This window comes from Yersinia sp. Marseille-Q5920 (genome assembly GCF_946902935.1).
GTDB classification, from domain to species: Bacteria; Pseudomonadota; Gammaproteobacteria; order Enterobacterales; family Enterobacteriaceae; genus Yersinia; species Yersinia rochesterensis.
The window spans coordinates 1-115343 of record NZ_CAMPQA010000008.1; the positions used below are offsets into that span (position 1 = coordinate 1).

The window sequence follows — 115343 nt, forward strand, 5'->3', positions numbered from 1 at the left end:
AAATAAAGGGTTACATCTGAGGTATCAGGCTAACAGCCTTAAGTCACGACGGGTTATATCTTATCTGACATTAGCGGAGAATATCTTGCGACACTCTCCGCTAATTTTAACGCGAACAGCACTGGATGCAGTTCTTAATCACCTCGCCAAAACCTACCGAAGTATGGTGTTGGTTTATTAGCGCTGAATTAGTGGGGATCCCTCAGCGCCGAAGCGGGTTTTTCAATCAACTTTAATTAAAGCTAAAGCGCAGTAATTACTGGCCTTTTACTTCTTTCAGACCGTTGAATGGTGCGCGGTCGCCCAGCGCTTCTTCAATACGGATCAGTTGGTTGTATTTAGCAACACGGTCAGAACGGCTCATAGAACCCGTTTTGATCTGGCCTGCTGCGGTACCTACTGCCAGATCGGCAATGGTAGCATCTTCGGTTTCGCCTGAACGGTGAGAGATAACCGCGGTGTAACCTGCATCTTTCGCCATCTTGATAGCAGCCAGAGTTTCGGTCAGAGAACCGATCTGGTTGAATTTAATCAGGATAGAGTTAGCAACACCTTTCTCGATACCTTCTTTCAGGATCTTGGTGTTGGTTACGAACAGATCATCACCAACCAACTGGATTTTGTCACCCAGGACTTCGGTCTGGTATTTGAAGCCAGCCCAGTCAGATTCGTCCAGACCGTCTTCGATAGATACGATTGGGTACTGTTTGGTCAGGTCTTCCAGGAAGTGAGTGAACTCTTCAGAAGTGAAAGCTTTGTTGCCTTCGCCAGCCAGAACATATTTGCCATCTTTATAGAACTCAGATGCAGCACAGTCCATCGCCAGAGTGACGTCTTTGCCCAACTCGTAGCCAGCCAGTTTTACCGCTTCAGCGATAACGGCCAGTGCTTCGGCGTTAGAACCCAAGTTCGGTGCATAGCCACCTTCGTCGCCTACTGCAGTGCTCATACCTTTGGATTTCAAAACTTTAGCCAAAGTATGGAACACTTCAGAACCGATGCGAACGGCTTCTTTCAGAGTTTTAGCGCCAACTGGTTGAATCATAAACTCTTGAATATCAACGTTGTTATCAGCATGCTCGCCACCGTTGATGATGTTCATCATAGGCAATGGCATAGAGAACTTGCCTGGGGTGCCATTCAGTTCAGCAATATGCTCGTACAAAGGCATGCCTTTAGATGCTGCTGCTGCTTTAGCCGCTGCCAGAGAAACAGCCAGGATGGCGTTAGCACCAAACTGTGACTTGTTCTCAGTCCCATCCAAATCGATCATGATTTTATCGATGTTAGCCTGGTCTTTAGCATCTTTACCGATAACTGCCTGAGCAATTGGGCCATTTACTGCTGCAACGGCTTTCAGAACGCCTTTGCCCAGGAAACGGGATTTGTCACCGTCACGCAGTTCCAGTGCTTCACGGGAACCGGTAGATGCACCTGATGGTGCCGCAGCCAAACCAACAAAACCGCCTTCCAGATGAACTTCAGCTTCTACAGTTGGGTTACCACGGGAGTCGATGATTTCGCGACCGATGACTTTAACGATTTTGGACATTAGATTTTCCTCAGTACAAGTTAAACTAAAACTCCAGACAGAGGGGGCGACATCGCTGCCGCCCCTTCTACCAAATATTTTATTTCACCTGGCGCTTCTGATACTCACCAGCCGCTTTCACAAAGCCGGCGAACAACGGGTGACCATCACGTGGCGTCGAAGTAAATTCTGGGTGGAACTGACAAGCGACAAACCACGGATGATTTGGCAACTCGATAATTTCCACCAGTTTGTTATCCGCAGAACGCCCTGCTATGCGTAGCCCGGCGGCTTCAATCTGCTTCAACAACATGTTGTTGACTTCATAACGATGACGATGACGCTCAACGATGGTAGGTTCGCCATACATCTGACGTACCAGGCTACCTTCGGTCAGGTGGCACTGTTGCCCACCCACACGCATGGTACCGCCCAAATCGCTCTCTTCCGTGCGTACTTCAACGTTGCCGTCTTCATCACGCCATTCGGTGATTAATGCAACCACCGGATACTTACAGTCTGGCACAAATTCTGTGGAGTTCGCGTTTTCCATCCCCGCAACATTGCGGGCAAACTCCATCAGTGCAACCTGCATACCCAGGCAAATGCCCAGATAAGGAATATTGTGTTCACGAGCATAACGTGCGGCCAGAACTTTGCCTTCCACACCACGGTAGCCGAAGCCGCCAGGAATGAGGATAGCATCTAATCCTTTCAGCATCTCTTCGCCGCGCGTCTCAACATCCTGTGAATCAATTAGCTTGATATTCACTGTCAGACGATTTTTCAGCCCGCCGTGCTTCAAAGCTTCAATCACAGATTTATAGGCATCCGGCAGTTCTACATATTTGCCGACCATCCCAATGGTCACTTCGCCACCTGGATTCGACTCTTCGTATAATACCTGTTCCCATTCTGCGAGATTTGCTTCAGGACAAGTTAAGCTGAATCGTTTACAAATATAATCGTCAAGGCCCTGTGATTTCAATAGCCCTGGGATTTTATAAATGGAATCAACATCTTTTAGTGAGATAACCGCTTTTTCTGGCACATTACAGAATAATGCAATTTTAGCTCGTTCATTAGCAGGAACCGCGCGGTCAGAACGGCAAATCAGCACATCTGGCTGAATACCAATAGAAAGCAGCTCTTTTACCGAATGTTGCGTTGGCTTAGTTTTCACTTCGCCCGCAGCGGCCAGGTAAGGAACCAACGTCAGGTGCATGTAAAGCGTATGCTCGCGACCAACATCAACCGCCATCTGACGAATAGCTTCCAGGAATGGCAAGGATTCGATATCACCTACAGTGCCGCCAATCTCAACCAAGACAACATCGTGGCCTTCGCCGCCTTCGATGATGCGTTCTTTGATGGCATTGGTGATATGAGGAATAACCTGAATAGTGGCACCCAGATAGTCGCCGCGGCGTTCTTTGCGCAGAACTTCAGAGTAAATACGGCCAGTGGTGAAGTTGTTACGGCGAGTCATTTTAGTGCGAATGAAGCGCTCGTAATGTCCTAAATCCAGATCGGTTTCAGCACCATCTTCGGTGACAAAAACTTCCCCGTGTTGAGTCGGGCTCATGGTGCCCGGATCCACGTTGATATACGGGTCCAGTTTCATGATGGTAACGTTGAGGCCACGGGCTTCAAGTATAGCCGCCAGAGAGGCTGCGGCAATGCCTTTACCCAGAGAGGATACGACCCCGCCGGTCACAAAAATATAATTAGTTGTCATGCTGAACCTGAGAGTTTAGGTTTAAAGACGATGGAAGAACCAAGACGGGAAAGTAGTATACCCGAACCTTGGTTTCGCTACAAACACTCTCCGCACGAGTGGCCATTTTTGCCGTTTTTATCGAGCGAATTATCGTCTTGCTATCCGTTATAATTCAATATATTAACGCAATTAAAATTCAACAACCATTCACTAAATGAATTAAAACATCTTACATTTCAGTTTCTTGCTGTTTAACTTGCTGCCAGGCAGATTCCATTTCATCCAGTGTCGCGCTCTCCATGGTTTTACCTGACGCTGTAACTATTTGTTCTACCTGACGAAAACGACGTTCAAACTTGCGATTGGCCGCCTGTAAGGCGTTTTCAGCTTTATGCCCTAAATGGCGAGATAAATTAACGGTGGCAAACAGTAAATCGCCAATTTCCTCACCCAACTTTTCTTCATCCACCACAGCTTGCCGAGCTTCGAACATCACTTCATCGATCTCTTCGTAGACTTTATCGAGCACTGGCCCAAGAGTGTCCCAATCGAAACCCACAGATGCACAGCGTTTTTGGATTTTATGTGCTTTCATCAAAGCGGGCAGGGCGTCAGGGATATCATCCAATGCCGAATACAGCGCTTTCTGCGCCCGTTCCTCGGCTTTACGCGACTCCCACCCTGCCAATGCTGTATCACTGCTAATTATAGCGTCTGAATCATTTTGCGGCGCATCAGGGAACACATGTGGATGGCGGCGCACTAATTTATCGCTGATGGCATGACAAACATCATCAAAGGCAAATAGCCCTTGCTCCTGCCCCATCTGCGCATAAAACACCACCTGAAACAGTAAATCACCCAATTCGTCGCGAAGATCGTCGAAATCCTTTCGCTGAATCGCGTCAAGTACTTCATAAGTTTCTTCTAGCGTGTAGGGTGCAATAGTGTCAAAAGTCTGCTTACGATCCCACGGACAGCCGTGCTCGGGGTCACGCAAGGTGCGCATAATATCCAGCAAACGTTGTAGCGCTAAAGCGGTGGTACCAGGGGAAGTCACTGATTGGGTCATCTGAATTTATTCACTTTTTTTAAAAAAATTTGAGGCGTCGCGAGCGCAGGCGGATTGATTGCGGCCAGCGCACAGCCCCCGGAATGTACACGTAGTACATGAGGAGGGCGAGCACTGCCCAATATCAATATGCCAAAGCGCAGTAGCCGTCCAGATCAAAAAAACTAATTGCCGTGTAGCCGACGGGCGTCAATAACATCCGGCAACTGATTCAGCTTGGCTAATACTCTACCCAGCACCTGCAAGTTGTAGATCTCGATATCCATATCGATGGTCGCTACCATCTTTTTGGTATCGCTACGGCTGGCAACGCCCAGCACATTGACTTTTTCGTTTGCCAAAATGGTGGTGATATCACGCAGCAAACCACTGCGATCATTGGCCGTGACTCGCACCACCAGCGAATAGCCACTGGAATAGCTTTCGCCCCAAACCGCATCAACAATCCGCTCAGGCGCATGGGATTGTAATTCAGCTAACTGCTCACAATCAGCACGGTGAATGGATATCCCCCGCCCTTGGGTAATAAAACCGACAATTTCATCACCCGGAATAGGCTGGCAGCAGCGAGCAATATGGTGCATCAGATTACCGACGCCTTCGACCACAATGCGCCCGCTGTCTTTGCTGGCATTACGCGGCGCTGGCTGATGTTTATTATTCAGATGGCGTAAAGCCTCTAAATCCGCCTCTTCTGCCGTCGGCTTATTCAATTTTCCTTGTAGGAAATTGACCATCTGATTCAGACGAATATCACCGCCACCAATGGCAGCTAACACTTCATCCATAGAATTCATGTTATAGCGCGGAACCAGCAGCTTCTCAGCCTCTTTCAAGCTGATATCCAGGTGCTCCAGCTCGTCGTCCAACATCTGCCGGCCGGCAAGAATATTCTTGTCTCTATCTTGTTTTCTAAACCAGTTATGAATCTTAGAACGCCCGCGGCTGGTCGTGACATAGCCGAGGTTAGGATTCAGCCAGTCACGGCTTGGGTTAGGCTGCTTCTGAGTGATAATTTCAATCTGATCACCCATCTGTAACTGGTAAGTAAACGGCACTATCCGGCCACTGATTTTGGCCCCAATACAGCGGTGACCGACATCACTGTGGATATGGTAAGCAAAGTCCAGCGGTGTAGAACCGGCAGGTAAATCAATGACATCGCCTTTCGGCGTGAACACATATACGCGATCGTCAAATACCTGACTGCGCACTTCATCCAGCATTTCGCCGGAATCCGCCATTTCTTCCTGCCAGGCAATCAATTTACGCAACCAGGCAATCCGCCCTTCATAACCAGAGCGACCTGCGACTACCGCGCCCTCTTTATACTTCCAGTGCGCAGCAACGCCCAATTCGGCATCTTCATGCATCTGACGGGTACGAATTTGAATTTCAAGCGTTTTACCACGCGGCCCCAGTACTACCGTATGGATCGATTGATAACCATTGGGTTTAGGGTTGGCAACGTAGTCGTCAAATTCGTCAGGTAAATGACGGAAATGGGTATGAACAATGCCAAGCGCGGCATAGCAATCCTGCAAGCGCTCCACCACCACCCGCACTGCGCGCACATCAAACAGTTCATCGAAAGCCAGCGACTTCTTCTGCATTTTGCGCCAGATGCTATAAATGTGCTTGGGGCGACCATAAATGTCGGCTTTGATACCCTCTGCCGCCATGGCTGCGTGCAATGAAGCTACAAAGTCATCAATGAATTGCTCACGATCAATACGACGCTCGTGGAGTAATTTGGCGATTTGCTTATATTCATCAGGGTGCAGATAGCGGAAGCAGAAGTCTTCCAACTCCCACTTGATCTGGCCAATACCCAGGCGGTTAGCCAGTGGCGCATAAATATTGGAACACTCTTTGGCCGCCAGTACGCGCTCATCTTCCGGCGCATCCTTCACTTCGCGCAGATGCGCAATACGCTCTGCCAACTTGATGACGACACAGCGGAAATCTTCCACCATCGCCAATAACATACGGCGCACATTATCCACTTGCTCAGAGCTCATGGAATCATTGTGGGTGGCTTTTAACTGGCGGATGGCATCCATATCACGTACACCATGCACCAAATAAGTAATACTTTTACCGAATTGTTCGGTCAATGTGGCTTCATCCACCACATTGGCATCCACCAGCGGGAACAGCAGCGCTGCGCGCATACTGTCGTTATCCATGCTCAGGGTGGAAAGAATCTCAACCATTTCAAGGCCGCGCCACAGCAATAGCGATGCATTGGGGTGGTTTTGCGTCTGCTGCTCACAGTAGCGCCAAGTCTCGGCTAATCGCTCACCTGACTGCGGATTAGAAAGTCCCAAACTGGCTATCCAATCGTCGAGAGCAAACTCGCCCGCTGGATTCAAATGTGCACTTCGTACCGCAACCATAACTTCTCCCTACTTTGCGACCCCTGGCTCCTGCATCAACAGCGCCATAGATTCAAGATGCCCGGTGTGGGGAAACATATCTAACATTCGCACCTGAGCAAGACGGTAACCGGCGGCTAATAACACCTGATTATTTCGTGCCAGCGTGGTGGAATGACACGAAATATACACCACCCGCATTGACGCCAGTTTAACTAAATATTTTTAACTATTATGTGTTTAACTAGTATTTAATTATATGTGACATGACCCCAGCAGCATCCGTGCGAGATCTAACTATATTTTATCGAATACGTGTGTTGCCCACGGCTGACAATTGATGTCGGATTCCAAATTTTCATGAAAAAAAGACCCATTGGGCAACGCGTTATTCAATGCATTATACTGCCCATTCGCTACTCACGCCGCAACTCCTTCCACACCGACCTCTTCGCGGGTAAATTTTGCTAATGAAAAGATAAAATTATCCCTATCGCAGAGTAAATCCAACCTCAGCTCATCGGGCTGCACATCCAGCCATGCTATAACCTACCCCACCATTTACTGGTTAAAACGCCTCATTGACTTGAGTCAAATCTTGCGAATGAAACGCTAAACATAGACCCCAAATCGGGTAATAGGGTTCCGCACCGATAAGTTTTTCAGACTATGATTACCGCCAGCCAGATAGATGGCAACCTCATCTCGCTCGCCACCGGTAACATTTTCAATTTCCCCTCAGGGCAAAACGCCAAGGATAAAGATAGCTTTGCCTTGGTGGTACGCAACCCTCTGACTCAACGGGTCGAGCAAGTTTACTGTCACAGTTAGCGTTTGTTTGGTCGTCACACGCCGGTTTGGAGAGTAGAATTACGCCATGTTGATTGATCAAACATCGGTTTTGTAAGCTGCTGATTCTCCCACATTGGAATACCATGACCAAATACAGTCTTCGCGCGCGCATGATGATTTTAATCTTGGCCCCCACGCTGCTTCTTGGGCTGTTACTCAGCACGTCTTTTATGGTCAATCGTTACAATGAGTTGCAAAAACAACTGGTTAACGCCGGCACGAATATTATTGAACCGCTAGCGGTGGCCAGCGAATATGGAATGACCTTTCGCAACCGCGATACTGTTCGGCAGTTAATTAATCTACTTCATCGCCGTCATTCGAGTATTGTTCGGTCAATTTCTGTTTTTGACGCAGATAACCATCTTTTTGTTACATCTAACTATAATTACAATTCCTCACAATTAAGATTGCCTAAAGGCACCCCTATTCCCACCTCACTGATGCTTTCCTATCGCGGTGATTCTCTGATTTTGCGGATGCCCATTGTGTCAGAATCCAACCTATCCAGTGATCGAACTTCCGATTCCGATATCACCAATCAGCCATTGGGCTATATCGCCATGGATTTGGATTTACAATCAGTTCGCTTGCAGCAATATAAAGAAATCTTTATTTCGACTCTGTTGCTGCTGTTCTGCATGTGTGTGGCAATTTTGTTTGCTTATCGGCTGATGCGTGATGTCACTGGCCCCATCCGTAACATGGTGAATACCGTTGACCGCATTCGCCGCGGGCAATTAGACAGCCGAGTTGAAGGGCAAATGCTCGGGGAGCTAAATATTCTGAAGAATGGCATCAACTCAATGGCCATGTCACTGGCGGCCTATCACGAAGAGATGCAACAAAATATTGATCAAGCCACGTCAGATTTGCGTGAAACGTTGGAACAGATGGAAATCCAAAACGTTGAGTTGGGGCTGGCGAAAAAACGTGCGCAGGAAGCCGCGCGGATTAAATCTGAATTTCTGGCTAATATGTCTCATGAGCTACGAACCCCGCTGAATGGGGTGATTGGCTTTACCCGTCAAACACTGAAAACATCGCTGACACCGACACAAACTGATTATCTACAAACCATCCAGCGCTCAGCCAACAATCTGTTATGCATCATTAATGATGTACTGGACTTCTCTAAGTTGGAAGCCGAAAAATTGGTTCTTGAACATATTCCATTCCCACTGCGTGGTGCGTTGGATGAAGTCATTATTCTGTTGGCACATACCGCCCATGAAAAAGGTCTGGAGCTGACCCTTCATGTTAATAATGATGTTCCGGAGCAAGTGATTGGTGATGCCATGCGTTTACAGCAAATAGTCACCAATTTGCTGGGTAATGCGATTAAATTCACCGAACAGGGCAATATCGATATTCTGGTGGCCACCCAGGCAAAAACTCCGCAACAAGTGACCTTGGTGGTAGAAATTCACGATACCGGCATTGGTATTTCTGAATCTCAGCAAACCCAGTTATTCCAGGCTTTTCGTCAGGCTGATGCCAGTATTTCACGTCGGCATGGGGGAACCGGGCTTGGGTTGGTTATCACCGAAAGATTGGTGAAAGAAATGGGTGGCGATATTAGCTTCCACAGCCAGGTTGATCGGGGTTCGACTTTCAGGTTCCATCTCACCCTGGATCTCAATGAAGCCATTCCCTATCGTCATCCCGATATGTCGTATCTGGAAGGGAAAACGCTGGCCTATATTGAACGCAATGCCACTGCGGCAAGAGCAACACTGGATATTCTCAGCATTACGCCTTTGCAGGTCACTCATAGCCAAACATTAGCGCAATTGCCGTTACAACATTATGATTTCCTGCTAGTTGGTGTGCCCATTCCATTCCGCAATAATATGGCAGTTCATCAGGATAAATTGGTGGCTGCACTGAAAATTGCTGAGCGAGTCATTCTAGCATTGCCAAGTCAGTCACAAGTGGAAGCTGAGCAACTTAAACAAATTGGTGCCAAGGCCTGCCTGATCAAACCATTATCATCTAATCGATTGATTCCTTTATTACTATGCGAAGAACCTCTTAGCGAATTAGCCGTGACAGAACAGCCCAGTAAATTGCCAAAATTGCCATTTAAAGTCATGGCCGTGGACGACAACCCGGCTAACTTGAAATTAATAGGGACCTTACTGGAAGAACTGGTTGAAGAAACCGTGTTATGTGACAGCGGAGCAAAAGCCATAACCTACGCCCGTGAAAATACGTTGGACATCATTTTAATGGATATCCAAATGCCGGAAATCGACGGCATTCGTGCCAGTGAAGTGATTCATCAGATGTCACATCACCAAGACACGCCGATCATTGCCGTCACTGCTCATGCCGTCCGTGGGCAGCAAGAGCAATTATTAAAATTGGGGATGGCAGATTATCTGGCAAAACCCATTGATGAAGCTCGGCTAATACAAGCAATTTCACGCTATCAATTTGATTATAAATCAGAAATCAGGGTAGAAACTGACATTCAATCTATTCCTCCATCGGAATGTCAGGGGTCAATAGACTGGCCATTGGCTGTGAGACAAGCAGCAAATAAAGAAACGCTGGCCAAAGACCTTTTAACCATGTTGTTAGAGTTCACCCCGCAAGTGGCCGAGCGCGTACAGGCGATTCTGGCCGGTGCTCAAGATGATGATATTCTGAATCTGATTCATAAGTTTCATGGCAGTTGTGCATGTAGCGGTGTGCCACGGTTGCGGCAATTATGTATGACGATTGAACAACAATTACGCCAACAAACTGAGTTGCAAGATTTGCAGCCTGAGTGGCTTGAATTATTAGATGAGATAGATAACGTTCGCTATGCTGCCCGAAATTATTTGGGTGCAGCCTGATATCAACGCGGCATCGGACATAAATAAAAAGGGCACAGCGATAAACGGCTGTGCCCTTTGTTACGGTATTTATACTTTTTCTATATAAACACCGGTTACTGTATCAGTGACGATTACTGCATCAACAAATAAAGTGAAGTATCACCACGCTGAATACTCAGCGCTAATACCGATGGTTTGGTATCAAGGATTTTACGCAGCTCACCCAGATTCTGAACCGGTTGCTGGTTTACACCCATGATGATATCGCCTTTTTTCAGGCCGATACGCGCAGCAGCAGTGCCAGGTTTCACACTATCAACTTTCACGCCTTTCTTACCATTCACATCAGAGTTGCTCAGTTCCGCCCCTTCAATGCCGGTGTAGAGATTACCGGAATCAACCTGAGTTTGGCTGCTCTGCTCTAATGTGACGTCCACATTGACCGGTTTACCCTCACGCAGCAGACCCAAGGTCATTTTGCTGCCGACTGGCAGGGTTCCAATTTCAGCACGGAAGCCAGCGAAACTGTTAATGGCTTTGCCGTTCATGCTAACAATCACATCACCCGCCTTGATCCCTGCTTTGGCCGCAGCAGATTTTGGCAGCACCTGGCTGATAAAGGCACCTTTCTGAGCATCAACATTCATAGCTTTCGCCAGCTCAGAATTCAATTCTGTGCCCATGATACCCAACTCACCACGTTTCACCTGACCAAATTCAACCATCTGCGAGGTCAGGTTTTTCACCATGTTACTTGGGATAGCGAAACCGATACCGATGTTGCCACCATCCGGTGCCAGGATAGCCGTGTTGATCCCAATCAGTTCACCGTTCAAGTTGATCAGTGCACCACCAGAATTACCACGGTTAATTGCCGCATCAGTCTGGATAAAGTTTTCATAGTTTTCCACATTCAAACCACTACGACCCAACGCCGACACAATACCAGAAGTGACGGTTTCACCCAGGCCATACGGGTTACCGATAGCGACGGTATAATCCCCGACACGCAGTTGGTCAGAATCGGCAATTTTAATCGCTGTCAGGTTTTTCGCATCTTTCAGCTGTAACAATGCAATATCAGTACGTGGGTCTTTACCAATCACTTTCGCATCAAAACTGCGACCGTCGCTCAACTTAACATTGATTTTAGTCGCATTATCAACCACATGGTTATTCGTTACGACATAACCCTTAGCTGCATCAATAATTACACCTGAACCCAGTGCACGGAAATCTTGCTTGTTTGGGGCTCCCCCCTTACTACCAGGCCCCCCCTGACACATCGGCGAACCTTGGAACGGAGAACCGTCCTGGCAGAATGGTGAGTCATCACCAAAGAATTGCTGGAACTGTGGTGGTACGCCGCCAGCACCGGCATTACTGACCAGGGCACTCCCCTCCACATTAATACTCACAACTGAAGGCATTACCTTCTCTAGCATTGGCGCCAGGCTAGGGAGCTGCTGGCTGCTGGAAGCAGCCGTCTCTGCCGCAATGGCGGAAGAAACCGGCCCCATGGCTAAACCGATGCTCAATGCCAATGCACTTAACACTAAAGTTGTTTTTTTCATGTATTCTGGTTCTCGCTATACAATTAATAATGAGTCAATAAATGGTGTATAACAGACTTATCCCATCAATTTTGATATTGCTGCGGGTCATGCTGGCAAACCCGATAATCTAACTCAATTTAGTTAATCGGGTGAATGCGAACCGCTAACACCACAGCAATTTCAAGTAAGAAGAATATAGTCGTCTTGCATAGTAAGATTAAATATGGGGGATGAAGTTCAGAGAGCCAATAATTGAAAAAGTAAAAAATATTGTCCGTCTTTACAAAACTACAGCTAATTAAACGGACATTTTATTTTTTTGCATACTATTCCGCAGCCATTAAACGTCGATATTCATCATAAGCATAAAGATCTGTCATACCACTGATATAATCTTGAATTAAACGCGCACGATAATAATACTCATATATCTCATGTTGTTCTGGCGATAAATTGCTTAGCCGCTCGACTGACTCCACATAAGCTAAACGATGTTTAGTCGACAATTTATGGAACAAACGGGTCTCAATCGGGTACTGACGATGGCTGTCTTCTGCCACTAATTGTGTAAACGCTGCTTGTGGCATAGCTAATAGCGGACTATATATATCAAGCAACCCACTAATAACTCTATACCCTTGTAATTCAAGCTGTTCTACTTCCGGGTAGTTGAATACGTGTTTCACGGCGACTTTTTTAAATATTTGCAGTAATTTACACGCCGCACTGGAATCTTCTAATAAAGCTTGGTTAAACGAGCCTGCAAATACAGCAGGAAGATTATCAATAAAACGCTGTGCTGCATGGGGAACTAATTTCCCTACGGTATTAACCCGTAAATACATAAAGAATTGGTCTTCCGAACTGCGCCGCCCTTGCCCGCGCCCTAATTGGCGAAATGCACCGCCAACCACCTTATCAAACAAATCGCCATGAGCAACATTGCCCCACTCTTGCATCATATGATCATAAAGTTGTTCAACACTGAAGATATTCTTTTCAACCGCGTCTTCCAAGTCGGCAATACAATAAGAAATATCATCCGCAGCTTCCATAATATAGGTCAGCGGAAAACGGTTAAACTCTCCCATATTGAGTTCACGACGTAAATCTTTAACATAATCCTCTTCCGCGAGATAAAACCCTGGTTTCTTCATTAAATAATGATGGGAAGCAGGAATATCACCTGACCAATAAGCCGGTTTGGTATATTTAAGAATGCAGCCAACCTGAGCATAGGTGAGGTTCAACTTTAATAAGCTATAAACCAAGCGAATTGCTTGCGCGTTACCCTCAAACTGGCTCAAGTCATGGCGAATTTTACTACGCAAAATATTGAGATCAGTTTCCCCCTCTCGTATCTTTAATACATTAACCCGACATTGATCTTTGCCCCGTGGCTCAGCACCACCGCCATTAGGATCCATTTGTTTAGTAAACCAATTATTGATTGCTGACTCGCCAAAATGCCCAAAAGGCGGGTTACCAATGTCATGCATCAGACACGCCATTTCTACAATACTTTCAAAAGGATCAAGCAGCTTATCCAGCCCATAGGCACTGATTTTTTTATCTTGCTTAAAGCGATTGAGGATCTCTTTGGCGATATAACGGCCAACCTGCTGAACTTCCAGTGAATGGGTCAAACGGCTGCGAACAGCAGCATTGCGCTCCAAGGGGAAAACTTGTGTTTTTTGTTGTAAACGCCGAATAGCCGCGGAGTTTACAATCCGCCCGCGATCACTTTCAAAAACGCGGATAATCTCATATTCATCTTCAGCCGAACTGGGTTTACCAAATGGCCGTTGAAAACTAATTTTCTGTTTAAAGTCAATCCCGGACATGTTGCCCCCTGAGCATTCATCTAAATACAGTGATACCCACTCTCGGAAGAAGATGCAATTGATTAGGTATGAACTGCGGCACATTACGCATTATCTTGGGTGAACTACCCGACTATCTCACTTACCTGATAAACTGTGCATTGATAATTACAGATTAATCTATTCTTTAAAATCGGCAGGTATCCATATGAAAGTAGGAATTATTGGTGCAATGGAGCAAGAAGTTACGTTGCTGCGTGACAAAATTGAAAATCGCCAAACTTTGGCTCGTGCTGGTTGTGAGATTTACACCGGCCAACTCAATGGCGTAGATGTCGCCCTGCTCAAATCCGGTATCGGTAAAGTGTCTGCGGCAATGGGCACCACTCTATTATTAGAGCATTATCAGCCAGATATTGTTATCAATACGGGTTCGGCGGGTGGTTTGGCTCCTAGCCTAAAAGTCGGCGATATTGTGGTTTCTACTGAAGTTCGCTATCACGACGCAGATGTCACTGCGTTTGGCTATGAACCTGGGCAGATGGCGGGCTGTCCGGCGGCTTTCAGCGCTTCTCCTAAGCTGATTGAACTGGCTGAAAGTTGCATCAAAGAATTGAATTTAAATGCAGTTCGTGGCCTGATTTGCAGTGGCGATGCTTTTATTAATGGCGCCGCTCCTCTGGCTCGCATTCGCGCTACTTTCCCGACCGTTGCTGCTGTTGAAATGGAAGCTGCGGCTATCGGCCATGTTTGCCACCTGTTCAATACCCCCTTTGTTGTCGTTCGCGCTATTTCTGATGTCGCCGATCAGGAATCTCACCTGAGCTTTGACGAGTTTTTGGTGGTCGCCGCTCAGCAGTCGACATTAATGATTGAAGCAATGTTAACCACACTGGCTCATCGCGATTAATGATGCGGCTTAATATTACCCTCTTGGCACGAGCAGCAATAATCCTGCCTCAAGCAGCGATGTTATTGTTGTTCAGCCTATTTACCTCATCCTCACTGGCGGCTGAGCGGGTTATCAGTTTATCACCCAGTACCACAGAATTGGCCTATGCTGCTGGACTCGGCGATAAACTGATTGCAGTAAGTGCTTACTCTGACTATCCAGAAGCCGCTAAAAAACTGGAGCATGTTGCCTCATGGCAAGGGGTGAATGTCGAGCGTATTCTGGCATTAAAACCTGATTTGATCCTCGCCTGGCGCGGAGGGAATCCACAACGTCCGCTGGATCAATTAGCGTCTTTTGGTATCCCGATTTTCTATTCTGATCCGATGAATATTGATCAAATCGCAGATGATCTGGATAAATTGGCCCAATATAGCCCACATCCAGAGCAAGCACGCCAGGCGGCGGTTCAGCTGCGTCATGAGGTTACCGAGTTACGTCGCCAGAATACGCGCAACCAGCCGTTACGCACTTTCCTACAATTTGGCACTCAACCGCTGTTTACCAGTTCCGGACATACGTTACAGAGTGAAGTTGTTTCTCTCTGCGGTGGGGAAAATATTTTTGCTGGTAGCCGAGTTCCCTGGCCGCAAGTCAGTCGTGAACAAGTCATGACCCGCCAACCGCAGGTTATCGTGGTGAGTGGTGATAAGTCCCAGACAGATAATATCCACGCCTTTTGGCGGCCCCAATTTACTGTTCCTGTGATAACCCTGAATGAGGACTGGTTTAATCGTGCTGGCCCACGTATTCTGCTGGCCGCTAAACAGCTGTGCCAGCAAATGGCCAGTCTTCCATCCCCTGTGGCGGAGTCACATTAATGCTGGTCTATTGGCTGGATATTTTAGGTACTGCGGTATTTGCTATCTCTGGTGTATTGCTGGCGGGGAAGTTGCGCATGGACCCCTTTGGCGTATTGGTTTTGGGGGTGGTGACTGCCGTTGGTGGCGGCACAATTCGCGATATGGCCTTAGCCAATGGCCCTGTATTTTGGGTGAAAGACCCCACCGATTTAGTGGTCGCGATGGTGACTTGCCTGGCAACTATCTTGCTGGTACGGCAACCACGGCGGACGCCTAAATGGATTCTACCCGTGCTAGATGCCATTGGTCTGGCGGTATTCGTGGGTATCGGGGTCAATAAAGCCTTTGCTGCGGGTGCCAGCCCGCTAGTTGCTATCTGTATGGGGGTTATAACCGGTGTCGGAGGGGGGATTATCCGTGATGTACTCGCACGCGAGATTCCGATGATCCTGCGTACTGAAATCTATGCAACTGCCTGTATCATTGGCGGTATTGTGCATGCTACAGCGTTTTATACTTTTGGTATGCCGCTGCAACAAGCAATGATGCTGGGCATGGTGATAACCTTGGGTATCAGACTTGCCGCTATTCGCTGGCGCTTAAAACTACCAACATTTGAAATAGAGCACTAATAACTATTCATCATTCTGATTGCCAATAAAAGCCTGTGTTTTGTACAATATACCTTGCTTGTAGACTCTCACCGGCTTTACAAGCTTTATTCATTAGAATGAAACATGGAGATAAGTACGAATTAAATCTTCAAGTTTTTAAATAATTGTCGGATACCTAGAGTCATCGCTGCCTGAACCAGATAGTGGCAGCTAAAAATGCAGTTATAAATTATGAAATGTTTTTTGTTGATGTTTTGGCTGGTCTTTCTTGCCAGCCCGTCGCTAGCCCAGGGGCTAAGCGGCACAATAGATTTACATCTGACTATCGTGCCATCTTGTCAGGTACAATTGTCGAATAAAAATGAACACGTAGTGAATGACCCAAAAATGAATTATCCAGAAATACAGTGTCATAGAGGAAATGGATTGGTTACGGAACCTAGAATCAGCCATTCTTTTATTGCATCAAATGGCCTACATGTTAGCAAAACCAGTGCCGACCAGATGGCGCAATTGATTACTGTTGAATGGTAATATTCAGATAAAAAAAAACCACGACTATGAAAGTTGCGGTTTTTTTTATCAAAATATTCGGTGATTCTATACCCAAAACATTGGTATTACAGCAAGGCCGCAAACGAGCAAATCCCGATGAGCTTACTCAAGTAAGTAGTTCGGGTGCATGAGTGCCGCTAACATAGCTGTAGCATCAGGGTTGGAGGGTAGGTTAGATGCTGAAAGAAGAACCGCACCCACAAGTACTCTTCGCGTTCGGGTTAGTCACGATAAAGCGAGAGCCTTCCAGCCCTTCGGTGTAATCCACTGCGCCACCAACCAAATATTGCAGGCTCATTGGATCCACGACCAGCTCAACACCTTGCTTTTCAATGGTCATATCGCCGTCGTTGATCTGATCATCAAAAGTAAAGCCATACTGGAACCCGCTGCATCCGCCACCGGTAATGTAAACCCGCAGTTTCAGATTCGGATTTTCCTCATCAGAAATCAACAGCTTCACTTTTTTTGCCGCTGCCTCAGTAAACTGCAGGGGCAGTACTGTTTCATCGCTCATACTCATCACTCCCAACCGGTGTTCGAGGTGCAGGTTACTACAATGGCAGCCTGATCTATCTTTTGATTATCCAATACCCGAGTAATTCATTCAAGTATTGTGGCCTAATGTTATATATTATCTACCTGTTTGAGTGCCACTTTCAACTGCGGCCTGTTGTTCCGCTACCTTTGCAGCCTGCTCTTGTCTTTGTAATGTGCGGGCTAAAATAGCTGAATACAAGGGCTTACCCCCCAGAAACTGCGCTATTAAGGTCGCCCCCAAGCAAGTCACAATCATCGGCAAAATAAGTTGATAATTATCGGTCATTTCCAGCACCAACACTATCCCGGTTAATGGAGCACGTACCGAGGCGGCAAACAGCGCCCCCATTCCGGCAATAGCAAAAGTGCCAGCATCAATACTGTACTGTGGGAAAAAATGCGCGCAGGACAGGCCAAAAGCGGTTCCCAGAATGGTCCCCAAAGCCAACATGGGGGCAAATATCCCACCAGGTGCACCAGAGCCAAAACACAGTAACGTGGTAATGACTCTCGCAATAAAAATAAAGAGCAACATCCCAATACTGAAATTACCAGCGACTGCAATGGGAATTAGGGCAAAACCACCGCCGACTGCTTCACCATGAATCAATGCCAGTAAGCCGCACATCCCCCCCAACAGACCACCGATTAATACCAATTTTCGCCAGTCGCCGCCGTGGAAACGCATAAATAGATCTTGTGTACGAAATATCGACGCATTAAACATCACTCCCACAGCACCAAAAATAATGCCCAGCAACAGATAGAGCCATAAGGTATTCAGTGGAACATCACTGAGTTTTCCTACATCAATAATCGCACGCTCACCATTAAAATAGCGGTAAACAATGGTTGAAGTGATGACGCCCACAAATACCGCTTTGATGGAGACTAAGCTATAGCGGAACTGCGAACGCATCTCTTCAATAACAAACAAAATTCCGGCCAATGGAGCATTAAAAGCGGCTGAAAGCCCCGCCGCTGCACCGGTCGCTAATAATGAATGACGTGCTTCTGAACTGCGCAAACGGAAGATGTCGACAATCATCCGCCCACTGTTCGCCCCCATTTGCACCATTGGCCCCTCCCGGCCTAACACCATGCCAGCCCCGAGAGTACCAAGCCCACCAATGAATTTGACCGGAATGACCCGCCACCAGCGAACGGGGCGCATTTCTTCCATTGCCCCTTCTATTTCGGGTATCCCAGAGCCACCCGCCTCGGGCGCAAAACGGCGTACCAGAAAATACCCCAACATAGCCAATAGTGCCGACATAATAAAAGCCAGCGGCCAGACTAAAATTGCATTATCAGCAACCTTAGCAATGGTCGCTAACCTTGCTTGCTGGATCCAATCGACACCGAGATCAAATGCAACCCCCAACAAACCGGTGACTGCCCCAACGACAGCGGCCATGATAAGAATAACTAAGGGTGTTGTATCGCGGTTAACTAATGCATGAATAAAACGGCCACGTTTAACTGCAGAAATGCCTTCATCGGGTATATTTTGCGTTGAATCAGTCATGGTTTGTATGCTTGCCAGTTAAATAATAAGTAATACAAATGAGCAATATGAGTTTAGCTTACACATTAATAATGTGCCTGATTAAATGTCCATGAAATGATCTTGCTCAGAAAAGACTTTTTCTCAAATTTTGCGGCATGCCGCGCAAGCTGTCTGCTAAATATGCCCAATCATTTGATAACCGCAGCCAGTCCTTTAGAATAAGCAGCATTGTTGATTGCCAAGGCTGATGTTGCCAATGTTAATATCGCCTAATTCAGGAGCCGTTTATGAGTAAATCCGAAAGTCTGTATGCCCAAGCAAAAGAGCTGATCCCAGGCGGGGTTAACTCTCCGGTGCGTGCATTCACCGGCGTTGGTGGCAGCCCATTATTTATTGAACGTGCTGATGGCGCATATTTGTTTGATGTCGATGGCAAGGCTTATATTGACTATGTTGGCTCTTGGGGGCCAATGGTCTTAGGGCATAATCACCCGGCAATTCGTCAAGCTGTCATTGAAGCTGTCGAGCGCGGCCTGAGCTTTGGTGCCCCCACGGAGATGGAGGTCAAAATGGCTGAATTGGTCACCAATTTAGTCCCAACGATGGATATGGTGCGAATGGTCAACTCCGGCACTGAAGCGACCATGAGTGCGATTCGTCTGGCCCGTGGTTTCACTGGCCGCGATAAAATTATCAAATTTGAAGGCTGCTACCATGGTCACGCCGACTGCTTGCTGGTCAAAGCCGGTTCCGGTGCTCTGACTCTTGGGCAACCAAACTCTCCGGGCGTACCCGCTGATTTTGCTAAACACACTCTGACCTGCACTTATAACAATCTGGATTCAGTACGTGAGGCTTTCGAACAATATCCACAAGATATTGCCTGTATCATTGTCGAGCCAGTCGCCGGTAACATGAACTGCGTTCCGCCACTACCGGAGTTCCTACCCGGCCTGCGTACACTGTGTGACGAATTTGGAGCACTGCTGATTATTGATGAGGTTATGACCGGTTTCCGTGTGGCATTAGCTGGTGCGCAAGATTACTACAATGTCGTCCCTGACTTAACTTGTCTGGGTAAAATCATCGGCGGCGGGATGCCAGTAGGTGCTTTCGGTGGCCGTCGTGATGTGATGGATGCACTGGCACCCACTGGCCCGGTTTATCAGGCGGGTACGTTGTCCGGTAATCCAATTGCCATGGCTGCCGGTTTTGCTTGTCTGACCGAAGTTGCACAGGTGGGTATCCATGAAACCCTGACCGAATTAACCGATTCACTGGCAAGCGGCCTGCTGCACGCAGCTAAAGTAGAAAATATCCCATTGGTCGTTAACCATGTCGGCGGTATGTTCGGCATTTTCTTTACTGATGCTGAAACTGTGACTTGCTATCAGGATGTGATGAATTGCGATGTTGAGCGTTTCAAACGTTTCTTCCATTTGATGCTGGAAGAAGGTATTTATCTGGCTCCATCTGCTTTTGAAGCTGGCTTTATGTCTGTGGCGCACAGCAAAGAAGATATTCAGAAAACGGTGGATGCCGCTCGTCGGTGCTTCGCACAGCTTTAATATCAATTACTTAACCATCTCCCTATGCTGGGAGATGGTTAAAATCTAACTACCGCCCTTGCTTACGCAATAAATAAACAAAATATGGCGCACCAATAAACGTCGCTAACAACCCAGCGGGGATCTGATTTGGGAATAGCAACATCCGGCCGCACCAATCAGCAAATACCATCAATAAACCACCTAAAATAGCCGCGATAAATAACTGCGGAATAGCTCGGCGGAAGCCCAGCATACGAGCCATATGAGGTGCCATCAGACCAACAAAACTTAATGGCCCGACCGTCAATGTAGCAGCCGCTGTCATGGTGGCTGCCAGTAACAAGATGGCTAGCCGACTAGGCGCTAGCGCCACACCTAATGCTCTGGCTGTCACACTTCCCAATGGTAAAATCATTAACCAACGGCGGCACAGTGGTGCTAATGCCATCAAAATCAGGGCGATGGCACCGGTGCTCAATGCTTGTGGAGCATCAACGGCATAGGTGGAGCCAGAAATCCATGTCAGCAAACCGCGCATACGGGGATCGCCGCTTGCTAGTAACATAGTAATGACCGTGGTAAAGGCAGTGCTCAATGCAATTCCTGCTAATAACATTCTACCGGGAGAGAACCCTCCTCGCCCTGCAACCACCAGAATCAGCAATAATGTCGCGGTCGCGCCCAAACTCCCCGCGGGTAACAACCAGGCCAGTGCATTGCCTGGCACAATAAACATCATAATCACGACACCGAAAGATGCACCGGAGCTGATCCCCAATACCTCGGGGCTGGCCATCGGATTGCCCGTCAGCTTTTGAATTAATGTGCCCGCAACCGCCAACATCATACCCGCCGCCAATGCAGCGAATACTCGCGGCCAGCGCCAATGTAATAATGCCTGGATATCATCACCGCGAATCCAATTCCAGCCATGGCTATCACGACCAAACATCAGCGCTACCATCAAACCGGCAAGCAGTATCAGTAAGCCAGCACTGACCCAGAGACCCAAATGTTGCCGCTCAGCGGGAACATGATCGCCAAAATCTATACTCGGTGCCGTTGCGCTGTGTAAGCGGGGCAACAACCATAATAGTAGCGGTGCGCCAATCAGCGCGGTGGCGGCACCGGTCGGAATTTCTTGCCAGACTTGTGCCAACCAGATGAGCCCTTGGTCCGTTACCCACAACAACAATGCGCCTAATACCGGTGCCAATATTAGGCGCTGCGATAACCGACGAGCGCCCAAAACCTTTGCCAACAGCGGAGAAAAAAGACCAATAAAACCAATGACACCGACCGCATTAACCAACATTGCACTAAACAAGATTGCTATCCCCAGCGCACTAAGCCGAGCCAATGATAGCCCTAACCCTAAATTACGGGCGACACCATCATCCAGGCCGAGCAAGGTTAATGGGCGAATCAATAAAGCCGCTAATACGCCGGTTATCAGCAAACGAGGTAGCAAAAACTGTACCCTGCTCCAATCTTGTTGATTCAGCGCGCCGCTACTCCACAGGAACAACCCTTGCAGTTGGTCATAATTAAATAACGCCAGCAGATTGCTGACTGCACTACAGTAAAGGCCGAGAACCAACCCCGCCAGTATCAGTGTCACCGGCGACATTCGCTTGCCCCAAGCCACGCCAAATACCAGCACGCCAATAGTAATACCACCGGCCATTGCTGCCAGTTGGCGGGTCAGTTCACCGCCGGGCAGCATCCACAACGTCGCAATGGTTAGACCAAGCTGCGCCCCTGCGGCGACACCCAAGGTGGCGGGTTCAGCTAATGGATTTCGCAAGACTTGCTGGAACAAAACCCCCACCAACCCCAATCCGGCACCGGTTAGCAGTGCCACTGCCAAGCGGGGAAGTTGGCTGTAATGGAATAACATTTGGCGCACGTCATCGCCGTCGGGTTGCCATAACGCAACCCCCCAGAGCGGGGCCGGTAATGTCTGGCTAAAATTGTGCAGTGTCAGCACCACTGCCAAAATCAGCAATAAACCAAGTAAACTGATAGGCAGAAGCCAACTTTTACGCGGGGTATTTGCCATCATCAGGATTTATCCCACGCCGATTCTAATAGGCGCACGAATCGCATGGCGGACAATGTTGCGCCATAGAACCATACTGCGGGCAGTATCTGTAATTGATTTTGACGCACGAATGACATGGATTGCCATAGTGGTGTACGGGTAACCTGTTGTAGTATTTCACTATTACCCTGGACGAAGCACATAGCCCGCCCCGGTTTTACCGTTGCTAAACGTTCGATACCCACCACCGCACTGCCCCAAAAATTAGTTTCACCCTGCCAGGCATTTTTAATATCCAATTCGTTTAATACATCCTGGAACAGACTACCTTGGCCGATGACCAACGCGTGGCGAGCATCCAACAGAGAAAACATCAATAATGATGTATTTTGGGCATTAAATATCCGCTGGCGAGCAACTTGCATAAAATGGTTAAAATCGGCGATATGCTGTTCAGCAGCGGCTTCTAACCCCAGCCGCTGGCCTAATGCACGCAATGAACTTTTACCGACGGCGAGCGGTGAACTCCCCTGTTGGCTAAAAGCAAAACTCATCGATGGGGCGATAGGCGCGAGTTTCTCTGGTGAGGGGCCAAAACCCTCGGACATCAGAATCAATGACGGCGCCATTTGTTGCAGCAATTCCAAATTAGGTTCTGTGCGCTGGCCGACATCAATAACACTGGCAGGTAATGCCGGTTCTTCGACCCATAACCGGTAATTATGAGTATCAGCCACACCGTACGGCGTGACCCCCAGCGCCAGCAATAATTCAGCGGGCAACCATTCCAGAGCAACGATCCTATCCACAGCAACGCCCCCGCGAACAGCAATTTTAGGGGGATTCACCGCCCATCCGGGCAATGAATATAATAATGGCGATAAGGCTAACGCGGTGAGCAATCTACGCCGAGTCAGGTTCGGCCGCACCGCAGCTATGGGGAAATGCATTTTCATCAATACACGAAACTTACCGGCGCACCACCGGCTGGATGCGGCAATATTCCCATAGGAATACCGTAAATTTGCTCCAATACCGCGCCCTGCATCAGGCTGTCCGCCGGGCCTTGCGCTATCATCTCGCCCCCGCGTAATGCCACTAAATGATCACAATAGCGGGCTGCCATATTAATATCGTGCAATACTGCAATGACGGTCAAACCGCGCTCACGGCTAAGACGCTGAATCAGCCCCAAGACTTCAACCTGATGAGCAATATCCAGCGCTGAGGTCGGTTCGTCGAGTAACAGGCAGCGGCTATTTTGTGCCACCATCATCGCCAACCAGGCACGTTGGCGCTCGCCGCCGGATAAACTGTCGACCAACCGGTTCGCCAGTGGTTTTAAATCCACCAGCGCAATAGCCTCTTCCACCTGCTCGCGGTCTTCTTGACGAAAACGCCCTAGCGCACCATGCCATGGGTAACGACCCATCGCCACCAGCTCACGCACAGTCATCCCTTCCGCTGCCGGTAATTGCTGTGGCAAATAAGCCACTTCACGGGCAAACGCTTTGTTGTCCCACTGGGGTAATGGCACACCATTGAGCAACGCCTCGCCACTGGCAGGCGGTTGGTGGCGGCCCAGCATTTTTAACAGTGTCGATTTACCGGAACCATTATGGCCGATAAGCCCACAGACTTTCCCCTGTGGAAAGGTCAGTGACAAGGGTTGCAATAAAATTCGGCCAGGAACCGAAAAACTCAACTCACGGAGTGAAAACACGCTGGATTGGCTTGCCTGTTGGTCCAAGATAGTGCCCTGCGATTGAATGTTAGCGGTTTTAACCGTTACTGTGACCCGAACGTTATCGACAAATAACGAGAAAGTGAATCGAAACGATAATAATTATCAAAGCAGCTAGTTTATGCGTAACTCACGGCGAACTGCAAGCGCAAAGCCTGTCGATTTAGCTGGATGAAGTACAGAAGATGAGTGCAAATAGCGGAAGTGAAGAGAAATGAACAATTGGCACGGTGATTGTCACCGTGCCAATTATTTTAGCGACGACCTTTGAACATTACTGGCCGAACATGTCTTTGATCCAACCCGCAACGCCATCGCCATCAGGCTTAGCTTGTTCCGCAGGTTGAGCGGCTTGGCACAATCCTTGTGGATTTTCTGTCCAAACAGGAATGGAGCGCATACCGCCGCCATCACCACAGACAAAATTCCCAGCCGAATCAATATTCATCTGGCTAATCCCTTCCGGTGGCTGCAATACCAGCGGCAATGGGGTTTGATTTTCAAGATAGCGGCGATACAAAGTCAGCGCGCCGTTAGCACCGGTCAACTTGGCCGGGCCATTATTGTCGCGCCCCACCCAAGCAATCGCCACTTCTTTACCATCAATACCGGCAAACCAGCTATCGCGCAGATCGTTGGTGGTACCGGTTTTAGCGGCCAGATTGTATTTTGAGAATTTCACTGATAATGAACGGGATGTCCCGCGGGCGACCCCTTGCTGCATGGCGTAAAGAGTCAGATAAGCTGCCTGTGCTGGTACCATGCGCTCCGCCTGCGGGAAGCTCTGATACAGCACCGTGCCATCTTCAGCAATCACCGAGCGCACGGCGGACAATGGCGCGCGATTCCCACCACTGGCGATAGTCTGATATTCCTGCGCGACTTCCACCGGAGTCAAGTCAATCGCCCCTAGCAACATCGCTGGAACCGGGTTAATCACGTTTTTCGGAATACCCAAACGTTGCAGCATAGCGCTTATCTGATCCAGCCCGACAGACATACCCAGATTCACCGTCGGCACGTTCAGCGAGTTAGCCAAAGCATCAATTAGCATCACCTGACCACGGAACTGACGATCATAGTTTTTCGGCTGCCATGATGAGCCATTGGGTAATTTAATCGACAGCGGTTGGTCCGCCAGCCAGGTATTAAGGCGGTATTTATCCGGCTCACTCAGGGCTGTCAGATAGGTCGGTGGCTTGGCGAGTGACCCCACCAAACGGCGGGCCTGCATCGCGCGGTTAAAGCCAGCAAATTGCGGCTGCGCGCCCCCAACCATAGCACGAACTTCGCCACTGAAACGGTCGACAATCACCATCGCCGCTTCCAAATCATCCAGATGGCGCGCCGCTTTTAGCGCCGGGATCCCATCTTCGATGGCTTTTTCTGCCGCATCTTGTGACACCGGGTCGAGGGTGGTGAAGATTTTCACGCCGGACAAATCGTTAATTTTGTCGCCCAGCTTCTGCTGTAACTCTTGGCGCACCATCTGCATAAATGCCGGCTGTGGGGTGATTACCCCGCCTTTCGGCTGCACACCCAATGGCCGGGCGCTGAGCATGGTGTACAGCTCGGCATCAATCACTCCCTGATTCTGCAACAAACGCAGCACCAGATTACGGCGCTCAAGTGCCAGAGTCGGGTTACGCCATGGGTTATACAGCGACGCCCCTTTGACCATTCCCACCAGCATAGCTTGCTGATCGAGGCTCAGCTCATTCACCGGACGACCAAAGTAATACAGGCTCGCCAAAGGAAAGCCGCGAATCTGATCACTGCCACTTTGGCCGAGATACACTTCGTTCAAATACAGTTCTAAAATCCGGTCTTTGCTGTAACGGTAGTCCACCAGCAGGGCCATATAAGCCTCGTTGGCTTTACGCCACAGTGAACGCTCGTTAGTCAGGAACAGGTTTTTAACCAACTGCTGCGTCAAGGTACTGCCGCCCTGCACCGCCTTACCGGCAGTGAGGTTAGCCAGCATCGCGCGGCCAATAGAATACGGGCTGATGCCGTCATGCTCATAGAAATGGCGGTCTTCTGTTGCCAGCAAGGTATCGACCAGCAAATCAGGGAAGCCAGCACGCGGTACAAACAAGCGCTGCTCACCGTTAGGAGATTGCAGCATGGTGATCAGCTTGGGATCAAGACGCAGGAAACCGAAATCGCGCTGATTATCCAGGTTTTGGATTTGCGCCAAACTGTCATTTTTAAACACCAAACGCGCGCGGATTTGACCTTCTTTCGCATCAGGGAAATCAAACGGGCGGCGCAAAATATCAATGCTGTCGCCCTGCACGGTAAACTCGCCAGGGCGAGTCATCCGAGTGACCTGGCGGTATTGCATTCCTTCCAGCAAATCGATCATTTCTTTCTTGCTGTAGGACATTCCCGGCTCAAGGCTCACCATGCGGCCATAGACGGCGGCGGGCAGTTGCCAAACCTTGCCATCAATCCGGCTGCGGATTTGCGAATCGAGATAGACCCCATAAATTGCCAACACCACTGCGCCCACCAGGAACAGTTTGATGAATAACCCAAGCCAACGGCGTTTTTTGCGCGGGGGACGTGATGCTACCTTTCTTGGCATCGGTTCTTCCTCGTCATCATCGTAATCATCATCGCCGTGGTCTTCATCATCTAAATAGTCTTCTTCTTCGTATTCATCTTCATCACGCCGCCGGCGCAATGGCCGTTTTGATGCGACTTTGGGTTGGGCTTTCTTGCCCTTGCGCCCTATTGGCTCGCGGTCATCCCCAGACATGTCTTTTTCTCCACGCGCATTGGCGATTATTGCGGCTTAATGTGTTCCCCAATTCATCGGATAGAAAGGAGAAACATCTGAAATTATTGGCTGTTGACCATGTGATCTTATTTATCTTGGTACTTTTTAGTCCGGCGAGTCGGGCGGGTATTCGCGGGGTCGTCCGGCCAGACATGTTTGGGATAGCGCCCTTTCATCTCTTTTTGTACCTCGCGATATGCTCCCTGCCAGAAAGCGGCCAAATCACCGGTAATCTGTAGCGGCCGGTGTGCCGGTGAAAGTAACTCAAGCACCACTGCCACCCGCCCACTTGCTAGCATCGGGCTGTGCTGTTCGCCAAAAACTTCCTGCAAACGCACCGCTAATACCGGTGGCCTCTCGACATAATAACGGATGGGTAGGCGGCTACCGGTCGGCACAGTGTAATGAGTTGGCAGCTCAGTATCCAGCCGTTGACGTAACTGCCAGCTCAACAGGCGAGTCAGTGCTTCCACAATATTCACTTGCCGCAGACCACGTAAATCCCGTACCCCGGACAGAGACGGCTGCAACCACAGCTCAAGTTTACCCAGTAAATTGTCGTCATCTACCACAGGCCATTGTTCTTCGGGCAGCCAACGGCTGGCACAATGTAAGCGGGTGCGCAATTGTTCGGCATTTTCATCCCAATTGAGCACTTGCAGCCCTTGTTCGCGCACCCAGTTTAGCAGCGCGAATTGCAATGCTTCAGCACTCGGTTTCGCTAAAGGCTGCGCCCGTAAAGTCAGCCGCCCAATCTTCCAGCGCCGCCAGGCGCGCAAAGTGCCCTTGTCATCATCCCACTCGACCTCTGTCCGCTCTTCGACCAAACGGGGGAGTTGTTTCGCTAGCGCTTCAATCTCAATCGGTAATGCCAGTAAAATACGCGCGTCCGGCCCGCTACTGCTTTGTAATAAGCTGGCGACCACCAACCAAGGCGCTCGTGACAACGCCTCGTCTTGCGCCATAGCGGCCCCCATACCGTTAGCCAACAGATAGCGCCCATCCTGCCCACGTTGCTGCGCGATGCGATCAGAATAAGCCAAGGCCAGCAATTGACCGGCGATATCACTGTCAACCGCGCCCACACGGGCATTAATTCTTTGTGTTAATTGCCTCGCACGCCGCTGCCAGTGCGGTTGTGGGCGGCTGAGCCAATCGTGTAAATCAATTTGACCGGATCGCGGCGGCTCTTCCAGAATCGCCGCTAATAATGCCGCCGTGGCTAACGCATCCGGGCTTTGCTCGGCGGCAAAACACAGCATAGCGGCCAGACGCGGTTCGCAACCCAAACTGGCCATGCTGCGCCCCATGCGGGTGAGGTGCCCCGCTGCATCGATAGCCCCTAAACTTTGCAATAAATCATGCGCCACCGCCAGTGCAGCTTGCGGCGGCCTATCAAGCCAACTGAGTTGCGCCGCATCCTGGCATCCCCAGTTCAGTAATTCCAGCCACAAGCTGCATAAATCACTGTTAAGAATTTCTGGTTCACTGTATTCCGCGGCCCGCTCGGCCTGCTCTTTGGCAAACAGATGCCAGCAGATCCCCGGCTCCAGTCGACCGGCACGCCCGGCACGTTGCACCATGGAAGCTTGACTGATGCGCTGAGTCACCAGCCGGGTCAAGCCGTTTTTGACATCAAAGCGTGCGACTCGTTCCAACCCGCTGTCGACCACCAGCCGGATCCCCTCAATGGTCAGACTGGTTTCAGCAATATTGGTCGCCAGCACCACTTTTCGTCGCCCAACAGACGCCGGTTGAATAGCTTTCTGCTGTTCACTGAGCGGTAAAGCGCCATACAGCGGGCAGAGGTCAGTATCATTGGCAACCTCGCCTTGCAGCCGCTCCATCACTCGATGAATCTCTCCTACGCCGGGTAAAAATAGCAGTAAAGAGCCCGTTTGCTCATTCAATAAGCGCTTAACGCGATTGGCAACCCCATCCTCCAGCCGCTCATGGCTCGACAAAGGTTGATAGCTGCGCTCGACTGGAAAGCTGCGCCCAGCAGAAACAATGGCTGGCGCTGATGGCAACAGTGCGGAAAGCCGCTGGTTATCTAGCGTCGCTGACATGATCAGCAGTTTGAGGTCATCCCGCAGCCCTTGCTGCACATCCAACAATAGCGCCAGCGCCAAATCGGCCTGTAAACTGCGCTCATGGAATTCATCGAGAATGACCAAAGACACTCCCGTCAGCTCGGCGTCCTGCTGTAACATGCGGGTCAGAATGCCCTCAGTCACCACTTCCAGCCGTGTCTCCGGCCCACTTTTGCTTTCGGCGCGCATCCGATAGCCCACCGTCTGCCCCGGCTGTTCACCCAATTGTTGGGCCAACCGGTAAGCGACATTTTTCGCCGCCAGCCGCCGAGGTTCCAGCATGATAATCCGGCCAGGCAAGCCCGCCAGACGCAAAATTTGCAGCGGTAACCAGGTCGATTTACCGGCACCGGTTGGGGCGTGGAGCAAGACTTGCGGTGAGGTTTGCAACGCAGACAATATCTCACTGAGCACTTCACCTACCGGCAAAGCAGCCCCCTGCGCATCACTTTCTCTCTGACTTACCACCACATTCTTCCCCACACTCTCTACTTTCATCGTCAGCCATTGTAACATCATGGCCGTATAGCGTATTTAGCCGAGTGATTATGCCAATCTAATGATTAAAACCGCCGATAAAACTATCGTTAATAAAACCAGCTTTCGCCGTCTGTTCTTTGCGCTGGCCCTGCCTGATGCCCTGCAACAGACTATTGTGCCATGGCGAGCAGATAACTTCCCGCCCGAGGCTGGCCGCCCTATTGCTGCCGTGAATCTTCACCTGACACTGGCGTTTCTCGGCGAGGTTAGTCACGCTAAAGCTCAAGTCTTGCAGGAACAAGCCGGGCGCATTAGTCAGTCAGGTTTTAACATAACGCTGGATGATATTGGCCACTGGCCTAATTCCGGAGTGATATGGCTCGGATGTAAAAATCCCCCGCGCGGGCTGTTGCAATTGGCCCAGTTATTGCGGTCCCAAGCGGCGCGCAGTGGTTGTTACCAAACACCGCTGCCATTTCATCCCCATGTGACGTTATTCCGTGGGGCTATTCGCCCAGTCGCCATACCGGCGAAAGCTCCCAACGAAAGCTTTCGGGCAGACTTTTTTTCGTTATATGAATCGGTATTCACACGCGGCCGCACCCGTTATAACATTGTACAAAGCTGGCCATTGGCTAGCACTGAAAGGAAACCTGATGCCATCTAATTCCCAGTTGCCGGCTTTGGCCCCTCGGTTATTATCTTTTAACCCCAAATTACAGCCCGCCACACTTATCCTGCGGTATAAACGCTTTTTAGCTGATATTGTGACGCCCGAGGGAGAAACATTAACTATTCATTGCGCTAATACCGGAGCAATGACCGGTTGTGCCACGCCAGGGGATAGGGTCTGGTATTCGACCTCGGATAACCCAAAACGCAAGTATCCCCATAGTTGGGAGTTAACTCAGACCCAAACCGATGATTGGATATGCGTAAATACCTTGCGTGCCAATGAGTTAGTCAGTGCGGCAATAGAGAATAATTATATTTTTGAATTATCCGGTTACATTTCTGTCAAAAGAGAGGTTAAGTATGGGGGTGAAAATAGCCGTATAGACTTGTTATTGCAGGCAGAAAATAGGCCTAACTGCTATATTGAAGTCAAGTCGGTTACTTTATTACAGCAACAATGTGGGTACTTCCCGGATGCCGTCACCCTGCGGGGTCAGAAGCATCTCAGGGAGTTAAAAAACATGGTTGCCAATGGTCACCGGGCTGTACTTTTTTTTGCCGTATTGCATACGGGCATCAGGCAGGTCGCCGCTGCCCGACACATTGACAAACGCTATGCAGAATTGCTGGCCCAGGCTCAGCAAGCAGGAGTGGAGATTATCTGCTACGGTTTTCAACTATCGCCTGACGGTATTGCGCTTGATGCACGCCTACCGTTATTACTGGACGAAATGCCCCATCCATAGCGCTGAATAAAAAAGCGATGATTGGATGAAGTTGCTCGCCAAATACGCCTGCCCTCACACCATTGTCAAGCAGGCGACAGGAATAATTGCTAACCTTCCTTCCTTCTGTTATTTATAGCGGCCTGATTTTTTCCCCTATTGGGGATTTTGATAGTGCGTATGAATGTAGGAGAAGCATCATGCAAGAAGGGCAAAAACGTAAAACCTCGTCCTTGAGCATTCTCGCCATAGCTGGGGTAGAACCATACCAAGTGAAGCCTGGCGAAGAGTATATGAATGCCGCCCAGCTGTTGCATTTCAAGCGGATTCTTGAAGCATGGCGCAACCAGCTCAGGGACGAAGTAGACCGTACTGTATCGCACATGCAAGACGAAGCTGCTAATTTCCCCGATCCGGTAGACCGTGCTGCGCAGGAAGAAGAGTTTAGCCTTGAACTTCGTAACCGCGACCGCGAGCGTAAGCTGATTAAAAAGATCGAGAAAACCCTGAAGAAAGTCGAGGATGAGGATTTCGGTTTCTGCGAGTCTTGTGGCGTAGAAATTGGCATTCGCCGTCTGGAAGCACGACCAACTGCAGATTTGTGTATTGACTGTAAAACCCTCGCCGAAATCCGCGAAAAGCAGATGGCAGGCTAACACAGTAATAATCTGTATATCCAAAGACGTTGGGGTTATAGGTAGCAGCAAGTGAGAGACAAATTGGTTGTAAACCATTTTGAACAGCGCTTGCGTTGGCCCGTAGGGTGAGCCTCTGATGAGGCTCGTAATCCCGCTGAGCTTACTCAAGTAAGTGATTCGGGTGAGATAGTGTAGCTAACAACCCTACAGCTCCAAGTACAAAGGGTATGACACGGTGCCAGAGCCATCTCCGGCACCGCATTTACCACACTGGATTTATGTCCAAAGATATCATTACCGAGCAAACTGCGCTTATGCAAACCCCATATGTTGGGCGTTTTGCACCTTCCCCGTCTGGTGATTTGCATTTCGGTTCGCTGATTGCTGCATTGGGAAGTTACTTGCAAGCCCGCGCTGAAGGTGGGAGCTGGCTAGTTCGCATCGAAGATATTGATCCCCCCCGTGAAATCCCTGGCGCTGCAGACCGTATTTTAGCGACACTGGACCACTATGGCCTCCATTGGGATGGCCCGGTTATTTATCAATCTCAGCGCCATGAAGCCTATCGCGCCACCTTAGACTGGCTGGAGCAACAAGGGCTGAGCTATTACTGCGCCTGCACCCGTAGCCGCATCCAGCAAATCGGTGGTTTATATGACGGTTATTGCCGTGACCGCCATTTACCAGCCCAGAACTCAGCCATTCGCTTACGCCAAACTCATCCGGTTTATACCTTTTGTGATAAATTACTCGGTGAGTTGCACGCCGTGCCCGCACTGGCTGAAGAAGATTTTATTATTCGTCGTCGAGATGGCTTATTTGCCTATAATCTGGCGGTGGTGGTCGATGATGCCTTTCAAGGGGTGACCGAGATTGTACGCGGAGCCGATTTAATCGAACCCACAGTGCGTCAGATAGCGCTCTACCAGCAGTTACAGCAACCGGTGCCCCGCTATTTGCACTTACCGCTGGCGCTGAATCATAATGGTAATAAGCTCTCTAAACAAAATCATGCGCCGTCGCTGCCCAATGGCTGTCCGCGTCCGATTTTAGTCGAAGCTCTAAAGTTTTTGCGTCAACCGATACCAGAATGCTGGCAAGATCTTGATTTACCGTTATTATTACGCTTTGCCGTCGACAATTGGACATTGGCAACCATTCCGCATCACGGGGCGGAGATAGCCAGTGAAAACACAACGGCATTCTCAAAGACAGCACGGTGAGCTATGATTAGACGCTGTTTTTCTGTTGTTCTGTAATTTATTAGCCACTATCGAGGTGTACCATTTTTACCCGAGTAGCCAATTTCTGCCGTAAGGTACTGATTCGCGATAATAAATCAGCTGGCGATAGCAAAGCTGTCCGTGATGACACGGCTCGTGATAGCAGTGCCCGTAAAGATAAAGTGCCCGGTGAAGATAACGTGGCCCGCAAAGAGAAAAGGCCTGCCAGAACGAATACTGGCCGCAAGAATCATGCGGTGCCGACTTCACAACAGCTTTCTTCACAGCAAAGTGCGATGACGATTATTCCACGAGATCAGCACAATATTTCCCGTAGAGATATCAGCGATAATGCGCTGAAGGTTCTCTATCGCCTGAATAAATCAGGTTACGAAGCCTATCTGGTTGGCGGCGGTGTCCGTGACCTATTGTTGGGCAAAAAACCAAAAGATTTTGATATCACCACCAGCGCCACGCCAGAACAAGTGCGAAAGTTATTCCGCAACTGCCGCCTGGTCGGTCGCCGTTTCCGTCTGGCCCATGTCATGTTTGGCCCGGAAATTATTGAAGTCGCCACTTTCCGTGGTCACCACGAACAGCAGCAAGCGGAAGACAGCGACAAAAACTCTTCTCAGCAAGCACAAAATGGCATGCTGTTGCGCGACAATATTTTCGGCACCATTGAAGATGACGCCCAGCGCCGAGACTTCACGATTAATAGCCTCTATTACGGCATTTCTGATTTTGCGCTACGCGACTACACCGGCGGTTTGCGTGATCTGAAAGAAGGTATTATTCGCCTGATTGGCGATCCTGAAACCCGCTATCGTGAAGATCCGGTGCGGATGCTGCGGGCAGTTCGTTTTGCCGCTAAACTGGATATGACGATCAGCTCGGAAACTGCGGAGCCGATCCCGCGCCTGGCCTCGCTGCTGCACGAGATCCCACCCGCGCGTCTGTTTGAAGAGTCACTCAAACTACTGCAATCCGGCTACGGCTATAAAACTTATTTAAAACTGTGTGAATATCAGCTTTTCCAGCCGTTATTCCCACTGATTGCCCGCCATTTTACCGAGCATCATGACTCGCCGATGGAACGTATTTTGGTTCAGGTTCTGAAAAATACTGACTATCGTTTGCATAATGATAAGCGCGTCAATCCAGCATTCTTATTTGCCGCTATGCTTTGGTATCCGCTGATTGAACATGCGCAGAAGCTGACGCAAGAAAGTGGTCTGGCCTATTACGATGCTTTCGCACTGGCAATGAATGATGTATTGGATGAAGAGTGCCGTTCACTGGCAATTCCAAAACGTATAACTTCATTGGTGCGAGATATCTGGTTGCTGCAACTGCGGCTGTCACGCCGTCAGGGTAAACGTGCGCATAAGCTGATGGAGCATCCAAAGTTCCGTGCAGCTTACGACTTGCTGGCACTGCGTGCTGAAGTCGAAAATAACCATGAATTACAGCGTCTTACACAGTGGTGGGGAGAATTCCAGGAAGCCACACCGCTACAGCAAAAAAATATGCTGAATACTTTAGGGGCCGATCCGGCACCGCGTCGCTCTCGTCCTCGCCGCCCACGTAAGCCAGCACCACGTAACGAAGGGGCATAATACGCACCATGATCCGGGTCTATATCGCGTTAGGCAGTAATCAGTCTATGCCACTGCAACAGGTTAAAACCGCACTGGAAGCGCTGGAGCATCTGCCGCGCACCCAGTTGGTGGCATGCTCGCCTTTTTATCGCACTAAACCGTTAGGCCCTCAGGATCAGCCGGATTTTCTTAATGCGGTCGTAGCGTTAGATACCTCCCTGCCCCCGGAACAACTGTTAGACAGCACCCAAGCCATCGAACGCAATCAGGGGCGGGTAAGGAAAGAACAGCGCTGGGGGCCACGGACACTGGATCTCGATATTATGTTGTATGGCGATCAAGTGATAAAAACTGATCGCCTCATTGTGCCGCATTATGGTTTGAAAGAGCGCGAGTTCATGCTCTACCCGCTGGCCGATATTGCCCCTGATCTTATTTTCCCCGATGGCGAATCGCTGTCAGACCGCCTTAAACTTGTAGATAAAAATGGCCTGGTACCTTGGTAAGGGTGCTTGTTTGCTAAATCCAACACATAATATACCTCTCTGATATTCCCCCATTTTAACCTACCGTCTCAGGAGAAAGAGTGATGAAAGCCACCACCATGAGCCATTTGCGCCAATGGAAACTCGAGAAGCGTAAGTTCGCCACACTGACTGCCTATGATGCCAGCTTTGCGCAATTATTCGTCGAACAGGGAATTGAGGTTCTGCTGGTGGGTGATTCGCTCGGTATGACGTTACAGGGCTTCGACTCGACATTGCCGGTCACAACTGCGGATGTGGCTTATCACACCCGTGCTGTGCGCCGTGGTGCGCCTCATTGCCTATTATTAGCAGACATGCCATTTATGAGCTATGCCACACCAGAGCAAACATTTGCCAATGCCGCCGAACTGATGCGGGCCGGGGCCAACATGGTCAAACTGGAGGGCGGTAGCTGGTTGTGCGATACCGTTCGCATGCTGGCAGAACGGGCTGTTCCAGTGTGTGGGCACTTGGGGTTAACCCCACAATCAGTCAATATTTTCGGCGGTTACAAAGTGCAAGGCCGTGAAGAAGTCGCGGCGAACCAACTGTTGAAAGATGCTCAGGCGCTTGAAAATGCGGGCGCACAATTGCTGGTACTGGAATGTGTTCCCGTGGAACTGGCGCAGCGTGTGACTGAAGCACTGGCAATCCCGGTGATTGGTATTGGCGCGGGGAATGTTACCGACGGACAAATTCTGGTCATGCATGATGCATTGGGCATTACTGGTGGACATACGCCGAAATTCAGCAAAAATTTCCTGGCGCAAAGTGGGGGAGATATTCGTGCCGCCATTAAGCTGTATATTCAAGAAGTTGAGAGCGGCGACTATCCCGCTGAAGAACATACTTTCCAGTAAGTTTTGGTTGATAAATATTCAGGGGAATTGGGATGCTGATTATTGAAACTTTACCACTGTTACGCCAGCAAATCCGCCGTTGGCGTCAAGAGGGTAAGCGAATCGCACTGGTACCTACGATGGGTAACCTGCACGAAGGGCATATGACATTGGTGGAAGATGCCAAAACTCGTGCCGATGTTGTGGTTGTCAGTATTTTTGTCAATCCACTGCAATTCGAGCGCCCGGATGATTTAGCCCGCTACCCGCGCACCTTGCAGGAAGATTGCGAGAAGCTGACCCGCCACGGTGTAGATTTAGTGTTTGCCCCGGCAGCAGCGGATGTTTACCCCGCGGGCCTGGACAGCCAGACCTATGTTGACGTCCCTGCCCTATCAACTATTTTGGAGGGTGCCAGCCGCCCTGGCCATTTCCGTGGTGTATCGACTATCGTCAGCAAGCTGTTCAATCTGGTTCAACCGGATGTGGCCTGCTTTGGTGAGAAAGATTATCAGCAACTCGCGCTGATCCGCAAAATGGTGGCGGATATGGGCTATGACATCAATATTATCGGCGTGCCCATTGTACGCGCGAAAGATGGCTTGGCACTGAGTTCCCGTAATGGTTATCTGACCGCTGAAGAGCGCAAAATTGCGCCGCAGCTTTATAAGATAATGCAGGCGTTAGCTGAGAAGCTCGCCATGGGTGAACGGCAGATTGATGAGTTACTGGCTGACACTGCAGAACAATTACGCAATGCCGGTTTTACACCGGATGAGCTGTTTATCCGTGATGCCCAAACCTTGCAGCCGTTGACGGTTGACAGTAAGCAAGCCGTGATATTGATGGCTGCCTGGCTAGGTAAAGCTCGCCTAATTGATAATCAACAGGTTGATTTACAAGGCTAATTTTAACAATACAGCGTGTATTGACTCTCTCAAAAGAAACCTGCATTGCAAGTTGGCGCAGGGGATACAAAGTCAGTCATAGACAACTGATATAAAATCAGCAAAACTGGATGCTTCTCCCTAAATCGATCGATGATGGGGCGGGTGCCAGACTTATTCTGGGCAATAACCGGGGTCAAAGGTAAGAGTTATGATACGCACTATGTTGCAAGGCAAACTGCACCGGGTGAAAGTCACTCAAGCTGATTTGCACTATGAAGGTTCCTGCGCTATTGATCAGGATTTTCTGGAAGCCGCAGGTATTCTGGAATATGAAGCCATTGATATTTATAACGTTGATAATGGTCAGCGTTTTTCAACTTATGCTATCGCTGCCGAACGAGGTTCACGAATTATCTCAGTGAACGGCGCAGCAGCACGTTGTGCCTGTGTTGGCGACAAATTGATTATCTGTTCCTATGTCCAGATGTCCGATGCTGATGCCCGTCTGCACCACCCAAAAGTGGCGTATTTTGAGGGTGAAAATCAGCTGCAACGCAAGGCTAAAGCCGTCCCCGTTCAGGTGGCTTAATAACCGTCGGACGCGAAGTTACACATATAGAAAAGGCGCTTAGCTTAACCACAGCGCCTAAAACTGCTGGTAAACCTTTATATCTCGATCTTGTAAGGTGAGGACAGGTAGAAGAGTAAAGCGTCCGCGCCAGGGATGGCGCGGCTCGAGCCCCCAGGGAAGGGTTTACGGCGTCTTTACGATCTACCTGTTTTCACCGCTGCGAGCACTTTGTCATTAAGCCCACCTTTTTTATATCTTAACGTCACACTATAAAATAACTAATCTGACTCCATCACCGCAGGTGCAGCGGCAACCGGCTGGCCAGGTTCATTGGCAATACGCTCAGCCATCGTCGGAATGGAATCGGTACGCAGAATATAAAGCCGCTTGAGGGTATACGGATTATCGCCAGGTTTGACCTTGCCCTGCATGGTCGTCACCGCCAAATGGAAACCGGCATTTTTCGCCGCATCAATGGCGGTTTGGTTAAAACCACCGAACGGATATGACAGAAAAATCACGTGTGGATTAAACTGCGACAACGCCCGGCGAGAATGTTCAAAATCAAAAACAATATTATGATAAGAACGACTCAATAAGATTGGGTTACGTTTATTGTCTGTCCGGTGTAAAAAGTGCGTATGAGACTGAATATCAAATACATCCTGAATTGCTTTCAATTCAGAAATACTCATAAACTGTAATGTGTCAGGATTCCATTTCTGAGGATGACGTTTAATGCGCGATGAAATAATAAATGCCGTTGCCCGGAAGCCATTTTCTTTCAGAATCGGATAAGCATAGCGATAGACTGATTTAAGGCCGTCATCGAATGTCAGCACCACAACTTTCGCCGGCAGGTTAATTTTGTTATTGAGATAACCTTCAAGCTGATAAAGAGAAATAGTGTCATAACCCGTCTGCTTGAGATAGGTCATCTGGTTGCTAAACGCGGCATCAGAGGTCGTCGTTGAAGTATTCAGGAAACGTTTATTTTCCTCATTTTTCAACATATGGTGATAAGTCAGAATAGGAATGCCATTATCTATCTCAGCATCAGTACTGCTGACATACCCCAGACGATCGCCAATATTAACCTGATACCACGTGTTACCTAGCCGGTCTTTCAACTTACCTACAATCGGATAGCGTAAGTTTTCTGCTAAGGTTGCAAATTGCTCGCCGTCTACATCTGCGACCAGATAAACTGGGGTCTCGCGTTTGATAATAATGTTTTGATTCGGTAGAGGCTTGTTCAAGTCACCCAATATATCATTGTTTTTTCGCGCTTTATTGATATCGCGTAAATCGTCTTTATCAATAAAGCCGATACCGTTACCAAACTTGAATTCATAATATTCTGCCGCGGCGGGCAAAACCTGGATAAGTTGATCTTCTTTAATCTCACCGACAGGAATGACCTGATCGCCAACCAATGAATACATTTCGCTATCGCGGTCTGTAACCATATATTTAGGGGTAAGAACCGCTTCGTCTGGCAGGAGGTCTGCATGGGTTGCCGGCATCATTACCGACATGACAATACCGAGTAGCATCCCAATAGCTATTCTGTTTTTATGCCACATTATCGTTCTACTTATGCGCATTCGGCGCTGAATTGAAAAGGGAAAAATCTGGTGCGCCAGCATAGCACGAGACACCCGAGGTTGAGAAAGATGATATTAGACGGGGACATTATTTATTACGATTAAATTCTAGTATTAACAACAATTAACTTACTAATAATTTACGAATAACACTTAAAATCCGATCCAAAGTCACTGACGTTGCAGAGGTGAATACAGCCAACACCGCTGCAACGTCCAGGCCGAAAAACATCCCAAAAGTCATTGGTGTTACAGCAAGGCGGCAAGTCAACGCATCCCGATGAGCTTACATTAGTCAGTGATTCGGGTAAGTGGACGTAGCCAACACCGCTGTAGCGCCAAGGCCGCAGGGGATTAGGTGCGTAGGCCGCGCCCACGCTCAATCAAATACCAAGCCCAAGCATAAAATACCGCGATAAACACCACTAGCACACCAATGGTAAAGACCAACGGCACATCAGTAATTCCGAGGAATCCGTAACGGAACCCACTGATCATATACACGATAGGGTTAAGTTTTGACACCGCTTGCCAGAAAGGAGGAAGCAAGGCTAACGAGTAAAATACCCCACCCAGATAGGTTAGTGGTGTCAGCACAAAAGTCGGCACCAGACTGATATCATCAAAAGTCTTGGCAAAAACAGCATTCAACAATCCGCCGAGAGAAAATAATATTGCCGTCAGCATTAATGTCAGTGCGATCATTGACCAAGAGTGGACATGCAGCGGCACAAAGAACAGCGAAATAATCGTCACCAGAATACCGACACAGATCCCGCGCGCCACACCACCGCCTACATAGCCAACAATCACGATATGAGTGGGTACAGGGGCGACCAACAACTCTTCGATGCTGCGCTGGAATTTTGCGCCAAAAAAGGAGGCCGCGACGTTAGCATATGAGTTTGTTATCACCGCCATCATTATCAGGCCGGGAACAATAAACTGCATATAATCAAAGCCCCCCATATCACCAATTCGGGAGCCAATCAGGTTGCCGAAAATAACGAAATAGAGCGACATAGTAATCACTGGCGGCACCAGAGTTTGAATCCAAATGCGCGCAAAACGGGTGATTTCTTTGATCCAGATACTCTGTAATGCTACCCAATACAGGCGGGTCATACTTTTTCTCCCCCGTTGCCATTAACCAAGGTGACAAATAGTTCTTCCAGACGGTTAGCCTTGTTGCGCATACTTTGTACCTGAATTCCCTGAGCGTTCAGTTGACTGAATAGACCATTTAGGCCCTGTTCACGTTTAACATCAACTTCCAACGTTGAGGTGTCCGTCAGACGATAGCTATAGCCTTCCAGCTTCGGCAGTGGGCTTTTAATACCCAAATCAAAAATAAATGTTTCTGATTCAAGCTTGCCAAGTAACTGCTTCATAGTGGTATTTTCCACCAACTCACCATTCTGGATAATGCCAATGTTGCGGCACAGCATTTCCGCCTCTTCCAGATAATGAGTCGTCAGAATGATGGTCGTTCCCTGCGCATTCAGCTCTTTGAGGAAGCCCCACATGGAGCGGCGCAGCTCGATGTCCACCCCTGCTGTCGGCTCATCCAGAATCAGTAACTTAGGTTCATGCATCAGAGCGCGGGCAATCATCAAACGGCGCTTCATCCCACCGGATAGGCGGATAGCGCGCTCATGACGTTTGCTCCATAAGTCTAGCTGGCTGAGATATTTTTCTGCTCGTTGCAGGGCCTCTCGCCGTGTGACGCCGTAATATCCCGCTTGAGTAATCACAATCTGCAATACCGTCTCAAACGGGTTAAAGTTAAATTCTTGTGGCACTAGCCCAAGCTGGCGTTTGGCATTCACGATATCTTGGTCGATGTCGTAGCCAAAGACTTTCACCTTGCCAGAGGTTTTATTCACCAATGAACTGATAATACCAATGGTGGTGGATTTACCCGCCCCATTAGGCCCAAGTAGTGCATAAAAATCGCCTGCTTCTACGTGCAGATCAATGCCACGCAATGCCTGAACGCCACCTGCATAGGTTTTGGTCAGTTGCGTTATTTCCAGTGCATATGTCATAAGTAAAAAAGAACCTTATTCTATGAGTTCCCAGCGGTCACAGCATGTCCGTGACTTGTTTCCCCCTCACTGTCGGGGCCAGTTGCGGAGGCAAAGGGAAGCAGTTAGATACAGAGAAGATGTTGTGCGGACAAAAAACATGCATTCAACAAAGTCACTGTTCCGATTTTAAAATCGTGATCCTTGTCGTATATTATCCTATCGCAATCCGTTCATTACAGGCTATTTACATTAATGAAAGAAATAGAGAAGCTCCTCGCGAACAATGACGTCTGGTCTAAAGCCATCAGTAAAGACGATCCAGGTTTTTTTGAACACTTGGCGGAAGCCCAGAAACCTCGGTTTTTGTGGATTGGTTGTTCAGACAGCCGCGTCCCCGCAGAACAGTTAACCGGCCTGAAAGCGGGGGAATTGTTTGTTCACCGCAATGTGGCCAATCTGGTTATCCATACGGATCTGAACTGTTTGTCCGTGGTGCAATATGCCATCGACGTTTTACAGGTCGAGCATATCATTATTTGCGGTCACCTTGGCTGTGGTGGTGTTGAAGCCGCAATGAAAAAAGATCTCGAATTGGGGCTTATCGACAACTGGCTACTGCACATTCGGGATCTTTGGTTTAAGCACAGCTCGTTACTGGGTGAGCTTCCTGCCGAAGAACGCAGCAATATGTTATGTAAAATCAACGTGGTAGAACAAGTATATAACTTGGGTCACTCGACTATTGTTCGCTCTGCCTGGAAGCGCGGGCAGAAAGCGATGATTCACGGCTGGGTCTATGGTATTGAAGACGGCAAACTGACGGATTTAAATATTTCTAGCACCAGTCTCAGCGAACTGGAAATCAAGTACCGCGAAGCAATGGCTAAAATACTGCAACCAAACAGACAAAACTAATGAGTCCTATGGGAGGGTGTTAAAACGCACCCTCTCCCATCCGTAAATGCTGCTAAAGACACTCGAACTCAAAATATTAACGTACAGTGATCATCTGCAAATAAGGCGTAGCGAGCTAAGTCAGTTTGAGTGCGCCCAGCACGCAAGAACCGGAGCGTACACATAGTACGTGAGGATTCTGAGTACTGCGTAATCTCAAAATGACGACGCGCAGTAGCCGATTACTCGTCAAACATCACAACTTTGCCGACATACGGCAAGTGCCGATAACGTTGAGCATAATCAATACCATAACCCACGACGAATTCATCAGGAATGGTAAAGCCGACCCACTCTACGGGAACTTGTACTTCACGGCGCTCGGGTTTATCCAGCAGCGTACAGATCGCCAATGATTTTGGCCCACGCAGTTGCAGAATTTCACGAACCTTACTTAGCGTGTTACCAGAGTCGATAATATCTTCGACAATCAACACATCTTTACCACGGATATCTTCATCCAAATCTTTCAGGATTTTCACATCACGGGTGGTGCTCATGCCGTTGCCATAGCTCGAGGCGGTCATAAAATCGACTTCATGGGAAACGTCTATCGCGCGACATAAATCAGCCATAAACATAAATGAACCACGGAGCAACCCCACCAGCACCATTTCACTGCCACTGTCACGGTAATGTTCAGAGATTTGGCGGCCTAATTCGGCAATTCGGGTTTTTACTTCCTGTTCGGAAATCATGACTTCTACAGTGTGCTTCACAGCCAACATACCTATTTAAATTTATTGATTTTATATCAATGAGCAGCCGGTGCAGATAGCCTCAATGATACAGATTGATGCCCCTAGTTTAACACAATTCAAAGGACATCCTGCCACTCTCCCCGCTTAGTGGCGGGGCGAAAGTATAACAAAGATAAACAGCGGGAGTATTGCGAGATATACTAGGGCCTAAATTTGGCTCAGATATCGCCTGTGGAGAGCCGCCCTACAAGGAATGTTTTAATGAATTATCAGTCAACCAGTATCTGGCTTTATTCCGTCACTTTTACGGTTATCGCCGCCGTCAGTTTGTTTGTCGCCTTTTTTGGTTTGAGTGCCCCAATCTTTTACTACCTTATTGTCGGTCTGGTCTTCAGTGTCTGGGTTTCATTACATTTGCACCGAATGGCGGAGAAAGGGATGGTTTATCTGATCACTGAAAAAACACAATGGATGGTTTATGTCAGGGGGATCCCGGTACAAGAAACGCGTACATCCTTAAAAAACCCCTGTTTTATCAGTGGTGCACGTTTGACATCTTTCTTTCGACGTTTTCTGATCATCAAACTGTTGCTGCAAGCTGTAACCCTGTATTTAGCTCTACGCCAAACTGTTGAACTTCCCCCTTCCGATACCCCGTATATGCTATGGGTAATAATGGGATTGGCGCTAGTGATTATCTGTTTTCTTATCAGTAAAATGTGGCTGACAGTCAAAAACCTACTCGCACTCCAACATTCAGAATGGCTGATCGAAGAAATACCGAGAGATGGCTTTAGTTATTATCAGGGATATATCATTAAGGAAGATAAAAGCGGCAATCAGATACTCCAGCCCGCCTTGACTGAACTGCTAAAAGTATAAAAGAGAAAACATCCCCGGCCGACTCGCCGGGGTGGGATTCAAGCACTAACAGTAAAGCCCAGCATCATGCCGGTATCTTCATGCTCTAGCAGGTGGCAATGGGCCATATAAGGCGTACTGGCAGGAGCCAGATGATTAAAGCGCACTAATATTTCACTGCGCGCGCCTTCCACTCGCACTGTATCTTTCCAACCACGGCGATGCTCTGCGGGTGGTTTGCCATTTTCGCTCAAAATACGGAACTGCGTCCCGTGGACATGGAATGGATGGAGCATCATGTCGCCCTCACCGGAAATGGTCCATTTCTCGTATTTGCCCTGTTTGGCATCAAATGCCGCGTCGGTCATTGAAAATGCTTTGCCATTAATCATATTGGCATGGCTGAAATCAAAAGCCGGAGCCGCTTTCATCGCGCCATGATTCATGCCTTTCATATTGCGGTGATCCATGCCGCCCATAGCCCCCTGCTCCATTCCCCCCATATTGCCGTGATCCATGCTCATGCCCGCCATGGCTTGCATACCATAGCGGCTCATCAACGCCTGCATACCCAGCATATCCAATTTCGGGTCCATCATCAGTTGGAACCAGCGCTCTGGCAAACCGGTAACATCCATCAGCGGCGGTACTATCACCAGAGAATCCGGCAATGTTTTACTGCCCGCTGCCAATGAGGGTTGAATGCGTAATACCGGCAAGGGGTTATCAAACGGAGCCAATGTCATGCCCATTTGTTTGACCGGCAAAGTGACCAAATCAAGTGCTTTGCCGTCGGAAGTATCCACCAGCACCTCAAAACGTTCGCCCATCAATATCGGCAACTCGCGCACCGCGACCGGCTCTGCCAGTAATCCGCCGTCACTGCCAATCACATACATTGGGCGGCCATCACTGAGGGCGAGATTCAGGGAACGCGCATTGCACCCATTCAATAACCGCAAGCGCACCCAACCGCGCGGCGTAATCTGCTGCGGATAGCTGGCACCATTAGTGAGCATCCGGTCACCAAACCAGCCCACCGCCGCCGTCATCACATCCAGTTGATAGTCAACCTGGCCATCTTTACCCAGCAATTTATCCTGCAAAATGACCGGAATGTCATCCACGCCCCACTGTTTTGGCAGCGGCAGTTTTTCACTGTCACTATCATCTATTAGCACCAATCCGCCCAGCCCCATCGCGACCTGACGGCCGGTTTTACCGTGGGTATGGGGATGGAACCAACAAGTGGCGGCGGGCTGTTCTGCCGTCAATGCCACCTGGCGTTTTGCTCCTGGCTGAATCAGTGCTTGCGGCCCTCCGTCAACATCGCCGGGGATTTCCAGGCCGTGCCAGTGCACCGTCGTGGCTTCCGGTAAGGAATTTGTTATGTGAATAGTAACCGGCTTGCCGCGCTGCAAACGAATAGCTGGCCCTAATAAGTTGCCGTTATAGCCCCAAGTTTGCGTGGCGGCGGAGGGCAACCAGGCCATAGTGCCAGTTTGGATATTCAAATTAATATTGCCACTGGCATCCGGGAGCAGTAGTGGCGGGATAGGTAAAGGTGAAAAATCTGCGGCTAAAGCCGCGCGGCTCCATAAAGGCAGTGAAGTGGCGGCTCCAAGAGCTGCCGTTAACTTGATAAAATCACGGCGATGCATGGTCGTCTCCATTCTGATTGTCGATAATGATAAGACTTATCGTGAGTAAGTGCTCGCTTAGCACAAGAACAGCATTATCCGCCAGCATAAACCTTCCCCTAAAGGGAAGGTCAAGCTGTAATCAATCACTTTGTGAATCAACCTCCGTATATGCCCACACTAAGGACATAATAAAATTTACTCTGAACCATCACAGTGTGATAACGTCTGTTAACAATGAATAAGCCTATTTCCGCGATGAAAAGAACAACATTAGTTATGCTGCTGCTTGCCCTGTGCGGATTCTCATCTGCCAGTTCTGCATTAAGTGAATCTGAAGCAGAAGATCTTGCCGATCTGACTGCGGTATTCGTTTATCTGAAAAATGATTGCGGCTATAAGGAATTACCTAATAATGAAATCAAACGAGCAATTGTCTATTTTGCTCAACAAAATCGCTGGGACCTGCGTAACTACAGTAGCTTCAATATGAATGCGTTGGGTGAAGAGAGCTATCGCGACCTACGTGGTATTGCGCTCCCCGTTCCGACCAAATGCAAATCTCTGGCTCGTGACTCTTTAAGTTTATTGGCCTACGCTAACTAGCGACCCCGCATTTACCCTATCAGTCTGAAATTCAACCGTGCAACCTCAGCCAGAGTTGGCTATGATGTTGCCCCCATTTTTCATGGCTGTTACTGCGAAGGAGAAGCCCCGAACATGTCACAGAAAGAACTATGGTATGAAACATTACATGCCAACTTCGGTCAGTATTTTTCAGTAGAAAATGTACTGTACCGCGAAAAAACCGAGCATCAGGATTTGGTGATTTTTGAGAACCCGGTGCTGGGTCGGGTAATGGCGTTGGATGGCGTGGTGCAAACCACTGAGCGCGATGAATTTATCTATCACGAAATGATGACACACGTCCCTTTGTTGGCCCACGGTCAGGTAAAGAAAGTGCTGATCATTGGCGGCGGCGATGGCGCGATGCTACGTGAAGTCAGCCGCCACAAAAATATCGAACAGATTACCATGGTGGAAATTGACGCCGGTGTCGTCGAGTTCTGCCGCCAGTATCTCCCAAAGCATAATGCGGGCGCTTATGATGACCCCCGCTTCAAGTTAGTGATTGATGATGGCGTCAATTTCGTTAATCAAACGCACGAAAAATTCGATGTCATTATCTCTGACTGCACTGACCCCATTGGGCCAGGAGAAAGTCTGTTTACCTCTGCTTTCTATGAGGGATGCGCCCTTAGTTTGAATGAGGGCGGCATTTTTGTGGCGCAAAACGGCGTGTGCTTCCTGCAACAAGATGAAGCGGTCGACAGCCATAACAAGCTTAGCCACTATTTTAAAGATGTCAGTTTTTATCAGGCCGCCATTCCGACCTATTACGGCGGTATCATGACTTTCGCTTGGGCGACACAAAACCCACAGTTGCGCCAATTAGATATAGCCACGCTACAACAGCGTTTTGTCGAAGCGGGCCTGACCTGCCGCTACTATAACCCCGCGATTCATGTCGGCAGCTTTGCCTTGCCGCAGTATTTGCTGGATGCCTTAACCGCCAAATGTTGATAATCCGTAAGGAGGTGAACTAAATTGTCCAAGCTTAAACTACACGGCTTCAACAACCTGACGAAAAGCCTGAGTTTTTGTATTTACGATATTTGTTATGCCGAAACCGCAGACGACCGCGATGGCTATATCGCCTACATTGACGAACAGTATAATGCCAACCGCCTGACCGAGATCTTGACTGAAACTTGCTCGATTATTGGCGCGAATATTTTGAATATTGCCCGTCAGGATTACGATCCTCAGGGAGCGAGTGTCACCATTTTGGTCAGCGAAGAGCCAGTTGATCCGCGCGATGTTGATAACTCCGAGCACCCCGGCCCACTACCGAATGCAGTGGTCGCCCATCTGGATAAGAGCCATATTTGCGTCCATACCTATCCGGAAAGCCACCCTGAAGCAGGGTTATGCACTTTCCGTGCAGATATTGAAGTCTCTACCTGTGGCGTCATTTCACCACTGAAAGCGCTGAATTACCTTATCCACCAATTGGAATCCGATATCGTTACCATGGATTACCGGGTGCGCGGTTTTACCCGTGATATCAACGGCGTTAAACACTTTATCGATCATAAAATCAATTCGATTCAGAACTTTATGTCTGACGATATGAAATCGCTGTATCACATGATGGATGTCAATGTTTATCAAGAAAACATCTTCCATACCAAGATGATGCTGAAAGATTTCGATTTGAAGCATTATCTGTTTAACGCCAAGCCAGAAGAGCTGAGCGCCGCAGAAAGAGAGCGAATTACCCGCCTGCTATACAAAGAAATGCAGGAAATCTACTATGGCCGCAATGTGCCGGAAGTGTGATGTAATTGAGGGAATATCAGTCTTAAAATCCCGGTCTAACCGGGATTTTTGATTAAGGCAGTTGGGTAAGTAAGATGTTAACTATCAGCCTTTGCAGCGGCTAAGGGCTAATCGCAATGCGGCACCGATTTCAGCGGGAGAGCTATTAACGAGTAGAATAACTTTATCGCTTCCGCGCCCCGTTCCCCCCCACGCCTCCAGTTTTTCATGGCGCATGGGCGTGATGGTGATCACATCATTAATACAATGAATAGAGCAGTTTTTCATATCCTTAAATAATGCCCGCTTGGTTTTATAACCGTATTTCTGCATCAGCATTGCTATCCAGGCAGCATATTGCTCTTTGCCTGTTTCAAGATCAAAAAACTCAGCGGACTCTTCAAGTGATAATGTCCGGCTGTTTGATAACGCAATCAGCACAGCTTCACCAATACTTTTATCATCTGCATCCGGTGGTAATAGATGAGGGGGGAAAAGTGGATCCCTCCTCATCAAACCAAGTCCAGAATATGTATTAATATTAAAGAACTCATTGTTGTAAAAGCAACTAGCACAATAATATTGCTCTTGGTTAAATTTCATCATTTCACCTGCGTTACCATCATGTTTACACTCTGGCTTTTACCATATTCAATTGCTCGGTTTATCTCTGCCCATTGTGCTTTGGTTGTATTGGCAGGGATAGCCAATTGTATTTCTCTATTAGTAATCAGCGATGGATTCAGATCTATATCAGAAAGACTATATTCCTTAAACTTCGCAACCGTATCAATATTCCCTTTCAGCGAATTGTAGATTTGCCTTGGATTCGCCACTCTGGCGGCGGTGGTGGTATCCAGAGTTTTTACACTGATGGCCGTGCGGGAGATGCGATTATAGTAATCAAAGGTTTTAAAGTTTACCGGTAACCGTGAGTTTTGTGGCAATTGTGTCCCGACATAATTCTCCCACGGCATTCCTTGCTGGCTAATACCTTGCCCCCATTTAATGCCGGTTGTCGACTGGCTTACCGTCGCAATCCTTGGCACCGCAAACTTCCTCACCTGCCCTGCGGCAAGCCGTGCGCTGCTTTTTGCTACCGCGCCAATGCCGGCAACATAACCGCCATACTCAACCAGCAGTTTACCCGCTTCTCGCCCTGAGTCATAGGCTCCTCCTGCGCCCGCCCGCTGATAATGAGCCTCCATTCTGTCAATCCGTGCCAGCCAGTCCCGCTTGACACTTTGCGCCACAGTGCCCGCCACATCATCACTGTTAACCAGCTCTCTGAGCGCCATAAATGCCTGTTTTGGCTCTTTTAATACCCCCAGTAATTCAATGCTACTGTCATACAGCCCTTCCGGCACACCAGTCACAATACCCGCCGCAAAAGCACCGTCCTGACTGCCGCTGGTCATTCCCCAGCGAATAAAAACTTTACCTTTATCCGCCACTGTCCTCGCAGCGTTCATTTCAGCTTCCATCAACTTTTGTTGATGATGGCTGAGATAGTTATAACGAAAAGTGGTTTCGGCAGCATTAGCGCCGCTGTATGCCCCCTCGGCTTTGCCAGTAAACACCGCGCCCGCCACACCCCCTAAGAATCGGGATAACTGAGCCTGACGTTCAGATTTCTCCTGCCAGTTTTGTGAGCCGATAAAGTTCTCGCCCATCACCGCACCGGCCAGCTCGGCGGCCAGTGCCCCGGCCGCCGCACCTTTCGCATCACCACCACCAATTTCAGCCGCCACGCCCGCCACGACTGCATGACTCAGCGCTTTACCCGCGCCCCCCAATACGCGGCCATTGTCACCGATAAGGTTCGCCCCTTCGGCATGTAACTGACCGCCTATATTGGCTAACAGTGCGGTGGTAAAATTATCTTTAAAACTGCCGCCGTTGATGCCGGTATTCAGGCTGGAACTGATAAGTGACTGGCCAGCTACCCGCTGCGCGACCTTGCTCCAGTCTCCATTGCTCAGGCGCGGTAATTTAGCCGCACTGACACCGTCGGCGGCGGTATCAAAGCCCATCAGGGAATCAAACCCGCTCAATGCGCCCCCCACTGCCATTGAAGTCACCAGGGATTTCACCGACTCTTTACTGCCCAAGGTGCTGAATGTTTTAGATAAATCGCCTTTATGTTCAACTAACGCCACCGCTGCCTGTGCGGCCAGCGATGACATACCCGCGGTGACCGCCCCGCCAGCTACCCCACCACCAACAGCAATGTTGACATTGGCAACCAAACTTGAGCCAGAAGTGGCCACCGCCACACCAATGGCAATCAATGCCGCCACCACCGGGTTCAGGTGCTCGCTTTTGAGATCCCAGCTATGATAGGCATCCATCACTTTTTGCCACTGCACGTCATCACGCCGATGTAAGTCTTTTAACCATTCATTGCCGGGAATGGTGGCCAGCTCATTAATCGCCGCCTGTACCGATTGGTTATTTTGCGCTTTAACATCCGCGCTAATCCCATCAGCAGCATTTACCCTAAACTCGCCCCCCGTTTGCACACTGGGCAGCACCCATTTATCTTCCTGATATCCTTTATCGGTGTTTTTGATGTAAAAACCTTTCGATAAGCTGGTTTTTTGCTCAAATGTGGTGTTTTTGACCGCTTCGAAAATCACTTTACCCTGGGTACTGGTCAGTTTGGCGTTCTGCCCTGCGGCAATTTTGCTGGCCTGATAGGTGCTGTCATCGCGGCTTAACAGGCTGATATCACCGTCAGCCGTGAATTCCGTCACTTTATTGATTGCCGCATGCTGGACATTATGGTGCGATTTTTTCCGCCCCCACCACTTACGGGTACTCCAGCGCTCTTCGGCATGGCTGGTTTCTTCCATTGCCTGGGCGAATAGATAGCCGCCCTCAGCCGCAATATCCATCACTTTTTTGGCCACCAGCTGGGTGGCCTGAAACAAGATGCTGCCGTTTGATATCAACGTCAGTGTGCCGCCGCTATTAAGCTGAGTGGATTGCTGGAGTTTTCTGTAGCTAGAATTATCGCCACCGCCGTAATGATCTTCGTTCAACACCGATTCAAAGCGCATATCGCCGCCGGAAGTCAGTGTCATATCACCGCCAGCGGCGAGTTCTGCACCCTGGGTGATAAGCTGATGATTGGCCAGCGCATTCAGAGTGTTGCCAGCTTTCAGGCGAGTAGCGGCGTGGCGGGTGTAGCGTGAGTCATCAGCCCAATCAATACCAGTGTATGGCAGCACCGCCAGTTGAATATGTTGCCCGGCTAATAAGGTGAGATTATTGTCCGCATTAATATTGCTGCCCCGGGTCAGAATATCGCGACCGGCATTAATTAAGGTATTTCCTTTGGCATTTATCTGAACTGTATAATCAGGGGTTTGGGAGCGAGGGAATATATTATAATATACAGAGCCTGAATGGTTGTTATTATAACGCTCCATAAGATCTGACCAGACAGTTATATTATAAGGTTCCAGTTCAATATCACGAGCAGCGTGCAAGTTAATATCCTGTCCGGCGTTTAGCTTGATCCCCTGTAACATCAGGTTATTACCGGCATTCAGTGTAATGTCGCTATTACTGGTTAATCGATTTGATAGCGATAATAGTTGGTCAATATTTTCCACATATTTATCTGGATCCAAAAAACCATCGGTAATTAGGATTTCTTCGGGCTTGAGTATATGTGAAATATTAATATCATGTCCGGCCGATAAGCTAATATTAGCTGTCGGATGGATAAGGGTGTCGATTAATTGAATATCTTTACCTGCAATGGCAGTAAAATCGTGGCTGGCTTTAATGCGATTAAATACCCGCGCATCATCTGGCTGACGCGAAGAAATATCAGGTGAGTTTGTTTTAATATTCCCCTCACGGCTCAGTAATAAAATGTTTCGCCCCAAAAACTCACTTGATGATGAGTCAATATCATTCAGTGCTGTCAGTGAAATATCCTGACCACGCAAACTGCTGTTAGCTAATGCAATACTGTCTTCTGCAATAATGGTAATATCACCACTGGCCTGTATTAAATCACTGCTGGAAATAGTCTTACCATGCAGTAAAATATTATGGCCTTTTAATACCGGCGGTGTGAAGTCGGATAATGATAAGGGAGCAGCTTTATCTAACTCCGGCACCAGACGCTGTAACTGAATATTGTTGTTAAAGTCCAGCACGATATTTCCACCCGCCGTGATTGTCGCACTGTATTTTTCAGCCTCAGTTAACTGGTAAAGCAATCGTTTGTCATGAAAAACATAATAATCCGGCCCATGATAATCCACTTTATAATAACGAAATTCATCTTTTACCCAGTCACTGGCGCTGCTGTTTAAAAAATCATTACCGGTCAGGAAAATATCTTTCGTGGCACTGATGTGGCTGTTTTTATTCTCTAACTGGCTGGCATTAATATACAAATTATTCCCTGAATACAGGGTGGCAGCCGGTGATGATGAATTTAGTTGCCAAACACTTTTTTCAGTGTTGATCCGCCAGACACCGCTTTGCCATTCACCGGTTTCGATGGCACCAAACCATTTTTCGGGCAGATCTCGGGTGGGCCAGTCGTATTCTAATGTGATGATAACTTTGCCCGGCGAATCGCTATCGTCATCGTAATCATTAAGTTGGCGCGAATCCGGAATTAATTTCTGCCACCCGGCAGTCACTATCGGGCGGCTATTTTCCAGTTTTTCGGTGCGAATAATTAAATCACCATTTATTGTTTTAATGGCACCGGACTTATTTTCAACCAGAGTATTTTTATTCCCCTCGGCATCTTTTTGTATCCAGAGATTATTCCACGCAAGAAGTTTTGCTTGCTGACCGGTATTACGTACTTGATCACCAAATATACGTATATCACGATCAGAAAATACCTCTCCGGAATTATTAAATTGTTGGCTGACCAATGTAGTATCGCGTATACTGAATAATGTACTTCCCTCCGCGAGGGTAATTGTCTTTCCGACAATATTCAGATCTTTGTTCGCTCGAATATCACCTAATGTCACATTGCCCGCGACATCAATATTGATATCTCCTTTGGTACTGAAAGTATTTTTAAGGTTAGCAGCCACGCCTTTTTCCGTGGATACCAAACGGATACGCTCAGCATACATGCCGCCGAGAGCGCGGGTATCTATCGCCAGCGCAGGGGCAGTTCCTGCCGCAGGTAAAGGTTGAATATGCCCATTCTGATAATCAACCTGATTAACACCCAGAATAATATCAAGCTGATTTGCATAGATTTTACCGTCAAGTTTTAGACTGCGGCTGACGATGGCAGAATCATCCTGATAACGAGTATTTAGCCCTTTATCACCTATCGTGATAGCCCCACCAGATACATCCAATCGCTTGAATTTACCGATCCAACTTATAGCCGGTATCCCGGTAGTTAAAGTCACTGTGTCGATATTGCTAAACCAGCTACCATTAGCAATCAGCCCATTGGGATTGGCGATAATCACACTGGCCTTGGGGCCAAAAACGGCCAGCATTCCTTCCAGAGATGACGGCTGACGGCTCGTCACTTCGTTGATAATCAACTGGGCGCTATCGCCCGTTAAATGTGGATTGGCGGCCAAATGACCGGTTAATTTCGAATTGACATCCACTTGACTGTTATTTAACACCGCCCCCTTGGGGGAAACATTAAAATCACGATAGCGGTTATGAGAGACCCCGGCGGCATTGGGTATGGCGATATTAACCACCGGAGTCTCGCCGTAAAGTTTAACTGTGGTTCGGCGATCCGCGGCTTGAATACCGGCCGCAATGGCTGGGTGCAAAGGGTGCACCGCAGTCAAATAAATCAGTATCCAGCTCAGTATACGCACGCGTTGATAAGCAAATCCGGCCATAAATCACCTTCCTGGTGTGGTGAGGGATACGCGGCTGATTTGTCACCTAACAGGAAATCGGCAAGCCAGCCAGAGAGAACAACTCACTGACCAGCCTACGTAATTTGCGGGGCAAATATTATGCTAGTTTGGCTGATTTGTTATTTTACCCCCTTACTCATTGAGCAAATAATTGGCTGCTGCTATTCCCATCATCCTGACTGACGATGTATAAGAGGATCCTATTTTTCTGTCTGAAGTTGCATAAGGATAATGCCCCATGAACCGCCTCCCTACCCTGTATGGCATTATTGCGATCCTGCTTTGGAGCATGAGTGTCGCCTTGACGCGGGGGCTGTCTGAGACATTGGGGCCATTTGGTGCCGGAGCGGCAATCTACACTGTCAGTGGAATTTTGGTGTGGTTGGTCGCCGGGAAACCCACTTTGCGCGGGCAGCATCCGGCTTATCTGTATGGTTGTGGCGCGCTGTTTGTGGTGTATATGGTGGCTTTTGCTTTAGCCATAGGGATGGCAAATGACCGCCAGCAAACGCTCGAAATCGGCCTGATTAATTATCTGTGGCCCAGTCTGACTCTGCTGCTGGCGGTGCCCTTACTCAAACTCCGGGCGCGTTGGTGGCTGTGGCCGGGGGCTGCTTTGGCGCTGTTTGGCGTTATTTGGGTGGTGAGTGGCGGAGATGGGTTGGATGTAAGTATCTTGAAAACTAATATCAGCAGTAATCCGCTGGCTTACAGTCTGGCGCTAATTGCGGCCTTTACCTGGGCAGGTTATTCCAATTTGGTGCGGATATACAGCCACGGGCCAGGGGCATTGCCACTCTTTTTACTCGCCTGCGCCCTGTGTCTGTGGGTGATGTTTTTTATGCTGACCCCCGGCAAGTTGCATTTCACTCAGCGCGCCACTTTTGAGCTGTTACTGATGGGAGCCAATACTGCGCTGGCCTATCTGTGCTGGGATATTGCCATGAAAAAAGGCAACGCCACATTGGTCGCCGCCCTCTCTTACTTCACACCCTTGTTATCGATATTGATTGCCAGTTTGTGGCTCAATACCTTGCCGTCAGCCGCTTTCTGGCCCGGTGTTGCGATGGTGGTCGCTGGTTCGTTGCTGTGCTGGTCTGCCAGCCGCAATACCCTTCGCACTTGAAGCCGCAGGGTTGTTAGCTACGCTCGCTCACCCGAATCACTTACTGATGTAAGCTCATCAGGATTCGTTCTCTTGCTGCCTACCTGCAACTCCAAGTTCTTTGGGTATATATTATTTAGAAATGATGAAATTACGATAGCCTTTCAAGACTAAAAGAAAGTCTTCCAGGCCGCACAAGCAGAGGCTTTCTTCATCATAGTAATTCATCCCCTCTTCCATTTCGTCGCCTTCAATATCTAATTGATTGGCGCGCACCATCACTTCTTCGCCATCTAACCACAAGGTATATTCATGGCCCGTCAGTTGCCACTGGCGCTCACTGCCTTTGACTTCAGCCGCCGCAGCTTCTATTTGATCCAGTTTTGCCAAATCACCTTTAATCTCTTCATTGAGCCAGTGGCCGATTACTTCATGCCCCATGGAGAATCTGACCAGCACTTGTCCGGTTAAATCACGCAAGAATTCATAGTCCATAGCATGCCCTCCTGATGCTCTTTTAATGAGTGTAACCGTATTTATCTACCTGACTTGGCGCAAACTCGCAAAGCCGGCAAATAGCGGCAAAATTTCACTTCGATACGGGTTTTAAAATAGATACGGGAGGCCATTGGCCTCCCGTCGGGTGCGGAATATATCTTTTTACACAGCAGTTTGGAAGATCACGCCATCAGCTTTATCAGTATATTGGCTTAACTGATCAAAATTCAGGTAACGGTAAGTATCTTCTGCGGTCTTATCAACCTGAGCCATATAAGTTTGATATTCATCCGGAGTTGGCAGACGCCCCAGCAGTGATGCAATCGCCGCCAGTTCAGCCGAAGCCAGATAAACATTCGCCCCATTACCTAAGCGGTTCGGGAAGTTACGGGTGGAAGTCGACACCACTGTAGCCCCATCTGCCACGCGCGCCTGGTTACCCATACACAGAGAGCAACCTGGGATCTCAATGCGGGCGCCACTCTTACCAAAGACGCTGTAATAGCCCTCTTCAGTCAATTGCGCGGCATCCATTTTGGTCGGTGGTGCAACCCACAGGCGGGTTGGCAACTGGCCTTTGTGCTGATCCAGCAATTTACCAGCAGCACGGAAGTGGCCAATGTTAGTCATACAGGAACCGATAAAGACTTCATCGATTTTGCTGTTAGCCACATCAGACAGCAAGCGGGCATCATCAGGATCGTTTGGCGCGCAAAGAATCGGCTGAGTGATTTCCGCCAGATCGATTTCGATCACTGCGGCGTATTCCGCATCCGCATCACCTTCCAGCAGATTCGGGTTCGCCAACCAGCTTTCCATGCCATTGACACGGCGCTCCAGTGTACGGCGGTCGCCGTAACCTTCAGCTATCATCCACTTCAACAACACAATGTTGGATTGCAGATATTCAATGATCGGCGCTTGATCCAGCTTGATGGTGCAACCAGCCGCAGAGCGCTCAGCGGAAGCATCCGCCAGCTCGAATGCCTGTTCAACTTTCAGCTCTGGCAGACCTTCAATTTCCAGAATTCGGCCAGAGAAGATATTCTTCTTACCTTGCTTTTCAACGGTCAGCAGGCCTTCTTGAATCGCGTAGTAAGGAATTGCATGCACCAGATCACGCAGAGTGATACCCGGCTGCATTTTACCTTTAAAGCGCACCAGCACAGATTCAGGCATGTCTAATGGCATCACGCCTGTTGCTGCCGCAAAGGCCACCAGACCAGAACCCGCCGGGAAAGAAATCCCGATAGGGAAACGGGTGTGTGAGTCACCGCCGGTGCCGACAGTATCTGGCAGCAGCATGCGGTTAAGCCATGAGTGAATAATGCCATCACCTGGGCGCAGCGACACACCGCCACGGTTCATAATAAAGTCAGGCAGTGTGTGGTGAGTGGTCACGTCAACTGGCTTCGGATACGCCGCCGTATGACAGAATGACTGCATCACTAAGTCAGCCGAGAAACCCAGACAGGCTAAGTCTTTCAGCTCATCACGGGTCATCGGGCCGGTGGTATCTTGTGAACCGACCGAGGTCATTTTAGGTTCGCAGTATTCACCTGGGCGCACACCAGCAACACCGCAAGCGCGACCAACCATTTTCTGCGCCAGCGAGAAACCTTTGTTACTTTTGGCAACCGGCTTGGCAATACGGAAGACTTCACTGACCGGCAAGCCCAGAGATTCGCGGGCTTTGGTGGTCAAGCCACGGCCGACGATCAACGGGATACGCCCACCAGCACGGACTTCGTCCAGCAGCACTTCAGTTTTCAGCTCGAAAGTGGCGAGTATCTCACCAGTGTCATGAAGGCGAACTTCGCCCAGATATGGATAGATATCAATGACATCGCCCATATTCAGGTTGCTGACATCCACTTCGATAGGTAAAGCGCCGGCATCTTCCATGGTGTTAAAGAAGATTGGCGCAATTTTGCTGCCCAGCACCACACCGCCGCCGCGCTTGTTTGGCACGTAAGGGATGTCGTCGCCCATAAACCACAGCACGGAGTTAGTGGCAGATTTACGGGAGGAACCGGTACCGACTACATCGCCAACATAGGCCAGTGGGAAGCCTTTTTTGTTCAGTTCTTCAATCTGTTTGATCGGGCCAACACTGCCCGGTTGATCCGGATGAATACCTTCGCGAGCATTTTTCAGCATCGCCAAAGCATGCAATGGGATATCAGGGCGAGACCAAGCATCTTGAGCCGGAGACAAGTCATCGGTGTTGGTTTCACCGGTCACTTTAAACACGGTGACAGTGATTTTTTCTGCCAACGCCGGGCGGGAAAGATACCATTCGGCATCTGCCCAGGATTGCATAACTTTCTTGGCGTGGGGGTTGCCCGCTTTGGCTTTTTCTTCCACATCGTAGAAGTTATCAAACATCAGCAAGGTATGAGATAACGCTTTGCCCGCAATCGGTGCCAGCTTTTCATTATCTAATGCATCAATCAGCGGATGAATGTTATAGCCACCCTGCATGGTACCAAGCAGTTCAATCGCTTTTTCGGCGTTAATCAGGGGAGAGTGGGCTTCGCCCTTGGCAATGGCCGCCAGGAAACCGGCTTTAACATAGGCTGCTTCATCAACACCGGGGGGTACGCGGTTAATCAGCAGATCTAACAGGAATTCTTCTTCGCCCGCAGGCGGATTTTTTAATGATTCAACCAGCGCGGCCATTTGTGACGCATCTAATGGCTTAGGGACGATACCCTCAGCAGCACGCTCGGCTACGTGCTTACGGTATTCTTCTAGCACGACTCTCTCCTCGCTTTTATTGTCATTTATTTTCTAGGCTATCAGTAAGCCACCAGCCATCATCATTGATGCACCAGGTGTAAGGTAAGATGCCCAGCTTCGCTCAGCCAGCATATCAGTATTTGAACTCAGTGTTAATTCGTTCACATAAAAGCAACATTAAATTTTTGCTGAATCGTTGAGCGCAGTGTAATCATCTGACGTATTGATAGCGGCTCTCAATTAGCCCCTTGCGGTAGGGTAATATCTGTAAAATACCTCGACATAATAACCTTATTAAATGAATGGATACCATCTTGCAATGAGAATCTCGTGCTGCCGGTAGGATTTTTAGGGCGAGGAATAACAAATGGACGATATTGTGGCGATAAATGAAGCAGAAACAGCCGATAATGACTGTTTCTGCTTTAACAAAAGATCCTATGCTCCAAGTATGAAGGGCATTTAGAACTGAGTATTCAAGCTAACAAAATATGTCCGGCCTGACTCATTGTAAGTGGCAGCCCCTGCCCCGGCGATCCCCGCCACACTTTGGGCATTACCCGCGCGGAACTGGCGTTTATCGAACAGGTTTTCAATCCCAGTGGTGACACTGACATTTTTAGTCAATGTATAGCTGCCACTCAGGCCGAAGATAGCATACGGGCTGACTTCATTGCGCGCTGAGCCAGTGACCGGCAGACCTTGATAGTCATATTTCTTCGGCTTCTGACGCCCATACCAGGTCACTGTCGACAGTAAGGACAAATCATCTGTTGCCTGCCAGCTCAGTGAGCTGTTCAAGGTATATTTCGGCGTGATTGATAAATAATCACCGGTGGTTTTATTCTTCGATTCCAGCATGTAGGTCAGATTGCTGCTCCATTGCACCGCGTCGGTGAATGGCACGGTCAAGTTACCTTCCAGCCCTTCAACCAGCGCTTTCGGTACGTTTTCCCACTTGAATATATCAGAATTAGTGTAAGCGCCGGTGCCGCCATTGGCCGTTCCGAGGGAGACGATACCCGGCTCAATCTTATTACGATAATCATTACGGAAGTAAGTTATACCGGCAATAATACCGTCGTTATGGAACTCGAACCCTATCTCTTTGTTGACACTGGTTTCCGCTGACAGCGCGTCATTACCCATCAGGTAGCAACTGCCCCCTGCACCATAGCAACCCTGACCACGGCTATATAATAGATAGTTAGGGTTGGTTTGATAGAGATTTGGCGCTTTATAGGCGCGGGCAATCCCCATTTTCATGGTGAAGTAATCGCCCAGTTCTTGTGACAGATTTATCCCCGGACTCCAATTGCTTCCCGCAGTGCTGTGATGATCAAAACGCAGCGCCGGGGTGAGCATGGTGGTCTCCGTCAACTCGATATTGTCTTCAACAAATACCGAGGCTATCTGTGCTGAAGTGCGCGTATCTCGCCCGACGCCCGTCAAACCACTGACACTGCCGCCCTCAGTCGTGGTCTGAGTATTGGAGGTCGGGTCATTCATTTTCTGGTCATTCCATTCCGCGCCGACAGTCAGCACTTGATTAACCCCTAACTCAAACGGCAGGTTAACCTCGGAATGGGCTAAATAGTTGTCCAATTTGATCGTGCTGAATTTGTTATTGGAGAAGATACCCTCGGTGCCGCCCGCCAGCCCCTCATTAATGCGTGAGTTGCGGGTATTTTCATATTGGACATAAGAGGTGGTGCTCACGCCGTTATCCCAAAAACCGCGATGTGTCAGTGAGAAATTACCACGATACATTACATTGGTTTCTGCGCCATATAGGCTGCGCACAATGGCATTGCTGTTGGTGTTTTGTGTATCACCGGCATAAATATTACCCTGGCGGCTATAACCCGCCTCGAACGCCAGGGATTGACCTTGAGCAAACTCCCAACTCAGTAACCCATTGATATCTTTATTACGAACCCCTTCACGACCGGCTGGCAAGGTGCCTACTTGATTTCCGGTACGGGCTGATTCATGGCCTTGGTTAATATTCCAATCATCAGCATCAGTTTTGTTGTATCCGCCGTATAAGCGGAAATTGACGGTATCACTTAATGGCCCCAACAGGCTGAAGTCGGTGCGACGAGTCGCGCCTTCTTCGCTATGCTGCGGCATATTCATGTAAGCATTCCAGCTACCATGCAGCTCTTTGTCCGGCTGTTTGGTAATGATATTCACCACACCACCCGCGGCACCATTGCCATAGCGCGCAGCGGCAGGGCCGCGTAATACTTCGATTTTCTCGACCATATTCGCCGGTACCCAGTTGGTATCACCACGGGTATCGCGCTCACCACGCCAACCATAACGCACCGCATTGCGGCTCGAAACCGGAATGCCATCAATCATGATCAAGGTGTTTTCAGGCCCCATGCCACGAATATCGATCTGGCGGTTGTTCCCGCGCTGGCCGCTGGCAGAGTTACCGGAAAGGTTAACACCGGGCATAGTTCGGATAATTTCGGACAAATCATTCGCCGGAGGGCGCTTGCGGATATCTTCTGCGGTGATAGTCGATGCGCCCAGCGCTTGGCGGACTTGTTGCTGAGCCGTGACCACCAAGGTATCGCCAGTTACCGCTTTGCTTTCTGCCGCGGTTGTTTTTTGTTGTTGTGTCGTGTCTGTATCAGACCCTGCCTGAGTGGTATCTTGTGTCTGCGCCCAAAGCGGAGTCGAAATACAGATACCAATCAAGCTCGCTAAGGTCGTCAGAGAGCGCCGCTGCCATTTTACTTTCATTACACTTTCCCCGATGCAAAAGCCCACAGCGAATGTCAGCAGAGGAAAGTCTCTACCAATCTATTCATGGGGCAACAAAAACGAACAAGATTGATAATTATTTTCATTATCAATTCACGCGGCTAATTGTTACATTTGCAATCAGAAAAAAGGTTTGTGTAAACAGCAAAACTCTTTGTTATAAAGTCAATATCAGTGGAGAGTTCATTATGTCGGTGGTGAAGAAAAACAAGTTGCGCAATGTCTCCCCCTCGTCTAAACCAATTTATCGCGACCAAATTGTGCAACAGTCAAATCTGGTGGCCAGTGATTATCAGTTGAGCGGCACTAAGTTAGCGCCCACCGACCCTGTATTGTATGGCGATTTTCAGGTATTGCGGCTGAATCCACATCTGATCCTGCATACCGCGAATGTCACCAACCTTTCCGATATCAAGACACAGAATCAGCTCAACCCAGCGTTGAAGCTAGCGATTGTGGTCAGTGGCAGCGCACATATTTCATTTGGTGGTAAGCACCTGCATTTGCAGGAGAAAAGCGATGCATCACTGATTTCACTCACTGAAAACACGCTATTTACTCGCCACGGTAAAAATAATAGCCATGAGCGTACTCTGACCCTCACATTTGATCGGGAATGGTTATATGGCGATTTACTGCCGCAGACTGGCACCTGGGATACTTTATACAACTTCACTCAGCAGCATTTGGCGATTCATTTATGGCGGCCATCAATTCATGCCCAAGCAATCGCTCAGAAAATAGCAAGTGCGCCGCCCTTTTCAACGCCATTGGAGCGCCTGCACTGCGAAACGCAATGTATTGGTCTGATTATTGAAGCATTCAGTTCACTGGAACAGCAGGCGCTACAGCAAAATAAAATATCATTACGCGGTATGAACCGAGTGCAACAGGTCCGTGACTGGCTGGAAAGTGGTGAAGCCGACCATCTTTCAATGAGTGAATTGGCCCAACGGGTGAATATGAGCCAAAGTACTTTGCAGCGGCGTTTTCGTGAAAGCTACAACATTACGGTGTTTGAATATCTGCGCCATTGCCGTTTAAAACGCGCGATGTTGGCTATTCAGAAAGAAGGGATCAGTATTGATCAAGCCGCCACTATTGCGGGTTATACTAGCCCGGCAAATTTCGCTACCGCATTGCGGCGGATATTTAATATTTCCCCCAGCCAGTTACGCACTGGACAGTTTTTTTAACTGTTCCAGTCAATGAGGTTTCACCCCGACCAATATAAAAAATAGCGATCTTTATTAATCGTCACAACATAAATATAAATAAAATTGCCAATAAGATTTTTCATCTTGATTTAGCATTCACTTTGGCTAAATATTTATCTGCATTCCAAATTTCAAAAAATGGAATTTGCTACAATAACGAATATTAATATGGAGTTTTTATGAAAATAAACCACGCTCTATTAATACTTATTTATACTGTTATATCTATTAAAATAGTACACTCCCGCACAGCAGAACCTAAATACCAATCAAATAAAGAGAGCTTTAGTCAATATCAAGCCAGACATTGCAAATGGGAAAACGGCCTGCCGTGTAAAGAAGTCCCGGAAAATCAGGGGAAAACACCACCACCGACAAGTGAAGAAATTGCACTGGATATTGGTCTGGGTATCTTAGCCGGGGGGCCGACCCCGCAACCTAGAGGATTTAGATTTTCTGTAGGAAAGTTACCTGGCAGACCAGGATCAACAATAAAAGTACCTCCCTCCCCAAAACTCAGTACCAGCACCGAACGAATACCCTTGTTATCGACAACAGCAAAGCCTAAAACTAAAGTTGTAATAAGAAGAGTGAATGGCAGATTGGGTTATCTTTTAGGCGATCCAAATGTACCAACTCTGGGTGATGAGCCACCACTTAAACGAGCAAGAATAGACAGTTCAGAATCAGAATCAGAATCAGAATCATCCAGTGCAAGCGAATCTGATTCATCCAGTATAAAAGAATCTGACGCGGAGGATGATAACACTCAGCAACCCGAAAAAAGCAAATTCACAATAATACATCGGAGAAGCCCTATTCAGGAAAGTGAAATAGAGGTCGCCATTGAGGAAATAAAAAGTATTTACAGTGAGACGTTTTGGCATGACACTCAGCTAGATATACATGATGAAATTGAAGAATATAATAAGTTAAGCACTAATGATAAAATTAGTTTCCAAGATTATTTTTCCTTAAAAGATTATACTGAAGATGGGTATGTAAGAATTAACAATGCAATACGAAGCAAAAATATCACGCCAGATATTAAAATAGAAATAGATCAGTTAACTAATGCACTCAAACGTCATTCAGACATTAGCATTTCACTTAAGAATAAAACAGTTAGAAATTTAACCACAGAAATTACAAGTACAGTTTATCGTGGCGAAATAAGAAATAAGATTGAGTTTGAGACAGAGATAATAGAAGAGGAAATCTACAGTAATGATACCTTTTTTAGCACCACCACAGATGATGAATATATTACAAACTTTAATACTGAAGATCTCGATGATGGCGAAGTTAATATTAAATACACCATCCATTACCCCAGAGGGTTAACCTACAGCACCGATGTTTCAGCCCTATTGGATAATAGTGAAGGAACCAGAATATTTCTGCCCCACAGTCGTTTTTTGGTGACTAAGATAGATGTCGTCGGTGATGGAACAATTGAAGTAGAAATGCGCGTTCTCAGAGGCTTGCAATCAGAATTTATCCCCCCACCGGTAACCATTAATTAAAATTATTGTTTCCATAAAAAACGGCCCTGATAAAAGGGCCGCTTCAGTGTTGCATCTGTAAATACCGCGTCAGCAGAAAATTATTTCTTTTTCGCTTTCGGGTTAGGCAAGTCAGTAATGCTACCTTCGTAGATTTCCGCAGCCAGACCAACAGATTCATGCAGCGTTGGGTGAGCATGGATTGTCAGGGCGATATCTTCAGCATCACAACCCATCTCAATGGCCAGACCGATTTCACCTAACAGTTCACCACCGTTAGTCCCGACAATCGCGCCACCAATGATGCGGTGAGTTTCTTTGTCGAAAATCAGTTTGGTCATACCGTCTGCGCAATCAGAAGCAATAGCACGGCCCGATGCCGCCCACGGGAAGGTGGAGGTTTCGTAGCTGATGCCTTTTTCTTTGGCTTCTTTCTCAGTCAAACCCACCCATGCGACTTCTGGTTCAGTGTATGCAATAGATGGAATGACTTTTGGATCGAAGTAATGTTTCATGCCGGAGATAACTTCAGCAGCAACATGGCCTTCGTGAACACCTTTGTGTGCCAGCATTGGCTGACCCACGATGTCACCGATAGCAAAAATGTGCGGCACGTTGGTACGCAGTTGTTTATCTACATGGATAAAACCACGCTCGTCAACTTCAACGCCAGCCTGACCTGCATCCAGCAACTTACCGTTAGGCACGCGACCGATAGCGACCAGAACTGCATCATAGCGCTGTGGTTCTGCTGGGGCTTTTTTGCCTTCCATGGTGACATAGATGCCGTCTTCTTTGGCTTCTACCGCCGTCACTTTGGTTTCAAGCATCAGGTTGAATTGCTTGCTGATGCGCTTGGTGAATACTTTCACTACGTCTTTGTCGGCCGCCGGAATAACCTGGTCAGCCATTTCGACTACATCAATCTTCGAACCCAGTGCATGGTAAACCGTACCCATTTCCAGACCGATAATGCCGCCGCCCATTACCAACAGACGTTCTGGGACAGTTTTCAGTGCCAGCGCATCAGTTGAGTCCCAAACACGTGGGTCTTCATGAGGAATAAATGGCAGTTGGATTGGACGAGAACCTGCGGCGATAATCGCGTTATCGAAAGTAATTGTGGTTGGGCCGTTTTCACCCTCAACAACCAGAGTGTTCGCGCCAGTAAATTTACCAAGACCGTTAACCACTTTGACTTTACGGCCTTTAGCCATACCTGCCAAACCACCGGTTAACTGATTGATAACTTTCTCTTTCCAAACACGTACTTTATCAATGTCAGTTTTAGGCTCGCCAAACACGATACCGTGTTCAGCCAATGCTTTGGCTTCTTCGATAACTTTAGCAACGTGCAACAACGCCTTGGACGGGATACAACCGACATTCAAGCAAACACCACCCAGAGTGGCATAACGCTCAACCAGAATAGTTTCTAAACCTAAATCCGCGCAACGAAAAGCAGCAGAGTACCCTGCTGGGCCTGCCCCAAGTACCACGACCTGAGTTTTAATTTCAGTACTCATCATGACCTCTTAATTGTTTGTCCGGCGGATCAGACACCATTTTTTTGGCTAATTAATCTCATAACGCCCGCATCCACCGTGACGCTTGCACCGCGTGCAGTTTACAGAATTGTTAATAACCTGAAAAGCCGCATCGCGTGACGAGGGTCTCAACAACCTTGTCGACTTATGTAAAAACAAGGCCGGCGCGAAGCCGGCCTTAGCAATTACATCACCAAACGGCGAATATCAGCCAGCATGTTATTGATGATGGTGATAAAGCGTGCACCATCAGCACCGTCAATCACACGGTGGTCGAAAGAGAGTGACATCGGCATCATCAGACGCGGTTGGAACTCTTTACCGTTCCAGACTGGTTCTATCGCAGACTTGGAGACACCCAAGATAGCCACTTCCGGCGCATTAACAATAGGTGCGAAGTGAGTTGTCCCGATACCGCCCAGGCTGGAGATGGTGAAGCAACCGCCCTGCATTTCGCCAGCGGTCAGCTTGCCATCACGAGCTTTCTTGGAGATAGCCATCAGTTCACGGGACAGTTCAGTGATGCTTTTCTTGTTCACATCCTTGAATACCGGAACTACCAGACCATTTGGCGTATCTACCGCGACACCGATGTTGATGTACTTTTTCAGCGTCAGCTTCTGACCATCTTCTGACAGTGAGCTGTTGAAACGTGGCATCTGCTCGAGAGCAGCAGCAACCGCTTTCATGATGAACACCACTGGGGTGAACTTCACGTCCAGCTTACGCTTGGCAGCTTCGTCATTCTGCAGCTTACGGAACGCTTCCAGATCGGTGATATCGGTTTTGTCGAAGTGTGTCACATGCGGGATCATGACCCAGTTGCGGCTCAGGTTAGCACCAGAGATTTTCTGGATACGGCCCAATTCCACTTCTTCGATTTCACCGAACTTGCTGAAATCAACTTTCGGCCACGGCAGCATGCCTGGCAGACCACCGCCAGCAGCAGGGGCAGTTTCAGCACGTTTGACCGCATCTTTCACGTAAGTCTGAACGTCTTCGCGCAGGATACGGCCCTTACGGCCAGTTCCTTTCACTTTCGCCAGGTTAACGCCAAATTCACGCGCCAGACGGCGGATAACCGGCGTGGCATGCACATAGGCATCATTCTCAGCAAACTCACCTTTGCTTGCAGCTGGAGCCGCAGCAACTTTAGCTGGCGCAGCAGCAGGAGCGGCTTGCTGGGCTGGAGCTTCAGTTTGTGGTGCTGGAGCCGAAGCTGCCGCCGGTGCTGCACCTGCAACTTCAAATACCATGATCAGAGAACCGGTTTTCACTTTGTCGCCGGTGCTGATTTTGATCTCTTTCACGATACCGGCGAAGGGTGCAGGTACTTCCATAGAGGCTTTATCGCCCTCTACAGTGATAAGAGATTGTTCCGCGGCAACAGTGTCACCCACTTTAACCATCACTTCAGTGACTTCAACTTCATCATCACCGATATCTGGCACTTCAACATTTTTCGCCGCTGATGCCGCAGGAGCCGCTGCCTGAGCAGGAGCTGCTGGTTTCTCTTCAGCTTGAGCAGGTGCCGCAGCGGCACCCGTAGCTTCGAAGATCATCATCAGCTTGCCAGTCGCCACAGTATCGCCGACCGCAATTTTGATTTCTTTAACGACACCCGCCTGCGGTGAAGGGACTTCCATAGAAGCTTTATCACCTTCAACGGTGATCAGCGATTGTTCAACTTCAACAGTATCGCCCACTTTCACCATAATTTCGGTGACTTCAACTTCATCCGCACCGATGTCAGGTACATTGATTTCGATAGACATTTGTTCTTTACCTCTTATGCCAGACGCGGGTTAACTTTATCGGCGTCGATACCAAACTTAGTAATTGCTTCTGCAACTACGCTGGTGTCGATATCACCGCGTTTAGCCAATTCACCCAGAGCTGCAACCACCACGTAAGAAGCATCAACTTCGAAGTGGTGACGCAGGTTCTCACGGCTGTCAGAGCGGCCGAAACCATCTGTACCCAGAACGCGGAACTCGCTGGCAGGAATGAAGTTACGAATCTGTTCAGCAAACAACTTCATGTAGTCAGTAGAAGCAACCGCTGGCGCGTCATTCATAACCTGAGCAACATAAGGTACACGTGGAGTTTCTGTTGGGTGCAACATGTTCCAGCGCTCACAATCCTGGCCATCGCGCGCCAGTTCAGTGAATGAAGTTACACTGTACACATCAGAACCTACGCCGTAGTCGTTAGCCAAAATCTGAGCTGCTTCGCGAACGTGACGCAGAATTGCCCCTGAGCTCATCAACTGCACTTTGCCTTTGCTACCTGCAACAGTTTCCAGTTTGTAGATACCTTTACGGATACCTTCTTCTGCGCCCTGCGGCATTGCTGGCATGTGATAGTTTTCGTTCAGCGTGGTCAGGTAGTAATAAACGTTTTCCTGCGCGTCGCCATACATACGTTGCAGACCATCATGCATGATGACGGCTACTTCGTATGCATAAGCTGGATCGTAAGAGATACAGTTCGGGATAGTCAGTGACTGAATATGGCTATGACCATCTTCATGTTGCAGACCTTCGCCGTTCAGTGTGGTTCGACCTGAAGTACCGCCGATCAAGAAGCCACGTGCCTGTTGGTCACCCGCAGCCCAGCACAGATCGCCGATACGTTGGAAACCGAACATGGAGTAGTAGATGTAGAACGGGATCATTGGCAGATCGTTGGTGCTGTAAGAAGTCGCAGCAGCCAGCCAAGAAGAAGCGGCACCCAACTCGTTGATCCCTTCTTGCAGGATCTGGCCTTTTTCGTCTTCTTTGTAGTAAGCAACCTGTTCACGGTCTTGCGGGGTATACTGCTGACCATTCGGGCTGTAAATACCAATCTGACGGAACAAACCTTCCATACCGAAGGTACGGGCTTCGTCGGCGATGATTGGAACAATTCTGTCTTTGATAGACTTGTTCTTCAGCATCACGTTCAGCACACGCACGAAAGCGATAGTGGTAGAGATTTCTTTGTTCTGCTCTTCCAGCAAAGAGCTGAAATCTGACAACGCTGGCATTTCCAGCTTTTCAGTGAACTTAGGCAAGCGAGTTGGCACGTAGCCTTCCAGCGCCTGGCGGCGTTCGTGCAGATACTTAGACTCTTCGGAATCTTTCTCGAAAGTGATGTATGGCAGTTTTTCGATATCAGCATCAGCAACCGGCACATTGAAACGATCGCGGAAGTGGTGAACCCCTTCCATGTTCATTTTCTTCACCTGGTGGGCGATGTTTTTACCCTCAGCTGTTTCGCCCATGCCGTAACCTTTGATGGTGTGGGCCAGGATAACAGTTGGTTTACCGGTAGTTTCTTGTGCTTTTTTCAGTGCAGCAAAGACTTTCTTCGGATCATGACCGCCACGATTCAGAGACCAGATCTCGTCGTCGCTCATGTCTTTCACTAATGCAGCAGTTTCTGGGAAACGACCAAAGAAGTGTTCGCGCACATAAGCGCCGTCTTTGGATTTGAAAGTCTGGTAGTCGCCATCCAGAGTCTCGTTCATCAGTTGGATCAGTTTACCGCTGGTATCTTTACGCAGCAGTTCATCCCAACGACTACCCCAAATAACTTTCAGAACCTGCCAGCCAGCACCGCTGAAGATGCCTTCCAGTTCATTAATGATTTTGCCGTTACCTGTAACCGGGCCATCGAGGCGCTGCAAGTTACAGTTGATAACGAAGACCAAGTTATCCAGTTTTTCACGGGTCGCGATGGTGATCGCACCTTTAGATTCTGGCTCATCCATCTCGCCGTCGCCCAAGAAGGCGTACACGGTCTGTGCTGAAGTGTCTTTCAGACCACGGTGAGACAGGTATTTCAGGAACTTAGCCTGATAGATTGCACTGATTGGGCCAAGGCCCATAGAGACCGTCGGGAACTGCCAGAACTCAGGCATCAGTTTCGGGTGCGGGTAAGAAGACAAACCTTTACCGTCAACTTCCTGACGGAAGTTATCCATCTGTTCTTGCGTCAGGCGGCCTTCAAGGAAAGCACGCGCGTAAACGCCCGGAGAGATGTGGCCCTGGAAGTAAACCAGATCGCCGCCGTCTTTTTGGTTACGAGCACGGAAGAAGTGGTTGAAGCAAACCTCGTAGAAAGTAGCGGAAGATTGGAAGGATGCCATATGGCCGCCCAAATCCAGATCTTTCTTCGACGCACGCAACACGGTCATCACGGCATTCCAACGGATGGCTGAACGAATACGACGCTCCAGCTCCAGGTTGCCAGGGTAAGCGGGTTCGTCTTCTACCGGGATAGTGTTGATGTAATCACGGCTGGCTGAACCAGCTGCAACACTCACACCACCTTTACGGGCTTCGCCCAAGACCTGATCAATCAGATACTGAGCACGCTCAACACCCTCTTCACGGATGACCGATTCGATCGCCTGTAGCCAGTCGCGGGTTTCGATCGGATCCACGTCATTATTTAAACGTTCTGACATGGTGGTATTCCTTATCTGTTTCTAATGGTTTATTTGGAGCCTATCTTCCTGTGCTTTAACCTCAGGCTAAAGCACGTGCCCTGGTGAAAACACCGGAAGATAGGCCCATCAGTTTTTCCCCGTCATACTTCAAGCTGCTGGGGTGTTGGCTGCACTCTTGCCCCCCAGTCACTTACTCAAGTAAGCTCTTGGGGATTCACTCCCTTGCCGCCTACCTGCAACTCGAATTATTTTGGGTTTAGTTGCCGCGTTTCGTGCTCAAAATAAGCATATAGAACCGACCCAAATGCAGGATAAGTTCTTAGTCCTTGCGCTGCTGGAGCCGACGCAAAGATCGCTCACGGCGACTGTGCTCCCGACTGAGGTCCAACAGAATTTCCTCGATAAACGCCAAGTGACGGTGTGAGGCTTCGCGAGCTTTCTCTGGCTCACGAGCCACAATCGCCTCAAAAATCCCGGCGCGGTGACTGCTCACCGTTGCCAGCATTTCGCGGCGCGAGTAAAGCAATTCAAAGTTTTGTTTAACGTTTTGTTCCAGCATTGGCCCCATGCAGCGCAGTAAATGCAGTAAAACCACATTATGCGCAGCCTCTGTGACAGCAACTTGATACTGCATGACAGCATCGGCCTCGGCATCCAAATCACCGCGGTCTTGTGCTTGCTGAATAACAGTATGGCATTCACGAATGCGTTGTAGATCTTCGTCAGTACCGCGCAGTGCAGCATAATAGGCTGCTACACCTTCGAGGGCATGACGGGTCTCTAACAGATCGAATTGTGATTCTGGATGGTCGGCCAGCAGTTCAGCCAGCGGATCGCTAAAGCTTTGCCACAGATTGGTTTGCACGAAAGTACCACCGCCCTGACGGCGCAACAGCAGCCCCTTAGCCTCTAACCGCTGGATTGCTTCTCGCAGAGAAGGTCGGGAAACATCAAATTGCTTCGCCAACTCGCGCTCAGGCAATAACTTCTCTCCCGGACGCAGCGTCCCTTCCAAGATCAGGTACTCGAGCTGCTGCTCGATAACATCTGACAATTTGGGCTGACGTATTTTGTTGTAGGCCATAATTTGTTGTAAGTTGCGCTGTGCCGTATTGAGTGAATCGTCTCTGCGAGTAGCGCGGAGTCAATTGGTAATACCAATTTCAAAAACGTGACGATAAAGTAACAAAGTATTCACTACCTGTCCATACGGACCTTGACCAAAATCATGAAACCCAGCACATTTTAACAACTTCACTGATATAGCAATGCAAAGTGATAACCTAGTGGTGGTAATACCATTACTTGACGCCAGCGAGTTTTAACTTTTATGAAACGCGTATTTAGGCAAGCTGAAGCGTTATAGTTATTTTATTAGTGAATTTAAATCCTATTTTTGTGAATTTAAATTCAACTCAAAACAAGAAAAATCTGTCTATCTCTCTCCTTCCAGCCAAATACTGGTTTGACCACAATAAAAATAGTCGACTGGTGAATTTTTGTGCAACAAACACCTATTACTGCTTTTTCTGAAAACAACAGCTTGATCACGCATCAACATTTTTATTGGCATTTTGCCTAAAAATTCAGCGGATAAAATAAAAAGCAGATGCAATAATTATTGCCTAGCACTATTCTCTTTTAAACGGTAGCCAATGGAGAAAATTCCATAAAAAGCAACCGTAAACAAAATAATACAAATAATGTAATCAAAATCTTACGCATAGCATGTGGCGCCCGTTTATACCCAATAGATTTATTGTAAGGACAACGGGTTTGCTAGCTAGAAGTGACAACGACAGAGGATGCAATAATGAGTGTTCAACAGGAAGGTGCGGAGCTAAAGCGGGGGCTTAAAAACCGCCACATCCAGCTTATTGCCTTAGGTGGCGCTATTGGTACCGGACTGTTTCTGGGTATCGCGCAGACTATTCAAATGGCGGGGCCTTCAGTGTTACTGGGGTATGCCATCGGCGGTTTTATTGCATTTCTGATTATGCGCCAGTTAGGGGAAATGGTGGTCGAGGAGCCAGTAGCCGGTTCTTTCAGTCACTTTGCCTATAAATACTGGGGTAATTTTGCCGGCTTTGCTTCCGGCTGGAATTACTGGGTTCTGTACGTGTTAGTCGCTATGGCGGAACTCACCGCCGTGGGTATCTATGTACAGTATTGGTGGCCGGAGATCCCAACATGGGTATCAGCCGCCGTCTTCTTCCTCGCCATCAACGCCATCAATCTGGCTAACGTGAAAGTGTATGGCGAGATGGAGTTCTGGTTTGCCATCATTAAAGTAGTCGCTATCATCGCCATGATTCTATTCGGTGGGTGGTTATTACTCAGCGGACAAGGCGGCCCAGAAGCCACGGTTACTAACTTATGGGCTCAGGGCGGATTCTTCCCTAATGGCATCATGGGGTTAGTGATGGCAATGGCGGTAATCATGTTCTCATTCGGTGGGCTTGAATTAGTCGGCATCACTGCGGCAGAAGCAGAAAACCCAGCCAAAAGCATCCCGAAAGCAACCAATCAGGTTATCTATCGTATCTTGTTGTTCTATATCGGTTCGCTGGCAATTTTACTGTCACTTTACCCGTGGGGCAAAGTGGTTGAAGGCGGTAGTCCCTTCGTCCTGATCTTCCATGCATTGAACAGTAATGTCGTGGCCACCGTATTAAACATTGTGGTGCTAACCGCGGCATTATCGGTCTACAACAGCTGTGTTTACTGTAACAGCCGCATGTTGTTCGGTTTAGCCAAGCAAGGTAATGGCCCGAAAATACTGCTGAAAGTCGATGGTCGCGGGGTGCCGGTTCTTGCTATCGCCGTTTCCGCATTTGCGACTGCTTTCTGTGTATTGATTAACTATCTGATACCCGGCCGTGCTTTTGAATTATTAATGGCATTAGTGGTTTCAGCGCTGGTGATCAACTGGGCGATGATCAGCTTGGCACACCTTAAATTCCGTGCTGCTAAAAACCGTCAGGGCGTCACTCCACAATTCAAAGCTTTCTGGTATCCGTTCGGCAACTACCTGTGTTTGCTATTCTTGACTGGCATTCTGGTCATCATGTCTCTGACACCGGGCATCCAGATCTCAGTGCTGTTGATTCCTGCCTGGTTAGTGCTACTGGCTGTCGGTTATATCCTGAAAAACCGCAACCAAAGAGCAAAATCCTAATAGCAGAAAGTATCTTATTATCTTTAGAAAGCTGACAATATTGTCGCTAACGGGCCAGCCATCAGTGCTGGCCCGTTTATTTTATTGAATTGAGACTGAGTTATTGAGGCCGCTCTTACCTGAAGTGGGCTTCTCTACCTGAGCTATGCTTCTCTACCTGATCTATAAATAAAGTCGCTATACCAGTGCGCCATAAATAGTCAGTAAAGCAACCACTACAATCACCGTCAGCGTCACTTTTCGCGCTAAAGATACGGCGGATCTTGGCGTCTGTACTGGATCTAAATGAGGTTCTCGCGCCAGTGAATATTGCGCGAGCTGAGTTAACACTTGGTATTGCGAAGAACGGAAGTCACCCAATGAAGCAAACCAAGCTGGTAAAGCTCTTTCACCGTGTCCTAATAATGCGTAAGCAACACCTACTAACCGCACAGGTATCCAGTCCAACCAATGCAAGATACGGTCAATACCCGATTGAGAACGTTGTAACGGAGTGTTATGTCGCGCTAGCCACGTCTGGTATCCACGTAACATTGCGTACCCCGCCAATGCTACCGGGCCGTAATTAACACATACAACAAACCAGAAGATCGGTGCTAAATAGTAACGGAAGTTTATCCATAACAATGCATTTTGCAGCGATTCCAGCCTGATTTTCTCACCACTATTCATCGGTAAACCATGGATGAGCGCTAATTCTTCGGCCATTTTATCGGTAGCATGGGCATCACCCTGACGTGCTGCTTTCAGGTAGGCGCGATAATGTTTGCGTATTCCCCCCGCTCCAATGCACAGCAGGCAAATAAGTATCCACACCAGTAAAAGAGGGAGGCCAAACAAGATATTTTGCACTAACCGTAAAATCAGCCATACCAACAGCATCCACACAGCGGTCAGTAAAATTGTTTGTACCAATGAAAAGTGGCGTAAACGCATAAATACCACTTCAAGACGATGATCTAACTGCCAATGTTCGCCCAGTTTAAACAAGCGCTCCCATGCCAGCACCAGCAACAGCGTAAACAGTGTCATTAGCTCTTACTCTCCCTTTGCACTTAACCCACCCAGAAACAGGGCATATGCCTCCCGGCATGCATGAACGACAATATCAGACGAAGTGACAAGCTAATACGCGCTTACCATAGACTTCAGGTTAATATTGCATCACTTTCGTATTACGATGGCAAAGATAACTTCACCAAACTCTGTTGATACAATTCCCAATTAAAAGCGGGACCTGGGTCGGTTTTACGCCCTGGCGCAATATCACTGTGACCCGTAACCAGTTCTGCAGTTATCGGATAAGCGGCAAATAGCAGCGCGCTAATTTCAGCCAAACTGCAATATTGTGCGGGCGTAAACGGTAACACATCCGTCCCTTCTAACTCGATCCCAATAGAGAAATCGTTACACCGCTCACGCCCAGCAAAAGTTGATACTCCCGCATGCCAGGCCCGTTTATCAAATGGAACATATTGAATAACTTCCCCATCCCTGCGAATCAGACAATGGGCTGATACTTTAAGATGAACAATATCGACAAAATAAGGGTGTTCATCGGCGTTGAGTGTGCCAGTGAATAATTGATCGATATACGGGCCGCCAAACTCACCGGGAGGCAAACTGATGTTATGAATCACCAACAAAGAAGGAATTTCGCCTTCTGGCCGCTGATCAAAATGTGGGGACACAACCCGTTTGACCCCAGAAATCCAGCCATTCTTTAACTGCCAGTTATTTTCTAACTGTCCGCTATTTTCTAACTGCATAGTTTACCTAAGCCCCTAATGGCGACACTTCAACCCGCTCTTTTATGGCACTTCTACCAGCAACAGAGTAGCATGTTTGGACAACTATCTATCCGCCATTTCGGAGTTTTCTATGCCGACCCGCAGCTATAATGCCGACAGCCGCCGTGCCGAGCTATTGGAACGAATTCAACGCGATATCCCGTCTACTGTTGCTCAGGCTTTGAGTGAAGACCTTGGTGGTGAGGTCAATGCAGATCGCGACCTTACAGCACAATTACTGCCAGCGGATAAGCAGGCAGATGCCACCATCATTACCCGAGAAGCCGGTATTTTTTGTGGTCAGCGCTGGTTGAATGAAGTGTTTATTCAACTTGGTGCCCAGGTATCTATCACATGGAAAGTTAAAGATGGAGATAAACTGGTAGCGGATCAGGTTCTTTGCCATTTGACTGGCCCCGCACGTATTCTGTTGACGGGTGAACGTACTGCACTTAATTTCCTGCAAACTTTATCGGGTGTCGCTACCGAAGTGAGCCACTATGTGGCCGAACTTTCTGGATTGCATACTCAATTACTTGATACCCGAAAAACAGTTCCTGGGCTGCGTACCGCCTTAAAATATGCCGTCCTCTGTGGTGGTGGCAATAATCATCGGCTGGGTTTATCTGATGCCTTCCTTATTAAGGAAAATCATATTATTGCTGCCGGTTCGATTAAAGAAGCTGTAGCCAAAGCATTTTGGATCCATGCCGATGTCCCTGTAGAAGTTGAAGTTGAATCCCTTGATGAGTTGCAGCAAGCACTAGAAGCTGGTGCCGACATCATCATGCTAGATAACTTCACTATTCCAATGATGCGTGATGCTGTAAGAATGCGCGATGAACTGGCCAAAACCCAGAGTAGTGCACAATTGGAGGTTTCAGGTAACGTAACATTGGAAACTTTGCGTAGCTATGCTGAAACAGGCATTGACTTTATTTCAGTCGGTGCGCTCACCAAACATATTACTGCCCTGGACCTGTCCATGCGCTTTAAATAATCCTATCAAACTATTCTCGGCGGGTAGCTACCAATTGCAGAATATCATTCTGTTCTGCGAGCACCGCCGAAATTATCTGTGACTCCACTGCAATAACCTAAATATCCGACAGTATGCTTCGCAAATCGAGCTGAACCCACTATTGCCCCTCATTTAAAAAGTGCACTCTGCTCACGTTTTCTCAAACACATGGAGAGTGTCAAATGACTAATCAACGAGGTTTTACATTAATTGAATTGATGGTTGCGATTGCCATTATTGCGGTTCTCAGTGGAGTGGGTATTCCTTCCTATCAGCGTTATATCCAAAAAGCAGCGCTCACCGATATGTTACAAACCATGGTTCCTTACAAAATGGCAATAGAGCTTTGTGCTCTGGAACATGCCAGCCTTGATAGCTGTAATGGCGGGAGTCATGGCATTCCTACGGGGGGATCATCCCGCTATATTAGCGCTACGACCATTGATAAAGGCATCATTACATTTACAGGCCAGCAAACACTCGTCAATCTGACTCTGGTTATGTCGCCAACAATAAATAAGAGTGGAAATATCGTCTGGACAAAAACATGTGCCGCAACAAATGACAGTATTATTGATAACTGCAAAGCAGTGTTTCGTTTCAATGATAAGGACTAACTCATGACTGAATTCATGAAGTATCCATCTGAGACAATAAACAGTGAATTACACACGCTTTGCCGCCGCCATAGGTCAATAGCCTTAAAACTCGATGGTAAAAGCCTAACCATCGCGTCATCTGGCCCCGTAAATGAGGAGTTATTAGCTGCGTTGCGTTTTGCTTGTGGCCGTAAAATCAAGGTGGAAAACTGGCCAGAAGCCAAGATTGAACAATCATTAAACTTGGCCCCATCAGTAAAAGGCCGCTTAAGTAAAAAAATAAAATCTACAGAAGCCCATTACGACATATCCCAACAAAACAGAGAACGGAAAAAATCACTATCGCCAAACCCAGAGCAACAAGGTTCGGATGACACATTACTTGATAATGAAAGTGATATACCTGTTGTTCAATTTATAACTCAAACACTTAGGCTAGCGATTCAGAAACGTGCATCAGATATCCATTTCGAACCTTACCAATATCACTATCGTATTCGCCTAAGAATTGATGGTGTATTACATGAATCTCCGCCACCAGCGGTCGAATTATCCAGTCGTATTAGCAGTTGCCTAAAGGTTATGTCCAAGCTGAACATTGCTGAAAAACGGTTAGCACAAGATGGTCAATTGGCTCTAATGCTAGACGGCATCCGCTACTCGATGAGAATAGCGACTCTCCCCGTGCAATACGGTGAAAAAGTCGTGCTGCGTATCCTCAATATGCAACAACAACCTACACTGGAAAAGTTGGGGCTAACCCCCGCGGCCCACCAACAGTTAACCCAAGCGCTATCAGCCCCACAGGGTTTGATTTTGGTCACTGGGCCAACTGGCAGCGGGAAAACCGTCACCCTCTACTGCAGCCTGGATCAACTCAATCAGCCGCAGATAAATATCTGTAGTGTTGAAGATCCTATTGAGATCCAGGTTAATGGCATCAATCAAACGCAAACTAACAGTAAGATTGGGTTAGATTTTTCCAGTGTCTTGCGTGCGATGCTACGACAGGATCCCGACGTGATTATGCTAGGTGAGATTCGGGATAACGAAACGGCAGAAATAGCGGTTAAAGCGGCTCTAACAGGGCATCTGGTACTTTCAACACTGCATACCAATTCCACGGCTGAAACACTGATACGTCTGACACAAATGGGCGTAGCACGCCATTTAATTGCCTCCAGCCTAACATTAGTCATCGCCCAGCGATTGGTCCGCAAATTATGCCTACATTGCCGCCAAACATCACCCGCCCCTTTCCAAGCTCCAAAAAATGTGTGGGAGAACCCACTGCAACACTATATTGCCGTGGGTTGTGAACACTGTTGCGCCGGTTATTATGGCCGAATCGGTATTTATGAAATGTTAAATGTAACACCACCAATCCAACAAGCTTTGCTCAATAACGCCAGCCCGTCAGAGCTAGCCCAAATCGCACAGGAACAAAAACAAATCACATTACTTTCGGCAGGTTTGGCATTAGTCGAAAGCGGCATGACCACTCTCAGTGAAATTAATCGTGTTGTCGGTTTTTTGACAGAAGCAGAGGCAACGCCATGAACTATCAACGCTTATTTAGCTGGAAAGCAATTAACAATTCGGGGCAGTTGCAAACAGGTGTATTACTGGCAACAGAAAAAAATATCGTTTATGAACATATGTTCCGCCATGGATTACAGCCACTAGGTATTAAAAGCGGGAAACGGTTATCGATGAGCTATTGGCGAGGAGAGCGTCTGATCACTGTAACTCGCCAATTAGCGACGTTGTTGCAAGCGGGCTTACCATTAGTGAGTTGTTTGCAATTATTGGCGAAAGAAATGGATGCCTTACCTTGGCAATGTTTATTACAGGAGATAAGTCAGGAAGTTTCACAGGGGCAATCATTATCTGAAGCAATGGCGCATTATCCTCACACATTCCCTCAATTATATCCCCCCGTCATTGCGATGGGGGAGTTGACGGGTAATCTTGAACAATGCTGTACTCAGTTGGTACAGCATCAGGAACAGCAACAAGCATTACAAAAGAAAGTGATTAAAGCGCTTAAATATCCGGCGTTTGTCTGCGTTATTGCATTAGCTGTCAGTATCATCATGCTAGTTTTGGTGCTCCCTGAGTTTGCACAAATCTATCAATCATTCGACACACCATTACCGGCGCTGACTGCCACCTTGCTGTTAATATCGGCATTTCTTACTGCTTATGGGCCATATCTCGCTATATTATTAACATCATTTTTTATTAGCTATTTATATGTACGGAAACATCGAACTTACTGCCAACTATGGGAGCAAAAGCTTTTATTACGCCTTCCGCTAATATCAGCATTGATACGCGGCAGTTGTCTTAGCCAAATTTTCCAAACACTGGCTATTACTCAACACGCAGGGTTACCACTGACGGCCGGATTAGATGCCGCACTTCGTGCCATCAATAACGACAGTTATAAGCAAGCATTGAGAGGAATTCAAAAACAAATCAATCAAGGAGTTCCATTGTATTTGACCCTCTATCAGCACTCTCTATTTCCCCCCCTATGCCAACAAATGGTTCGTGTAGGTGAAGAATCTGGCGCACTTGATGTGCTGTTAGAGAAACTCGCCAGTTGGCACCAACAGCAAACACAGGATTTGGCTGACAATCTTACTCAGATGTTGGAACCACTTTTGATGCTAATTATTGGCACTATCGTGGGGGTTTTAGTGATAGCGATGTATTTACCGATATTCCAGTTAGGGGATGTCATCGGGTAAAATGATGCTATTAGAGAAGATTATCTAGTGTCATTTTATTAAAAAGAGGCGTTGGTTTACGCCCCTTTTTATATCAAGAAATATGCCCGTCATACTTCAAGCTGAATATGCGTTAGCTGTGCTCAATAACCCGGAATTAGTTACTGCCAAACACTCGGTTTTCTTGTTCAGCTACACGAATAAAAGTGGTGCGTTTAGTCAGTTCTTTTAAATGCGAAGCCCCTACATAAGTACAAGCAGAACGCAAACCACCCATAATGTCGCGAATGGTGTTATCAACGGAGCCACGTAATGCCAATTTAACCGTTTTGCCTTCTGCGGCACGGTACTCAGCAACACCGCCGACATGACGCTTCATAGCAGATTCAGAGCTCATACCGTAGAACAGCATAAATTTCTCGCCATTCTCTTCAACAACTCGGCCTTCACACTCGTCATGCCCAGCTAGCATACCGCCCAACATAACAAAATCAGCACCGCCGCCAAACGCTTTCGCGACATCACCGGGTACTGAGCAACCGCCATCACTGACAATCTGTCCACCCAAGCCATGTGCTGCATCAGCACACTCGATAACCGCTGACAACTGTGGATAGCCGACGCCTGTTTTTACGCGAGTGGTGCAAACCGAACCTGGCCCAATCCCAACTTTAACAATGTCTGCGCCCGAGAGGATAAGCTCTTCTACCATCTCACCAGTCACAACATTGCCGGCACAAATCACTTTATCAGGGCAAGCTTCTCGAGCTTTTTGCAAGAAAGAGACAAAATGCTCTGAATAACCATTAGCCACATCAATGCAGATAAATTTCAACGCGGGTGATAACGCTAAAATTTGTTTCATTTTGTCGAAGTCGGCGGAGGAAGTCCCGGTAGAGACCATGACATGCCGTAACACGGATTCAGGAACACGCTTCACAAACTCGCCCCACTGTTCAACAGTGTAGTGTTTATGAACTGCGGTTAGAACATCGAATGATGCCAGGACTTCGGCCATGCGGAAGGTGCCAACAGTGTCCATATTAGCGGCGATAATAGGTACACCGGACCAATTCCAACCTGAATGTTTGAAAGTAAACTGGCGCTCCAGCTCCACTTCCGAGCGGCTTTTCAGTGTTGAACGTTTAGGACGGATTAACACATCTTTAAAGCCTAACTTCAAACCTTCTTCAATACGCATGGCTTATTATTTCCTGGTTATTGGCGATAGATCGCAAAATGTGATCGGGCGTAAATCACGCCATCCCAGTGAAGCTATCATACGCATGAATAATTCTACGACAAGACTGCGAATCCACCTTTATTTACGCTACAATCCCACAAATTACCTGAAGAATAGCGATGACTCTTTTTATCACTGTATTCACTTCACTTATTTTTCTATATAGCTCAAACAGAATGCATAGCTTACTATGCCTTTCCTCCTGCTTTCAGATACAATTCTGCTACTCACTAACAGTATGCAAGGCTAGGCAATGACCTATATTGTGGCTCTCACCGGCGGGATTGGCAGCGGCAAAAGTACTGTAGCAGATGCATTCGCTAATCTCGGAGTGCCTCGTGTTGATGCTGATATTATTGCCCGTCAGGTGGTTGAACCGGGCATGCCTGCATTAGCCGCTATTGTTTCCCGTTATGGTGAAGTGATTTTACAGGCCGATGGCGCATTAAACCGGGCTGTATTGCGCGAGAAAATTTTCAGTGAGCCGCAGGAAAAAGCATGGTTAAATTCATTGTTACATCCACTGATTCAACAGGAAACTCAACGCCAACTCGCCAGTATTGATGAGTCGTACGTTCTTTGGGTTGTTCCCTTGTTAGTTGAAAATGGTTTACATCACAGAGCCAATCGTGTGTTAGTAGTAGATGTTGCACCTGAAATACAACTCGCCCGGACGATGGCGAGAGATGGTATTACCCGCCAACAGGCAGAACATATTTTAGCTTCACAGGTTTCACGGCAGCAACGGCTGGCTTGTGCTGATGATATTATTGACAATAGCGGCGATCCATTAATTATCGCCCCGCAAGTTGCTTCATTACACCAGCAGTATTTAAAATTGGCAGCGGCGACCCAACAGGATCTACACCAATGAGTGACCTCACCTCAACAATACTTTTTGAACATCCGCTTAATGAAAAAATGCGTACCTGGCTGAGAATGGAGTTTTTACTACAACAATTAGAAAGCCAACGTTCGTTAGATAATATTGCCAGTGCACTAACCTTTTTCCGTACTGCATCTGATTTAATTGATGTCCTTGAGCGCGGTGAAGTACGCACTGATTTACTTAAAGAACTTGAACGCCAGCAACAAAAGTTACAGCAATGGAGTGATATGCCCGGTGTTGATATGTCACTGGTGGACTCTCTACGCGGCCAGTTAAAAAACCGAGCCTCAGTATTAATGTCTGCGCCACGTATTGGGCAATCATTAAAAGAAGATCGTTTAATCAGTGTTGTTCGCCAACGCCTGAGTATTCCTGGCGGCTGTTGTAGCTTTGATTTACCGACTTTACATACCTGGCTGCACCAGCCAGAGCAACAGCGTAACCAGCATATTAGTAAATTGCTTGAAAGCTTAACGCCTCTCAATCAGTCGCTGACCATCATTTTGGAGTTAATTCGCCAATCTGGCCCACTGCGCGCACAAATCAGTTTGAATGGCTTCTTCCAAGACAATGCAGAAGGTGCGGACTTACTTAGATTACGTCTGCCGCTAGACCCACAGCTCTATCCCCAGATTTCCGGTCATAAGACCAGATATGCCATTCGCTTCTTACCTCTCGACAGTGAAAATGGTACCGTGCCGGCACGTTTATCGTTTGAATTAGCCTGTTGCTGAGATAAAAATTGTTATACCCAATAGATTTCAAGATGCAGGAAAGCGGCAAACGAGAGACAAATCGGTCGGGAACCGATTTGAACAGCATTTATGCTAGCCCTTAGGGTGAGCCTCAAGGATGAGGCTCATTAATCCCGATGAGCATACAGCGGTAAGTGATTCGGGTGAGTGAGTGCAGCCAACTTGAAAGATGAAAGGTATAAGGAGAAAACATGGAAACTGAAGTTATTGAAGTTAACTGCCCCACCTGTGGGAAGTTAGTTATCTGGGGTGAACAAAGCCCTTATCGCCCATTTTGCTGCAAACGCTGTCAACTTATTGACTTAGGTGAATGGGCAGACGAAGAAAAACGAATTTCCAGCAGTGGTGAATTATCTGACAGTGATGAATGGAGTGAGGAAGACCCTCTTCAGCACTGATAATCACGGCCTGACCAGATGGAGCAAACGGCGTTTTGCTCCACTTCATTCATAAGGTCTATGCTGTAAGTAATTCAATAATAGCCACATTCGCGGGTGGAAACTCCTCAGCCAACAGTTCAGATTGCTTCACCCAACGCATCGGCTGCCCTTCGCGACCAAAGGGTTCACCATCCCACATTTCGACCATATAGAAATGTAATGTTACGATACGGTCAGTAAAAGTGTGTTCCAACACTTTAAGCAAAACAGCCTCTTTCACCACAATTCCAGTTTCTTCTAACAGTTCACGTTTTAAGGCGAGTTCCGGCGTTTCACCTTGCTCAATCTTGCCGCCAGGGAATTCCCAAAAACCGGCCATATGGGAATCAGCAGCACGCTGAGTAACAAAAATCTCTTGCTGGGCGTTGCGAATAATCCCTACCGCGATGTGTAAGTGCTTCAATTTGTTATCTCCTGAACAGTGCATAAATGCTGGCTGGAACACCCTTCTTTTATCTGTTCTAAAATAATCCGTCCTAAAATAGATGGACAAAAAAGGTCAAAATAAAGGGCGGTTTTTAAGCCGCCCTCATCATCAATGCTAATCATTACCTAAAATATTATTGCAGGCGACCGTGGCACTGTTTGTATTTCTTACCTGAACCACATGGGCACGGATCATTACGCCCAACTTTGCGCTCAAGGCTAGCTGCAACACTGGCTTCTTCTTGCGACATCAGCGCACTGTTATCAGATTCGTGGCTGAGTTGCTGCTGCTTAGCCAAACGTTCGGCTTCTTCGCGACGTTGTACTTCCAGTGCTTCAACTTCTTCAGGCATCCGCACTTGTACTTTGCTCAACACGCTGATCACTTCATATTTCAGTGATTCCAACATTGCCGCGAACATTGCGAAAGATTCACGCTTATATTCCTGTTTAGGATCTTTCTGCGCGTAGCCACGTAAATGGATCCCCTGACGCAGATAATCCATCGCCGCCAAGTGTTCTTTCCACAAGGAATCAAGCGTTTGCAACATCACACCCTTTTCGAAGCTGCGCATCATATCGAAGCCAACAACCTCTTCTTTACGGTGATAATCCTCAATTGCTCTTTGAAGAATACGTTCACGTAATGTTTCTTCGTGCAGTTGTGGCTCATCTTCCAACCATTGAGCAATTGGCATATCCTGGTCGAAATCATTTTTCAGACGCTGTTCCAAGCCTTCGATATCCCACATTTCTTCCAGTGACTGGGTTGGAATGTAGCTGTCGATAACCGTTTTGAATACATCTTCACGAATGCTATTGATGGTTTCGCTCACATCAGACACGTCCAACAGCTCATTACGCTGGCTGTAGATAGCCCGACGTTGGTCGCTGGCGACATCATCATATTCAAGTAATTGCTTACGAATATCGAAGTTGCGGCTTTCAACTTTACGTTGCGCATTGGCGATAGCTTTAGTTACCCATGGGTGCTCAATAGCTTCGCCCGGCTTCATCCCTAATTTACGCATCATGCCAGACACACGGTCAGAGGCAAAAATACGCATCAGAGCATCTTCCATTGACAGGTAGAAGCGTGAAGAACCGGCATCACCTTGACGACCCGCACGACCACGTAGCTGATTATCGATACGGCGTGACTCATGGCGCTCGGTACCAATGATATGCAGGCCACCTGAGGCCAGCACCGCATCATGGCGAATCTGCCATGCCTCTTTGATAGCAGTAATTTGCTCTTCAGTTGGATCTTCCAGCAAAGCAATCTCACTCTGCCAGCTCCCCCCCAACACGATATCGGTACCACGACCCGCCATGTTAGTGGCGATGGTTACTGCACTCGCTTGACCCGCTTGAGAAACGATCTCCGCTTCCATTGCGTGGAATTTGGCGTTCAGAACTTTATGCTCAATGCCCGCTTTAGTTAACTCAGCAGAGACCACTTCGGATTTTTCAATCGAGATGGTACCCACCAACACCGGCTGGCCGTTCGCAGTCCGCTCACGGATATCTTCGATAATTGCGCCGATTTTCTCTTGTTCGGTCATATAGACCAAATCTGCCAGATCTTTACGGATCATAGGGCGGTTAGTTGGCACAACAATGGTATCGAGTTTGTAAATCGAGCTAAATTCGAATGCTTCGGTATCCGCTGTACCGGTCATACCGGCCAGTTTCTCATAGAGACGGAAGTAGTTTTGGAAAGTAATGGAAGCCAGCGTCTGGTTTTCGTTCTGAATTTCCACGCCTTCTTTTGCTTCAACCGCCTGATGCAAACCATCTGACCAACGGCGGCCTTGCATGGTACGGCCGGTGTGTTCATCAACAATGATAACTTCACCGTCTTTCACAATGTAGTCAACATCACGGGCAAACAGTACGTGGGCGCGCAAAGCGGCGGTTACATGGTGCATCAACATAATGTTGGCCGGTGAATACAGAGATTCGCCTTCCTCCATAATGCCCGCTTCTACCAGCATTTCTTCAATTTTTATCAAACCGCGTTCAGTCAAATGTACCTGACGTGATTTTTCATCCACAGAGAAATGGCCTTCACCTTGGAAGCTATCTGAGTCTTCTTTTTCCTGACGAATCAGCTTTGGAATCAGTTTGTTAACCCGAATATACATCTCCGAACTATCTTCAGCTGGGCCAGAGATAATCAGTGGGGTACGGGCTTCATCGATCAAGATGGAGTCGACCTCATCCACCAGCGCATAATGCAGTTTGCGTTGCACGCGCTCTTCAGGACTGAAGGCCATATTATCGCGCAGGTAGTCAAAACCAAATTCGTTGTTTGTGCCATAGGTGATATCTGCGGCATAAGCAGCACGCTTAGCTGGCGCTGCCATATTCGGCAAGTTGATACCTACACTCAGCCCCAAGAACTCAAACAATGGACGGTTATTTTCGGCGTCGCGCTGAGCCAAATAGTCGTTGACGGTAACCACGTGAACGCCACGGCCACTCAATGCATTCAGGTAAGCTGGCAGAGTTGCAGTCAGCGTTTTACCTTCACCAGTACGCATTTCTGCGATGCATCGTTCGTTCAGTACCATACCGCCGAGCAACTGGACGTCGAAGTGACGCATGCCAAATACACGTTTACTGGCTTCGCGCACAACGGCAAAAGCCTCAGGGATGAGGGTTTCCAGCACGGCACCTTTTGCCAAGCGCTCACGAAACTCATCAGTTTTAGCGCGTAATTCAGCATCTGTCAGTTTTTCAACTTCAGGCTCCATGCGGTTGATAAGCTCAACCACTTTGCGCATACGGCGCAGTGTGCGATCGTTACGACTGCCAAAAACTTTGGTTAATAATTTGATTAGCATGATTCTCAATATCTCTTACAAGACCACCAAACCGGTGGCCAAAGGTTGTATAAATTTATATAAATCAAGAAGATAACTAAATTAGATTGGCAGGCCCGGCACGGATACCTTGCACTTGCGCAAGCCAAAGCCCAGGTTTATGTAACGAAAGAACAGGCCGTTTAACCTGCTCAGTATAGCGAATAATAGTGGGAGGTTTGAACTCGTGGGTCAGTAGCGCATTCAGCGTATTCAATAGTGCAAGCTGCTGAATTTGTGATGGTTCTACTTGTTCGGCTTCAGCTACTTCTTGTACCCGTGCGTAGGCTGCTTGAGGTGCCAATGCAAATGAAAGGTGACGAATAACCGTGCGCAGTGCATGCTGTTGCCAATAGTCTACGCTGAATGAAGGGCGACGATGCATATCATGCAGCAATGCCAAACTGTTAAAGTTTGTCGCACCGTAATTCTGACGGCTTTGGCTTGATGATGTGTTCGGTATTGCTGCTTGATCTGGAACGCCAGACAGGTTTGATGGCACGCCAAGACTCGCCGCGACCATCCCCAACAGGAGATGCGGCCAGAAATAACGTCTGCCAAATTGTCGCCAACGATTTAGAATACCGATCACGAGTTTAAAATCCGCCGGAGCCTTGTCAATGCGTGAAAGCCGCCCACAATTATTAGATGTCCTGTTCGATGATGCCATTGCAGCTGAAAACGGGCCGCTGCATAACGTACAACAACGCGCTACTGCACTGTTAAAACTTAACCGTGCGGTAAAAGGATTGCTCCCTTCACAATTGCAGCCGTGGTGCCGTGTTGCCAACTATCGACAGAGTGTTTTAGTGCTAGAGACCGCCAACGCCAGCTGGTTAATGCGCTTACGTTATGAACAACCCGCTTTACTCTCCGCACTACGAGCACAAATTCTACCATCATTGTCTTCAATCGACATCAGGATTAATCCGTCGTTAATGGCCAAAGGCCATAACATTACGCAAGATGCCGCAAAGTCATCGCAAAATCCTGAGAAATCGCCGCCATTACGTCATTTAAGTTTGGAAAGCGCTAAGGAATTAAGAGGATTAGCGAGCCGTAGCCCTGAGAAATTGAGGACAATATTGGAACGATTGGCTGCGTTGGCCGGAGAGAGTGCCAACGCAACCAAAAGTGATAATGATAAGTAGCTTTAGTAAGCTAATACCGTAGACGGAGCTTTGAACGCCAATGGCATTTCGGCTTCGTCTTGGAACGTCACAAATTCCCATGCTTCTTGCTTAGCTAAAACAGCCTGCAATAGCTTGTTATTTAATGCATGACCAGATTTGTACGCAGTAAATGCGCCAATTATATTATGGCCGCACATAAACAGGTCGCCGATGGCATCCAGCATTTTGTGACGAACAAATTCATCTTCGAAGCGCAAGCCATCTTCGTTCAGCACGCGGTAATCATCTACCACGATGGCACAATCGAAACTACCGCCCAGGCACAAACCACGGGACTGTAAATATTCGATATCGCGCATGAAACCAAAAGTACGCGCACGGCTGATTTGACGGACGAATGAATCGGCCGAGAAATCTAAACGGTAACGCTGCGTACTGGAGTCAATCGCCGGGTGATTAAAATCAATGGTAAAATCTAAACGGAATCCATTGAATGGAGACAATTCAGCCCATTTATCACCGTCTTCAACCCGCACAGTCTCTTTCAGACGCAGGAATTTCTTCGCAGAGTTTAACTCTTCGATACCCGCATCCAGCAGCAAGTACACGAATGGGCTGGCACTACCGTCCATAATCGGTACTTCGGGAGCGTTAACTTCAATAATAATGTTATCAATCCCTAACCCTGCCAGAGCAGCGTTGAGATGCTCAACAGTAGAAATACGCACGTCATGCTCATTGACCAGGCAAGTACAGAGCATGGTATCACGCACGGATTTTGCATCTGCCGGAAAATCGACCGGTGGATTCAAGTCAGTGCGACGATAGATGACCCCGGTGTTAGCCGGCGCGGGTCGCATTGTCAGTGTGACTTTCTTACCGGTGTGCAAACCGACGCCTGTCGCCTGAACAATACGTTTTAAAGTCCTTTGTTTGATCATCGTTTTATCTCGCAATGTTATCCATCCTACCGACCAAGCTTATAACAAGATCGGCGGGACAGTTTAGCACAAAGAGCGGAGATTCCAATTTTTTCGGAAATTAGTCGGCTTGCTTACGCAAAAACGCCGGAATATCCAAATAATCGGGCTCTTTATTGGTTTGAGCAGTTGGGTCATTGACCACTTTAGCCGCAGGCTTAACTTCCTGAGGTAAAGGTGACATGCCATGCTGCTGGTAACGGTGGTCCATAACAGGCTGAGTCTGCTTGTTGGTAACCAACGTAATTTCAGGGCGTTTATCCATGCCGATACCGGTTGCAACCACAGTTACGCGCAGTTCGTCGTTCATTTCTGGGTCTAACGAAGTACCGATAACCACGGTCGCATTGTCGGACGCAAATGCACGAATGGTGTTACCCACAGTTTCGAATTCATCCAAACGCAAATCGAAACCAGCAGTGATGTTGACCAACACGCCACGGGCGCCAGACAGGTCGATATCTTCCAGCAACGGGCTGGAAATCGCCATTTCTGCGGCTTCTTCCGCACGATCTTCACCGCAAGCCACACCGGAGCCCATCATGGCATAACCCATTTCAGACATCACAGTCCGCACGTCAGCAAAGTCGACGTTCATCAGACCTGGACGGGTAATCAGCTCGGCGATCCCCTGAACAGCGCCTTTTAATACGTCGTTAGCAGCACCGAATGCATCCAGTAAAGAGATGCCACGACCCAGAACTTTTAACAACTTGTCGTTCGGAATAGTGATCAGTGAGTCCACATGCTTGGACAATTCAGCAATACCCTGCTCAGCGAATGCCATGCGCTTCTTGCCTTCGAAATTGAAAGGCTTAGTAACCACGGCAACTGTCAGAATACCCAGTTCTTTTGCTACTTCAGCAACAACAGGAGCAGCACCAGTACCAGTACCACCGCCCATACCTGCTGCAATAAAGACCATGTCCGCGCCTTCAAGGGCTGCGCGCAGAGCTTCACGGTCTTCTTCAGCTGAATTGCGGCCCACTTCTGGGTTCGCGCCAGCACCCAAACCTTTGGTAATACCGCTACCAATCTGGATGGTTTGGCCAACAGCCGTCTTACGCAGCGCTTGAGCGTCTGTATTAACGGCGAAGAATTCAACACCTTCGATGCGCTCGCGCACCATGTGTTCGACGGCATTACCACCGCCACCACCGACGCCGATGACTTTAATCACCGCGTCATTGGTTAGTTCCATAGGTTCAAACATAGTTTCTCTCCGTTTTGTGCCTGTCGCTTCGAGATCAAAAAATATGTTCAGCATGATCTCTTTGTTGAAACATTAAAACTCTTTTCTCAGCCAGCTATTGATACGTTTAAACCAATTGCCCACTGAGGCACGTTTTTCTACTTCTGACTCACCACTGAGATGAGATTCTTTACCGTAATGCAATAACCCAACAGCAGTGGAGTAATAGGGTTCCTGTGCATAATCCGTCAGCCCGGTGATGTTGAGCGGCTGGCCGATTCGCACTTGGGCATGAAATACCCGTTGCGCGCATTCAGCCAGACCATCAATTTGTGCTGCTCCGCCCGTCAGCACGATACCGGCTGCCAGATGATGCTTCACGCCTTGCTGACGCAGTTGCTCCTGCAATTGTAAAATCTCGTCATTAACTAAATTCAGCAACTCGGTGTAGCGTGGTTCTATAACCTCTGCGAGCGTCTGTCTTTGCAGACTACGAGGAGGACGTCCGCCAACACTTGGCACTTCTACACTTTCGTCCTTGCTGACTATCGACCCGAGCGCACAGCCGTGCCGAACTTTAATCGCTTCCGCATCTGTTGGCGGTGTCCCGAAAGCGTACGCAATATCACTGGTGACCACGTTCCCGGCGTAAGGGATAACTTTGGTGTGGCGCAACGCCCCACCGGTATAAACCGCCATATCCATGGTGCCACCGCCGATGTCGACCACACAGACACCCAGCTCGCGCTCATCTTCGGTCAATACTGCATAACTTGCGGCTAAACCGGCGAAAATCAGTTGGTCCACTTTCAGACCACAACGTTCCACCGCTTTAACAATATTCTTCGCCATATCGTTATGGCAGGTAATCAGGTGCACTTTGGCCTGCATCCGCACGCCAGAAAGACCGACAGGATTTTTGATGCCTTCCTGATAATCGATGGCATATTCCTGCGGAATAACGTGCAGAATGCGATGTTCATCACGCACACGTACCGACTTCGCGGTATGCACTACGTTCTCTACATCTTCCTGAGTTACTTCCTCTTCTGAAATAGGAACCATCCCTATTTCATTCTGACAACTGATATGTTTACCCGATAATGCCAAATAAACAGATGAAATCTGGCAATCTGCCATTAACTCTGCCTGATCGATAGCGCGCTGTACGCATTTCACTACCGATTCAAGGTCGTTAACCCCACCCTTATCCATGCCACGGGATGGGCAACTGCCTACCCCAATAATATTGACCATGCCATCGGGCAGAACTTCCCCTACCAATGCGGAGACCTTTGCCGTTCCGATCTCAAGACCTACTACCAGTTTTCTGTCCGTCGACTTGATCATTGTTGTTTTGCCTGTGCCTGATTCTGTTGCGGATTACTGTTCTGCTGGCCATTTACCGGTGGCTCACCACCCTGACTGCCGATAAATACCGGAGCCCAACCTATTGCTGCCCCTGTCTCATATCGCAAATCAACATAACTGACCCGTTTATCTGGCTGCTGTTGCAACATCGGATATAACTCAATAAAACGTTGTAAACGCCCCATCCGGTTATCCCGTCCCAGCTCCAGCCGAACATCATTATCTAAGGCCAACTGCCAAGAATGCCTGGCGCTCATCGCCACCATTTTTAGCTGATACTTATTGGCCGCTAATACTTTATTTATTGCCCGGTAGCCTTCCAGAACATCCTGTTCACTGCCTTCCGGGCCATACAGCAATGGCAATGTCTGTTTGCCGACTCGCTCGGACGGCACACTGAATGACCGCCCCTGCTCATCAACCATATGCAAATCATTCCAACGGGCAAAAGGCACATACTCCACCAGATGGATTTTCAGCTCATCCGGCCATTGTTTGCGTACGCTGGCCTGCTGAATCCAGGGTAACCGTTCAATCTGCTGCTGGATGATGTTCACATCCTGCGTCATAAAGGTACCCGGTGCGCCCAATGATAAAATCGCCTGGCGAATATCATCATTGGTGGTGTAATGGCGCTCGCCCGTCACTACCAGCTTCGACAGGGGTAATCGGCTGGCATCTTTCATCCACCCCACCACGACCCAACCACCCCACAGTATTGTTCCCAAGACCATCAGCAGGAAAATCAGCCCCGCTAATTGGCCTCCGTTACTGCGCCGGGCTGCGCTGTTTTCAGCCGCGCGTTCACGCGCATTCAGAGCAGCTTGCGACATATCAGTCAGCCAACGTCAGAATTCGGGCCACCAACTGGGAAAAACTCAACCCATATTGGCGGGCTGCCATTGGCACTAAACTGTGGCTGGTCATCCCCGGTGAAGTATTCACTTCCAGCAGATAAAAACCGCCGTCGCTGTCTTGCATGACATCAACCCGGCCCCAACCGCTGCAACCTAGCGCCTGATAAGCCTGTAATGCTAATTCTGCTAATTGTTGCTCTAACTCAACACTTAAACCGCTTGGGCAGAAATACTGTGTTTCATCAGACAGATACTTGGCTTCATAATCATAAAACACACCGGGTGCTTGAATCCTGATGGACGGTAAAACATCCTCGCCAAGGATAGCGACCGTGAATTCCGGGCCGCTCAACCATTTTTCAATCAGCACATCGGTGTCATGACGGAAAGCTTCAACCAGAGCAGCATGCAATTCGCTAGCCCGGTCAACTTTACTCATGCCCACGCTAGAGCCTTCGTGACTTGGTTTAACGATTAAAGGCAGACCAAGCTTAGCGACACATGCCGCTAATTCCTCTGACGAAAGTGTTTCAAACTGTTGACGGTTCAGCGCCACATAAGGCGAAATTGGCAAACCTAAGGCTTGCCACACCAATTTGGTGCGCAATTTGTCCATGGTCAGGGCCGAAGCCATCACGCCGCTGCCGGTATAAGGCAGTTGCAGGAACTCCAACACACCTTGCAATGTACCGTCTTCGCCACCACGGCCATGCAGAGCAATAAAGACCTTATTAAAACCCTGTTCTTTCAATTGAGTGACCGGGAAGTCTCTGGTATCTACCCCATGGGCGTCGATACCGGCTTCTCTCAAACCGGCTAAAACCGCCTGGCCCGATAGCAATGAAACTTCACGTTCAGCAGAGGTTCCACCCAGCAGTACCGCAACTTTATCAGCCATGATGTTCCTCATCTTTTGTCTGTGGCTGCAATTTAAGCTCAGCCAATTTACGAGCAATTTTACCAATGTTACCAGCGCCTTGGACCAGAATCAGGTCATCGCCATTCAGCACTTGCGCTAATACTTCCGGGACAGTGTCACTGTCTGACACCAAAATCGGGTCCAGTTTGCCACGGTTGCGGATAGTACGGCATAACGAGCGGCTGTCAGCACCTGGGATCGGTGGTTCACCGGCGGCGTACACATCCAACATCAGTAAAACATCAACTTGCGACAGCACATTGGCAAAGTCGTCATACAAATCACGCGTTCGGGTATAACGGTGCGGTTGGAAAACCATCACAATACGTTTATCCGGCCAACCGGCACGCGCCGCTTTAACTGTGGCATCCACTTCTGTTGGGTGATGACCATAGTCATCCACCAGCATAACGCTGCCTTCTTTGCCGTTGACCGGTGCCAGCGGGAAGTTACCGAGGAAATCAAAACGGCGACCTGTCCCTTGGAACCCGACCAGCGCGCGCAGGATGTCATCGTCTTCGATGCCTTCTTCGGTTGCTACTGCAACCGCTGCAGCAGCGTTCAGTGCGTTATGACGACCCGGTGCATTCAGGGTCACCGTCATCAACGGTTTATCCTGACGTTTCAGTGTGAAGTGCCCTTGTGGGCCTTCTTGCCGATAACTGGCAATCTGCACATCGGCGTCATCGCTGAAACCATAAGTGGTAATATGGCGACCAACACGCGGCAATAACTCGCGCACCACGGGATCGTCGATACACATCACGGCACGGCCATAGAATGGCAAGTTGTGCAAAAAGTTAATAAAGGTCTGCTTTAAGTTCTCAAAGTCGCCCTGATAAGTATCCATATGGTCGGCTTCGATATTGGTAACAATGGCGACCATCGGCTGCAAATGCAGGAATGACGCATCACTCTCATCGGCTTCTGCAATCAAGTAACGGCTGGAGCCCAAACGCGCATGGGTGCCCGCCGCTTTAACCAAACCGCCATTGACAAATGTTGGGTCCAGACCCGCTTCGGCATAAATACTGGAAACCATCGCCGTCGTGGTGGTTTTACCGTGCGTACCAGCAACAGCAATCCCATGGCGATAACGCATCAGTTCAGCCAACATTTCTGCGCGGCGGATCACCGGAATACGCGCCTCGCGAGCTGCGACAATCTCGGGGTTATCCGCAGAAATTGCCGTTGAAACCACCACCACACTGGCATCCAGCACATTTTCTGGACGGTGATGGAAATAAATTTGTGCGCCCAATGAAGCCAAATGCTGAGTTACCGGGTTGGGAGCCAAATCTGAACCGCTAATCTGATAGCCTTCGTTTGCCAACACTTCAGCGATACCACCCATGCCAGCACCACCGATGCCAACAAAGTGAATGTGCCGGACGCGACGCATCTCGGGCACGATAGTTCGTAGTTTCGCTAATTGTTGTGTATTCACGTTTTTCTTCACTTTTTTGTCTGTTACATATTCGCAGCCCGCATAAATGCGAGCGATAACTATCTTTTTAGTCACTATCTTTTCAGTATCACTTACTGGCAGCGACCACTTCGGCGGCCACTCGCTCAGTGGCATCTGGGATAGCCACGGTTCTTGCCCGTTCGGCCATCGTCAATAAAGTTGCACGATCCCAATCAGCCAACAGGCCACTGACCACTTGCGCTGTAAATTGCGGTTGCTCGATAATTTTCGCCGCCCCCGCTTTCTCCAACGGCAATGCATTCCAATATTGCTGCCGGTCTTTATGCTGGAAAGGGACGAAAATCGCCGGTAACCCTGCCGCAGCCACTTCGCTGACCGTCAACGCGCCCGAACGGCAAACCACCACATCAGCCCAAGCATAGGCGGCGGCCATATCATCAATAAACTCAACAACTTGGTGCTTATCACCCTGCCCTGCTTGCTGGTAAGCTTGCAGGACATCGGGCAAAGCGCCTTTACCCACTTGGTGCCAAACAGTTATCTGCTCACCCAATGTCGCGGCAACCTGCGGCAAGGTTTGATTCAGTACCCGCGCACCTTGGCTGCCCCCGATGACTAACACCCGAATCGGCCCTTCACGGCCATGCAAACGCTCGGCCGGTAATGGCAGCGCCAATACATCGGTGCGCACCGGATTACCCACGACATCGGCATGAGGAAATGCCCCTGGAAATGCCTGTAAAACTTTTTTCGCGATTCTGGCCAACCAGCGGTTGGTCAACCCCGCAATGCCGTTTTGCTCATGTAATACCACCGGGATGCCACACAGCCATGCAGCTAAACCACCGGGGCCAGAAACATAACCGCCCATTCCCAGCACCACATCTGGCTGGTAATCACGCATGATTTTCTTCGCCTGACGCACCGCGCGATAAATACGCACCGGGGCGGTCAGTTGGGCCATCAGCCCCTTGCCACGTAAACCAGAAATCTCAATGAAATCAATCTCAATGCCGTTTTTGGGTACCAATGACGCTTCCATTCGATCTGCGGTGCCTAACCAACGCACCTGCCAGCCCTGCGCCATTAAATGATGTGCCACGGCCAAACCGGGGAAGACATGCCCCCCAGTGCCACCGGCCATCACCATTAAACGCTTGGTTTCCCTACTCATCGGGCACTCCTTACAAACGCTTGGGCTTTAGCCAAACGTGTTTCAAAATCAATGCGTAACAACAACACGATGGCCGTTGACATAATAATCAGGCTCGAACCACCGTAACTTATCAGGGGTAAAGTCAAACCTTTAGTAGGCAACATTCCAGCGGCAGCCCCAACATTAACCAGCGCCTGGAAGCTAAACCAAACGCCAATCGAGCAGGCCAAAAAGCCGGAAAATCGCTGATCTATCTCTAAAGCGCGACGCCCAATGGACATAGCACGAAAAGCGACGAAGAATACCATTAACAATGCAAGAACCACACCGAAATACCCGAGCTCCTCACCTAAAATCGCGAAAATAAAGTCAGTATGTGCTTCCGGTAAATATTCCAGTTTTTGCACTGAATTCCCCAGCCCTTGCCCCCAAAACTCACCGCGACCAAAAGCCATCAGTGATTGGGTCAGCTGGTAACCGCTGCCGAAAGGATCTTCCCATGGGTTCCAGAACGAAGTTACCCGGCGCATACGGTAAGGTTCCGCCACAATCAACAGGCAAACAGCAAAAATACCCGAGCCGATAATCGCCAGGAACTGCCACATTTTTGCGCCAGCCAGAAACAACATGGCCAGCGTGGTGATAAACAGCACCACCACGGTACCTAAATCGGGCTGCGCCAGCAGTAATACCGCCAGAATAACCATTACGCCCATTGGCTTACAGAAGCCCCAGAAGTTAGTGCGAACCTCTTCAACTTTACGCACCAGATAACTGGCGAGATAACAAAACAGCGACAGTTTGGATAATTCAGCTGGCTGAATGCGTAGCGGCCCCAGTGAAATCCAGCGTGATGCCCCGTTGACTGAGCTACCCACCACCAAAACCACCAACAGCAACACTATTGAAATCAATAACATAATATTACTGTAGCGCTGCCAAACCGCCATTGGGATGCGCAAAGTCACCAGCGATAAACCGAAGGCCAGCACAAGATACAGTGCATCGCGCTTAGCAAACAGGAAGGGGTCACTGGCCAAACGCTGACCAATCGGCATCGAAGCCGACGTCACCATCACAAAACCAATAATCGCCAAGCCAAATGTCAGCCACAGCAAGGTTCTGTCGTAAAGCACCATGCTGGTGGTATCGCTTTCGCGCGACCCCATCACAAAATGTTTTACGGTATTGAACAGCCCCAGCCCCGGCATACGCATCAGCCCAACTCCTCTGCCAGACGAGCAAATTCATCACCGCGTTGCTCGAAACTGCGGAATTGGTCCAAACTGGCGCAGGCGGGCGACAACAACACCATGTCTCGCGGTGCTAATGATTTCGCCAGCAGTGCCATAGCCTGCTCCATGGTCTCCGTCAGTTGAGAAACTTCCGGGCGCAGCTCAGCCAGTTGCTTACCATCGCGGCCAAAGCAATAAATCTTGATCTGGTCGCCCTGGAGGAAGCGAGTTAAACCAGAGAAATCCGCTGATTTCCCATCGCCACCTAATAACAGATGCAAAGTGCCATCCACTTGTAGGCCATCCAGTGCCGCTTCGGTGCTGCCCACATTGGTGGCTTTGGAATCATTAATCCAACGCACGCCATTGCGCTCAAGCACCAATTGGAAACGGTGTGGCAGACCGGTGAAGGTGGTCAACGCGGTCAAACTTGATGAGCGCGGAATACCGACAGCATCCGCCAGCGCCAGTGCGGCCAGCGCATTGGTGTAGTTATGTCGCCCGCTCAATTTCATTTCTCGGGTATTGAGCACTTTCTCACCGCGAACCCGCAGCCAGATTTCGCCCTGCTGCTTATTCAGATGGTAGTCTCCGACATCCACCCCAAAGCTGATACAGCGGCTATCCGCACCACGCACTGGCATGGTGAGCGCGTCATCGGCATTCACAACACAAACTTTAGCGTTTTCATACACTCGCAGTTTAGCTGCGCGATATTGCTGCAAACCGAACGGATAACGGTCAGTGTGGTCTTCCGTGACATTCAATATAGTGGCAGCGCTAGCTCGCAGGCTGGCGGTAGTTTCTAACTGGAAGCTGGATAACTCCAACACCACCAATTGATTTTCTTGTTTTTGCGTGGTCAGCTGTTGCAATAATGTCAGCGCCGGAACACCAATATTACCGCCGACCCCAACCTGCCAACCGGCGGCTTTCGCCATTTCACCAACCAGCGTGGTCACAGTGCTTTTACCGTTAGATCCCGTAATAGCCACCACTGGTGCCTGATTTTCACGGCAGAACAGTTCGATATCACCGACAATTTCGACACCCGCATCTGCCGCTTCACTCAATGCAGGATGTGCCAGCGCAATACCGGGGCTGGCGACAATCAAATCAGCATCCAATAACCACTGTGGGTTCAAGTCACCCACATGGTGCTCGACACTTTCGGGTAATTTATCCAAACCCGGCGGATTGATACGGGTATCCATAACACGTGGCGTAACGCCGCGCGCCATAAAGAAATCAACGCAGGAAAGGCCGGTTAGCCCCAGCCCGATAATGACCACTTTTTTACCCTGATAATCAACCATAATTACCGCACCTTCAGCGTCGCCAGGCCAATCAGCACCAGCATCAGCGAAATAATCCAGAAGCGCACGATCACCCGTGGTTCCGGCCAGCCTTTAAGTTCGTAATGATGATGAATCGGGGCCATACGGAAAATCCGCTGCCCACGTAACTTAAAGGAACCGACTTGCAAGATGACCGACAGCGTTTCAACCACGAACACCCCGCCCATAATCACTAATAAGAACTCTTGGCGCAGCAATACCGCGATGGTGCCCAGCGCGCCGCCCAATGCCAGGGAGCCGACATCGCCCATAAACACTTGCGCCGGATAAGTGTTAAACCACAAAAAGCCCAGCCCGGCTCCGACAATCGCGGTGCAGACAATCACCAGCTCACCGGCATGGCGCAGATAAGGAATATGCAGATATGCAGCGAAATTCATGTTACCGGTCGCCCAGGCAACCAATGCAAAACCCGCGGCAACAAACACTGTTGGCATAATCGCCAAGCCATCCAACCCATCGGTCAGGTTGACTGCATTGCTGGTGCCGACAATCACGAAATAAGCTAGCAGGATGTACAACAGGCCAAGCTGTGGCATGACATCTTTAAAGAATGGCACCACCAACTCGGTGGCCGACGTATCTTTGCCGATGCTGTACATGGTGAAAGCCGCAGCCAGCGCAATGATTGACTGCCAGAAGTATTTCCATCGGGCAATCAAGCCCTTGGTGTTTTTGCGTACCACTTTGCGGTAATCATCAATAAAACCGACAATCCCATAACCAATAAGAATGAACAGCACACACCAGACATACGGGTTAGACGGATAAGCCCACATCAGCACCGAAATAGTGATGGAGAACAGGATCAACAGCCCGCCCATGGTGGGGGTGCCGCGCTTGCTGAAATGTGACTCTGGCCCGTCATTACGCACCACCTGACCAATTTGCAACTTCTGTAGATAGGCAATCAGGTGCGGCCCCATCCACAATGAGATAAATAATGCAGTCAACAGACTGACAATGGCGCGGAACGTCAAATAGGAAAAGACGTTAAAGCCCGAGTAAAATTTTACTAAGTATTCAGCCAGCCAAACTAACATGATGCTTTCTCCTGTAACGCACGCACGACATTTTCCATGGCGGCGCTACGTGAACCTTTAATTAAAACAGTGATAACCGGATGTTCGAGCAGCAATTCACTGACTCGGGCTGCCAATGTGTCCTTATTCTGAAAATGCTCGCCACACTCACTCGCGTCACTCAGCGCCTGGCTTAATACGCCCACACTCAGCACTTTATCGACACCCGCCTGTTTCGCGGCTTCGCCAACCTGACGGTGGCAATCGACAGCGGTTTCACCCAACTCGCCCATATCACCGACCACCATCACCCGGTAGCCCGGCATTTCAGCCAGCACTTGAGCAGCCGCGGTCATGGAGCCGACATTGGCGTTGTAGCTGTCATCCAATAGCAACTTACCCGCGGCAAGTTCTATGGGGAATAAGCGGCCCGGCACGGCCTGTAGCTGTGTCAGCCCTTCGTGAACGGCGGCTAAGTCCGCGCCAACCGACATGGCTAATGCCGCGGCGGCCAACGCATTGGCAATGTTATGCCGCCCCGGTAGCGGTAACTCGATAGCCACAGTACCGAGGGGAGAATGCAAAGTGAAATAGGTCGTTTTCGGTGTAATACGCACGTCACTGGCAAAAAAATCGATATCTTCTGCGCCATGAGGCGAAAAACGCCAGACCCGTTTGTTATGCAGAGTTTCCTGCCAGTGCGGCCAATCATTGCTGTCAGCATTGATAATTGCAGTGCCATTCGCAGGCAACCCAGCAAAAATCTCCCCTTTAGCTTGCGCCACACCCGCCAGAGAGCCGAAACCTTCCAAATGGGCGGCGGCTAAATTATTCACCAAAGCACTTTCTGGGCGGCTTAAATCGGCGGTGTAAGCAATTTCACCGATATGATTAGCGCCAAGCTCAATGACAGCAAAATCATACTCGGGGGTCAGACGCAGCAAGGTCAACGGCACGCCGATATCATTATTGAAGTTACCGGCGGTATACAGCACCTTACCGCATTGGCGTAAAATGGCCGCAACCATCTCTTTTACCGAGGTTTTACCCGATGACCCCGTTAACGCCACCACGCGGGCAGGAACGTGTTCACGAACCCAGGCAGCAAGCTGCCCCAAAGCCAGGCGAGTATCTTTAACCACTAATTGCGGCGCGCCCACCAGTAAGCGTTTACTTACCAGCAAAGCTCCGGCACCAGCGGTAACAGCATCTTCTGCAAAATCATGTCCATCAAAACGTTCGCCTTTCAGCGCCACAAACAGACACCCCGGCGTGACCTGACGGGTATCAATGGTCACTTCGGTTATCTCGACGTTTTCACCCTGTTTATCACTGACAATAAGTTCAGCGTTAAGCAGCGTGGACAGAAAATGCAGTGAGACCTTAATCATGCCACCACCCCCAACAAGCGCGCGACAGTGACACGGTCGGAGTAGTCCAGACGGCGATTGCCAACTAATTGATAATCTTCATGTCCTTTGCCAGCGATCAGCACTACATCATCGGCTTTAGCTTGCATAATGGCGCTGGTGACCGCTTCAGCACGGCCATGGATGGATTGCGCATGTCCGGCATCCAGCAAACCGCTGAGGATATCCGCGACAATCGCCTGCGGCTCTTCACTGCGCGGGTTATCATCAGTGACGACCACTCTATCCGCAAGCTGCTCCGCAATACCGCCCATAAGTGGGCGCTTACCTTTGTCACGATCGCCACCGCAGCCGAACACACACCACAGTTGGCCTTTACAATGCAAACGGGCTGCCGCCAGTGCTTTTTCCAATGCATCCGGCGTGTGGGCATAATCCACCACCACCGTCGGTTTGCCTGGCGCGTTAAATACTTCCATCCGCCCGCACACCGGTTGCAAATTAGGCGCTGCGGCTAATAATTCTGCTAACGGATAACCCAGTGAGAGCAGCGTTGACAGCGCCACCAGCAGGTTACTGACGTTAAATGCCCCCATCAGACGGCTTTCTAACTGGCCTACGCCCCAGCTTGAATCAAAAGCGATGCTCGCGCCGTTATCGTGATACTGAACCTGAGTGGCAGACAACCATGGGCCATTCCAGCCCGCAGGAACATTGTTTTCCATACTGACGGCGACAGCTTGCGGCAACTGCCCTAACCAGCGGCGACCGACTTCGTCATCAGCATTAATAATTTTGTGTTCGGATTGATGGGTGGAGAACAGCAGCCATTTGGCCGCTTCGTAACTCGCCATATTGCCGTGGTAATCCAGATGATCGCGGCTTAAGTTAGTGAACACTGCGGCAGCAAATGGCAATGCGGCTACGCGGTTTTGAATCAAACCGTGGGAAGAGACCTCCATCGCGGCGAAAGTCGCCCCTTGCTCCACCAGGTTGCGCAATAAATGCTGGATATCAACCGCTGAGCCGGTGGTATTTTCAGTGGGGATAACTTGCCCTAACAGACCATTGCCAACCGTCCCCATCACCGCACTGGTTTCGCCCAATATCTGGGCCCATTGCGCCAACAATTGGGTGGTCGTGGTTTTGCCGTTGGTTCCGGTCACACCGACCAAACGTAATGCGGCACCCGGCTGATGGTAAAATTGCCCCGCCAGCTTAGATAAGTGCTGATTCAAATCACGCAGATAAATAACAGGAACGCCATGCATCTCGACCATACTGGCATCCGGTGCCACACCGTCGGCTTCCGCGACCACCGCCGCCACACCTTGGGCGATAGCTTGCGGGATATAGCGACGCCCGTCCGTCTGATGGCCGACAACGGCGACAAACAAATCCCCGGCAGCGGCAACTCGGCTGTCTAATGTCATTTCCCGTAGCGCACGCTCCGGGACGTCTAGCCCCCAAGGAGCGAGTAAGTCGCGCAAGTTACGATCTGCCACCTGAACCCTCTTTTGTATTAGTCACTAATTCGCTTTTATCACCAGTGGGTAATGCATCTGGCTCAATGTTCATGGTTCGCAAGACACCGCCCATGATGGCACCGAACACCGGTGCAGAAACCGCACCACCGTAATATTTCCCTGCCTGCGGGTCATTGATGACCACAACCAGAGCAAATCTAGGGTTACTCGCGGGCGCAACGCCAGCGGTGTAAGCGAGATATCGGTCCATATACTTACCATCTGGGCCGACTTTCTTGGCAGTACCGGTTTTAATCGCGATACGGTAGCCTTTAATGGCGGCTTTAGTGCCGCCGCCGCCAGGTAGTGCCACGCTTTCCATCATATGAACCACGGTACGCACCAGCGGTTCAGGGAAGATACGCTCACCCGCCACTGGCGGATCAACTTTGGTAATCGACAGTGGGCGATAAACCCCCATGCTGCCGATGGTTGCATAGACTCGCGCTAGTTGTAACGGCGTTACCATTAGCCCGTAGCCGAAAGAGAAGGTGGCCCTCTCTATGTCAGACCACCGTTGTTTTTTAGGATATAAGCCACTGCTTTCTCCGACCAACCCCAAATTGGTCGCTTTCCCAAACCCAAACTTTGAGTAAGTATCTACCAAAGCTGAGGATGGCATCGCTAACGCCAGTTTAGAAACACCGACGTTACTCGACTTCTGCAAGATCCCGGTCACGGATAGCTCTGCGTAACGGGCCACGTCTTTAATCTGGTGACCGTTAACAAAGTACGGCAAGGTGTTGAGCACGCTATTTTCTTTCACTACGCCGTGCTGCAATGCCGTCATGACTACCATTGGCTTAACTGTCGAGCCGGGTTCAAAAATATCGGTTATTGCCCGGTTACGCATGGCATCTTTCGGCGTACCGGTCAGGTTATTTGGGTTGTAGGATGGGCTGTTCGCCATCGCCAACACTTCGCCGGTGTTGACATCCACCAGCACTGCGGTACCAGACTCTGCTTTGTTGAATGCCACTGCATTATTCAGCTCGCGGTAGACCAGCGCCTGCAAGCGCTCATCAACACTCAACACCAGATTGTGCGCCGCCTGGCTATCCACAGAGGAAATATCCTCAATGACCCGGCCATAGCGGTCTTTACGGACGGTACGCTCGCCAGGCTGCCCGGTGAGCCACCGGTCAAAACTTTTCTCTACGCCTTCAATACCTTGGCTATCAATGTTAGTCACACCGATGATATGCGCCATCACCTGGCCTGCTGGATAGTAACGGCGCGATTCTTGACGCAAATAGATACCGGGTAATTTCAGCTTATGGATGTAGTCGCCAATCGCCGGATTAACCTGACGAGCCAGATAAACAAAGCGCCCTTTCGGGTTAGCATTAATGCGGGTCGCCAGTTGGTCTAGTGGGATTTCCAGCGCATCAGACAACGCTTTCCAGCGCGTATCTAGCGTAATGCCACCGCGCTCGGTTAACTCTTTCGGATCCGCCCAAACCGCGTTAACCGGGACACTAACGGCCAATGGGCGGCCAGAGCGGTCACTTATCATCCCTCGGGCGGTTGGAACTTCCTGTACCCGCAATGAGCGCATGTCGCCCTCGCGCACCAACTTATCGGGGTTAATGACTTGCAGATAAGCGGTACGCAACATCAGGCCGACTAATGCCAGCAAAATACAGCCGCACAACAACGCAAAACGCCAGCTTATAAAGCTGGCTTGTTCTTCCTGGCGCTTTAACTTCCCGGGGCGCGCTGCTTTCATGCGTTACCTTGGCTACTCAGAGTCATGGTGGCGACAAATTCCTTTATTTATTGGAAAAAACCATTACTGAACCACAATGTTTTCTTGTGATGGATCAACGTGTTGCATTTTAAGCTTGTCAATCGCAATACTTTCAACTCGGCTGTGATCACCCAATGCATTCTCTTCCAGAATCAGGTTACGCCACTCAATATCCAGCGCATCCCGCTCCAGCACCAGTTGCTCGCGCTCAGCAGTGAGCAAGCGCGTACGGTGGGCGGTGGTCACAACCAAAACAGCAGACACTAACACCGCGATCAGTAAAATTAATGGAATCTTCGCATTGCGGATTAAATCACCGCCGATGACCCCAACTAAACCGTGGCGTTCGTTGCCTATCACTCTTTAATCCTCTCGGCAAAACGTAATACCGAGCTGCGCGCCCGTGGGTTTTCAGCCACTTCGGCATCCGGAGGCATCATTTTGCCAGCGGATTTCAAGGTGCGCCCACCCATGCTGCGCAACTGTGCTTCCGTCAATGGCAGTCCCGCCGGCACTTGTGGCCCACGGCTGTGATGACGGATAAAGTTTTTCACAATACGGTCTTCCAGAGAATGGAAGCTAATGACGGACAAGCGGCCTTCAGGTGCTAGCACTTCAAGCGCCCCATCCAATGCGCGCTCTATCTCTTCCAATTCACTGTTGATATAGATACGGATAGCTTGGAAGCTGCGGGTTGCTGGATGCTTATGCTTTTCGCGGAATGGGCTGGCATTAGCGATCAAATCAGCCAGCTCTTTGGTGCGAGTCATTGGCTGCGTGAGGTTACGCTCAACAATGGCCTTGGCTAAGCGCTTGGCAAAACGCTCTTCACCAAAGGTTTTCAACACCCAAGCAATATCGTCAGCACCGGCTTTCATCAACCAGTCAGCCGCTGATAACCCACGAGTTGGGTCCATCCGCATGTCTAACGGCCCGTCACGCATGAAAGAGAAACCGCGCTCTGGATCATCTAATTGGGGGGAAGAAACGCCCAAGTCCAGCAATACACCGTCGATACGGCCGACTAAATCCAATTCCCGCACATAATGGGCCAAATCAGAAAACGGGCCGTGCACGATAGAAAAACGGGGGTCGGTAATCGATTTTGCCGCTTCAATAGCTTGTGGGTCACGATCAATTGCTATCAGACGCCCTTCTGGCCCAAGTTGGGACAAAATCAGGCGCGAGTGGCCACCACGGCCAAAAGTTCCGTCAATATAGATGCCGTTATCACGGATGTTCAGGCCATTCACCGCCTCATCCAGTAATACGCTTGTATGCTTGTAGTTGTTATCTACAGTTTTGTTGTTATCTACCATGCTTATAGCGATAAGTCCTGTAGCCGCTCAGAAAGAGGTTCCTGAGTCGACTGTTCTGCGTCGATGTCATCCTTGACTTGTTGATACCAGGTCTGTTCATCCCACAGTTCAAACTTATTGAACTGCCCAACCAGCATCACTTCTTTATTCAGCCCGGCGTGCTGACGCAATGTTCCTGCAATCAGTAACCGCCCAGCTCCGTCCATCTGACATTCACTGGCATGCCCTAACAGCAAACGCTGAACTCGACGTTCAGTTGGGTTCATGCTCGACAGACGAGATAATTTTTGTTCAATGATTTCCCATGCAGGGAGGGTATAAAGCAACAGGCATGGTTGGTGAAGGTCTATGGTACAGACCATCTGGCCTTGCGATTCCTCATTCAGCAAATCCCGATAACGGGTAGGTACGGCAAGCCGCCCTTTGCTGTCGAGGTTAACCATCGTTGCCCCACGAAACATGACTGAGTTACCCCTTCATGACCCAATTCACCACATTACCCCACAAATCCCCACATTAAAGAGTTTACGGATGGTATGAAAACCTTGTCAAGCCAGAGCGGATGCGCTTTAACAATATTTATGGGTCGTTTTTGAGATATATCTCGTATAAGGGGCTATTTTCGCGGTTGAAATAGAAATTAACGTCATGATAAACGGGCTATTTTTCCGCCAGTAATTCCGGCAACTTAAATAAATAATAAATTGTCAATTAATTGACGCATTATTTCCTTCTGCAAGGAATGTCTCATTTTTAGGCTAAAAATCGTACGGCTTGAAATTATACAGTTTGAGCACAAAACCCGCGGCTACTGGTGTTTCCTGAGAAAAAGCAGAGAAGCCAACTGCAGAATAGACAGCAATACAATAATACCCTTGATAACAACAAGTGTTAACGGGCAGACATTTTACTTCAATTAACCAATAAGAATTAATCTATTTTGAAATAAATTATTAGCGCCTATTTTTAGGTATTGATGAAATATGAATACCTTCAGACAGATAAATCTTAAATTAGGAAAAAACTGTAAATTAATTTTTTTATTCTGATTATTTTAAATTTACCTTTTGCTACCCGGCGTTTCCCTCCCAATCAATGAAATTGTTAACCATATGTTTTTAAACAAAAAACACGTATCTCGCCGTTTAAAAAACCACGAAAAGTCCAATTCCTCACAGTACAAAGTATAAAAACCAGTCAAATGTTAAAAATAAAAATTTTAAGCTGGTTATATTACCAACAATAGCACTGTAAACTACACAAAAAGCAAAATGACAATATAATCACCTGCAATTTACATGATGAGCAATATATAAAATCTGCTATTAATTTCAACATTTACCATTCTGGCAGATTTTTCCCCCAATTAGGGAGTTAATGACAATGTTTTCAACTGGGTCCCGTCTGCGTAGTGCAGCAGCCGATACTTTTGCACTCGTGGTGTATTGTTTTGTCATCGGCATGATAATTGAAATAGTGATCTCGGGGATGACCTTCCAGCAGTCTCTCTCTTCCCGGCTGGTCTCAATTCCCGTCAACATTCTTATTGCCTGGCCCTACGGCGTATATCGGGATGCTTTCATCCGTTTTGCGCGTTGTCATGCTGGAGAGCATTTTTGGGCGAAAAGTCTGGCCGACTTACTGGCCTATGTCAGCTTCCAGTCACCGGTTTATGCCATGATTCTATGGTCAGTCGGAGCTGATTTAGAGCAAATCACCACAGCGGTAACAAGTAACGCCTTGGTTTCAATGGCAATGGGTGTGGCTTATGGCTACTTTTTGGAGTATTGCCGCAGGTTATTCCGTGTCGCAGGCTATGTTTGAATACCCGTCATCTTTTAAGTTGCAGGTGTGTTGGCTACGCTCGTTCACCCGAATCACTTACTGATGTAAGCTCATCGGGGTTTTCTTGCTTGCCGCCTTCCTGCACCATAAAATCTATTGGGTATTAAGCGTCCTAATCGAAATGTTTATTACTCAGTTATTTGCGGCTTAAACTGCCGCGGCGGAACAGGTTGCGGCGAATGCGGGTTAACCCCGGTTTTGGCTTATGAGGCTCATCTAAGCTGGCTAATACCAATTCCAATACACGCTCGGCAACATCACGGTGACGCTGTGCCACCGCCAATACTGGGCATTCGAGGAAATCCAACAGCTCATTATCACCAAAAGTAGCAATCGCCAGATTAGCTGGCAGACGGCCACTTTGTTTTAAAGTGACATCCATAACGCCCTGTAACAGCTGGAACGAGGTGGTAAACAATGCCTGTGGCATTGGATGGGTCTTCAACCATTCAGCGAACAGCACCCCCGCAGCATCGCGCTCGTAGCTATTGGCATACAGGAAATCAACCTTGCGCGGATCATCTTTCCACGCCTCACGGAACCCCATCTCCCGCAAGAAGCTGACGGATAGTTCTGGCAGTGCGCCCAGATACAAAACGGACTCCGCAGGGAAAGAACGCAGCTCTTGCGCCAACATTTGCGCATCTTCTTGATCTGCACCGACGACGCTGATGAAATGTTCCCGATCAAGTGCACGATCCAGTGCGATTATCGGTAATGGATCATTTGCCCAACGCTGATAAAACGGGTGCTCCGGCGGCAAGGCGGTTGAAACAATGATGGCGTCAACCTGGCGCTGTAACAAGTGCTCGATACAGCGCATTTCATTATCGGGTTGATCTTCAGAACAAGCGATCAGCAGTTGATAACCTCGCTGGCGAGCCTGTCGCTCCAAATAATTAGCGATACGGGTGTAGCTGGTATTCTCCAGATCCGGGATAACCAAACCAATAGAACGGGTTCTGCCCGCGCGCAATCCTGCCGCAACAGCATTTGGGTGATAGTTATGTTCCCTGACAACCGCCATAACTTTGTCTACTGTTTTATCGCTGACCCGGTACTGTTTCGCTTTGCCATTAATGACATAACTGGCCGTAGTGCGCGAAACACCCGCAAGGCGCGCGATTTCATCCAGTTTCACATTGACCCCTTATAAACCCTGTAAAGTGATGTCGTCGGTTAGACTAAGATGTCTATAGACATAATTTGACCATGGATATGATCTAACCGCAGAACTCACTATTGAGCAACCGCTTTCACTGCTATATAACGCTATCCAGGTTAAAAAATAAGAAAAAAAAAGCTCAGCATACCTGCTGAGCCTGATAATCGGAGATTAGTCAGTATTAATCACCATGATTAACGCATTATCTTGTCACCACGGGAGACACCGACAATACCGGAGCGAGCCACTTCAACAATTTCGGCCACTTCGCGCACGGCATTCAAAAATGCATCCAGTTTGTCGCTGGTACCCGCAAGCTGCACGGTATAAAGCGTGGCGGTAACATCGACAATTTGCCCACGGAAGATTTCAGCGCAACGCTTCACTTCTTCACGCCCATAACCACTGGCTTGTAATTTTACCAGCATGATTTCGCGCTCAACATGTGACCCCGAAACCAGCTCGCTAACCCGCAAGACATCCACCAGCTTATGTAGCTGTTTTTCAATTTGTTCCAGAACTTTAGCATCACCCACAGTTTGGATGGTCATTCTGGACAGTGTCGGGTCATCGGTCGGCGCAACCGTCAAACTTTCAATGTTATAACCGCGCTGAGAAAACAGGCCGACCACTCTTGATAGGGCACCTGATTCGTTTTCCAGCAGAACTGATAAAATCCGGCGGCGCATAATTATGTCCTCTCCGTTTTACTAAGCCACATTTCGTCCATGCCACCACCGCGAATCTGCATTGGGTAAACATGCTCTGTTTCATCGACAGTCACATCCACAAATACCAGACGTTCAGTCTTGGATAATTGTGTCAAAGCATCGGCCAGTTTGCTTTCCAACTCATCCGGTGTCCGAATGGAAACACCAATATGACCATAAGCTTCCGCCAATTTGACGAAATCAGGCAGAGAATCCATGTAAGACTGTGAATGTCGGCCAGAATAAATCATATCCTGCCATTGTTTCACCATGCCGAGATAGCGGTTATTCAGGTTCAAAACCAACACTGGCAAGTTGTATTGCAGCGCAGTAGATAATTCCTGAATATTCATTTGGATACTGCCATCACCGGTAACACACACCACGGTTTCATTAGGTAAAGCCAGTTTCACCCCAAGGGCTGCGGGCAGACCAAAGCCCATGGTGCCCAAACCGCCGGAGTTGATCCAATGGCGTGGTTTATCAAAAGGATAGTAAAGTGCAGCGAACATTTGATGTTGGCCGACATCTGACGTGACATAAGCGTCACCCTTGGTCAGGCGATGCAGTGCTTCAATCACCGCCTGCGGTTTAATTTTGCCACTCTTTTTATCGTAGCCAAGACAATCACGGGCACGCCATTGTTCAATGGATTGCCACCAATCACGCAAACTATCGAAATCTTGTGCGCAATCAATCTGCGGCAATAAGTCCAGCATTTGCGTCAAAACTTGTTTGGCATCGCCGACAATCGGGATATCAGCTTCCACAGTTTTTGATATAGATGTTGGGTCGATATCAATGTGTACCACAGTCGCATTCGGGCAATATTTCGCCAGATTATTGGTGGTGCGGTCATCAAAGCGCACGCCCACAGCAAAAATCAGATCAGTATTGTGCATGGCCATATTGGCCTCAAACGTCCCATGCATCCCCAACATGCCGACACTTTGGCGATGAGTCCCAGGGAAGCTCCCCAGCCCCATCAGAGAACTGGTGACCGGTAAATTCAGCTTCTCAGCGAATGTCAGTAGCTCTTGGTGGCAAGCCGAGTTAATCGCCCCGCCCCCGACATACATAATCGGCCTTTTAGCCGCCAGAATAGTTTGCAGCGCGCGTTTAATCTGCCCGCGATGACCTTGCACCGTCGGATTATAAGAGCGCAAGCTGACCTGCTCTGGATAGGCATAAGGCATTTTGACTGCTGGGCCAACAATATCCTTTGGCAGATCAATGACTACCGGCCCAGGACGGCCTGTCGACGCCAGATAAAATGCTTTTTTCAATACAGTTGGAATATCTTCGGTGCGCTTGACCAGGAAGCTGTGTTTGACCACCGGGCGGGAGATCCCAACCATGTCACACTCCTGGAAAGCATCATAGCCAATCAGTGAGCTAGGTACCTGACCAGAAAGCACCACCATCGGCACTGAATCCATATACGCCGTCGCAATACCGGTAATCGCATTGGTTGCACCGGGGCCGGACGTCACCAGCACCACACCAACCTCGCCCGTAGCTCGTGCATAACCATCGGCCATGTGAACCGCACCTTGTTCGTGGCGCACCAGCACGTGATCGATGCCTCCGACCGTGTGCAGGGCATCGTAGATATCAAGTACGGCCCCGCCGGGATAACCGAATACATGCTTAACGCCCTGATCGATTAACGATCGGACAACCATCTCGGCTCCTGACAACATCTCCATGGGTTTTGCCTCCAGGCTTAGTTTGCTCATTGGATAACGGGAAATCATTTCCACGAAACCCGGTAGGAGAGGCACAACGCCCCGTATTCCTATTCTTTGCTTGTTATTCTTTGCTTATAAGTATTGGGATATTTATTAACGTAACTAACTCATTAACATAACGTCAGAATTTCTGGCAGGCAAACAACAATTCTCTCAACTAAAGTCAATTCTGTCGGCCACACCCTGTATTTGACTTCATTCTGAAAATAAAACACTGCATGATGATAGGAATTCTTGTTTTTAACGTCGCATTAACACCAAATTATAGAACTAAATCAGGCTGATAATTTTTATCCATGGCTACAGCAAAATAATCGCTGTTACGCATGTAGGGAGGGGAAGAGAAACGGCTGGTTAGAAAAACAGCAAAACTGGCCGGTATCGTCAGACAAATACCGGCCAATGTAGTGAAAACGTGGATGGGTTAATCGCGGTACATGGAGTCAATTTCATTCTGATAGTTCTGGAGAATGATTTTACGCCGTAATTTCATAGTAGGTGTCAATTCACCTGTTTCCATCGTGAAAGCCTGCGGCAACAGAGTAAAGCGCTTAACTTGCTCGAACTTTGCCAGCTCTTTTTGCATATCTTTCAGCCGTTGCTCGAACAAACTGACAATATGACTATGACGTAACAGTTCGAGCCGGTCGTGATATTTCAGGTTTATCGAATGCGCATATTCTTCCAGCGATTCGAAGCACGGGACAATCAGCGCCGAAACAAATTTGCGGGTATCGGCAATAATCGCAACTTGCTCGATAAAGCGATCCTGATTGAGAGTGCCCTCAATCATCTGCGGCGCAATGTATTTTCCGCCCGATGTTTTCATCAAATCTTTCAGCCGCTCGGTGATGAATAAATTCCCCTGAGCATCTAGCGCACCGGCATCACCGGTTTTGAGCCAACCATCCTCAGTGAGAGATTCTGCGGTCTCTTGAGGTTTATTGAAATAGCCGCGCATGACAACCGGGCCGCGCACTTGAATTTCATTTTCAGCGCCCAAACGCACTTCGATCCCCGGTAATGGCTTACCGATAGAACCAAACCGGAAGTCTTTATCCTCCCAACAAGAAACCGTGGCGCAGGTTTCTGTCATACCATAGCCGTACTTGATATTGACGCCAATGGCCTGGAAAAACAGAATAATATTGTCATCCAGCCGTGCACCGGCGGCCGGTAAGAAACGCACTTTCCCCCCCAGCAGGTCGCGCAATTTACTCAATACCAGACGATCCGCCAGCTTAAACATCTGCTCTGAGAGCCACGAGGAGGTTTGCCCACTTTGCAAAGCTTGGAATTTGCGCTCGCCGCACCGAACCGCCCAGTTAAATAACATCCGGCGATGCCATTTTGCCGAGGCAACTTTATCATTTATAGCGCTGAACACTTTTTCGTAGAAGCGCGGAACCGCACACATAACCGTCGGTTTTACTGCCTGCATCGCGGCTCGCACCCAATTGGTGTCACTGATATACACATTTTGCGCGCCGGTATGCATGACATAGAAACTCCAGGCCCGCTCAAACACATGAGACAGCGGCAGGAAACTAAGAGAGGTATCTTCAGGTGTCAGGGTCAAGCGCTGGTCATGCAAATAGAGCTGAGCGGCCATATTCCGGTACTCCAGCATCACCCCTTTCGGCTCGCCGGTCGTGCCCGAAGTATAAATCAATGTGAATAAATCACTTAAATCGCAACCATCTATACGTGCGGTTAATAAATGTTGCAGAACCGCATCTGGCTGCTGTTCAAAATCAGCTAAATGTTGGGCATATTCACAGCCACGTAAATCTACATGGGGGTCTAATACCACAATTTGGCTCAATTGTGGGCATAGCGGCTTGAGTGTAATTGCGACATCAAACTGCGCTTGTCCACCGACAAATAAAATGCGCACATCAGCATCATTCATTACATAAACAGCTTGAGCGGTTGTATTGGTGGCGTACAACGGCACGCTCACACCGCGAATTTGTAAAATAGCTAAATCGGCTAATGACCAAGCCATGCTGTTATTAGCAAAAATCCCAACACGCTCTTGGATTGCAACACCCAAAGACAACAAAGCCGCTGAAATTCGCGTCACATGAGTATCAATCTGCCGCCAGGTCAGTTGATTTTCGCCTTCTGGCGACCATTCACGGAACGCGACCTTGTCAGCTCTCTGGCTTATTTGTTGGCGCAACCGGCGCACAAGGTGATATTTATCTAATAGTTGAGTCATAACATCGCAGCTCGCTGAGAAATCATTTGTTAAAGTGTACTACCGCTTTTGCTTATGGGCTTTCAGCTTACAGTCGTTCACTTTTTTCGCGCAGTCTACCCACTCTATCGCTTATGGCAAACAAAATTCAGCGCAGAAGTGTGAGCTGAAATAGATTTTGACGAAAAATACAGCATTCAGGACGACGGAAAGGGAATCAAGATGGGTAAAAATATTTTGCTGGATGGGATACAAAAAGATTCATTTTAAATTAGGCTGTGGCCCTTGCCTGCCACTGAGAATAAAACCATTTCAGTAGCAGGACTTAACGATAATAATTAAGAAGGAATACTAAGCTGGCCGAGTAATTCTTTCATCCATTGATGTCCCTTATCTCTATCCGTTGATTCATGCCAAGTGAGATAACATGAGCGACATGTTTCCTCCCACGGTAACGGGATAAGTTTCAGATTAAGGGCCTCGCTGTATGTTTGAACTAACCAACGAGGCGCAATTGCAACAAGGCTAGTTTGAGAGACAATATTCAGCACACTGTTCATATCCGTGCTTTCATAAGCGATAGTTTGGCTACTGATGGTCGAATCATAATAAAGCTCACTGAAAGAACCTACTTTATCTAAGGACACCACCGCATGTAATTCAGAAAGAAGTTGTTCTTGAGTGATTGAATTATCAATACGCGGGTGATCTTTAGACACTGCCAAAACGGATTCATCCAAGGATAATGATATATCATGAAAATCGGAGCGTTCGAACTTGGTATAACCGATAACAAATTCGGTTTCTTGATAACGTAACTGATGTTCAATATTCTCATTAAGATAAGATCTAATAATGAGCTGAACACCGGGTGCTAATTGATTAACCTGCTGTATGATTTGTGCGGTTAGCCTAATATCCAGAGGGCTACAAATAGATAAATTAAATACTCGCCCACTACTTTTGGCTTCAAACCCCGCACCTGGCAACTCATTTTGCACTAATTGTAATGCCTGTCGTACCGGCCCAAAAAGCTGGCGCGCTCTGGCGGTTGGCTGGATACCTCGGCCATAGCGAACAAACAGCTCGTCATTAAACATCACTTTGAGACGAGCAACGGCGTTGCTCACTGCAGGCTGGGACATCCCCAGTGACTGTGCAGCACGTGTCACATTATGCATTTGCATCACAGCATCGAAAACAGTTAATAGATTGAGGTCGACACTGCGTAAATGGACGTCGCTCCCTTCCTTTTTAGTGACTTGACTGTCGATTCCTAAGTTGTGTTCAAACATGCTTAACTCCACTAAGCTTTATGCAGATGGTATGATTAATAAATAATCTCATAGATATTCATTATTGTTTCAAAATATCTTTGAACACTTATCATTAATAATGCCAATATTCTCTTTAATACCTTAAGAGGTAAAATCGAGTCTCATCCTTGTATAAGTGTGAAAATATAAATCACACCTAATGCATTTGGTGATCAGTAAAACCCATAGACAAATATATAAACAAGAAGAATATGCAAAATATTTTGCATGGTAAATAAAATCAATCTAAATTGTCAATATTAAGGCCATACCTCATCAATATTAATAATAGAACTTTTGACATGTTCACATCACAAAATGAGAGGATTAACAACTATGACATTAATGAATAATAAATTCTTCACTTATAACTTATTAACTCTTAATTATATTAAGAAAAACACAAAAAACATAAAATACCTCACTAAATCTAATTATAATTAATATAAATAGTCATGAAGTATAAAAAACAAGAGCAAAGATATACATTAAGATAAAATAACTGCTGTGTAAATTCACTATCTGTATAAAAAATAAGACTGCTTGTGGTTAATTATTAACCTGTTAATTTAATTATCCCTGAACAGAGTTGAAAAACAACTCATCAGAGCCACAGAGAGAAAGTAAACAGGCTATCAATTCATCACATAGACAAAAAGCACAATCCCCCGCATTTTGAGTATTATGCCAAATAATGCAAAATCCACAGTTTAGATAGTTAGATTAAAAATCTTTAAAAATTAATTTTTAAGTTTTTTGTGCCGTCATACTGAATTCAGTATCCTCGTAACCAGTTGAACACGCCATTTTAAACAAATGTTGACACAACCATAGAATTCACGTATCAATTTAGGCAACGCAATATTTTAACTAATGAGAAACTGAAAAATTATGTTCTACTCAACCCGTCTACTAGGCCTACTACTCAACGCATCTCACTTGCGCGGTATGTTGGTGGACGGAAATCAGAACTGATTCAGCCATCAAGATTAACAAGCCCGCGCAAATGCGCGGGTTTTTTTTTACCCGCTAAGCGCAAATGTAAACACGACAAGGAACAACCCATGAGCCAACAAGTCATTATTTTCGATACAACCTTGCGCGACGGTGAACAAGCATTACAAGCCAGCTTGAGTGTTAAAGAAAAGCTGCAAATTGCGTTAGCATTGGAAAGAATGGGTGTCGATGTCATGGAAGTCGGTTTCCCGGTTTCCTCTCCTGGCGATTTTGAGTCAGTCCGCACCATTGCTCAGCAAGTAAAAAACAGCCGGGTTTGCGCCTTGGCACGCTGTGTAGACAAAGATATAGATGTTGCTGCTGAAGCTTTGCGTATTGCTGAAGCATTCCGAATTCATGTGTTTTTGGCGACCTCCACTTTACATATTGAATCCAAATTAAAGCGCTCGTTTGACGATGTGTTGGCGATGGCCGTTCACTCAGTAAAACGCGCCCGCAACTATACCAATGATGTGGAATTCTCTTGCGAAGATGCGGGGCGCACCCCCATTGATAACTTGTGCCGCATTGTAGAGGCCGCGATCAATGCCGGTGCCACAACCATCAATATCCCTGACACTGTCGGCTACACCACGCCTTATCAGTTCGGTGGAATCATCACTGACTTGTATAATCGGGTGCCAAATATTGATAAAGCCATTATCTCTGTCCATTGCCATGACGACTTGGGCATGTCAGTAGCCAACTCCATTACCGCGGTGCAAGCCGGGGCGCGTCAGGTCGAAGGGACTATAAATGGTTTGGGCGAGCGCGCAGGTAACTGTTCACTGGAAGAAGTGATCATGGCGATTAAAGTGCGCGAAAACATGTTAGGCGTGCATACCAATATTAATCATCAAGAAATTTACCGCACCAGCCAATTGGTCAGTAAGTTATGCAACATGCCAATACCTGCCAATAAAGCCATTGTCGGCAGCAATGCTTTTGCCCACTCATCCGGTATTCATCAGGATGGCGTGCTGAAAAATCGCGAAAACTACGAAATCATGACCCCGCAGTCCATCGGCTTGAAAGAAGTGCAGTTGAATCTGACTTCCCGCTCGGGTCGTGCCGCCGTAAAACACCGTATGGAAGAGATGGGTTATCAGGATAAAGACTATAATTTGGACTCCTTATATGACGCTTTTTTGAAATTAGCGGATAAGAAAGGCCAGGTTTTTGATTACGATTTGGAAGCATTGGCTTTCATTAATAAGCAGCAGGAAGAGCCAGAACATTACCGTTTGGACTATTTCAGTGTGCAGTCTGGCTCCAGCGTGATGGCGACAGCATCAGTAAAATTGGTCTGTGGTGAAGAAGTTAAATCAGAAGCGGCCACCGGTAATGGCCCGGTCGATGCAGTGTACCAGGCCATCAACCGCATTACCGACTACCCGATTGAACTGGTGAAATATCAACTGTCTGCCAATGGTCAGGGTAAAGACGCATTGGGTCAGGTTGATATCGTGGTTGACCACAAAGGCCGCCGTTTCCATGGTGTGGGCCTGGCAACAGATATTGTCGAGTCATCCGCAAAAGCATTGGTTCACGTATTAAATAACATCTGGCGCGCTCATCAGGTCGAAATCGAGAAGCAGCGCTTGCAACAAAATAATCAGGAAATGGTGTGAACATGACTCAGACTTATCATATTGCCGTTTTACCCGGAGACGGTATTGGCCCTGAAGTAATGACTCAGGCGGAAAAAGTATTGGATGCGGTGCGCCAGCGCTTCAGCATCAAAATCACCACCAGCAAATATGATGTGGGCGGTGCTGCCATTGACCG

91 protein-coding genes and 1 pseudogene (1 of these 92 running past the window's edge) are annotated in these 115343 nt (G+C 48.4%); 37 read left to right on the forward strand and 55 right to left on the reverse strand.

Annotated features, from left to right (window positions below; genetic code table 11):
- A pseudogene (locus OVO64_RS12710) lies at positions 1 to 181 on the forward strand (IS4/IS5 family transposase); the annotation flags it as partial.
- 75 nt (positions 182 to 256) lie between these two features.
- Here the strand turns inward: OVO64_RS12710 and eno are convergent.
- From eno to OVO64_RS12735, 5 genes are all read right to left on the reverse strand, one after another.
- The gene (gene eno, locus OVO64_RS12715) at positions 257 to 1552 is read right to left on the reverse strand and encodes a phosphopyruvate hydratase (RefSeq protein WP_038636153.1); all 1296 of its coding nucleotides are present in this window, start codon (positions 1550 to 1552) and stop codon (positions 257 to 259) included.
- A 79-nt stretch (positions 1553 to 1631) separates the two neighbouring features.
- Positions 1632 to 3269 (reverse strand): glutamine hydrolyzing CTP synthase, encoded by a 1638-nt coding sequence (gene pyrG / locus OVO64_RS12720; protein WP_038636156.1) that lies wholly within the window; start codon positions 3267 to 3269, stop codon positions 1632 to 1634.
- 211 nt (positions 3270 to 3480) lie between these two features.
- Positions 3481 to 4323 (reverse strand): nucleoside triphosphate pyrophosphohydrolase, encoded by an 843-nt coding sequence (mazG, locus tag OVO64_RS12725; RefSeq protein ID WP_038636159.1) that lies wholly within the window; start codon positions 4321 to 4323, stop codon positions 3481 to 3483.
- A gap of 164 nt (positions 4324 to 4487) precedes the next feature.
- A complete protein-coding gene (gene relA / locus OVO64_RS12730) occupies positions 4488 to 6722 on the reverse strand; it encodes a GTP diphosphokinase (RefSeq protein WP_145509581.1) in 2235 nt (744 codons plus the stop codon).
- A 9-nt stretch (positions 6723 to 6731) separates the two neighbouring features.
- Positions 6732 to 6896, reverse strand: coding sequence for a hypothetical protein (locus tag OVO64_RS12735; RefSeq protein WP_230852369.1), 165 nt, complete (start codon positions 6894 to 6896; stop codon positions 6732 to 6734).
- Positions 6897 to 7370: 474 nt separating this feature from the next.
- On the opposite strand from OVO64_RS12735, the gene OVO64_RS20640 reads away from it, so the two are divergent.
- Positions 7371 to 7532 carry a hypothetical protein gene (locus OVO64_RS20640; RefSeq protein ID WP_390613897.1) on the forward strand — a complete coding sequence of 54 codons (162 nt, stop codon included), beginning with the start codon at positions 7371 to 7373 and terminating at the stop codon, positions 7530 to 7532.
- A 104-nt stretch (positions 7533 to 7636) separates the two neighbouring features.
- Positions 7637 to 10399 (forward strand): two-component sensor histidine kinase BarA, encoded by a 2763-nt coding sequence (barA, locus tag OVO64_RS12745; protein WP_267248811.1) that lies wholly within the window; start codon positions 7637 to 7639, stop codon positions 10397 to 10399.
- A gap of 113 nt (positions 10400 to 10512) precedes the next feature.
- Here barA and degP read toward each other — a convergent pair whose 3' ends face one another.
- Positions 10513 to 11955, reverse strand: a complete 1443-nt coding sequence (degP, locus tag OVO64_RS12750) for a serine endoprotease DegP (RefSeq protein ID WP_267248812.1) — start codon at positions 11953 to 11955, stop codon at positions 10513 to 10515.
- 308 nt (positions 11956 to 12263) lie between these two features.
- Complete coding sequence (dgt, locus tag OVO64_RS12755; protein ID WP_038636172.1) at positions 12264 to 13781, reverse strand: dGTPase; 1518 nt, start codon at positions 13779 to 13781, stop codon at positions 12264 to 12266.
- Positions 13782 to 13968: 187 nt separating this feature from the next.
- Here dgt and mtnN point away from each other — a divergent pair, with 187 nt between their 5' ends.
- The 4 genes from mtnN (at position 13969) to OVO64_RS12775 (ending at position 16663) form a co-directional block, all read left to right on the forward strand.
- Complete coding sequence (gene mtnN / locus OVO64_RS12760; protein ID WP_038636174.1) at positions 13969 to 14670, forward strand: 5'-methylthioadenosine/S-adenosylhomocysteine nucleosidase; 702 nt, start codon at positions 13969 to 13971, stop codon at positions 14668 to 14670.
- Positions 14670 to 15533 (forward strand): vitamin B12 ABC transporter substrate-binding protein BtuF, encoded by an 864-nt coding sequence (gene btuF / locus OVO64_RS12765; protein ID WP_038636177.1) that lies wholly within the window; start codon positions 14670 to 14672, stop codon positions 15531 to 15533. Before mtnN ends, btuF begins: the two co-directional genes overlap by 1 nt.
- Complete coding sequence (locus OVO64_RS12770; protein WP_019211026.1) at positions 15533 to 16147, forward strand: TRIC cation channel family protein; 615 nt, start codon at positions 15533 to 15535, stop codon at positions 16145 to 16147. The genes btuF and OVO64_RS12770 overlap by 1 nt, the downstream gene beginning before the upstream one ends.
- 213 nt (positions 16148 to 16360) lie before the next feature.
- Complete coding sequence (locus tag OVO64_RS12775; protein WP_071841739.1) at positions 16361 to 16663, forward strand: hypothetical protein; 303 nt, start codon at positions 16361 to 16363, stop codon at positions 16661 to 16663.
- A 193-nt stretch (positions 16664 to 16856) separates the two neighbouring features.
- Here the strand turns inward: OVO64_RS12775 and erpA are convergent, their stop codons facing one another.
- Together erpA and clcA are read right to left on the reverse strand one after the other, a co-directional pair.
- Positions 16857 to 17201: an iron-sulfur cluster insertion protein ErpA gene (gene erpA, locus OVO64_RS12780; protein WP_004706254.1), complete on the reverse strand. Its 345-nt coding sequence runs from the start codon at positions 17199 to 17201 to the stop codon at positions 16857 to 16859.
- Positions 17202 to 17318: 117 nt separating this feature from the next.
- Positions 17319 to 18752, reverse strand: a complete 1434-nt coding sequence (gene clcA / locus OVO64_RS12785; protein WP_038636182.1) for a H(+)/Cl(-) exchange transporter ClcA — start codon at positions 18750 to 18752, stop codon at positions 17319 to 17321.
- Positions 18753 to 19021: 269 nt separating this feature from the next.
- Between clcA and hemL the strand changes: the two genes are divergently transcribed.
- Entirely contained in the window at positions 19022 to 20302 is a 1281-nt protein-coding gene (gene hemL / locus OVO64_RS12790; protein ID WP_038636185.1) for a glutamate-1-semialdehyde 2,1-aminomutase, read from the forward strand.
- Between the two features lie 49 nt (positions 20303 to 20351).
- Here hemL and fhuB read toward each other — a convergent pair whose 3' ends face one another.
- The 5 genes from fhuB to hrpB all read right to left on the reverse strand — a co-directional run bounded on the left by fhuB (position 20352) and on the right by hrpB (position 29466).
- Positions 20352 to 22349 carry a Fe(3+)-hydroxamate ABC transporter permease FhuB gene (gene fhuB / locus OVO64_RS12795; RefSeq protein WP_267248813.1) on the reverse strand — a complete coding sequence of 666 codons (1998 nt, stop codon included), beginning with the start codon at positions 22347 to 22349 and terminating at the stop codon, positions 20352 to 20354.
- Positions 22349 to 23284, reverse strand: coding sequence for a Fe(3+)-hydroxamate ABC transporter substrate-binding protein FhuD (fhuD, locus tag OVO64_RS12800; protein ID WP_267248814.1), 936 nt, complete (start codon positions 23282 to 23284; stop codon positions 22349 to 22351). Before fhuD ends, fhuB begins: the two co-directional genes overlap by 1 nt.
- On the reverse strand, positions 23284 to 24078 hold the full coding sequence (gene fhuC, locus OVO64_RS12805; RefSeq protein ID WP_145509587.1) for a Fe3+-hydroxamate ABC transporter ATP-binding protein FhuC: 795 nt from the start codon (positions 24076 to 24078) through the stop codon (positions 23284 to 23286). The genes fhuD and fhuC overlap by 1 nt, the downstream gene beginning before the upstream one ends.
- Positions 24079 to 24346: 268 nt before the next feature.
- Positions 24347 to 26836 carry a bifunctional glycosyl transferase/transpeptidase gene (gene mrcB / locus OVO64_RS12810; RefSeq protein ID WP_145509588.1) on the reverse strand — a complete coding sequence of 830 codons (2490 nt, stop codon included), beginning with the start codon at positions 26834 to 26836 and terminating at the stop codon, positions 24347 to 24349.
- Positions 26837 to 26943: 107 nt separating this feature from the next.
- Positions 26944 to 29466: an ATP-dependent helicase HrpB gene (hrpB, locus tag OVO64_RS12815; RefSeq protein WP_267248830.1), complete on the reverse strand. Its 2523-nt coding sequence runs from the start codon at positions 29464 to 29466 to the stop codon at positions 26944 to 26946.
- Positions 29467 to 29509: 43 nt separating this feature from the next.
- On the opposite strand from hrpB, the gene thpR reads away from it, so the two are divergent.
- The 9 genes from thpR to panD all read left to right on the forward strand — a co-directional run bounded on the left by thpR (position 29510) and on the right by panD (position 37137).
- Positions 29510 to 30097, forward strand: a complete 588-nt coding sequence (gene thpR, locus OVO64_RS12820) for an RNA 2',3'-cyclic phosphodiesterase (protein WP_042562600.1) — start codon at positions 29510 to 29512, stop codon at positions 30095 to 30097.
- Positions 30087 to 30851 (forward strand): DNA/RNA nuclease SfsA, encoded by a 765-nt coding sequence (gene sfsA / locus OVO64_RS12825; RefSeq protein WP_072103584.1) that lies wholly within the window; start codon positions 30087 to 30089, stop codon positions 30849 to 30851. The genes thpR and sfsA overlap by 11 nt, the downstream gene beginning before the upstream one ends.
- A 179-nt stretch (positions 30852 to 31030) precedes the next feature.
- A complete protein-coding gene (dksA, locus tag OVO64_RS12830) occupies positions 31031 to 31486 on the forward strand; it encodes an RNA polymerase-binding protein DksA (protein ID WP_038636200.1) in 456 nt (151 codons plus the stop codon).
- 260 nt (positions 31487 to 31746) lie between these two features.
- Positions 31747 to 32691 (forward strand): tRNA glutamyl-Q(34) synthetase GluQRS, encoded by a 945-nt coding sequence (gene gluQRS, locus OVO64_RS12835; RefSeq protein ID WP_038636203.1) that lies wholly within the window; start codon positions 31747 to 31749, stop codon positions 32689 to 32691.
- 62 nt (positions 32692 to 32753) lie between these two features.
- On the forward strand, positions 32754 to 34310 hold the full coding sequence (gene pcnB / locus OVO64_RS12840) for a polynucleotide adenylyltransferase PcnB (protein WP_071841740.1): 1557 nt from the start codon (positions 32754 to 32756) through the stop codon (positions 34308 to 34310).
- 8 nt (positions 34311 to 34318) lie between these two features.
- Positions 34319 to 34798: a 2-amino-4-hydroxy-6-hydroxymethyldihydropteridine diphosphokinase gene (folK, locus tag OVO64_RS12845; RefSeq protein WP_038636208.1), complete on the forward strand. Its 480-nt coding sequence runs from the start codon at positions 34319 to 34321 to the stop codon at positions 34796 to 34798.
- 83 nt (positions 34799 to 34881) lie between these two features.
- Positions 34882 to 35679, forward strand: a complete 798-nt coding sequence (gene panB / locus OVO64_RS12850) for a 3-methyl-2-oxobutanoate hydroxymethyltransferase (protein WP_038636210.1) — start codon at positions 34882 to 34884, stop codon at positions 35677 to 35679.
- Between the two features lie 32 nt (positions 35680 to 35711).
- Positions 35712 to 36566: a pantoate--beta-alanine ligase gene (gene panC / locus OVO64_RS12855; RefSeq protein WP_004389059.1), complete on the forward strand. Its 855-nt coding sequence runs from the start codon at positions 35712 to 35714 to the stop codon at positions 36564 to 36566.
- Positions 36567 to 36756: 190 nt separating this feature from the next.
- Positions 36757 to 37137: an aspartate 1-decarboxylase gene (gene panD / locus OVO64_RS12860; RefSeq protein ID WP_005156780.1), complete on the forward strand. Its 381-nt coding sequence runs from the start codon at positions 36757 to 36759 to the stop codon at positions 37135 to 37137.
- 260 nt (positions 37138 to 37397) lie between these two features.
- Here panD and OVO64_RS12865 read toward each other — a convergent pair whose 3' ends face one another.
- The 3 genes from OVO64_RS12865 to OVO64_RS12875 form a co-directional block, all read right to left on the reverse strand.
- Positions 37398 to 38705, reverse strand: a complete 1308-nt coding sequence (locus OVO64_RS12865; protein ID WP_004389057.1) for a polysaccharide deacetylase family protein — start codon at positions 38703 to 38705, stop codon at positions 37398 to 37400.
- Positions 38706 to 39080: 375 nt separating this feature from the next.
- A complete protein-coding gene (locus OVO64_RS12870; protein WP_023160237.1) occupies positions 39081 to 39851 on the reverse strand; it encodes an ABC transporter permease in 771 nt (256 codons plus the stop codon).
- Positions 39848 to 40774, reverse strand: a complete 927-nt coding sequence (locus tag OVO64_RS12875; protein ID WP_038636217.1) for an ABC transporter ATP-binding protein — start codon at positions 40772 to 40774, stop codon at positions 39848 to 39850. The genes OVO64_RS12870 and OVO64_RS12875 overlap by 4 nt, the downstream gene beginning before the upstream one ends.
- 234 nt (positions 40775 to 41008) lie before the next feature.
- Between OVO64_RS12875 and can the strand changes: the two genes are divergently transcribed.
- The gene (can, locus tag OVO64_RS12880) at positions 41009 to 41671 is read left to right on the forward strand and encodes a carbonate dehydratase (RefSeq protein ID WP_004389054.1); all 663 of its coding nucleotides are present in this window, start codon (positions 41009 to 41011) and stop codon (positions 41669 to 41671) included.
- A gap of 221 nt (positions 41672 to 41892) precedes the next feature.
- Here the strand turns inward: can and hpt are convergent, their stop codons facing one another.
- The gene (hpt, locus tag OVO64_RS12885; protein ID WP_004389053.1) at positions 41893 to 42438 is read right to left on the reverse strand and encodes a hypoxanthine phosphoribosyltransferase; all 546 of its coding nucleotides are present in this window, start codon (positions 42436 to 42438) and stop codon (positions 41893 to 41895) included.
- A gap of 234 nt (positions 42439 to 42672) precedes the next feature.
- Here hpt and OVO64_RS12890 point away from each other — a divergent pair, with 234 nt between their 5' ends.
- Positions 42673 to 43293, forward strand: a complete 621-nt coding sequence (locus OVO64_RS12890; RefSeq protein WP_004389051.1) for a hypothetical protein — start codon at positions 42673 to 42675, stop codon at positions 43291 to 43293.
- A 38-nt stretch (positions 43294 to 43331) separates the two neighbouring features.
- Here the strand turns inward: OVO64_RS12890 and cueO are convergent, their stop codons facing one another.
- Positions 43332 to 44933 carry a multicopper oxidase CueO gene (gene cueO / locus OVO64_RS12895; protein ID WP_267248815.1) on the reverse strand — a complete coding sequence of 534 codons (1602 nt, stop codon included), beginning with the start codon at positions 44931 to 44933 and terminating at the stop codon, positions 43332 to 43334.
- Positions 44934 to 45170: 237 nt separating this feature from the next.
- Here cueO and OVO64_RS12900 point away from each other — a divergent pair, with 237 nt between their 5' ends.
- The 3 genes from OVO64_RS12900 (at position 45171) to speD (ending at position 47315) form a co-directional block, all read left to right on the forward strand.
- On the forward strand, positions 45171 to 45518 hold the full coding sequence (locus OVO64_RS12900) for a YacC family pilotin-like protein (protein WP_038636226.1): 348 nt from the start codon (positions 45171 to 45173) through the stop codon (positions 45516 to 45518).
- Between the two features lie 114 nt (positions 45519 to 45632).
- Positions 45633 to 46496: a polyamine aminopropyltransferase gene (gene speE, locus OVO64_RS12905; RefSeq protein ID WP_267248816.1), complete on the forward strand. Its 864-nt coding sequence runs from the start codon at positions 45633 to 45635 to the stop codon at positions 46494 to 46496.
- 24 nt (positions 46497 to 46520) lie between these two features.
- Positions 46521 to 47315, forward strand: a complete 795-nt coding sequence (gene speD, locus OVO64_RS12910) for an adenosylmethionine decarboxylase (RefSeq protein ID WP_038636230.1) — start codon at positions 46521 to 46523, stop codon at positions 47313 to 47315.
- An 84-nt stretch (positions 47316 to 47399) separates the two neighbouring features.
- Here the strand turns inward: speD and OVO64_RS12915 are convergent, their stop codons facing one another.
- Positions 47400 to 47897, reverse strand: a complete 498-nt coding sequence (locus tag OVO64_RS12915) for a contact-dependent growth inhibition system immunity protein (RefSeq protein WP_267248831.1) — start codon at positions 47895 to 47897, stop codon at positions 47400 to 47402.
- Positions 47897 to 53161, reverse strand: a complete 5265-nt coding sequence (locus tag OVO64_RS12920) for a DUF637 domain-containing protein (protein ID WP_267248817.1) — start codon at positions 53159 to 53161, stop codon at positions 47897 to 47899. The genes OVO64_RS12915 and OVO64_RS12920 overlap by 1 nt, the downstream gene beginning before the upstream one ends.
- A gap of 259 nt (positions 53162 to 53420) precedes the next feature.
- Here OVO64_RS12920 and yddG point away from each other — a divergent pair, with 259 nt between their 5' ends.
- Positions 53421 to 54308 (forward strand): aromatic amino acid DMT transporter YddG, encoded by an 888-nt coding sequence (yddG, locus tag OVO64_RS12925; protein WP_145586561.1) that lies wholly within the window; start codon positions 53421 to 53423, stop codon positions 54306 to 54308.
- Positions 54309 to 54419: 111 nt separating this feature from the next.
- Here yddG and yacL read toward each other — a convergent pair whose 3' ends face one another.
- From yacL to OVO64_RS12940, 3 genes are all read right to left on the reverse strand, one after another.
- Complete coding sequence (gene yacL, locus OVO64_RS12930; protein WP_145509594.1) at positions 54420 to 54782, reverse strand: protein YacL; 363 nt, start codon at positions 54780 to 54782, stop codon at positions 54420 to 54422.
- Between the two features lie 165 nt (positions 54783 to 54947).
- A complete protein-coding gene (gene acnB, locus OVO64_RS12935) occupies positions 54948 to 57545 on the reverse strand; it encodes a bifunctional aconitate hydratase 2/2-methylisocitrate dehydratase (protein WP_145509595.1) in 2598 nt (865 codons plus the stop codon).
- A gap of 444 nt (positions 57546 to 57989) precedes the next feature.
- A complete protein-coding gene (locus OVO64_RS12940) occupies positions 57990 to 60284 on the reverse strand; it encodes a TonB-dependent siderophore receptor (RefSeq protein WP_038636239.1) in 2295 nt (764 codons plus the stop codon).
- A 209-nt stretch (positions 60285 to 60493) separates the two neighbouring features.
- Between OVO64_RS12940 and OVO64_RS12945 the strand changes: the two genes are divergently transcribed.
- A complete protein-coding gene (locus OVO64_RS12945; RefSeq protein ID WP_032819163.1) occupies positions 60494 to 61501 on the forward strand; it encodes a helix-turn-helix domain-containing protein in 1008 nt (335 codons plus the stop codon).
- A 200-nt stretch (positions 61502 to 61701) separates the two neighbouring features.
- Positions 61702 to 63048, forward strand: a complete 1347-nt coding sequence (locus OVO64_RS12950; RefSeq protein ID WP_267248818.1) for an ADP-ribosyltransferase — start codon at positions 61702 to 61704, stop codon at positions 63046 to 63048.
- An 80-nt stretch (positions 63049 to 63128) separates the two neighbouring features.
- Here the strand turns inward: OVO64_RS12950 and lpdA are convergent, their stop codons facing one another.
- The 4 genes from lpdA to pdhR all read right to left on the reverse strand — a co-directional run bounded on the left by lpdA (position 63129) and on the right by pdhR (position 70093).
- Positions 63129 to 64553 (reverse strand): dihydrolipoyl dehydrogenase, encoded by a 1425-nt coding sequence (lpdA, locus tag OVO64_RS12955; protein WP_005156808.1) that lies wholly within the window; start codon positions 64551 to 64553, stop codon positions 63129 to 63131.
- A 206-nt stretch (positions 64554 to 64759) separates the two neighbouring features.
- A complete protein-coding gene (gene aceF, locus OVO64_RS12960) occupies positions 64760 to 66349 on the reverse strand; it encodes a pyruvate dehydrogenase complex dihydrolipoyllysine-residue acetyltransferase (RefSeq protein ID WP_038636243.1) in 1590 nt (529 codons plus the stop codon).
- A gap of 14 nt (positions 66350 to 66363) precedes the next feature.
- Entirely contained in the window at positions 66364 to 69027 is a 2664-nt protein-coding gene (gene aceE / locus OVO64_RS12965) for a pyruvate dehydrogenase (acetyl-transferring), homodimeric type (protein ID WP_038636245.1), read from the reverse strand.
- A gap of 301 nt (positions 69028 to 69328) precedes the next feature.
- Positions 69329 to 70093 carry a pyruvate dehydrogenase complex transcriptional repressor PdhR gene (gene pdhR, locus OVO64_RS12970; RefSeq protein WP_038636247.1) on the reverse strand — a complete coding sequence of 255 codons (765 nt, stop codon included), beginning with the start codon at positions 70091 to 70093 and terminating at the stop codon, positions 69329 to 69331.
- A 729-nt stretch (positions 70094 to 70822) separates the two neighbouring features.
- Between pdhR and OVO64_RS12975 the strand changes: the two genes are divergently transcribed.
- The gene (locus tag OVO64_RS12975; protein WP_038636249.1) at positions 70823 to 72187 is read left to right on the forward strand and encodes an amino acid permease; all 1365 of its coding nucleotides are present in this window, start codon (positions 70823 to 70825) and stop codon (positions 72185 to 72187) included.
- A 177-nt stretch (positions 72188 to 72364) separates the two neighbouring features.
- On the opposite strand, the gene ampE is transcribed toward OVO64_RS12975, so the two are convergent.
- Together ampE and ampD are read right to left on the reverse strand one after the other, a co-directional pair.
- Positions 72365 to 73219 (reverse strand): beta-lactamase regulator AmpE, encoded by an 855-nt coding sequence (ampE, locus tag OVO64_RS12980; RefSeq protein ID WP_038636251.1) that lies wholly within the window; start codon positions 73217 to 73219, stop codon positions 72365 to 72367.
- Between the two features lie 143 nt (positions 73220 to 73362).
- Positions 73363 to 73956, reverse strand: a complete 594-nt coding sequence (gene ampD / locus OVO64_RS12985) for a 1,6-anhydro-N-acetylmuramyl-L-alanine amidase AmpD (protein ID WP_267248819.1) — start codon at positions 73954 to 73956, stop codon at positions 73363 to 73365.
- 112 nt (positions 73957 to 74068) lie between these two features.
- Between ampD and nadC the strand changes: the two genes are divergently transcribed.
- The 4 genes from nadC to hofC all read left to right on the forward strand — a co-directional run bounded on the left by nadC (position 74069) and on the right by hofC (position 78353).
- A complete protein-coding gene (gene nadC / locus OVO64_RS12990; protein ID WP_038636255.1) occupies positions 74069 to 74977 on the forward strand; it encodes a carboxylating nicotinate-nucleotide diphosphorylase in 909 nt (302 codons plus the stop codon).
- Positions 74978 to 75180: 203 nt separating this feature from the next.
- Entirely contained in the window at positions 75181 to 75615 is a 435-nt protein-coding gene (gene ppdD, locus OVO64_RS12995; protein WP_038636257.1) for a prepilin peptidase-dependent pilin, read from the forward strand.
- A gap of 3 nt (positions 75616 to 75618) precedes the next feature.
- The gene (gene gspE / locus OVO64_RS13000) at positions 75619 to 77157 is read left to right on the forward strand and encodes a type II secretion system protein GspE (protein WP_038636259.1); all 1539 of its coding nucleotides are present in this window, start codon (positions 75619 to 75621) and stop codon (positions 77155 to 77157) included.
- Positions 77154 to 78353, forward strand: a complete 1200-nt coding sequence (gene hofC, locus OVO64_RS13005) for a protein transport protein HofC (protein WP_145509598.1) — start codon at positions 77154 to 77156, stop codon at positions 78351 to 78353. The genes gspE and hofC overlap by 4 nt, the downstream gene beginning before the upstream one ends.
- A 136-nt stretch (positions 78354 to 78489) precedes the next feature.
- Here hofC and OVO64_RS13010 read toward each other — a convergent pair whose 3' ends face one another.
- Positions 78490 to 79533, reverse strand: a complete 1044-nt coding sequence (locus tag OVO64_RS13010) for a GMP reductase (protein WP_038636263.1) — start codon at positions 79531 to 79533, stop codon at positions 78490 to 78492.
- Between the two features lie 295 nt (positions 79534 to 79828).
- Between OVO64_RS13010 and coaE the strand changes: the two genes are divergently transcribed.
- From coaE to yacG, 3 genes are all read left to right on the forward strand, one after another.
- Positions 79829 to 80449: a dephospho-CoA kinase gene (gene coaE / locus OVO64_RS13015; protein ID WP_038636264.1), complete on the forward strand. Its 621-nt coding sequence runs from the start codon at positions 79829 to 79831 to the stop codon at positions 80447 to 80449.
- Positions 80446 to 81198 (forward strand): cell division protein ZapD, encoded by a 753-nt coding sequence (gene zapD / locus OVO64_RS13020; RefSeq protein WP_038636266.1) that lies wholly within the window; start codon positions 80446 to 80448, stop codon positions 81196 to 81198. The genes coaE and zapD overlap by 4 nt, the downstream gene beginning before the upstream one ends.
- 212 nt (positions 81199 to 81410) lie before the next feature.
- Complete coding sequence (gene yacG / locus OVO64_RS13025) at positions 81411 to 81617, forward strand: DNA gyrase inhibitor YacG (protein WP_038636268.1); 207 nt, start codon at positions 81411 to 81413, stop codon at positions 81615 to 81617.
- 58 nt (positions 81618 to 81675) lie between these two features.
- Here the strand turns inward: yacG and mutT are convergent, their stop codons facing one another.
- From mutT to secM, 3 genes are all read right to left on the reverse strand, one after another.
- Positions 81676 to 82062: an 8-oxo-dGTP diphosphatase MutT gene (gene mutT / locus OVO64_RS13030; protein ID WP_038636270.1), complete on the reverse strand. Its 387-nt coding sequence runs from the start codon at positions 82060 to 82062 to the stop codon at positions 81676 to 81678.
- Between the two features lie 157 nt (positions 82063 to 82219).
- On the reverse strand, positions 82220 to 84934 hold the full coding sequence (secA, locus tag OVO64_RS13035) for a preprotein translocase subunit SecA (protein ID WP_038636274.1): 2715 nt from the start codon (positions 84932 to 84934) through the stop codon (positions 82220 to 82222).
- Positions 84935 to 85010: 76 nt separating this feature from the next.
- Positions 85011 to 85544: a secA translation cis-regulator SecM gene (gene secM / locus OVO64_RS13040; RefSeq protein ID WP_032819152.1), complete on the reverse strand. Its 534-nt coding sequence runs from the start codon at positions 85542 to 85544 to the stop codon at positions 85011 to 85013.
- 28 nt (positions 85545 to 85572) lie between these two features.
- Between secM and OVO64_RS13045 the strand changes: the two genes are divergently transcribed.
- Positions 85573 to 86103, forward strand: coding sequence for a DUF721 domain-containing protein (locus tag OVO64_RS13045; protein ID WP_038636277.1), 531 nt, complete (start codon positions 85573 to 85575; stop codon positions 86101 to 86103).
- A gap of 2 nt (positions 86104 to 86105) precedes the next feature.
- Here the strand turns inward: OVO64_RS13045 and lpxC are convergent, their stop codons facing one another.
- The 16 genes from lpxC to mraZ all read right to left on the reverse strand — a co-directional run bounded on the left by lpxC (position 86106) and on the right by mraZ (position 104030).
- Entirely contained in the window at positions 86106 to 87026 is a 921-nt protein-coding gene (lpxC, locus tag OVO64_RS13050; RefSeq protein WP_004389005.1) for a UDP-3-O-acyl-N-acetylglucosamine deacetylase, read from the reverse strand.
- Between the two features lie 100 nt (positions 87027 to 87126).
- Complete coding sequence (ftsZ, locus tag OVO64_RS13055; protein ID WP_004389003.1) at positions 87127 to 88278, reverse strand: cell division protein FtsZ; 1152 nt, start codon at positions 88276 to 88278, stop codon at positions 87127 to 87129.
- A gap of 72 nt (positions 88279 to 88350) precedes the next feature.
- Positions 88351 to 89607, reverse strand: coding sequence for a cell division protein FtsA (gene ftsA, locus OVO64_RS13060; protein WP_002210431.1), 1257 nt, complete (start codon positions 89605 to 89607; stop codon positions 88351 to 88353).
- Complete coding sequence (gene ftsQ / locus OVO64_RS13065; protein ID WP_038636280.1) at positions 89604 to 90461, reverse strand: cell division protein FtsQ; 858 nt, start codon at positions 90459 to 90461, stop codon at positions 89604 to 89606. Before ftsQ ends, ftsA begins: the two co-directional genes overlap by 4 nt.
- A gap of 1 nt (position 90462) precedes the next feature.
- Positions 90463 to 91383 carry a D-alanine--D-alanine ligase gene (locus OVO64_RS13070; RefSeq protein WP_145509753.1) on the reverse strand — a complete coding sequence of 307 codons (921 nt, stop codon included), beginning with the start codon at positions 91381 to 91383 and terminating at the stop codon, positions 90463 to 90465.
- Entirely contained in the window at positions 91376 to 92851 is a 1476-nt protein-coding gene (gene murC / locus OVO64_RS13075; protein WP_038639821.1) for a UDP-N-acetylmuramate--L-alanine ligase, read from the reverse strand. The genes OVO64_RS13070 and murC overlap by 8 nt, the downstream gene beginning before the upstream one ends.
- 88 nt (positions 92852 to 92939) lie before the next feature.
- Entirely contained in the window at positions 92940 to 94007 is a 1068-nt protein-coding gene (murG, locus tag OVO64_RS13080) for an undecaprenyldiphospho-muramoylpentapeptide beta-N-acetylglucosaminyltransferase (RefSeq protein ID WP_050291601.1), read from the reverse strand.
- Positions 94004 to 95206 carry a cell division protein FtsW gene (ftsW, locus tag OVO64_RS13085; RefSeq protein WP_038636288.1) on the reverse strand — a complete coding sequence of 401 codons (1203 nt, stop codon included), beginning with the start codon at positions 95204 to 95206 and terminating at the stop codon, positions 94004 to 94006. The genes murG and ftsW overlap by 4 nt, the downstream gene beginning before the upstream one ends.
- Positions 95206 to 96540 (reverse strand): UDP-N-acetylmuramoyl-L-alanine--D-glutamate ligase, encoded by a 1335-nt coding sequence (gene murD, locus OVO64_RS13090; RefSeq protein WP_038636291.1) that lies wholly within the window; start codon positions 96538 to 96540, stop codon positions 95206 to 95208. Before murD ends, ftsW begins: the two co-directional genes overlap by 1 nt.
- 2 nt (positions 96541 to 96542) lie before the next feature.
- Entirely contained in the window at positions 96543 to 97625 is a 1083-nt protein-coding gene (gene mraY / locus OVO64_RS13095) for a phospho-N-acetylmuramoyl-pentapeptide-transferase (protein ID WP_050291600.1), read from the reverse strand.
- On the reverse strand, positions 97619 to 98995 hold the full coding sequence (murF, locus tag OVO64_RS13100) for a UDP-N-acetylmuramoyl-tripeptide--D-alanyl-D-alanine ligase (RefSeq protein ID WP_038636297.1): 1377 nt from the start codon (positions 98993 to 98995) through the stop codon (positions 97619 to 97621). Before murF ends, mraY begins: the two co-directional genes overlap by 7 nt.
- On the reverse strand, positions 98992 to 100479 hold the full coding sequence (gene murE / locus OVO64_RS13105; RefSeq protein ID WP_267248820.1) for a UDP-N-acetylmuramoyl-L-alanyl-D-glutamate--2,6-diaminopimelate ligase: 1488 nt from the start codon (positions 100477 to 100479) through the stop codon (positions 98992 to 98994). The genes murF and murE overlap by 4 nt, the downstream gene beginning before the upstream one ends.
- Entirely contained in the window at positions 100466 to 102229 is a 1764-nt protein-coding gene (locus OVO64_RS13110) for a peptidoglycan glycosyltransferase FtsI (protein ID WP_038636303.1), read from the reverse strand. Before OVO64_RS13110 ends, murE begins: the two co-directional genes overlap by 14 nt.
- Before the next feature lie 63 nt (positions 102230 to 102292).
- On the reverse strand, positions 102293 to 102610 hold the full coding sequence (gene ftsL / locus OVO64_RS13115) for a cell division protein FtsL (protein WP_032819138.1): 318 nt from the start codon (positions 102608 to 102610) through the stop codon (positions 102293 to 102295).
- On the reverse strand, positions 102607 to 103569 hold the full coding sequence (gene rsmH / locus OVO64_RS13120) for a 16S rRNA (cytosine(1402)-N(4))-methyltransferase RsmH (RefSeq protein ID WP_038636306.1): 963 nt from the start codon (positions 103567 to 103569) through the stop codon (positions 102607 to 102609). Before rsmH ends, ftsL begins: the two co-directional genes overlap by 4 nt.
- Positions 103570 to 103571: 2 nt before the next feature.
- Positions 103572 to 104030: a division/cell wall cluster transcriptional repressor MraZ gene (gene mraZ / locus OVO64_RS13125; RefSeq protein WP_004388989.1), complete on the reverse strand. Its 459-nt coding sequence runs from the start codon at positions 104028 to 104030 to the stop codon at positions 103572 to 103574.
- Between the two features lie 922 nt (positions 104031 to 104952).
- Here mraZ and OVO64_RS13130 point away from each other — a divergent pair.
- Positions 104953 to 105393, forward strand: coding sequence for an L-alanine exporter AlaE (locus OVO64_RS13130; protein WP_004388988.1), 441 nt, complete (start codon positions 104953 to 104955; stop codon positions 105391 to 105393).
- 157 nt (positions 105394 to 105550) lie between these two features.
- On the opposite strand, the gene cra is transcribed toward OVO64_RS13130, so the two are convergent.
- The 5 genes from cra to leuO all read right to left on the reverse strand — a co-directional run bounded on the left by cra (position 105551) and on the right by leuO (position 112538).
- Positions 105551 to 106555, reverse strand: coding sequence for a catabolite repressor/activator (gene cra, locus OVO64_RS13135; protein WP_004388987.1), 1005 nt, complete (start codon positions 106553 to 106555; stop codon positions 105551 to 105553).
- 218 nt (positions 106556 to 106773) lie between these two features.
- A complete protein-coding gene (gene ilvN / locus OVO64_RS13140; RefSeq protein ID WP_004388986.1) occupies positions 106774 to 107268 on the reverse strand; it encodes an acetolactate synthase small subunit in 495 nt (164 codons plus the stop codon).
- 2 nt (positions 107269 to 107270) lie between these two features.
- Positions 107271 to 108998 carry an acetolactate synthase 3 large subunit gene (gene ilvI / locus OVO64_RS13145; protein ID WP_038636319.1) on the reverse strand — a complete coding sequence of 576 codons (1728 nt, stop codon included), beginning with the start codon at positions 108996 to 108998 and terminating at the stop codon, positions 107271 to 107273.
- Positions 108999 to 109464: 466 nt separating this feature from the next.
- Positions 109465 to 111264 (reverse strand): AMP-dependent synthetase/ligase, encoded by a 1800-nt coding sequence (locus tag OVO64_RS13150; protein ID WP_038636322.1) that lies wholly within the window; start codon positions 111262 to 111264, stop codon positions 109465 to 109467.
- A gap of 317 nt (positions 111265 to 111581) precedes the next feature.
- A complete protein-coding gene (leuO, locus tag OVO64_RS13155; RefSeq protein ID WP_038636324.1) occupies positions 111582 to 112538 on the reverse strand; it encodes a transcriptional regulator LeuO in 957 nt (318 codons plus the stop codon).
- A gap of 1085 nt (positions 112539 to 113623) precedes the next feature.
- Between leuO and leuA the strand changes: the two genes are divergently transcribed.
- Both leuA and leuB read left to right on the forward strand, forming a co-directional pair.
- A complete protein-coding gene (leuA, locus tag OVO64_RS13160) occupies positions 113624 to 115186 on the forward strand; it encodes a 2-isopropylmalate synthase (RefSeq protein WP_004388981.1) in 1563 nt (520 codons plus the stop codon).
- Positions 115187 to 115188: 2 nt separating this feature from the next.
- A protein-coding gene (gene leuB / locus OVO64_RS13165; RefSeq protein ID WP_038636327.1) for a 3-isopropylmalate dehydrogenase crosses the window boundary here: on the forward strand, positions 115189 to 115343 show its 5' portion. It continues 937 nt past the right edge of the window; the window shows 155 of its 1092 coding nt (coding positions 1-155); it begins with the start codon at positions 115189 to 115191; its stop codon lies beyond the right edge, outside the window.

Bases quoted from the DNA above. Each gene is read 5' to 3' on its own strand.
- panD (WP_005156780.1), top strand. From the start codon at position 36,757: ATGATACGCACTATGTTGCAAGGCAAACTGCACCGGGTGAAAGTCACT.
- relA (WP_145509581.1), bottom strand. From the start codon at position 6,722: ATGGTTGCGGTACGAAGTGCACATTTGAATCCAGCGGGCGAGTTTGCT.
- panC (WP_004389059.1), top strand. From the start codon at position 35,712: ATGCTGATTATTGAAACTTTACCACTGTTACGCCAGCAAATCCGCCGT.
- OVO64_RS12900 (WP_038636226.1), top strand. From the start codon at position 45,171: ATGAAAAGAACAACATTAGTTATGCTGCTGCTTGCCCTGTGCGGATTC.
- hpt (WP_004389053.1), bottom strand. From the start codon at position 42,438: ATGTTGGCTGTGAAGCACACTGTAGAAGTCATGATTTCCGAACAGGAA.
- ilvN (WP_004388986.1), bottom strand. From the start codon at position 107,268: ATGCGCCGCCGGATTTTATCAGTTCTGCTGGAAAACGAATCAGGTGCC.
- OVO64_RS12890 (WP_004389051.1), top strand. From the start codon at position 42,673: ATGAATTATCAGTCAACCAGTATCTGGCTTTATTCCGTCACTTTTACG.
- ftsW (WP_038636288.1), bottom strand. From the start codon at position 95,206: ATGCGTATGCCGGGGCTGGGGCTGTTCAATACCGTAAAACATTTTGTG.
- OVO64_RS13110 (WP_038636303.1), bottom strand. From the start codon at position 102,229: ATGAAAGCAGCGCGCCCCGGGAAGTTAAAGCGCCAGGAAGAACAAGCC.
- ftsA (WP_002210431.1), bottom strand. From the start codon at position 89,607: ATGATCAAGTCGACGGACAGAAAACTGGTAGTAGGTCTTGAGATCGGA.
- panB (WP_038636210.1), top strand. From the start codon at position 34,882: ATGAAAGCCACCACCATGAGCCATTTGCGCCAATGGAAACTCGAGAAG.
- coaE (WP_038636264.1), top strand. From the start codon at position 79,829: ATGACCTATATTGTGGCTCTCACCGGCGGGATTGGCAGCGGCAAAAGT.
- ftsQ (WP_038636280.1), bottom strand. From the start codon at position 90,461: ATGTCGCAAGCTGCTCTGAATGCGCGTGAACGCGCGGCTGAAAACAGC.
- OVO64_RS13045 (WP_038636277.1), top strand. From the start codon at position 85,573: ATGCGTGAAAGCCGCCCACAATTATTAGATGTCCTGTTCGATGATGCC.
- OVO64_RS20640 (WP_390613897.1), top strand. From the start codon at position 7,371: ATGATTACCGCCAGCCAGATAGATGGCAACCTCATCTCGCTCGCCACC.
- mraY (WP_050291600.1), bottom strand. From the start codon at position 97,625: ATGTTAGTTTGGCTGGCTGAATACTTAGTAAAATTTTACTCGGGCTTT.
- OVO64_RS12940 (WP_038636239.1), bottom strand. From the start codon at position 60,284: ATGAAAGTAAAATGGCAGCGGCGCTCTCTGACGACCTTAGCGAGCTTG.
- leuA (WP_004388981.1), top strand. From the start codon at position 113,624: ATGAGCCAACAAGTCATTATTTTCGATACAACCTTGCGCGACGGTGAA.
- dksA (WP_038636200.1), top strand. From the start codon at position 31,031: ATGCAAGAAGGGCAAAAACGTAAAACCTCGTCCTTGAGCATTCTCGCC.
- fhuB (WP_267248813.1), bottom strand. From the start codon at position 22,349: ATGATGGCAAATACCCCGCGTAAAAGTTGGCTTCTGCCTATCAGTTTA.
- ftsZ (WP_004389003.1), bottom strand. From the start codon at position 88,278: ATGTTTGAACCTATGGAACTAACCAATGACGCGGTGATTAAAGTCATC.
- dgt (WP_038636172.1), bottom strand. From the start codon at position 13,781: ATGTCCGGGATTGACTTTAAACAGAAAATTAGTTTTCAACGGCCATTT.
- gspE (WP_038636259.1), top strand. From the start codon at position 75,619: ATGACTGAATTCATGAAGTATCCATCTGAGACAATAAACAGTGAATTA.
- mrcB (WP_145509588.1), bottom strand. From the start codon at position 26,836: ATGTCTGGGGATGACCGCGAGCCAATAGGGCGCAAGGGCAAGAAAGCC.
- ampD (WP_267248819.1), bottom strand. From the start codon at position 73,956: ATGCAGTTAGAAAATAGCGGACAGTTAGAAAATAACTGGCAGTTAAAG.
- hemL (WP_038636185.1), top strand. From the start codon at position 19,022: ATGAGTAAATCCGAAAGTCTGTATGCCCAAGCAAAAGAGCTGATCCCA.
- hrpB (WP_267248830.1), bottom strand. From the start codon at position 29,466: ATGTTACAATGGCTGACGATGAAAGTAGAGAGTGTGGGGAAGAATGTG.
- OVO64_RS12975 (WP_038636249.1), top strand. From the start codon at position 70,823: ATGAGTGTTCAACAGGAAGGTGCGGAGCTAAAGCGGGGGCTTAAAAAC.
- btuF (WP_038636177.1), top strand. From the start codon at position 14,670: ATGATGCGGCTTAATATTACCCTCTTGGCACGAGCAGCAATAATCCTG.
- hofC (WP_145509598.1), top strand. From the start codon at position 77,154: ATGAACTATCAACGCTTATTTAGCTGGAAAGCAATTAACAATTCGGGG.
- cueO (WP_267248815.1), bottom strand. From the start codon at position 44,933: ATGCATCGCCGTGATTTTATCAAGTTAACGGCAGCTCTTGGAGCCGCC.
- murF (WP_038636297.1), bottom strand. From the start codon at position 98,995: ATGATTAAGGTCTCACTGCATTTTCTGTCCACGCTGCTTAACGCTGAA.
- OVO64_RS12770 (WP_019211026.1), top strand. From the start codon at position 15,533: ATGCTGGTCTATTGGCTGGATATTTTAGGTACTGCGGTATTTGCTATC.
- OVO64_RS12875 (WP_038636217.1), bottom strand. From the start codon at position 40,774: ATGACATATGCACTGGAAATAACGCAACTGACCAAAACCTATGCAGGT.
- OVO64_RS12920 (WP_267248817.1), bottom strand. From the start codon at position 53,161: ATGGCCGGATTTGCTTATCAACGCGTGCGTATACTGAGCTGGATACTG.
- pyrG (WP_038636156.1), bottom strand. From the start codon at position 3,269: ATGACAACTAATTATATTTTTGTGACCGGCGGGGTCGTATCCTCTCTG.
- thpR (WP_042562600.1), top strand. From the start codon at position 29,510: ATGATTAAAACCGCCGATAAAACTATCGTTAATAAAACCAGCTTTCGC.
- OVO64_RS12775 (WP_071841739.1), top strand. From the start codon at position 16,361: ATGAAATGTTTTTTGTTGATGTTTTGGCTGGTCTTTCTTGCCAGCCCG.
- lpdA (WP_005156808.1), bottom strand. From the start codon at position 64,553: ATGAGTACTGAAATTAAAACTCAGGTCGTGGTACTTGGGGCAGGCCCA.
- OVO64_RS13130 (WP_004388988.1), top strand. From the start codon at position 104,953: ATGTTTTCAACTGGGTCCCGTCTGCGTAGTGCAGCAGCCGATACTTTT.
- mraZ (WP_004388989.1), bottom strand. From the start codon at position 104,030: ATGTTTCGTGGGGCAACGATGGTTAACCTCGACAGCAAAGGGCGGCTT.
- ampE (WP_038636251.1), bottom strand. From the start codon at position 73,219: ATGACACTGTTTACGCTGTTGCTGGTGCTGGCATGGGAGCGCTTGTTT.
- sfsA (WP_072103584.1), top strand. From the start codon at position 30,087: ATGCCATCTAATTCCCAGTTGCCGGCTTTGGCCCCTCGGTTATTATCT.
- OVO64_RS12950 (WP_267248818.1), top strand. From the start codon at position 61,702: ATGAAAATAAACCACGCTCTATTAATACTTATTTATACTGTTATATCT.
- gluQRS (WP_038636203.1), top strand. From the start codon at position 31,747: ATGTCCAAAGATATCATTACCGAGCAAACTGCGCTTATGCAAACCCCA.
- clcA (WP_038636182.1), bottom strand. From the start codon at position 18,752: ATGACTGATTCAACGCAAAATATACCCGATGAAGGCATTTCTGCAGTT.
- murD (WP_038636291.1), bottom strand. From the start codon at position 96,540: ATGGTTGATTATCAGGGTAAAAAAGTGGTCATTATCGGGCTGGGGCTA.
- mtnN (WP_038636174.1), top strand. From the start codon at position 13,969: ATGAAAGTAGGAATTATTGGTGCAATGGAGCAAGAAGTTACGTTGCTG.
- folK (WP_038636208.1), top strand. From the start codon at position 34,319: ATGATCCGGGTCTATATCGCGTTAGGCAGTAATCAGTCTATGCCACTG.
- OVO64_RS13150 (WP_038636322.1), bottom strand. From the start codon at position 111,264: ATGACTCAACTATTAGATAAATATCACCTTGTGCGCCGGTTGCGCCAA.
- pdhR (WP_038636247.1), bottom strand. From the start codon at position 70,093: ATGGCCTACAACAAAATACGTCAGCCCAAATTGTCAGATGTTATCGAG.
- rsmH (WP_038636306.1), bottom strand. From the start codon at position 103,569: ATGGTAGATAACAACAAAACTGTAGATAACAACTACAAGCATACAAGC.
- yacL (WP_145509594.1), bottom strand. From the start codon at position 54,782: ATGGACTATGAATTCTTGCGTGATTTAACCGGACAAGTGCTGGTCAGA.
- murG (WP_050291601.1), bottom strand. From the start codon at position 94,007: ATGAGTAGGGAAACCAAGCGTTTAATGGTGATGGCCGGTGGCACTGGG.
- barA (WP_267248811.1), top strand. From the start codon at position 7,637: ATGACCAAATACAGTCTTCGCGCGCGCATGATGATTTTAATCTTGGCC.
- OVO64_RS13010 (WP_038636263.1), bottom strand. From the start codon at position 79,533: ATGCGTATTGAAGAAGGTTTGAAGTTAGGCTTTAAAGATGTGTTAATC.
- lpxC (WP_004389005.1), bottom strand. From the start codon at position 87,026: ATGATCAAACAAAGGACTTTAAAACGTATTGTTCAGGCGACAGGCGTC.
- aceF (WP_038636243.1), bottom strand. From the start codon at position 66,349: ATGTCTATCGAAATCAATGTACCTGACATCGGTGCGGATGAAGTTGAA.
- aceE (WP_038636245.1), bottom strand. From the start codon at position 69,027: ATGTCAGAACGTTTAAATAATGACGTGGATCCGATCGAAACCCGCGAC.
- eno (WP_038636153.1), bottom strand. From the start codon at position 1,552: ATGTCCAAAATCGTTAAAGTCATCGGTCGCGAAATCATCGACTCCCGT.
- OVO64_RS12865 (WP_004389057.1), bottom strand. From the start codon at position 38,705: ATGTGGCATAAAAACAGAATAGCTATTGGGATGCTACTCGGTATTGTC.
- yddG (WP_145586561.1), top strand. From the start codon at position 53,421: ATGAACCGCCTCCCTACCCTGTATGGCATTATTGCGATCCTGCTTTGG.
- OVO64_RS12915 (WP_267248831.1), bottom strand. From the start codon at position 47,897: ATGAAATTTAACCAAGAGCAATATTATTGTGCTAGTTGCTTTTACAAC.
- secA (WP_038636274.1), bottom strand. From the start codon at position 84,934: ATGCTAATCAAATTATTAACCAAAGTTTTTGGCAGTCGTAACGATCGC.
- OVO64_RS12945 (WP_032819163.1), top strand. From the start codon at position 60,494: ATGTCGGTGGTGAAGAAAAACAAGTTGCGCAATGTCTCCCCCTCGTCT.
- nadC (WP_038636255.1), top strand. From the start codon at position 74,069: ATGCCGACCCGCAGCTATAATGCCGACAGCCGCCGTGCCGAGCTATTG.
- can (WP_004389054.1), top strand. From the start codon at position 41,009: ATGAAAGAAATAGAGAAGCTCCTCGCGAACAATGACGTCTGGTCTAAA.
- fhuD (WP_267248814.1), bottom strand. From the start codon at position 23,284: ATGAAAATGCATTTCCCCATAGCTGCGGTGCGGCCGAACCTGACTCGG.
- ppdD (WP_038636257.1), top strand. From the start codon at position 75,181: ATGACTAATCAACGAGGTTTTACATTAATTGAATTGATGGTTGCGATT.
- ilvI (WP_038636319.1), bottom strand. From the start codon at position 108,998: ATGGAGATGTTGTCAGGAGCCGAGATGGTTGTCCGATCGTTAATCGAT.
- OVO64_RS13070 (WP_145509753.1), bottom strand. From the start codon at position 91,383: ATGGCTGATAAAGTTGCGGTACTGCTGGGTGGAACCTCTGCTGAACGT.
- zapD (WP_038636266.1), top strand. From the start codon at position 80,446: ATGAGTGACCTCACCTCAACAATACTTTTTGAACATCCGCTTAATGAA.
- mazG (WP_038636159.1), bottom strand. From the start codon at position 4,323: ATGACCCAATCAGTGACTTCCCCTGGTACCACCGCTTTAGCGCTACAA.
- erpA (WP_004706254.1), bottom strand. From the start codon at position 17,201: ATGAGCGATGAAACAGTACTGCCCCTGCAGTTTACTGAGGCAGCGGCA.
- yacG (WP_038636268.1), top strand. From the start codon at position 81,411: ATGGAAACTGAAGTTATTGAAGTTAACTGCCCCACCTGTGGGAAGTTA.
- leuO (WP_038636324.1), bottom strand. From the start codon at position 112,538: ATGTTTGAACACAACTTAGGAATCGACAGTCAAGTCACTAAAAAGGAA.
- OVO64_RS12870 (WP_023160237.1), bottom strand. From the start codon at position 39,851: ATGACCCGCCTGTATTGGGTAGCATTACAGAGTATCTGGATCAAAGAA.
- speE (WP_267248816.1), top strand. From the start codon at position 45,633: ATGTCACAGAAAGAACTATGGTATGAAACATTACATGCCAACTTCGGT.
- degP (WP_267248812.1), bottom strand. From the start codon at position 11,955: ATGAAAAAAACAACTTTAGTGTTAAGTGCATTGGCATTGAGCATCGGT.